Raw genomic sequence first — 92,513 nt, 5'->3', positions numbered from 1 at the left:
TCCTATAGTTGGCATCACTGTCCATGCATCCAAACTGTTTAGAATTGCCTCACCACCGTTGGCAAAGATTGAGACACCAAGGCTATCCGAGCGTGTCGGATAGATACGTTGTGTTAGACACAACCGACTGTTGACAAAAACCTCTACTACAGATTTGTCTAAGAAGATATGGAGTTTCAGAGGTTCCCCTTCAGCCAGTTTGAAGGGTGCCGCCTGCGAACTCGTCCAACGTTCTCCATCATCTTCGTCTTGTGGTGTAAAGCGTGGATACCGGACTTCATCATCTAAAGTTGATTTCGTGAGGTCGATTTTTAAGCATGCGTCGATTGCGGAAAAAGCAATAGCGGTTTCCTCTTCCCCGTCCGAGGAGCGACGTACCTTCGCACCGAATTCTGTCGCACCTCGTGGCGTGATATCCAGCTGCAACTCAAGGCAATCGCCGCTTACCTCTTCAATATTGATCTCAGTGTCAGCCTTGACCCGAACAGATTCTTGGTGATAGGGATTGATGCGGAGTTTTTCGAGCTCTGAAGCGGGTTCAATACAGAGACTTCCATCTTCATTTAACGATAGCAATCGCGGTAGCGTCATCACGGAAGCCCAACCGTATTTCTCCCAAGGGCGCGCTTCACGGATCCAACCGAAGAAGATACGTCGTCCTTGATCATCAAGAAGCGTTTCGGGACCAGAGAGCTGCCCACCTTGCCAATTCATACGTCCGTGTGTTTCAGGGTAAAACTGCTCGTCTTCATAACGTCCTAAGTAATAGTGTGCCATACCATAAGGACGATGCCCGTGCATCAGGAGCATGTATTTATCGCCGAGTGAAAAAAAGTCAGGACAGGCACAGTCCTCAACCGCATCGGTCCAGCGACGTGAAGATTTGTAAAACGGACCGCGATATTCCCAGTGAATACAGTCGTCTGAACGGAAAAGGCTGGTCGCATCGCCTTCATATCCTGCTCGGCTGTTTTTGTTACCTATGAGGGCATAATAGGTGCCGTTTTCGTACCATGCACACGGATCAAAGACGTGATATTCTCGCGGTTCGTCTGGTATCGGAATAACTGGGTTTTCAGGTGAAGGTGTCCAATGAATCAAATCATTATCGCCGCTGGTTGCGATACAGGTTCCCTGACCCGGCACGTGATAAATTAATGTTGGAACTGGCGCGTTTTCAATCGCATCTCCGCTGTATATGCCACGTGGCATTGATCCATCAGTGAGAGGCTTTATTGCCGGTGGATGGTGTATCCAATGCACCAAATCGCAGCTGGAGGAGTGATCGAGGACTGGCAGCCATTCATCTGCGTTTGGGTTCGGCATCCGTCCAAGATAGAAGACGTGGTATCGTCCATTCCAAAAGAGGGTACAGTTCGCGTCATTGAAAAAACCTTCGGGTGGAAGCAGGTGATAGCGTGGACGGTGCAAGTCCGTTGAGAGATACTCTCGTAATTCGCGTGCGTTTCCGATATGTTCATGGAGGTTTTCGATTGTAGTTGCTGGATCCATTGGCTGTGAATTCTCCTCGTATTCTTCGCTGTTCCAAAAGTAACATACAAGATCAAAGTATAATAACACGTTGGAAGAGAAGTGACAAGCGAAATCGAAACGTTCCAAACTTGTTTTGATACATCTGCAGTGAAGTTTTCCTTGCGGTTTTTTATACCGTTTGCTATACTGCGCATAATTGGTTTCGGGGCACTCAGTTGAGTGAATTGCCCCGTTTCTGCTGAACGCTTTCCCAACCCTATGCATTCTACCGGAGGGTTTAGAAGATGATACATATACTAAGATGTGCTTTGATTCTAACGCTATTCGTTTTTGGGGTATCTGATACATTTGGGGAAATCTTGTTGCAGGAAGATTTTGAGGGCGAATTGGACTTAACCACTAAATGGCAGACCGGTCACCCTAAATTTGTTTATCCAAAAGAGGGTATCCTCTATTTGGACCAAGGGAAATCCGGCGGGGACTACGTGAGTCTTCGGTCTGTTCAACACTTCAATGATGTCATTATCTATTACGAATGGTTCATTATAGAATGGAGCGGGCAAGGTGATGGCGGCGGTGCGTTACGGCAGACACCCAACGGTTCTTATTGGATGCGCTGGTGGGGACGCAGCAATGTCAAAGTGACAACGAATAAAGATGGGCCCGTTAATGCTTGGCAACCCTTTCCAGTGAAGGGCGGACAAGCGTCGAGTAACTATCCGGCGGTATCTGACCATTTTATACTGAAAGCGGCGTTGATGACGCAGGAAAAACGTGTCACCATTCATATATGGGATGTCACTGAGAAAGAACCGATACAGATCGCTGAGTGGGAAGTCAAGGATAATACTTACAAATCAGGAAATATCAGTTTTGACTGCTGGAAATTCGGTATTTATGGTGTCGATAACGTTATCGTTGCCACGCCTGAACATGAGGCGGAGATATTTGCCGACAACTTTGATCCCACGCGACTTGCCGTTCAACCTGAAGGGAAACTCGCGACTGTGTGGGGACACCTAAAATTGAACAATTGGTAAACAGAAAGGAATTTAGCATGACAAAATGTGCACTTATCAGCGGTAGAGGTATGGGGATGATGCACGGCGGGAATTTCCACGCCCATTCGGATGCGGAGGTCGTGGCTGTCTGCGATATGGATCCTGAACTCCTCGCGAACGCGAAAGAACACTTCGGCGTACCGGGGTATCCAACAATTGAGGAGCTTTTGGCGAATTGTGACCCGGATCTTGTCCTGCTCATTGTCAATGAGACCCGACGTATCCCACCGCTGCGCCAACTGCTCGAAGCCGGACAGAATGTCTTCACAGAGAAACCGCTCTGTGGATTAGAGGGACAGGATCGTGTCCGTGAAGAGGACCTCGGCATTGCGGCACCTGCTATCGCAACGTGGCGCGACTCCAACCTTAAATTCGGGATTGATTTCAACTACCGATTTATGCACCATTTCCGTAAATTGCACGACGATGTTGCCGAGGGACGGTTGGGTGAGATTCGCATGGTACACGCGCGCGCACACTTCAACTGTTGGTCTCACGTGATTGATCAGATTCTCTGGACGGTTGGGAGACCGGAGTGGGTAAGCGTTGTCGGGGATCCGAATGAAAGTGGTGGTTGGAGACGTTTGATTCATATCGGTTGGGAAAATGGCGTTATCGGTTCTCTCAGCGGTACAAACCTATGGGGTTACGATGATCATCCGCTCCGCGTCAAGGTGCTTGGGGATGAATTTTACGCCGAGGCAAAAGGTCTGGAAGGTGCTTACGTCCGCAGAAAAGCGAATAGTTCTGAGATAGAGGAAGTCTGGGAAGCAGAGGAAGGCAACCCGGAAATGCCGGAGTCTTTCAAGCGGATGGCTGATGGTGTGATTAAAGCGATGCATGCCGATACAGCCTTCCCCGCGGACGGTGAAGCCGCATGGAATGAACTGGTGTTTGAGGCGGCCTTGCATAGATCGGCTTTGCAGAATAATGCGCGTGTATTTCTGGCAGATGTCGAAGCAGACGCATTTGCTTAAAGCGGTTTATAGGCGCGCTCCGAAAGCGCGCCTACGATTCAAGTTAAGGCATCTCCTTTTAGGCAGCACCGCCTTTGACAGCGATCTTAATCGCATCTTTCCCATCTAAGTGATAGCTCCCGTGAAGTGCGTCAAAGCCTTTGGACACATCCTCCAACGGGAGAATATGGCTCACAAAACCGTCGAAGAGGGATGCATGCTTTTCCAACATCGGGATAGCACGAAGGAAGTGCTTCCGCTCAAAGCCCCAACCGGCTTCCAAACGAAGGTTTTTCCGCATTAGCATCTGGTTCGGATTGCAGTCAAAGCTACCAACATCCACGAAATGTCCGTATACAACGTAAGTCCCACCATATCGGATGTAATCTAAGCCTTCAGGGATAGCAGCAAGGAAACCGGTGCATTCGTAGACGACATCCGCCCCTTCGCCTTGTGACGTATTTTCTCGGACAATCCGCTTGCGTTCTTCAGGATCCGGCACTTCGGCGATGTCGATTGTGAGGTCTGCGCCCAACCTTTTCGCCATTTCAAGTCTTCCCGGAGGGCCACCGACGACGATAAGCCTACCCGCTCCAGAGACTCTCGCCCAATTAAGCGCGAGCAGCCCGATGGGACCGGTTCCCTGAATCACAACCGTATCCCCGAATTCGATTTTTCCACGCGATATGCAATGCGCGGCACACGAAGCCGGTTCCGCGAGAACGGCAATTTCAGGCGGGAGATCGGTTTTAAGAAACATATTTGTTGACGGGTTTGATAGGTAGATGTATTCACTGAAGCCGCCGCGCAGATACGGTGCTTCTTCCGATGGCGAAAATCCGAGACCACCGCTCGGAGAAAGGGCGATCCTGTCGCCTACTTTAACGGGGTTTCCGAGGTAGTCTGTTTCAACGCCCTCACCTAAAGTCTCAATCACACCGACGTTCTCGTGTCCGAGAATAATATCGTGGTTGATGTGCTGAAATTCCCAGTTGTGGAGGTCGGTGCCGCAAATACCGCCTAACTCCTGACGTACGAGAACCGTACCGGGTTCAGGATCAACGATTGGATATTCTCGGATTTCAAAATCTTTGCCACTCATTACGGTGGCACGTGCAGTTCTGGTTCCCATTGTAAAACTCCTTTCCTACTGTAGGAGCGAACTTTGGTCGCGACTCCCTATGCCTTATTATTCAGACTCGACTTTAACGATGACCTTTCCGAGTTTTTCGCCTGTGAAAAGCGAGATAAACGCTTTTGGTGCATTCTCTAATCCCTCTACAATTGTCTCTTCCCACTGTATTTTACCTTCGGATATCCATTGGCGCATGTCGCTGTAGAATTCAGGGTTCCGCGTCATGAAATCGGTAACAATAAACCCTTGTAGTTTAATCCGTTTGCCGATAGCCGCACTGAGGTTTGTCGGACCTGGCGTAGGTTCAATATCGTTATATTGAGAAATCATGCCACACAGCGGGATACGTCCGTGCATATTCATTACCGCGAGTGCTGCTTGCAGATGTCTTCCACCAACATTTTCAAAGTAGATGTCAAGTCCATCAGGACAATGTTTTCTGAGTTCGGCTTCCAAGTCATCTACATTTTTATAGTTAAAAGCTGCATCAACACCGGCTGTCTCAAGTAACCATGCAACTTTCTGATCTGAACCGGCACTCGCTACAACTCGACAGCCTTTGATTTTCCCGATTTGACAAACAATCGAACCGACCGCGCCTGCCGCGGCGGAGACGAAAACGGTTTCGCCTGCTTCGGGTTGACCGATCTCCAGAAACCCGAAGTAAGCAGTACGTCCAGGCATACCAACCGCGCCTAAAAACGACTGCAGTGGGGCAATCGTCAAATCAACAGCGGTGACACTCTCTGCTGACGCAATGTAATGATCCCGCCATCCTAACATTCCCGTCACATGATCTCCAACTTTAAACGCATCGCTATTTGACTGGACAATCCGACCTGCACACCTACCTTCCAGCGGTTTACCGAGTTCAGCGGACCGCATGCCACCGCGCATATACGGGTCTACTGATGTATAAAGATTTTGGACTAATACCTCGCCTCCAGCAGGTTCAGGGAGAGGCACCTCTACAACTTCAAAGTCGCTTTCCTTAGGCATCCCAACGATCCGGTTTTTAAGACGAATTTGTCGGCTTACAATGTTCGACATTTTTTCTCCTACCAATTGATAATCTAACTTTGCTTAAACGATGTTAATCTAATGATAGCATATCTCGAAAAAAAGTCAAGATAGCCAGAAATTTTATTATGGACAAAGTCATATTATTTAAGGGTAAACTGTTTTGGATTGAATATCGTTTAAGGGTTGGAATGATTAGTTTTAACAAATTATTGTGTTTTTCAGGAAACTGTGCTTATCGATTAAAAACCGGAGTGTTATCACTCTGGAGCATACGACGCGATTTGACGATATTATTTAAAATGAAACGCAATTTGCAGCGTGTGCAACAAACTAAATTCATAAAAAACAATTTTTAAGAAATAAACCGCAGTTTCCTGAATAAGAAACCTCATAAAATAAACACATCTAAAATGGAGTTTATCATGAAACAGCAAATTTTGACGCAAAAACTCAGCATGCTCATTTTTACGGCATTATTTTTCATATATAGTATACCCACAATGAGCTATGCGCACAGAAGAGTAGAATTCGTAGAAGGCGACACAACCACTCGTGAAATAGCCGAAAATACACCCGCAGATACGAACATTGGAGAACCGTTGAGATATTCCACGAATTTGCCTGATGAATGCATCGGTGTCTCTTTTAGTGGCCCTAATTGGAGGGCATTCGACGTTTCCCGTGTTGCTCCGGGTAGTTTGCAGTTGAAGACTAAGGCCCGATTGAACTACGAAAAAAAGAACACTTATCAAGTAAGGGTCACGGTATTAGACTGGGGAAGTCCAGCCACAGACGTAATCACGGTGAACATTACAGTAACCGATGTCAATGAAGCACCAACGTTTACAGAAGGGGACGAGACAACCCGCGAGATAGAAGAAACAGCAGCAATAGGTGCGAATGTCGGGGATCCTGTGTCAGCGACGGATGCAGACATGGGTGAGACTTTGGAATACAGCCTCAATGACAATGAGGATGATGCTTTTGAAATTGATAGCCGCACGGGGCAATTGAAAACCAAGACGGCATTGGATCATGAAACCGAGCCAAATTATAAAGTAAAAGTCGTAGTCTCGGACGGCAGTCAGATAGATAGCATTATTGTCACTATTAATGTCTTACCTGAAAAGACAGTAGCATCTGCACCGACTATTAAGGCTGACAAAACAACCTCCCTTCTGGAACCAGCGTTGCTTAAGACCTTGGATGAAAAAAAAACTTCAAGCACATCTGCAGAGGTTGTATGCTGAAAACGACGGAACCCTGACGTACCAGCGTGCAATTGTTATGCTTCAAAGCGTTCTGGTATCAACGCCTCCGGACAAGACCGTGCTACTCGCGAACTATCCAAATCCATTTAACCCTGAGACATGGATACCGTATCGCTTGGCGAAGGCTGCGAATGTACAGATTCCTATCTATAATGCACACGGCACAGTCGTCCGGCATTTAGAGTTGGGGTATCAATCAGCAGGCTATTACATCAGTAGAAACCGTGCAGCCTATTGGGATGGTAAGAACGATTTTGGTGAACGTGTTGCCAATGGTATCTATTTTTACCAACTCCAAGCGGACGCTGTATCTCCACTACGCAAAATGGTTATCCTCAAGTAACCTTTTTCTATAGGCGCGATTTTTTAATCGCGCCTTCTTCTCTTTATAAGTATGTTTCTCATACTTCCATCCTTCTATTCCTTCAGGTAAATCCTATGTCCAGCCGCGAAGTTCCTTAGACATGCTAACTGAATGCCCCCGAAATTCATTTGACATTTATTTCTAAGTGTGGTTTGATGGATAAAGGAACGAATGAACCTGGGCAAGGAATAACCTATCTTTACTTTAGGAGGAAAAATGAACGATCTCCCTCACGAGTTTCTTAGGACTGATTTCGGACACGAAGTCTATGATGAATGGTATCTTGGAGCAGGCAGCTACAATTTTGAGACACCCGAATTTGTGGAAAGGCATTTCCCTTTCTATGAAAAAGCACTGTTACTATCTAAAGATGACAAAATATTAGAAGCAGGTTGCGGAATTGGCAGTTATTCGCGTGAATTTGTACGGCGTGGCTATCACGTTATTGGCATGGACCTATCACCTAACTTTCTTGCGGAAGCCGAGAAAATTACGCAACGTGAAAATTTGGAGATTGAATTTATTCTCGGTGACTATAATGAAATGCGTTTTGAAGAAAGGTTTACTGTTATTTTCTTCGAGGGTTCGTTTTTCTATCAATCCAAGGAAGGTTTGATGTCGCTCTTAAACCGAGTCCATAAAGCACTCACACCTAATGGCAGGGTTTATTTCGTACATTCAAATCATTCAATACTAAAAAAGCAACTTCCAGTGGATAATTTGAGTGAAATTAAGAAAAACGTTTTTGTCCTGCAGAGGAGTGAGTATGACGAAAACAGTGATGTTGAACGATGCGCTTGGCTTAGGATAGATTTAGAAACGCATAAACACTACAAGTGCGATTTTTCTACTATGCACCTCCCACCAGACGAACTCAAAAACTGTCTTATGGAGGTGGGATTTAAGGATTTCCATTTCTACAAGAAACGTAGTTTGGAAGACTTCCATCCAGAGAATGATAATGGGTTTTCCGTAGTGGCTGAAAAGTGATAGCGACAGGAGCAAATATGAACGTCAAAAAACCGAAAGAGAAATACGATCAATTAATCACCGACGGTTACTGTGTTGTTGCGGATGTCTTGAAGGAAGAGATGCTTACGCAACTTCGGACGGTGACTGATGAATTGCTTGAGGCACAAACGGAAGACCAACGCGAAGCCTATCGCTCCTCTGGCAGTATGATTAGCGTGTATATGCATCCGCTGTTCGCGGAGCTCGTCGTTTACCCGCGTACATTGCAGGCTCTTGACGCTTTAGGGTTCTTGAGACCGAAATGGTCATCGGGGTATGTCATCAGCAAACCGCCGCAGAGCCCACCCCTATTTTGGCATCAGGACTGGTGGGGGTGGAACGATCCCTGCAGCTACACAGCACTGCCTCAGCAGCTGTTCCTTATGTACTATTTGGTTGACACAACACCGTCCAACGGGTGCCTCCGTGTGATTAAAGGTTCGCATCTCAAGCGACACCCCCTGCATGATATATTGCCCGATGCTCACGGCGAAGCACTCCAGCGCGTTGATGATGCTAACCATCCTGCCTATCAACACTTTTCGGGTGAAGTTGACATATCCGTGAAAGCGGGAGACTTGGTTATCGGTGATTCTCGGTTGCTACACGCTTCACACGGCAATCAATCCGATGAACGCCGGACTGTGATTACACTCTGGTATCATCCATTTTTTGCGTTGTTACCTACAAGAATGCAAGCACATATCGGTAGACTCCGACAGAGTCTCGCTTGGTCGGATGCCGATTGGGCGCGAATTGCCGAACTCGCACCCGTCTGTGAAAACGACGTTGAACCGCTAAAATGGAATCGGAATCCGGGACCTGAACTGAAATAGCCCTATTTCAACACGGACTGAATTTTACTTGAAAATAACGAAATTTCATGATATATTATACAGTGAAGTCCCGTAGGTTGGGTTGAACGGTGTTGAGAAGTGGGATGTTGGTAGGCCAAAGACACCTGAAAGTAATATCCCACTATATTTACTCATGAACGTAGTGAAACCCAACTTTAGACTGTCAGGGTCTCGGAACCTTCAAGGTATCCAAAGCGTTGGGTTTCACTCGGTTTCCCAATTTTTCATGCCTACACATTTGGTGGAGAGGAGCAAAAACCTTGGAGAGCGACGGGTATTTCGTTTTCCCGAGCTTGCTTACACTAACGGCTCAGGGAAAGATAACAAACTCATTTGAGGAATAACCAGTGGGTCATTCGCTGGTTTTCGCTTTCAGAATAATGAAGGAGGAAATAAAGGATGAGAACGACAGTTACAAGGTTAAAACTATTATGTGTCAGTTTAATGGTGATGAGTCTGATGTTTGTAGGTATCAGTGCTGCTAAAATTGACTTCGGGGATTGCGTCGGCATGTGGCTCTTTGATGAGGGGAATGGTAACAAAGCCAAAGACTCCTCTGGAACGGGCAATGATGCCAATATTGAAGGTGGTGCAAAATGGGTGAATGGCAAGTTCGGCAAGGGGTTGAGTCTTGACGGCTCGGACGATTACGTCGAAATCCCTCACGATGATTCTTTAAACGTTGGCGGTGAACACACGATCGCACTTTGGGTTAAATTAGATAAGCCACCCGCTGGCGGTATGGCTGTTGTGACCAAAGATGATTGGGCACCTGGATTTTGGTGGGATGGCGGTATCATCCGACATCATACGCATGACCCAGGCGGCACGCTTCACTTTATAGATGCACCTTGGGAACCAGATACAAATTGGCGTCATGTTGCCGTTACCTGGGATGGTGATGACTTTGGCGTATATATAGACGCTGATTCGATTGGCGAAGGTGTAACTACACCAGACTTAGGAAGGAACCCGCTAACCGATAAACCCTTCTTGATAGGTATCTATCTCGCCACTGGACAACACGGTCAGTGGGGTCAGTTTCTCGGTGCAATAATTGACGATGTCGCTATCTTCAATGTAGCTTTGGATGGTGATGATCTCGAAACCCTCATGAATGATGGATTAAAAACAGCAGCTGACATTGAACCTTCAGGTAAACTCGCAACAACTTGGGCTGACATTAAAGCCGATTAACCTACTCCCAAACCCCAAGATTGCGTTGGTTTGGCAAGACCGAGTCCGGTTCAATACTCGGCATCCTCGGTCTTGTCAAAAGTACCACTAAATGGGAGGCGTTTTTATGTCACACTCCCCCCTGAAAGCCTGTCTTGACAGGCGAGATTCACTGTTTCATGCCTACACGTTTGGTGAACAGGAACGGGAAAAGTTAGATCGGGATGGGCATTTTGTTTTACCCGGTGTGCTTACACCCGATGCACAGGAAAACCTGACACGTTCGCTGTCGCACATTCTTGAACTCTCGCGTACGTCAACGGAAGGACATGAACCGAATCGATTTTCTGCAGAATACGACAGTTATCTCGAAAGCCTGATTGCACATCCACAGATGCTTGAACTCGCACGAAAGGTGTTGGGCGATAATATCCGATACGATCATTGTGTGAGTCTGAATAGACCCGGCGGCAACGGCGGTATTGGATGGCACAGCCACGGATACTCAGATGACGATCCAAGTTTGGGTTTTGTCCGTATCTTCTTCTATGTCAACGGTTTTGAACCGGACGATGGCGGTTTAAAAGCAGTCTCCGGAAGTCATCTCTATCGGGATTCAAGAATCCATGGACGAACGGACCAAGCACTCCGCGAAGGTTGGCTCGTCGGAAGAAAGCACCCAGAGACAGGAGAACCGCTCGAAATTGAGGCGTTATCCGCGCCCCCCGGTACAGTCGCGTTGATGTGGACGCATGCCGCACATGCAGTGAGTGCCAGAAAACCAAACAGTGATACACGGTGGTGTGTAGTCTACGCCTATCGGAACCCTGGTAGACCCTCAGGTGCCCGCTGGATTACGCCTGAATTTGAACGTAAACCGATTCCCGGCACGGAAGGCTTGATGTCCCTTTATTAAAAGGAGTTTTTATGCCACAAAACTCGATTTTTCATGACTACGCCTTCGGTGCTCAAGAACGAAAAAAGTTAAATCATGACGGTCATTTTGTGCTTCCCGGCCTCCTAACGGTTGATGCGCAAGAACGATTGACAGAATCGTTGGCGCGGGTTGAATCGCTGATACCGGGTTGCAAACAGGGGTACGAACCGAACAGATTCGCTGCGGAATATGATAGTTATCTCGAAAGTCTAATCCCACATCCGCAAATGCTTAAACTCGCGCGCCAAGTGCTTGGTGAAGAGATACGTTATGACCACTGCGTGAGTCTCAATCGTCCAGGGGGCAATGGTGGTGCCGTATGGCATAGCCACGCATACGCTGAAGACGATCCCCGCTACGGTTTTGTCCGTATCTTTTTCTATGTTAATGGATTTGCGGCAGATGATGGTGGTTTGAAGGCTGTTCCCGGAAGCCACCTTTACCGCGATCCCAAAATTCAGGCGGCAACAGATGAAGCGTTACGAGAAGGGTGGATGGCTGGAAAAACCCATCCTGAGACCGGCAATCCCTTAGCAATTGAAGCGTTATCAGTACCGCCAGGAACGGTCGTCCTGATGTGGACACACGCAGCACACGCAGTAACCCCAAGAAAACAAGAGAGTGACACCAGATGGACAGTCGTTTACGGATATTATAAACCCGGTAAAGACCCAGGTGAAAGATGGATTACACCCGAATTTGAGCAAAAACTGATACCCGGTGCTGATGGGTTGATGTCTCCTTATTAGCAGTTAGCAATTGATAGTTGGTAAGGAGAGGCTTAGCTTGATGAAAAATCTTTTAACTGATGACCGACAACTGACAACTGATAACCCTTAAAACAGCCATGCCAAAAAATAAACCGCACATTCTATTCCTTATCAATGACGAACACCGTCCCGATGTCCAGCCAATCGAAGCGGACACGGCTATCCGCATGCCAACACTCTCTCGGTTTATGGATGAAGGCACCTACTTTCGTAACGCCTATACGCCTTCACCGATCTGTGTCCCTGCCCGACAGAGTTTTCTTTCAGGACTCTATCCCCGTAACTGCGGGAGTCTCAATTTCGGCGATCCGATGCCGACAGAGGTCCGAACGATTCCCGGACAGCTGGGAAATTACGGGTACTACTCCTGCTGCGCGGGGAAAATGCACTTCGTTGGGACGGATGTCATGCACGGCTGGCGGGAGCGGATCGGACGCGATATTATCGGCAATAACGGTTATCCATACCACGCTGTTAAAGATGAACACCACGCTCAGATTACACCAGAACCCGGTACGGGGATGAAGCAGAACAAGGTGATTCAGGAAGTCCGCGACGCGCAACCCGGCTTAGGACAATGGATGCTCCACGACCAATACAATGTGGACGGCGCACTTCTATTCCTTGAGGAGTATTTCGTCAACGCCTCTTATGATCGTCCAAAGCACAATCCACTCTGTATGGCGGTAAGCCTCATAGCACCCCACTATCCGTATCAGTGTCCACTCGACCTGTTTACTTACTATATGCAGCGCGTGGAACCGATTGTTGAAGAGCCTAACGAGCAGTTTGGATACGACAACTTTTTCAGAGTCCGAGTCGGACAAGATGTTACCTACCGTCAGGCACACCGGGCAACTGCGGCGTACTATGGTATGATTGAATGGATGGATGCACAATTCGGTCGGGTTATTGAGAAGTTAGAACATTTGAATGTCTTAGACGATTTTATCATCGTTTTCCTCTCTGACCACGGTGAAATGCTCGGCACAAAAGGACTCTGGGAGAAACAGAGTTATTTCGAGGCTTCGGCACGGGTGCCACTTTCTATCTGGTATCCGAAGCGATTTGGACGAGAACCGAAGGTCGTTGAGCAGAATGTATCGTTAGTTGATCTGTTTCCGACTATATGCGAATTAGCAGAGATACCAGCCCCTGATGAACTTGATGGACAATCACTTGTGCCCCTGATTGATGGAGATACGACTGATTGGCATGATACTGTGTATAGCGAACTCTGGCGCGCCCAAAACGGTCCCTCTGTCATGGTTAAAGAGGGCAGTTTGAAGTACTTCCGATTTGACAACGATAAAGGGTGGCCCGAACAACTCTTTGATCTCTCCAAAGATCCAGATGAACGGAACAACCTGATTGACACACCCGCCTATGCCAATGCGCTCTCAAAACTGCGCGCAAAAGCCGATGCCCTGCCTGCACCGCGCCGAAAAGACGAGAACAACAGGTTCATTGACCCACATTGTCCCATCACGTTTTAGAATTATCTCTGTTTCGTGGTACTAAAAATCGGATGCCTCTACCCAAGAAATTCATCATCTGATAAAAGTCGTCATTTCTCCACTATAGGCATCTTTGATACGTTGCGCGTGGTTCAAAAGCAAATCTAATTCTTGTATCTCATGATAGGAAAAATATCCGTATTCGGTTGTTTCGCAACTCAGACGGAGTTCGCCACCGACAATTTCCGCTTCAAAGCATAAAGCCACCAACTGGATTTTGTTTCCGTCTCGATACACGATTAACTCGTCTGGGGTTGTGTAAACGCCGATTAAGCGTTTTATTTCAACTTCCAAACCCGTTTCTTCCTCAACCTCTCTGATACACGTTTCACTTGCGCTTTCGCCCGGCTCCATCCCGCCACTTGGTAGACACCATTGGTTGTTATCTTCGCGTCTTGTTAATAGGATTTTTTCGCGGTCTTTATGAAAAATAACAGCCGAACACCCAACGCGGATTTTACCATCTTTTCCAACGCGAGGCCCTGTGATAATTTTAGCCATGCCATCTCTCCATCTGTTGTTGAAAACATGCGTTCCTTCAATAGGTGAACTAAAACAGATCGTCTGCCTCAACGAGAAAGACCCCGTCTTTTTCTGCTCTCTGTTTGAGGGCATCCGTAAAACCACTGGCGGAAAATAGAATATATCGCGAATTACGCTTCCATTGGTCAGAGACTTTCGTAGCATTTGTGATGAGATGATTTAAAACGTTTTCCCCGGCTGGAGCGTTCCACCATTTGCACTCTCCAAACCAATGGCTTCCGTCAACGTTTTTGGTCAACACATCAATTTCAAGATCGGATTCCCAATGTCTCCCGATCTGTCTGGGTGCTATCTTTAGTTTTTCTTCCCAATAGCGTCTGATATATTGGCGGCAAACGTCTTCAAAAATTTCTCCCATATACTGCGACAGGTTCGGTGCGATCATCTGCTGGTATACTAAATCTGTATTCCCGGATTCGATGAGGCTTCGATTCGGTAACACAAACCGAAACCAGAATTTAACATAGTTATCCTCAATTTTATAAAGCCCTTTTTTGCTCTTTTGAGGGGCACGTTCGGTCACCGGTGTTTCGCGTTTGACTAAACCAAGCTCTCGAAGCACGCTCAGATATTTGTTGGCATTTGTCGGATCAAGTCCAACCCGTTGGGAGATTTCATTCAATCGCGTTGCGCCACCAGCGATCGCATGCAACAAACTCGCATAAGTTCTCGGTTCTCTGAGTTCTGTGCGTAACAAAAAATTAACCTCATCAAACAAGTACCCTTGGGGAGTGAGCATCTCGTCTTTGATGCCCTGTTCAAGTGTTCTTTGGGCATGGTCTTGCGAATCGTTTGCAGTGTGCAACATAAATCGATTGAGGTACGCTGGGATACCCCCAAGGATGCCGTAAGCAATTAGTTTCTCCTTAGCAGAATATTCTGAAAAGAAATACCCGGTATCGCGATAAGACAGCGGCATCAATCGGAGTTGACCGGTGCGTCGTCCATATAACGGTGATCTTTCAGCCAGCACTTCTCGCTCCATGAAGCTTACCTGAGATCCGCACAGAATCAGGAAAAGTTTACTGTTTTTCCCGTGGAGATCCCAGAAGCGTTGGATCAGGGACGGGAGCGCTGCGTTATCCTCACAAAGATATTGAAATTCATCAAGCACCAAAACGAGCCGTTTTTCTTCTGCCTGTTGTGCAAAGTAAATGAGGGCAGATTCCCAATCATCAAAGACAAGATTTTGCAGCAGCGGGTCATTGATGGCATGCCGGGCAATTTCGGTCAGCTGCCGGAGATGGTCTCGTTCTTTCAACTGACTCGCGAGAAAATAGATGCTTCTTTTCTCTTTGCAGAACTGCAATAAGAGTTCAGTTTTCCCAACCCTTCTTCTACCGTATAATACGAAAAACTCTGCTATTTCTGACTGAAACATTCGTTCTAAAGCTGATAGTTCTTGGTGTCGATTGATGAACATAGGTTTCCCCTTAAACGACTTCAAAGTATTATACGCTAAAGTATTATACGCTAAAGTATAATTAAAATCCAATGAATTAATGGCAGCAAAATACTGCTATGAACATATCGACGCTGCAGATATGATGTATACTATTGGTAGAGTCAAACGAACACAAGAAGTTTCACAAAAATGCCTACTATTTTGGGATTGTCTTGAAATATTGCGTGATTTCCCTTGCACATATTTCGTTTTAAATGATATATTATAGTAAACAGTCTTGAAGATAGTAGGACGGACGTTGATATAGGTGCTGCCAACGGGTGAGCACTCGGACATCGCCCTTACACAGGAAATGGAGGAAGATTCCATAATGTCACAGACACAGTTATTACGTTTAGACGCTTCAATATGGGTTCGCATCGGTTGCATTGGACTTATAGGTATTCTGTTAGGATTGACAATTGCAGCGCAACCCGCCGATGCCGAGAAACTTCGGTTCGACCGAGATATTCTGCCGATCTTGTCAGATAAATGTTTCGCGTGCCACGGTCCCGATGCGGCGGTCCGGCAAGCCAATCTACGACTCGACACCAAGGAGGGGGTGTTCTCTGCACCGAGCGGTTACCCTATCATCGTTCCGGGCGAACCGGAAAACAGCGAACTTGTCCTCCGTATAACACACGAGAATATTGACGAGCGAATGCCACCGCAGATTTCCAATCGGCAGCCGACACAGGAACAGATTGATACGCTCATCCAGTGGATTGCTGAGGGTGCCGAATGGGAAGAACACTGGGTCTACAATTTACCCAAGCGGGTTGAACCACCTGCCGTCGAAAACGCAGCGTGGATCCGCAACCCTATTGACGCGTTTATACTCGGTAAATTAGAGGCGGAAGATCTTATGCCATCGGCGGAGGCAGACAAACGAACACTTATCCGGCGTTTGAACTTTGATCTGACTGGGCTGCTGCCCGCGCCTGCTGAAGTAGAACATTTCTTAAAAGATGATACCCCGGATGCCTATGAATCACTCGTCAACAGGCTTTTGTCTAAACCTCAGTACGGTGAGCAGTTGGCAATGTATTGGCTTGATCTGGTGCGCTATGCGGATACGAGCGGTTACCATGCTGACGAAAACGTGAGTATCTGGCCCTATCGAGACTATGTCATAAAAGCGTTTAATGACAATATGCCGTTTGATCAGTTCACGATCGAAAACCTCGCAGGGGATCTCCTACCGAACGCTACGCCTGCACAAAAAGTTGCCGCCGGTTATAACCGTCTGAATCAGACGACTTCAGAGGGGGGCGCACAAGCGAAGGAATATCTCGCAATCTATGCCGCAGACCGCGTACGGACAACTGCATCCGTCTGGTTAGGCGCGACCCTCGGCTGCGCACAGTGTCACGACCACAAATTTGACCCCTTCACAGCAAAAGATTTTTACAGTTTCGCAGCCTTTTTCGCTGATGTTAAAGGACCCGGCGTATATGGCGGCGGCAGCAAATGGGAACCCGTTGTGATGTTACCCACACCCGCACAGGAGTCCGGACTGCGGGACGTTGACGACGAATTAACGAAATTGGAGCAGATATTCAAGACATCATCGCCGGGATTGGAAGCAGAGCAGACGAAGTGGGAGGACGAGATCCGTTCACTTCTCGAGTCAACGGAACCTACTGATTTTGCTTGGGTGGACGACGCACAAGCAAACGGGGGTAGGAATCAAGGGACGTGGACGTTTGTCGGCAAAAACGAAGCACCTGTTTTCAGTAAATTGTTATCACGTCGCCAGACAACAACAGATGAAAAAACAATCCAGCACGCTTTCCAAGGTGCTAATCGGAAGTTCACCCTCGCTGAAGGTGATCAACTGTTTGCCTATATCTGGATTGACCCTGAAGCACCTCCAAAAACGGTTATGCTCCAATGGAATGACGGAAATTGGGACCACCGCGCCTTTTGGGGTGAGGATAAAATTGACTTCGGTGGGATTGGCAATGACACGCCTGCTCACAAACCGATGGGGCCCCTGCCAGCGTCTGGCGAGTGGGTTCGGCTTGAAGTGGATCCTACGGATGTTGGATTGAAACCCGGAAGTGTGCTTAACGGAATGGCTTTTGCACAGTTTGGTGGTACTGCTTATTGGGATGTCGCCGGTATTGCGACAACGCGTGGAGCCGCAGTGAAACACACACATACGCCACAGGTTATTGCAGCAATTCAGGTAGATACTTCCGTCAGAACGACAAGCCAGCGCGAACAGATTGCAGCGGAGCATCGCCGCATCACACCCGCGCTTGACGGTATCCGCAATCAGATGGCAGATTTGCGAAAGCAGAAAGCCGAGATTGAAAAGCAGATTCCCTATTCGCTCACGACTGAATCCACACTACCCCGCACAACGCGCGTGCTACCAAGAGGCAACTGGATGGACGATTCCGGTGAGATCGTTGAACCGATGATACCGACTTTCCTTGGCGATCTCGGTATCAAAAACCGTCGTCCAACCCGATTGGAACTTGCACGATGGGTCGTGTCAAGGGATAACCCGTTGACGGCGCGTGCCTTTGTCAATCGTCTGTGGGCACTCTACTTTGGTACCGGACTGTCCCGGGTCTTGGATGACCTTGGCGCACAGGGTGAATCGCCTGTACATCCTGAACTCCTCGACTGGCTCGCCGTGGAATTTATGGAGAGTGGTTGGAACGTCAAACATATCGTGAAGCTTATCGTCACTTCAAACACCTATCGCCAGTCCTCGAAAGCGACGGAGGTGTTACGCGAAAGGGACGCTTACAATCGCTTAGTCGCACGCCAATCAAGTTGGCGGCTCCATGCAGAGACTGTCCGCGATAATGCTTTGTTATTGAGCGGACTCCTTGTTTCCAAAATTGGTGGCCCGAGTGTGAGACCCTATCAACCAAAGGGTTATTATTCAAATCTAAACTTCCCAAAGCGCACCTACGTGCACGACAAGGGAGAAAGCCAGTATCGCCGTGGGCTCTATACACATTGGCAGCGCACTTTCTTGCATCCGAGCATGATGGCGTTTGACGCTCCGAGTCGTCAGGAATGCACCGCCGAGCGCGCAACCTCAAATACACCCATGCAGGCACTCACCCTACTCAACGATCCGACTTACGTTGAGGCAGCACGTATCTTTGCGACACGGATTATCCGCGAGGGAGGTGAATCCGTTGCGGATCGTATCAACTGGGCGTACCAGTCGGCACTGTCTCGGATGCCGCAGCCGAAGGAACTGGAGGTTATGACAAATCTCTATGAGAAACACCAAGTCGAGTATACCGCTCATCTTGATGCTGCGGGCGCGTTGGTCGCAGTAGGCGAGACACCTGCAACAGAGGATGTTGAACCTGCCGAACTTGCTGCTTGGACTTCCGTCGGACGGGTGATACTGAACTTGCATGAAACGATCACTCGGTACTAATCGTCGCTCGTTTAGATCCAGTAGGCGCGGTTTTCAACCGCGCTGCCATTACGTATTGAAGTGATTCTGGAAGATTATGGTCGGCTTTGTCATAAGAGGTTTACAAGTAAAAAGGAATGCTAAGTCTTATTGTAAGAAATCTAATTGGACATGGACTATCTGAATGAATAGGAGGTATTAGGTATAGCTATGAATATTCATGAAGAAACCAATCTTCGCCTTACGAGGCGAACATTTCTGGGGAAAACGGTGCGGAGTGTCGGATCCCTCGCGCTCGCATCTTTACTGACACCATCAATTATCAATGCTGCGCCGGAGATTGAGAAGTGGCACGGGATTATTACCGAACCACATGTGCCACCCAAGGCGAAAACTATTATCCATCTCTGCATGGCAGGCGGTCCCTCGCATCTGGAGACTTTGGATTACAAACCGAAACTCGCAGAACTCCACGGGCAACCGATGCCAAAGTCTTTCACCGAAGGGCAGCCAATTGCGCAACTCCAAGGACAAGCGAATTCGCTTAAGTGCTTGGGACCCACACATGAATTCAAAAAGTGGGGTGAATCCGGTCAAGAGATGAGTACGGCGTTTCCGCACATCGGAAGCCTCGCCGACGATATTTGCATCGTCCGCTCTCTGAAAACCGAGCAGATTAATCACGACCCGGCACACACTTTTATGAACACCGGGACCGCAATCGCTGGTAGACCGAGTATGGGTTCGTGGCTGCTCTATGGGCTTGGAAGTGAAAACGAAAACCTGCCGGGCTATGTTGTTCTCACCTCCTCTGGTGGTGGGCAGGACCAACCGATTGCGACACGGCAGTGGCATAGCGGGTTCCTCCCCGGTCAATTTCAAGGGGTCCAGTTCCATTCAACCGGCGATCCCGTTCACTATGTCACCAACCCCGGCGGCGTGAACACAGAACAGCAGCGCGATGTGGTAGATGCCGTGCAATCGTTGAACAGTATGCTCGACGAGACCGTGGACGATCCAGCAATCTCGACGCGTATTAGTCAGTACGAGATGGCGTTCCGAATGCAGACGAGTGTCCCAGAGTTAACCGACATCTCCAAAGAACCGCAGCATGTCCTTGATATGTACGGCGCGAAACCGGGTGACGGTTCCTACGCCTCAAACTGCCTCCTCGCACGGCGATTAGCAGAACGCGGCGTGCGCTTTATCCAACTCTATCATCGCGGTTGGGATCATCACGGCGGTATTGAAAACGCGATTAAGACAACCGCTGGCTATGTCGATAAGGCAACAGCGGCACTCGTCAACGACCTGAAACAGCGTGGTATGTTAGATGAAACTTTAGTCATCTGGGGTGGCGAGTTCGGTCGGACACCGATGGCTCAAGGCACCGGACGCGACCATCATATCCAAGGGTTCTCAATGTGGATGGCAGGCGGTGGCATCAAAGGCGGTATCAGTTACGGGAACACCGATGAGTTAGGATACAGTGCCGTTGAAAATATCGTGCATGTCCACGACTTCCACGCCACGATGCTACACCTCTTCGGGATTAACCACGAAAAACTGGTCTATCGCTTCCAAGGCCGAGATTTCCGTCTCACCGATGTCCACGGACACGTCGTCCGCGACATCTTAGCTTAAAAGGAGAAGGACACTAATATGCCAAGAGAACTCATTGCACCAGCACGAGAACAGGTCGCTTTCCGAGAATATGAAAGCCAATCCTTACAACCCAACGAAATTCGGGTCAAGAGCCAGTTTGGTGCAGCCAAACACGGTTCAGAGATGGCATCGTATAAGGGGTATGCCGGCCCACGCGGTGGCTACGATGGAGAATATAAGGTCTTTCAAGCAAACACCTCCGGAATGGTACACTATCCTTCAGGACTTGGGAATATGTGTGTGGGTGAAGTCACCGAGATTGGGGCGGACGTTACCGAATTTGAGGTCGGAGAGCGCGTTTTTCGGCACAGTTCCTTTCGAGAGGAAAATGTCTGGGGCACAGCAGGTGTCCGTAAACTGCCGGAGGGGGTGCCTTGGCAGGCAGCCGTCTGTTTAGACCCGACGGATTTTGCCCTCGGTGCTGTGCGAGACGGTCATGTGCGCATTGGTGATGCCGTGGCAGTCTTTGGAATGGGTGGCATTGGGCTGATGGCACTGCAGCTCGCTAAGTTGGCGGGTGCCTATCCTGTCATTGGTGTCGATCCGCTCGAATTGCGCCGTAATGTTGCTCTCGAATGTGGTGCTGATATAGTTATCGACCCTTCAACAGAGGATGCCGGTTTGGAGATTAAAAAAGCCACCAACAAACGCGGGGCTGACGTTTGTATTGAATATAGCGGGCATCATACGGCACTCCAAGCGGCGATTCGCGGTGTGACGTATCTCGGAACGGTCGTCGCTGGCGCCTGGCCCGGTATCTACCCAGCAGGATTAGATCTCGGTGCCGAAGCGCATTTCAATCGACCTACTATTGTTTTCTCACGCGCGTGTAGTGAACCGAATCCTGAATATCCAAATTGGAATGAAGGCAGACTCTTTGAAATCAGTTTGCGGCTCCTTTATGATGGCAGTCTGAAGTCTGAGCCTGTTATTTATCCTGTTGTCGATTTCGACGATCTATTGGACGAGTATCCAAAAATCGCAACCGACCCGGGTGAGAACGTAAAGTTAGGTGTTCGCTTCGCATAACCTCAATTAGGACTTACGTATTCCCTCTCAAAATCCCCCTGATAAGGGGGATTTTGGGGGTTTATAGTAAAGCACGAAAATAAGTTGGCACTCCACGATAACATCGCCGCTCGTAGGGGCTGGGTTACCCAGTCCGTACGAGCAACTACGTGTCCAAATAATTATGGGCTTTACTATAAAGGACGGAAATCCCACTTTTTGCGTCTACATGTCCGACACCCTAAAGGAAAGGGAAGCTATGACTGCTGGAATCATGTTGGCTTTAATGAGCATCGCATCATCCCAGATTATTGGCGACACCGTAATGGAAAGCATTGAAGTAACGCCGAGAATCGAAATAGCAGAGATACCAAGCAAATTTTCTGCTTTCAGACAAGTAGGTTGTGATAAGTATGTCAACGTTTTCGGTATTCACATCTTCGCAAGCCGAACAACACCTGAAGATAAACTCTCTCACGCCGCAGACGTTTTGGCACAATACCTCGATAACGACGAAAACGGCATTCCCGACAACACGCTGGTGCTCAGTCACCTCGTGAGCCGAAACGTCTTCATCATCATGCCCGGAACAGAGGCGGAGATGGAGCAGTTGGACATGGGGCTGTTAGCAAACGCGGGCTATCGCTTTGGTCAAGACCTATATGGCGCAGAAACCAAGCCGGATTTCCTTGTCGATGGCAAAATCAATGCCCCTGATGGTCATTACTACGACGGCGCATTAGAGGAAATCCTGCATCCCATTACACAACACGGGTATGCCAACGCTTACCCTGAGGTGTTCGGGGAGAAACGGGGGTCCACCTTAGCGAACTGCATGGATACCGCCCGTGGCGGGTATTTCGAGCAAGTGCCAAAAGGTGGTCCCAAGAGCGGCTACCCAGCAGAAGCGTGGTATCACTATACCGATGAAACCTGTGACTACGGTTGTATGGTTACGGAGTATGTCTACTGGGCTTTGACATCGATATTGGGGACACAGGACTTTCCAGGGCGACACGAGGCACTCAGAGTCGAATGGGAATTGAATACCAGAGAACGGGTTAAAACTGGGGATACTGCAGTTTATGAACTCCTGACAGACCCGCAATACAAATTCCCAACCACCAAAGCACCAGATGGAGACTACAAACCATCGGCATTTCCCGTTACAGTTGTTCCTATCATTGCTGTTGAAGATGAAGATTAATAACGGTGGCAGTCCGTTGTGAAACAACAGCGCGCAGCGTCGCAGTAGGAGATGGGGGCACGCAAGCGAGGACGCATTATTGTAATCCCGCCGCCCGCAGCACCGTTTCCTGAACTGCGAACTCGTGGTCGAGTGAACGATCTGGGGATTTCTCGCCCCGAATATCAGCGACAAACGCTCGAAGGCTTTCGACATAGCGCGGTCTCGGCTCCACAGGCACTGTCTGCCAGCCTTTAGCATACCCATCCCGATCCGCGTCAAGACACAACCGCAACGCTGGCGGTTCAAGCGGCTCAAGGATCGCACTGCCGCGTGTCCCATAAACTTCCAACCGCCTCGATTTACCCGAATCGATCTCCAACGATGTTGACTCAAGAATCGCTAACGCTCTCGGATATTCAAATACAGCTGCTGTATTGTTCCGATACCACGGCACGTCGTGTCCATCGTGCCTCGAAAAGGGTGTCACCCGTGTCGGTCGTCCCAGCAATGCCACGATGATGTCGGTGAGATGACAAGCGAGGATGAACATAATACCGCCCGAATGTTCACCGAGTGAATCCCAGCGTTGCCAATGCGCTTCGCTTGAAGGGCCTGATGAAATTCGCGCCCGCACCGAAAAAATATCACCGAGTTTACCGGAGTTCACCCAATCAAGGATAAACTGAAAACCAGCGTTGTATCGGAACATATAACCGAGTTGAACGAGCAGATTTTTGTCTTGTGCAATATCCAAAACCTCTCGAAACGTATCAAGATTATCACCGGCAGGTTTATCGAACCAAACATGCTTGTCGTGTTCAAGAATCTCCCGTGCAAAGGTGAGATTCTGCGACACCCGCCCCTGCGCTGCAACCGCAACGATTGTTTCGTCTTCAAGTATTTCCTCTTTGGATGTAAACCAGTGAACGCCTTCATAGACGGAGGTTTGACCAAGGGTCTCTCGGACTGCTGCTGACGGCTCAAAGACACCGGCGAAGTCAATTTCGTCACTTTCCTTCATCACACGGGCTTTCCCAGAAGCATGGTCATGGGAAATACCGTATTGTGCAAGTCTCATTTTCACGTTTTTTTCTCCTGTTTGAAACCTGTGATTCCCAAAAACATAGGTAAAGTTTAACATGATTCTATCACATAATCCACATTGCCTGATAGAAAAAATGAATGCAATTTTATTCGAGTTACTCAGTTTATATTATAGTAAAATCCAAAAATAAGTTTACACTTGTCGCCTCAATTTTGTAGCATAGGCTGTTGGTTCCTGTGGCAGTATAAGATGCGACTTCACAGTTCGCGCTACTATACACCTACTATACCAATCAAGGCCGCGAAATTGGAACGCGCCGATTTTCCTTGATTTAAGGTTGGCACGGCTATTAAAATAGGGACACTTAGCACGACCTTTTTTTGATTTTAACACGATGGACGGAAAATAAAAAAGGAGTCAAGCAGATGAGAAAATATTTCTGGATACTCGCGGTTCTTGCGTTTTGTGTTGTAACTTTCGAGGCAACCGCGCAAGTGACGGAAGGTTTACACTTTTACCTGCCCTTCAACGAAGGAAAAGGCGATATTGCCAAGGATGTCGGGCCGAAAGGGTTTGAAGCCGAACTCCACGACAGCGCGAAATTCGTCGCCAAAGGCAAGGTCGGTGGTGCAATAGAGTTCTCAGGAGGGCCGGCACTGATAAAGGATCCGGGAGGACAGAGCGAACTCTATGTCGAGCATCTGACCGTCGCGGTTTGGATACACCCATTTGAAATATCCAATGTCGCTCTCGGCAATGGACACGTCTACGGAAACATATTTTACGACAAATCGGGAACAAGCGACGATAATGTCGAATTCGGACTCGGTAGTGGTGAGGGATTGTATTGGTACATCAATTCCGGACAAAAGAAGATGGGACCCTTTAACGGTGCGGATGTCGATACGACCGTTTCACTGCCGAACTTAGGTTTAAAGCCAGATAACTGGTATCATGTCGTCGGGACTTTTGATGATGAAAGCCTTGAAGTCTACGTTGATGGTGAACTTGTCGGTGAAAAGGCGACACCGAAAAACGGTCCCGTGATGGTCTGGAACGACAACAACATCGAAATCGGTGGACGACCTGATACGAACGGCGGTGCCAACCTCTACAAAGGCTTGCTCGACGAATTAGCGGTGTACGATCGCGCATTAACCGCAAAAGAGGTAGAAACAGTCATGAACGCAAGGGACATTCTGACGGTAGATGCTGCAGGTAAATTAACAACGACATGGGGTGCACTCAAGACAAGGTAGCAGGCACACGCCGTATGCCGTCAACAGTATTTCCGCCAAAACCGGTGCGGTTGGGAAACCGCACCTATCCTACTAAGAGACAGGTGTGCTTAGAAAATCACGCCTACGTCAATTGAAGATGGTGGAAGCGCAGAAATCTCACCATACAATCCACTGACAATTGATAACAAACCACATAACTAATCCAAACTTGTTCCTGCCGTATTTTCAAGCATAAAAACCCAAAATGTGCTATACTAATTGCATACTGGTTTCCATACAATAGGAGAAAAAGATGATAAAATGGACATTATGTTTAGCAACAATTCTCTGTTTCGGGATTGCTGCCCACAGTAGTGCAAAAGAACTTACATTAGACGATATTTTTCCAACCGACCGGGTTATAGATGTGCAGATCACGGTTTCGCAAGGAGATTGGGACACAATTCGGTATCAGTCACGGGATTTTGTGAGTGCGTTGAACGAGAAGCGACAGTTCGGTCCGCTGGATCATCCCTATACCTACGTCGAAGCGAGCGTGAGTATTGACGGGGTAGTCTTTCCGAAAGTCGGAATTCGCAAAAAAGGGTTCATCGGTTCGCAAAGCCATACCCGTCCGTCTCTGAAAATCAAACTAAATCACGTTGACAAAGAGGGCGGAATCGAAGGTCTGACGAACCTGACACTTAATAACAACAAACAGGATACAAGCCAAGTAAGTCAATTTATGGGGTATGCGTTGTTTAACGCGATCGGCTCTCCGGCACCGCGAGGCGCGTATGCGAAGGTAACGGTGAACGGCAAAAGCTTAGGGATATATTCCCATGTGGAAACCGTCCGCAAACCACTTTTGAAACGTGCTTTCGGAAATGACGACGGCTCACTCTATGAAGGCACTGTCGTCGATTTTCACGAGGAATGGGAGAACAGTTTTGAACATAAAAGAGGCGACGATACGCTTGGCAGAGAAAAAATTATCGCGTTAATTGACGTGCTTGCAGATAACCAAGTAACGGAAGCAGCTGTCGGTGAACTCGTCGATTTAGATAGTTTTTACCAGTTTTGGGCAATCGAAAGTCTACTCGGTTTCTGGGATGGCTATTCCGGAAACAATAACAATTATTTCATTTACCTTAATCCTGATACAGATAAATTTCACTTTTTACCGTGGGGAGCGGATTCGCTGTTTACAAATCTCAAGATGGACTTCCGAGGAAATGCACACGCACCGACTTCCGTCAAGACACAAGGGTTGATTGCCTACAGATTGTATCAACTTGAGACGGGGCGCGAGCGGTACGCAAAAACGATGGTGGAACTCCTTAAAAACTACTGGAACGAAGTAGAACTGCTTGCCGAGTTGGACAGGGTCGCTGCAATGATTCAGCCTTATCTCTTACCCGAACAACGTGAATTTCAACGAGAAGAATGGGGCGGAAGAGGCGGAAAACAGACCTTTGAGAACCAACTCGCGGAGGTTCGTGATTTCATCCGTATCCGTAAAAACGACATACTGCAGGAAATTGGCGATGGGATGCCTGTCTGGCGTAGGAAACCGCGTCCGCCGTTGGTTATGGGACCTGAAGGGTTTGACATGAAAAAATTCATTCAATTGCCCGAGGAAGGGCTGTGGCATGCCGCGCGCACCGGTGATCTCCAAGCCATGAAACGCTACATCTCAGAAGGAACCGATGTCAACGCCCCAGACGAGAATATGAACATATCCCCTTTGGCATGGAGTGCATCTCACGGACAAACTGGAGCAACTCGCCTCCTTATTGAAAATGGTGCTGACGTTAACATAAAAGACGATAACGGCAGCACACCCTTGCACAGTGCCGCAGTTTTCGGCAGAGCAGAGGTCGCGAAACTTCTTGTCGAGAGCGGGGCAAACCTACAGGTACGCAACGATGATGGCGCAACACCAGCGGATACCTTGCACCTCGATTGGAGAACTACCGGCTTTATTGGCGGTTTGATGGGCGTAGAGGTCGAGAGGGAAAATATCGCTGTCATGCAGAGCGGTAGGAACGAAATTGCGAAACTCTTTGGGGTCAAAGAATTTGATAGCAAGGACATAGCCTCCGCCAATGACCTACCGGGCGCAGTTTTTATTGGAGATCTCGCGGCGATTAAACGGGCTTTAACGGATGGCGCGGATCCCAATGTGCAGGACCCGCAATCCGGAAGCACAATGTTGTCCATTGCTTCACTAATGGGACACACAGAAGTTGTGGCACTCCTCCTTGAACACGGCGCAGATGTCAATGCGAAAAGTCGGGACGGTGGAACGCCACTGCATGCGGCGGCTTTCCTTGGACGTGCCGAGACAGTGAAGCTCCTTCTTAAGAAAGGCGCAGATACGACACTCCGAAATAATATGGGTAGCATAGCAATCGATGGTGCAAAGTTAGATTGGACATTTACCAAAGGTATTATCGGTATGCTGCAAATTGAGGTAGACGAGGCGGAAGTCAAAGCAGGCAGAGCCGAAGTTATAAAACTCATCTCTCGCCACAGTAGGAAATAAACACGACACGGAGGTGGAACGGATGCATAATTCGCAGACCAACCCTGAATCTATTCAAGGGGTCCCAGTGCCTCACACAATGACGTTAGAGGAATTTCTTGAAAACGATTTAGAGGGGTATGAGTATATAAAAGGAGAATTAGTTCCCATGGCAGCTGCGGCAATTGTACATGGTGAAATAGGATCTAACGTCCATTTTCTTTTAGCATCACACGTGCGTGAAAATAAATTAGGGCGTTTATATATTGCGGAAACAACATTTCAATTAGGGGATCGGGTCGTAAAGCCTGATATTGGATTTGTCTCCACAGAACGGTTGTCAGATGATAAATTAAAAGGATTCTCCGGGGCTCCTGACCTTGCTATTGAGATAATGTCACCAACAGATAAGCATTATGATGCTACCGAAAAGGCGTTAGCCTACCTAAAAGCACGGACACGCCTCGTTTGGGTTATTGAACCGGTTGCGAAGACAGTAATGGTCTATCGTTCTCCAACGAATATCTCATTGCTAACCTGTGATGACATATTGACGGGTGAAGATGTCGTTGAAGGGTTTACGTGTCCAGTTGCACAGTTGTTTGAATAGGAGGAATAGTTGTCAGTCTTCAGAGGAATAGTTGTTAGTGGTCAGTGGTCAGTTAAAAAGGTTTATTGTGGCAGGTACAACAAAAGCAACTGCCACAAGGTGACTCTTAACTGATAACTGAAAACTATTAAAACTGAAAACTGATGACTGATAACTGAAAACGAATAATGGCAAAACAGATTAACTACACTGACATCTTAGAAACCGGCGATAGCGAGATTTATGATATTCAGACGCACGCCGCCGGTCCCGAAGGCAGTCTGCCGCTCACCGCAGAGATGCTTCTCAATCGACCGAGTGGCGACGTATTTGGCTTGACCCACAACGCCGCCATGGGCTGGGCTCCAACCGAGCTGCGACGCGAGGAATTCCTGATTCTCAGCACACAAGGCGGTATCCGTGCGCCTGACGGCAGCCCTATTGCGCTTGGATATCATACCGGACATTGGGAAGTCGGGCTTCTCATGCAGGCGGTCGCGCACGAATTGAAGAACCTCGCGGCGATTCCGTTTGCAGGCTACTGCTCCGATCCGTGCGATGGACGCACACAAGGCACCGTCGGCATGATGGACAGTCTCGCTTACCGGAACGACGCAGCACAGATCTTCCGCCGACTCATCCGTTCCCTACCCACACGGAAAGGCGTTGTCGGTGTTGCCACCTGCGATAAAGGGTTGCCTGCGATGATGATGGCACTCGCCGCCATGCGGGAACTTCCCGCAGTCCTTGTTCCAGGGGGTGTGACATTACCACCTACGACAGGCGAAGATGCTGGGAAAATCCAGACAATCGGTGCCCGTTTCGCACACGGTGAAATTAGCCTCCAAGACGCAGCGGACATGGGATGTCGTGCTTGTGCAACTCCCGGCGGTGGCTGTCAATTTTTGGGAACTGCGGCGACTTCACAAGTTGTCGGTGAAGCGTTGGGAATGAGCTTAACACATACGGCATTAGCACCGTCTGGTCAGAATATCTGGTCGGATATGGGACTCCGTTCTGCACGCGCTGTCGTGAATCTGGCTGCAAAAGGGTTGACGATGAACGATATCGTTACACCGGCAGCGATTCGGAACGCCATGGTCGTGCATGCCGCGTTTGGCGGTTCAACAAACCTCTTGTTGCATATCCCCGCGATTGCACATGCTGCAGGACTCCAACGGCCGACGATAGATGATTGGACTGAGGTGAATCAGAGCGTCCCGCGGCTTGTCGATGTCCTACCCAACGGACCCGTTGGGCATCCAACAGTCCGAGTCTTCCTTGCAGGCGGCGTGCCTGAAGTAATGCTCCATCTGCGAGAATTAGGATGCCTCAACGAAGACGTACTCACCGCAACAGGCGAAACTCTCGGTAGTAACCTCGATTGGTGGGCAGCCTCTGAACGGCGCGCGCGTGTCCGAGAAATTCTGGAAGATCGGGATAACGTACCCGCCGACGCCGTAATTCTAAATCCAGATGCCGCTGAAGCAGCAGGATTGACGAGCACTGTCACATTTCCGCGTGGGAACCTCGCACCAGAGGGATCCGTCATTAAAAGCACTGCGATTGACCCGAGCGTCGTTGATGCCGACGGTGTGTATCGGATGACGGGACCGGCACGGGTCTTTGTCCGGGAATCCGATGCAATACAGACCCTTAAAGGTCAGGGAGAAGTTAAGATCCAACCGGGAGACATTATGGTGCTGTGTTGTCGCGGTCCGCAAGGGACAGGCATGGAGGAAGTTTATCAGATAACAGCAGCATTGAAACACCTTTCATTCGGTAAAGACATCGCCTTGATTACGGATGCCCGGTTCTCTGGCGTCTCAACGGGTGCATGTATCGGACACGTCGGACCGGAGGCACTCGCTGGGGGTCCGATCGGCAAAGTGCTTGATGGTGACACAATTCAGATTGAGATTGATACCCGACGACTTGAGGGGAGTATTAATTTGGTCGGGCATGGCAGCGAGAATTTCGGTGCTGAAGTCGGTGAACGCGTGTTAGCGGAACGTCAGGCGCGACCCGATCTCTCGCCGGACGAAGCGTTACCAGATGATACGCGACTCTGGGCAGCACTACAATCCGTCGGTGGTGGCACATGGGGCGGCTGCGTCTACGACGTAGACGCGATCCTCAATGCTTTGAAATAGTTATCAGTTATCGGTTATCAGTTTTCAGTTAAAACTGACAACTAACAACTGGCACTCTTAAAACCATGAGATACTGGATCCTGTCTCTGCTGTACATGGCACTTATTTTTTCGGTCTCGTCTTTGGAGCAATCGCAGCTGCCGATGCCGGAATTTGAGTGGCTGACGATTGACAAACTCTACCATTTTATTGAATATGCCATACTGGGTGGACTACTCGCCATAGCCTTCGTAAAGGCGAAACCCGCGATAATACCATCAAAACTTATATGGCTTGTTGCAGCGGTGCTCTCAATTCTCTATGGCGCGAGCGATGAATGGCATCAGACATTCGTCCCCGGTAGATACGCTACCTTTGCAGATTGGGTGGCAGATGTGCTTGGATCAATCGCCGGAGTGCTGGCGGTCTATCTCTATTATAAAAAAACGAAAGTTAGTACTAAAAAACCGTAGTCCGTAATGTAATGGAGGGGTTTTTGCTTGGGGTATTTACTTGGGTGTTTCTGCGGATTTCTTCAGATTACGCCTTGGAACGTCAAATAAGAATCTCGCCTGACCGAACCGCAAGGAAAGTTAAAAGTATGCATCCACTTGTTGAATTGAAGGTGCCGGAAGGATCCGTTGCTGTTCACTGGTTTGAACAGAGCAGTTTTGCCTTAAAGAATCCAACTGGGACCATTGTCCAAATTGACCCTTATTTTCCGCGGGAACGTCCCGCTGACCGTTTTATTCATACCGAGCCGCCGCTCGATGAATCGGCACTTCCAACTGATTTTGTGCTCTTGACACACGCACATGGAGATCACACCTGCCCAGAATCTATACGTCGGATGTGGGAAACTTCCAATGCGATACAGTTTGTGGGGCCCGAAGAGAGTGTGCGTCAAATTTTCGCTGAAACAGATGTCGCCGCTGCGAACATCTCGGAGGTCTGTGCCGGAGAATCTACGACACTCAACGGTCTCACCGTACATGCCGTCTATGCCAAACCGCCTGACGGCGATGCTTCTGCTGACATAGCACCACCTGATGTGACGCATTTGGGATATGTGATTGTCAGTAATGGCGTAACACTTTACTTCAGCGGCGATCCAATCAATAATTTCGCAGAACACGACGCACTAATTTCAGCAGTGGCAGCACATAAACCGGACATCGGTTTTCTGACGAACCACCCAACTGAGGGTGAATTTCCGTTCTATGATGGGTGCGTCAAAATGGCGACGCGGATCGGACTGAAGCATGCAGTTCCGGTGCATCGTGCCTGTTTCGTTACCCGTGATTATGATCCGAACGAGTGGGCAGCACAGTTTCCGTCAGGCGGTCCCGAACCATTGATTATTGAGAGAAATTCTCATATTATTTATCAATAGTTATTAGTCATCAGTACGATTTTTTTCTGCGAAAAAAATCTTTCAGTTTTCAGAAAGAGACCTTGAAATTATCCAAAACCTCTTGTAACTGATAACTGATAACTGATAACTGACAACTCTAAAAGAGGTACAGATACAGATATGTCGCTTCAAGAACAAAAGACTCCCCTTGTCGGTATCGTGATGGGAAGCGATTCCGACTTGGAAAAAATGGCAGAAGCCGCAAAGGTTTTAGAAGAATTTGAGATCCCGTTCGAGATAACGATCTCTTCCGCACACCGCTCACCAGAACGGACAACAGCGTGGACAGAGAGGATTAAAGCGGAAGGGGGACAGGTAATTATCGCTGGTGCCGGACGTGCCGCACATCTTGCAGGTGTCATCGCAGCACACACGACGCTACCGGTCATCGGTGTGCCGATTGACGGCGGACCGCTTGACGGGGTAGATGCGCTGTATGCTACAGTCCAGATGCCGCCGGGTATTCCTGTCGGAACAATGGCAATCGGCTCCGGTGGTGCGAGAAATGCAGGGCTATTTGCTGTTCAAATTCTGGCACTCCAATTCCCTGAACTTGATGCAAAATTGTTGGCGTATAAAGCGAAGTTGAGTGATGGTGTCGCCGAGAAAGCAGCGCGTCTGCAAGAGGTTGGCTACCAGAATTATTAGAGGACAAAGTGCCACAACCTAAAGGATGGATCTCCTCCTTGGAGAGTGATGATGTTTCATAAAAACCATACATTTTGGCTGTTAAGTCTACTTTTTCTTATCACCGGATGCACAATCTTCTCGCAAAATTCATCTCCACCACCAATAGTTGACCCGGTGGTGGAGCGCGGCCGGCAGTGGCAGAAGCTGATTGAGACAGGCAATAATGAACTAAAACAGGGTGACCTGCGTGCAGCACTTGCTGCTTACGAAACGGCTATTACGCTCCGACCGAATGCCAGCGAGATCCAACGCAAAATAGCGGAAATATACTATCAACTTCAGGAATACGAGAACGCGAGGAACGCATTTGTTGCTTTTTTGGCTCTTAAGCCGAAGAATATCACGGCTCTAAAATACGCTGGATACCTTTCTGAGAAATTAATCGACTACGCCGCTGCTGCTGAATACTATGAGCGGGTTCTCGGAGTTTCAGGAGATAACCTCTATGCATTAAACCATCTCGGTTTAGCCTATAAACAACTCGAACGCTATGATGAGGCGGTGGAGGTCCTCCACAAAGCACTATCGCTTGATCCGAAGTGTGAACGTCCAGAAAGCGAAAATTTACACAATTACTTGGGGTTAATCTATCTCGGACAAGGTAAACTTGGTGAAGCAATCGCTGAATTACGGGAGTCCATTCGGCTATTTCCGAAGGATACTTGGGCAGGAGAACAACTCGCTGCAATCTATGAAGAGCAACAGCGGTACTTTGAGGCACAACTGCAATACCAACGAATTTTGGAAATTGATCCGGATAACCTCCTCGCCTTGACACGACTCCAAGCACTCGCACAACTGAATCTCGGTTCGAGGCAGGTTACCGATGTACCGCCTGTCACCCTCCTGACGCCGGATGTTGAGCATATTATCGCGAATGCCCCTGACGCGAGCGACTATCCTGACGCTGATACGCTGGTGCTATTTAACCATTTCAGCCACGACGTTTTGCCGACAGGACAGTCGCGTTACACAACACACCAAGTTGTTAAAATCCTCACCGAAAGGGGTATTCAGAGATACGGGGATATTGCTATCCCTTACCAACCTGCTGCGCAGAATATAGAGGTAAACATCGCAAGAACAATCACAGCGGATGGAACGATCCTGCAACCACCCGATGAAGCCTTTAACGACGTAACGCCGCCCGGTTTGTTGGCTCAAAACCTCTATTCTGACGCTATGTGGAAGGTCATCTCTATGGTTGGTCTCGCACCGGGAGTCTGCATCGAGTACCAGGTAACGCTCGAAGATAAAGTGCCAGGAGGAGAAACATGGATTACTGGCGGATATAATTTTCAGGCAACAGAGGCAACACTGGAAACCACCTTCGCGCTTCAGATACCCAAAGCGTGGCACCTTCAATGGGGAGTTGCTAACGAGCCAAATTCACAGGTGCCTGTAATATCCCATACAGAAAATGATACGCTCATCTATATATGGAAGTACGGCGAGATGCCCGCGCTGACGTTGGAAGAAGGCATGCCACACATTAACGACATCGTACCACGTTTGCGCTATTCCTCAATTGAGGATTGGGACAGTGTCTATGCGTGGTATAAAGACCTCGCGAAAGGGAGATATGCCCCCGATACCGATATTGAAGCAAAAGTCCAGCAGCTAACCAGCGATCTGACGACGGAGGCGGCGAGAATACGCGCGATCTATCATTTTGTCACCACAAACATCCGGTACGTCGGTATTGAACTTGGACGGAGTGCTTACCAACCTTCGCCTGCCACCGAGGTTTTTCAAATGCAATACGGGGATTGCAAAGATAAAACGACACTCCTGATTTCAATGCTCGATTTGGCGGGTATCAAAGCCTACCCGGTCCTTGTGAGTGTCGCACCGCACGAACGCGTTGATACTACACTACCTTCGCTCAGCCAGTTTAACCACATGATCGCCGCAATTCCTACCAGCACAAATACTTATATATGGTTGGATCCTACAGCTGCAACCTGTAGTTATGGGGACCTCCCATATAACGTGCAAGGGCGCACAGGGTTTCTTATCTCCGATACACACGGCAAGTTTGTGGAGATACCTATTTATCCATCAGAAGCCAACCGACTTCTCAGCACAACAGAATTGACGTTAGACAACGATGGTAGTCTGCAAGGCACGCTTTACATCCAGACAAATGGACAGTATGATCTAAATACCCGATGGGCATACCAGCAGATACATCCCAATGCCCTGAAAACTACCTTAACGACTGAACTCAGCCAGCAATTTCCGGGCATCCAGGTGGCGTGGGCCGAGATGTCCAACCTTCGTGATTTAAACGTGCCGGTGACAATTAATCTCGGTTTCCATGTTGAGAATTATGGAACGTCGGTGGGAAACGATATGCTATTACCCTTACCTATTGATGAGTTCGCCGACTACGCTGGAACCTTTGCTAACGAACAACGCACCTATTCATTGGACTTAGGTTATCCGATGCAAATCGAAAAGGCAATCCGCATCCAAATTCCAGATGGATGGACGGCTACACTGCCAAACGATATTCACCACGCTACAGAAAATGCGGAGTTGACTCGGCAGTACAGGCAGGTTGGGAATGTGATCACTTATCAGCTCATGTTTACCCTTAAAAATCGCATACTTTCAGCAGCTGCGTATTCAGCAGCAAGATCACTGTTTACGGCACTTGCGGGCGAAGATGGCAGTCGTGTGTTGCTAAATACAGGCGGCGATAATCAGATGTCACTAAAATAACGGCTGCGCTGCTGATGGTGTTACTCTTTGACATACTTCCAACCGTCAACCAGAACAGGAAGTCCGCGAATAAGGCACATAGCGACAGTTACACCAGAGAGTATTACGCCTGCTAATTCCAGACCGACGATTAATTCCGGATGAATGCCAGAATTCGTGAAGGCAATAACACCACCAAGATAGATGAAAGCAACAGCTTTCGCAATGCCGTAGATACTACGGCTTATGCGTGAACTCGTAAGGGCACGGGTCCATTTGGAAGACATCATAGTGTTCTCACCGAAGGCTGTTTTGCCTTGCGCAAAGGCAGCACTTCGCAAGCCGTCTGTGAAAAACCCTCGCGCAATCACGATCACTGGAATCCAGAATGGGATCAACCCAACTACAGCGAAGTAAACCCAGAAGATGCATTCGACAATTCGGTCGCCGATGATGTCAAACAACGCACCAAAATCGGAAGTCTGATTCAGTTTGCGAGCAACATAACCGTCAACCGCATCAAGGAATAGGATAAAACCGATTAGCACAACAAGCAAAATGTCTAAGTATATGTGATATCCAAAGAGGGAAATCACAACAAAGGCGAGAATCAGGCGGAAGAGCGTAATCAAATTCGCAATCATGGTTTTACTCCTTTGCGGATCTGGATTTCCGTGGGTCATTTCTATTCGGGTTTTGGGTCTATTTTTTTATAATAGCATATTGGATTGCCAAAAACAACACCAAATTATAAAAACAGAAGAGGTGCTTATTTTATGAACGAAAATAGTAAACCGAATATTGTCCTCATTCTCAACGACGACATGGGTTTTTCCGACTTAGGCTGCTACGGGGGCGAAGTCCACACGCCAAATCTTGACCGGCTCGCCACTGGCGGGCTGCGGTTTACGCAGTTTTACAATACCGCACGCTGCTGTCCATCCCGTGCCTCCATGCTTACAGGGTTGCATCCACACCAGACAGGTGTCGGACACATGATGGGCAACGACGGACTTGAGGGCTATCGTGGGGACCTTAATGACCGCTGTATTACTATTGCCGATGCAGTTCGTTCAGAAGGCTACGGCACGTATATGAGCGGCAAATGGCATATCTCGCGCCACGCTGGCCCCGATGGCCCCAAACACAGTTGGCCCTGCCAACGCGGATTTGACGAGTACTACGGTATTATCACCGGTGCCGCAAACTTCTGGAAGCCGAATACACTCACGCGAAATAACACGCGTATCCAGCACGATGAACTCCCTGAAGGCTATTTCTTCACGGATGCTGTTAGCCATGAAGCGGCGACGTATATCCGAAATCATACTGAAAAGACACCGGAACGTCCATTCTTTACCTATGTCGCTTACACGGCACCACATTGGCCCTTGCACGCCCACGAAGAAGATATTGCACGCTACAACGGACGTTTTGCCGCTGGATGGGACGAACTCCGAGAAGAACGACTCTCACGGATGCGGGAGATGGGAATTTTAGATGAGTCCTGGCAGCTCACAGCACGTGATTCCTCCCAACTACCTTGGACCGAAGCAGAATATAAGGAGTGGAATCAACGTCGCATGGAAGTCTACGCTGCACAAATCACCCGGATGGATGCAGGCATTGGACAAATTATTGACACGCTGGAGGAGACGGGACAGCTCGATAACACGCTCATCCTGTTTTTAGCCGATAACGGTGGTTGCGCGGAAGAACTCGGTGGCCCCCCGGCAATACGGGACAAGGGTTCACTCATCAGTACCGATACGACTTCTGATGGTCAACCCGTCTATCGGGGCAACGACCCCACCATCATGCCGGGGCCGGAGACGACTTATCAGAGTTACGGCGTGCCGTGGGCAAACCTATCTAATACCCCTTTCCGATTGTACAAACATTGGGTACATGAAGGCGGAATTGCTACGCCGCTAATAGCGCATTGGCCAGATGCCATAAAGGCTGCCGGAGAATTACGGCATCAACCCGGACAACTGCCAGATATCATGGCAACATGCCTTGAGGTTTCAGGCGCGACTTATCCTGAAGAACACGATGGAAAACCTATTTTGCCGTTAGAGGGAACAAGCTTAATGCCGATTTTTGATGGAAAGAGTAACGGTAAAGACGTACTCTATTGGGAACATGAGGGTAATTGTGCAGTCCGACAAGATAACTGGAAACTCGTCTGTAAGTTTCCCGGTGATTGGGAACTCTACGATCTGGAAGCGGAACGGACGGAAATTAACGATCTCGCCGCTAAGCATCCACAGAAACTTGAAGAACTCACTGGACTTTATCGAGATTGGGCGGATCGCTGTCTTATCTATCCATGGGATAAACTCCAAGAACTTCGTAGACAGCGTCGCCACGAGCGCTAATGTGTTTGGGCGGGTTTCAGTGCCCGCCCATCAACGTAAAGAACTAACCACACGCCAACATCTTCAAACAGACAGGTGTCGGCACCTCCGCTACATCGCCAGTCGCGTTCAACTCACCCGTTTCAGCGTCAATAGTGAACGTAACAACTGTATCCGTCCGCTGATTTGCCGCAAAGAGGAAGGTGCCTTCTGGATTCAGCCCGAAGTTTCGAGGTGCCTGCCCTTGTGTAGATTCAAAGCCGATAGAACTCAACATTCCCGTTTCCGCATCAATCGCGCAGATTGCAATACTATCATGCCCACGATTTGACCCGTACAAGAACTTCCCGGAAGGATGGACGTGGATATCGGCACAATGACTGGTGCCGTCGAAATCATCGGGGAGTGTGGAAATCGTTTGGAATTCAGTGAGTGTTCCGGCTTTCGCGTCGTACCGGAAAGCAGTGAATGTAGAATCTATCTCGTTAATTACATAAGCATATTGACCGTTCGGATGGAAATCGAAATGCCGAGGTCCCGCACCGGGCTGCACACGCGCCCACGGTTGCGTATTAGGCGTGAGTTTCCCGTTTTTCGCATCTAATTGGTAGATGAGCACTTTATCAAGCCCGAGGTCGGGTGAAAAAGCGTAACGATTACCCGGATCAATCATGATCGCGTGCGCGTGCGGTTCCATCTGTCGTTGTGGATTGACGCTGGATCCCTGATGCTGCACGAAATCGGAGGCTTCACCCAGCCTACCGTCCGACGCAATCGGGAAAGCAGTGACGCTGCCACCACCGTAATTCGCCACGAGCAGACATTTACCAGTCGAATCCACACTTAGATGGCACGGGGCACCACCGCCGGTCGCGCGTTGGTTGAGATAGCTAATCTCTCCTGTCTCTTTATGAATATAAAATGCCGTGACAGCACCACTATCTTTGCCTTCAAACTCGTTAAGTTCGTTGACAGCATAGAGATATTGTCCGCTCGGGTGTATCTCTACAAACGATGGATTCTCAACGCCTGTTATTTTGCTGCTATATTCCAAGGCACCCGTCGCGCCGTCTAAGCGGTAGACGTAAATCCCTTCGCTGTTTCCATCTGTATAGGTGCCGACGTAAACGAAATAGTCTTGGCTGTTCTGTTGTGCCATTATTATTAATCTCCTTATAAGACCTTAAGATGAATCGTTTTCTCTTCACTTTCACTATAGCCGATGCGAATCGCTTTCGCGCGGACGCTTGTTTCGCCCTTTGGTAGACGTAGCGGATCGGTATACAACCGCCAACGGGCATCGTCTCCTTGCTCCGTCGTATAGGCAATGGATGCCCCTTGCGTGGAGCAGTGAAGTTGTAAAATAAGCGGAGCCGCCCATTCACCAACTCTATGTGCTACTTCTGTGCCCGGATGTTCGGCGTTAATCGGAATAAAAATCGGAGCCGCCGTTTGCGGTTGCGTACCATCAGGATACCACGTTGCAACCATCTGTTCTTCAGGTATATTTCCCATATCGCCGAATTCGGATTGCCACGCTGTTAGTGTCCGGCGCATCCGTTCCAGCACATCTTGGTGTTCAGCGTCTTCTGCCAAATTGTTGAGTTCATACTTATCATTTTCGGTATCGTAGAGCTCTTCAGCCGGACGCGGCGAACGAAACATAACCGCCTGATCCCCCTCTAATTCACCCGCGGCATACAACCGCCACATCTCCTGCATGACTGGATGCCGATTGCGATACGGAATCCAAAGCAGATACGGCTTTTCAGGGTAATAATTTTTGATGTATTTATACCGCTTATCTCGCACAGCGCGCATCATATCGTAGGATTCGTCATAACGGTCGCGTGTCGCAAAGATGTAATCGCGTTCAATCGTCTGTGGACCGAGAAACGGTTGTCCCTGCAGGTGCTGGGGTGCCTGCACGTCACAGAGTGAAAGCACCGTGGGGCCGAGGTCAATCAAACTCACCAGTTGTTCAGTGGTACTGCCTGGACTCAGGGTGCCGGGCCATCGGACAATCAAGGGGATACGGATACCTGCATCGTAGGGCCATCGTTTACCGCGTGGAAGTCCTTCGCCGTGATCGCTCCAGAGAAAGACAATAGTGTTCTCAGCAAGCCCATCCTCTTCTAGCTGATCCAACAGTTCACCGACGCGTGCGTCGGCGGTCGCGAGGTTATCGTATTGGCGCGCCAATGCCTGCCTCGCTTTCGGCGTATCGGGCAGATAGGGTGGTAACTGCACATCGTCTGGATTCGTGGTTGTGGTCAACGGGCGATTCTCTCGTTCCCACATACCGCTTTCGTGCGTAACACCTGGATTGAAGACCGAAAAGAAGGGTTGCTCTGCGTCGCGATTTCGCCAGTGTGCGGTGTTGTCGCTTTCATCCCACGCCGTGATGGGGGGTGTAAACTGGTAGTCGGTTTTGCTATTATTCGTGCAGTAATAGCCCGCGCCTCGGAGATATTCGGTGAAAGTCTTGACATAAGGGGGCGGCACTGCGGAATACGGTGTCGGCATGTCGGGGGTGTTCGGGTTCGTATGCCGTGTCCGCATATGGTGCGTACCGATGGAGGTCTGGTACATACTGGTAATGATTGCAGAACGGCTCGGGGCGCAGACCCCAGCAGTTGAAAACGCATTCGGAAACCGACACCCGCCTGCAGCGAGGCGGTCAATATTCGGGGTGCGAGCGATTGGGTCTCCGTAACAACCGAATCGCGGTGTTGTATCCTCTAACGAGATCCAAAGAATGTTCGGGCGGTCTGATATGTTCATTACGACTCCCTGTTTTTGACAAGATTGTACCTCAAACAGCGGTTTAAGTCAATAGGGTGTCTAAGCATTCAGGGGCATTTAGTTGTCTGAAACTGTGAATTTTAGAGATTTTTCATCGCTCTCTTTGTAACCGATCCGAATTGCTTTTGCTCTTATAACAGTTTCACCTTTCGGTAAACGCAAAGGTTCTGTATACAACTGCCATCGGACATCTTCACCTGGTTCGGTTGTATACGCAATTGAGGCACCTTGTGTTGAACAATGGAGTTGCAGAAGCAGCGGTGCGTCCCATTCTCCATCTTCATGAGTAGGTTCCATACCAGGGTTAGACGCGTTAATCGGAATGAAAAGTGGTGGTGCCGTTTGGGGTTGTGTGCCGTTAGGATACCATTTCGCCACCATCTGTTCTTCGGATATATACCCCATATCCCCGAATTCAGTTTGCCATTCTCCCAACGTTTCTCGCATCCGCTTAAGCACATTTGCATGTGCTGCATTCTCTGCTAAGTTGTTGAGTTCATACTTGTCATTTTCCACATCATAGAGCTCCTCAGTGGGGCACGGTGATTGGAACATGACCAATTGATCCCCCTCTAATTTGCCTTCGGTGTGAAGTCGCCACATCTCCTGCATCACCGGATGGCTATTGCGGTAAGGATCCCAGCGGAGATACGGCTTTTCGGGGTAATAATTTCGGATGTATTTATACTTTTTATCCCGCACAGCACGCAGCATGTGATACGATAAATCAAGGCGGTCGCGCGTCGCAAAAATATATTCACGTTCTACTTTTTCGGGGCCAAGGAAGGGTTGTCCATGTAGGTGCTGCGGTGCTTGAACACCACATAACGAAAGCACAGTGGGACCGAGGTCAATCAAACTCACCAATTGATCACTTTCACTCCCTGGATTAAGTGCTTCGTGCCAACGCACAATCAACGGAATTTGAATCCCCGCATCATAGGGCCAACGTTTACCGCGCGGAAGTCCTTCACCGTGGTCGCTCCAAATAAAGACAATGGTATTTTCAGCGAGGCCGTCCTCTTCGAGTTGATCTAACAACTCTCCGACACGTGTATCAGCAGTGGCGAGGTTATCGTACTGTCGAGCCAATGCAGCACGGGCTTTAGGTGTATCTGGTAAATAAGGTGGTAATTCCACGTCATCCGAATTCGTGGTCAGTGGACGATCTTCCTTTTCCCACATACCGCTTTCGTGTGTAACGGTTGGGTTAAAAACGGAAAAGAAGGGTTGCCCTTCCGCACGATTTCGCCAGTGTCCTTGATTGCTATTGTCATCCCACGCTGTGATAGGAGGTGTAAACTGATAGTCTGTTTTACTATTGTTGGTGCAATAATAGCCTGCCCCTCTCAGATATTCAGTGAAGGTTTTCACATAAGGTGGCGGAACAGCAGAATACGGCGTCGGTAGGTCAGGTGTACTTGGGTCTGTATGCGTGGTCCGATGGTGATGTGTTCCAATGGAAGTCTGATACATACCGGTGATAATAGCGGAACGACTGGGTGCACAGACGCCGGCTGTTGAAAAGGCATTTGGAAACCGACACCCGCCTGCAGCGAGCCGGTCAACGTTCGGTGTACGCGCAAGCGTGTCCCCGTAGCAACCGAAGCGCGGTGTTGTATCCTCTAACGAGATCCAAAGAATGTTCGGACGGTCTGATGTGTTCATTGCAACTCCCAGTTTTTGGTAATGATTGTACTTCAAACTCCGATTTAAGTCAATAGGATTGCAAAAAGCTGAGAAGTGTGTTAAAATTGGTATAAATTAGAGGCATTGCTATGCAAATCAAACCTTATTTCCTACCTAAAAACCAAATATTATAAAGGACTTTGAACCTGAGAGAGGCAATACTATGAACACTAAAATTTTTACGCTGTTTTGTTGCATCAGTCTTCTTTTGTCCAACGGTGTCGTTTCCGTAATAGCAGAAGCCCCGAAAACATCTAAAATCGTGTTTACATCTACCCGCGATGGTGATGCTGAGATTTATATAATGAATGTTGATGGAACTCAACAAAAGAACTTGACGCTCAATGGTGCCCGCGACGGTTCGCCTGTTTGGTCTCCCACGGGTGAGCATATCGCTTTTCACTCTGACCGACACGGCATTCGCGACATCTATATCATGGACGCTGATGGAAAAAATGTGCGGAAGGTGTTGAAAGATGTAGCCTATAGAGAGTTCCCGACTTGGTCACCAGATGGTAAGAAGGTGGCATATCATCGGGCACTCAGTGAGGCGATCTATATTGCGGATATAGATGAACGCACTGAAGCACATGTTGTATCATCTGGACGTATTGCAGGCTTTCCCGCTTGGTCGCCCGACGGTTCAGAGATCGTATTTACTTACAGACTCCCACACAATATTGGACGAACTGCTCTCCGTATCATAAATGTCAACACCCACGAAGAGACGACGCTGTTTGAAGTCGATGAACCCGCAACATTGATCCACGCTGCGTGGTCGCCAGATGGCAGCAAAATGGCCTTTCTCTGGTCGCAGAAAGGGGTCTATGTTCTGGATCGTGATGGCACTGGATTGAAGAAATTGGTAACGGGGTCTTCTCCGGCTTGGTCTCCACTCGGAGACAAGGTGCTTTATATTTCAGATGGAATCTTCACATTCGATTTAGGTAGCCGCAAGTCAAAACAATTAACAGGGGACGGCAATTATGAGGCGGATTGGTTTGACCCTGCAGCGTTACCCGTTCAACCTCAAGCACAGTTGCTAACAACAACTTGGGGGCAATTGAAACTGAAATAGGACGTTAGCTCCAGCACCCTTCTGTATACGCTTCACGATCAAATAACTTCTGGCGATGCGGGGTGGCGTGTTCTATCCATTCCACAGGGATTTCTTGCGTGTAACGGTGCGGCGGGCCTGCTTCCTTGAAGATGTCGATGTTGAAGATACGATAGAGCTGCGGCGAATCCACAGGCTTTGCCTCAACGGCGTGGAAGATCCGGGCATCTATATAGACCATACTCCCCGGCGGTAATTCCAACCGTTTCTCTTCCAATTTACGTCCGGCTTCTTTGTCATAGTCGCCTGCGAGCATCCGTTCTGGCGTTGCCTCTCTCGTCGGCGCGACCTTATGGCTACCCGGAATAACTTTGAGGTTTCGATCGCCACGTGTGAAGCCATTTGGATAGTACAAAATCTGTATATAGTAGTTATCGCGTTCAGCGAAATTAATCGGATTCTCATGCTTCCAATGGTGGTGGTCTTGGTGAAAACCGAGAGGACCGACCCCGCGGGGTGCTATGTTAAGTGCGGAGTGACAAAAGTGGTACGCCTCACCAATGGTCGCGCATATCAGTGCTGTAATAAAAGGATCATCAATAAGTTGATCGCTATATTTACCGCGATCATTCCACGGACGGATGAAATAGGGGCGTTCGGGTTCATCCCCGTTATTCAACGTTTCAATGTACTGACGTGTCGGTTCAAAATGCTGTGTAATCTCCTCAATCAGCCCTTCTCTGCCATCGTCCGTTAGCACGTCCGGATAAGCGATATAGCCGTCGTTGTGGAAAGAGTCGATATCTGCTTGCGACGGACCTGATAATCGGAAAAGTGAATCAAGCATCGTAGTGCTCTCCATAGCCGTAACTCCTTATGTAAAGCGTTTGTCGGACTGAAGCACAAGGGACTTCATCCAACAAAGTCGTTTGGTTGCATTCCCTATATTTGTTTGACTTTTCGTTTATTTGAGGGTATAATTCCACTATTCTTTAGATTTCTGACGTTGTAAAACCGTTAGCATCTTGTGCAAGATCAATGGGAAAAAGAAAAATGCAAAAACTTGACAGGATAACATTCAATCCACAAGTCATGGGTGGCAAGCCTTGTATCCGTGGGATGCGGGTCACTGTTGGGATGATAGTTGGTTTGGTTGCCTCTGGTTGTTCCAATGCCGAGATTTTGGATGCCTACCCCTATTTGGAAGAGGAAGATATTCGTCAGTCCCTTTCTTATGCTGCGTGGCGAGTTCAAGAGATTGAAGTGCCACTGGATATCTATGAAAATACTGATTGATATGAACCTTTCTATGAAATGGGTTCCCGTTTTTGAACAACACGGATGGCACGCAGTACACTGGCAGGATATAGGGGAACCGCACGCGTCAGATAACACCATTATGGCTTGGGCCCGTGAAAATGATTATGTCGTGTTTACGCAAGATCTTGATTTTGGAATACTACTTGCAACTACCTACGCTCAAAAACCTAGTGTGATTCAAGCCCGCGTTCAGAATGCTCTACCGTGGAACCTGGGCCCCGCGTTAATAGATATTCTTCATCAACACGAATCAGTCCTAGAAAGGGGAGCGTTACTTACTATCACTGAAGACCGCACACGGGTACGTATCCTCCCCTTTGAGGCGGACGACGTATAGCCTTCTCACATCCGACTGTGCCCCTCCTGCTGAAATCTCTCCAGCAACGCTGTCAGGCGTTCCACAATTTCTGGATACATTTCCCATACGTTATTCGTTTCACCCGGATCGTCGTAGATATGATACAGTTGCCCCGGCGTATCCGGTTGGGGACCGCCATCGCGAGGTGGGGGCCAGCCACCGGAACCTTGTGTTCCCAAGATCAATTTCCAATCACCGTGCCGGATAGAGAAAACACCTGTGCTGGAATGATGCACAATAGCTTCCCGCAATGGGCTTTCTATCTTTTCACCCAGTAACGCGGGCAAAATGTTGCAACTGTCCTGTCCTGCGTCGTCTGGCACTTCTGTCCCGACAATAGCTGCGCAAGTCGCCATCAGATCGGTGAGACAGGTTAACGTATCGGTTTCGGTATTCGGTGCGACGACACCGGGCCAACGCGCAATCAAGGGTTCGCGATGACCACCCTCCCAGATATGTGCCTTGTAACCACGCCAGTCACCGCAAGATTTATGATCGTAGAGATGATACGGCATTGGGCTGTTAGCTCCCTGAATCCTGTCACCGGGCAGTGCGCCATTATCACTCGTGACAAAGATGAGCGTCTCATCGGTTTTGCCGGTGCGTTCTAACGCATCCATGACTTCACCCACCATCCAATCCACAAGCCATACCATATCACCACGGGGACCAGCACTGCTCCGTCCACGTGCGAAGTCTGGTACAACAGCCTCTGTACAAGGTTCATGCGGTGCGGAAGGGGTCAGATAGAGGAAGAAAGGGACATCCGCATCGGCTTGTTCTTCAATATATTCGACGGCTTTCTCTGCTATAATAGGATCCGCATCTTTGTGCGCCCACCCTGGTGTCATCATACCGGGACGGCTTGTAAACTCTGGTACTTCATGATAGACGCTCGGAATTTCGACAAATGTGTCGTTTTCAATAAAACCGTAAGGCGGTTGGCAGGTCGGGCAGCCGGAATTCCCGTAAAAATAGTCAAACCCAATATCCACAGGACCACCCGTGAGTGGTGCAGTGAAATCAATATGCTCTTCGAGTTCACGTCCGGCATTTGACCACGGCAGTGGGGCATTGAAATCGAAGTCGTACCCTTGCATCGTCGAAAACCCGAGTCCGAGATGCCATTTGCCGACGCAGGCGGTGTTGTAACCCGCGTCTTTCAGTAATCCAGCGACTGTCAAGCGTTCGGGTTCAATAAGCGGCGGTTCGTACCCGTAAAGCACGCCGTGCTTAAGACGGCTCCGCCAACAATATCGACCTGTTAGAACGCCATATCGTGTCGGTGTACAGACAGCGGACGGAGAATGTGCATCCGTAAAGCGGATACCTTCCTGCGCGAGTTTATCCATATTTGGAGTCGGAATCTTCGAGTCTGGGTTATAGCAGCCGACATCACCGTATCCCATATCGTCTGCCATGATAAAGACAATGTTTGGAGAAGTATGTGTGTCCATTATGGTGGTTCCTGAGTAGGGATGGCGATAAAACATCGCGCCTATTATAATTTCGCCTTTAATTCGGCGAGGTCTTTGTCAATGGATGCGTCTTCTGCATAGTTTGAGAATTCACGATGCAGTTTCACATCTTTGAACGCTACGTCCACCTCAGAAGCCGCGCGTGCTAAGGCGGCAGCTTCGGTGACGTTTTGCTCTACTTGCCTCAGAATCTCGAAAGCTTTGCTATCTTGGAGTTCTGTCAACGCTTGATGCAGATGTTCGTGAGCATCAACATTTGTGTGCTGTGCGATGACCTGATCCCTTTTTCTTTCTGTCTCCTCGGTTTTTTGCTGCAGCGTTTCAAAGAGCGTTGTAAGATGTGTCACAACCCGTTTCTGTTCATTCCATTGGGATTTATAGCTGCTTGCGAGTCGTCGGTATTCATTCCGTTGTGCCAAATCTTCCCGTGCGAGATCCTCTCGTCCGGCTTGAAGAGCAATGGCTGCTCGTTCCTCACACCGTGCTGCCTGTGCAATCGCTCCCTCGTGCGCGTTTTGAAACTGTTTTTCAATGCCAATGGAGGCATCAACCTTCTGTTTTGCTTCCGAAAACCGATTTGTGATTTCATGGATGACATCGCCTAATACCTTTTCCAGATCGGTTGTTGCGGCTCTATTTTTAACCGCAGACTCAGTTTCATCTTCAGTCACAAATTCAACCTGTTTTGTGTCTAACTTAACAACAACGGTCTTGGCAAGTTTATCGCCCATCCGCTGTTTCTCTTTTCCGGTGGCAAACAGCCAGTCAACGGGTTGGAATATGCCCGCAAAACGACGAACGAAGGCATCTTTAAAATTCGCCGGTTCTCCATCCTCTAAACGGGTTGTCTGTAGAGATAAAAGCCGCTTTCCAAACCCACCCCCTTTTTTCACACCATCCATGAAAAACAGACCGAATCCCCACAGAATAAAACTTAGAGTCCCGACACTAACCGAGGTCATGTTTGATGCGTCATGAAAACTTCTAAAACTATCAAAAATCTCAAATAGCACAAAACCGCTAAGAATCAAAATGGCTTGGCAGAGACCCAAAAACCCTACGTCTAATAAAAACGCGCCCAGTCGCGCCCATCGGGATGCCAATTGAAACTTTTTTCCTGCAACCTTAATAATGGACATCGTTGGAAACTCCTTCTTTTCTATGAGAATCTGCTCTTGCTAAAAAAGATGTTAATGAGTGCTACGAGTCGGTTTCAGAAGGAAAATAAGATAGGGTCAGACCTCTTCTTCAGCCGCGTCCGCTGACGGTTTTGATGGCAATTGTGGCGGGAAAATAAGCGTATCGGCTGTGGACAATTGTTTGTGCGTTTTCAATACCGCTTTCAGTTCCGCGTAGAATTGTTCGCATTCTTCTTTTGTCCCGATCAGTTCTATGCTGGGCGAGTTTGACAGATTAATGTGTAACTCATACTGACGATGTCGCCCCCTAATTATTTTAATCTGATGGACATACTCAATATTCACCATCCCTCGGTAAGAGTTCTTATACCTTTCGTCCGGATTGATGATCTCAATAAACACTATGAAACTCCTTTCGGCTTTTTTCTCTCTACTGAACTTTTGCTTTTAATTCAGCAAGGTCCTTGTCGAGTGATGCTTCTTCAGCGTAACCCGCGAATTCACGCGCTAATTCCGTATCTTGGTATTCAACATCTACCTCAGCTGCAGCTTTCGCCAAAGTGGCTGCCTCCGTCGCGTCCTGCTCCATCTTTGCCAGCGTCTCAAATGCCTTACTGTCTTGTATCTCTTTCAGCATCTCTCGCAAATGGGTTTCCGCATCAACGTTTCTGTGTTTCGCGACGATCGCCGTTTTTTGACCTTGTGCCTCCGTCATCTTCTGTTGGAGATGCTCCAAGAGATCGCTCAGTGATCGGACGATCTGTTTCTGTTCTTCCCACTGCGTTTTATAGTCGTCTGCCAGTCGCCGGTATTCATTCCGTTTTTCCAAATCTTCGCGTGCCAAATCCTCACGTCCTGCTTTCAGAGAGATAACAGCGCGGTCTTGCCACCGATCCGCTTGCAGAACCGCGCCTTCGTAAGCATCTTGAAACTGTTTTTCAACCCCAATAGAGGCATCAACCTTCTCGCTCGCCTCTGTGAGACGGTTTTTCATTTCAACCATGGCATTCTCTAAAACCTGCTCTGGGTCTTCGGTTTCAGCTTCAAGCTGTTCCGGTTCCGGTTCAAATTCCACAACAACCGTCTCTGCGAACTTATCTCCAAGGCGTTGCTGTTTTTTACCAAGGAACCAGAGTAAGTCAAAGGGTTGCAGGAGACCCGCGAAACGGCGAAGAAAAGCGTCTTTGAAAGTACACGGTTTGCCATCTTTCAAACGAAGTACTTGTAGCGACAACAACTTCTTTCCTATGCCCTGCCCCTTTCTGAAGCCATCCATAAAAAACAGACCGAATATCCACAAAGCAAGACTGAACAGAGCGACAAAGGGGATGAATCCAATTCCAATTGACCAAGAGTTTTGATGGAGAAACAGGACTGCTACCAACGAAAGAAAAAATGCTAAAACTGATTGTGCGGCACCAATCAGTGCGACATCTATGAAGAAAGCATATAACCGTGTCAGGCGGGATGCTAATTTGAATTTTTTTCCTGCAATTTTGATAGACTTCATCTGTGAATCCTAAAATCTTTTGTGTTTGGACGGTGCCCGCCGGATGAACTTTTATTGCTATAATTTGGCTTTCAATTCAGTGAGGTCTTTATCAAGCGACGCTTCTTCGGCATAACCCGAAAATTCACGCTCCAGTGCCGCATTTTGATATGCGACATCGGTTTCAGCAGCCGCCTTTGCCAAAGTGGCTGCCTCCGTCGCTTTTTTCTCCATATTCGCAAGTGTCTCAAATGCTTGATTGTTTTCTATCTCTTTCAGCATCTCGCGGAGATGCACTTCGGCATCGATATTTCTGTGTTGTGCGACGACAGTCGCCTTTTGCCCTTCCGCTTCCATGGTTTTCTGCTGGAGATGCTCAAGGAGGTCGCTAAGAGTTTGGACAACCTGTTCCTGTTCTTCCCCTTGCTTTTTGTACTGGTCTGCCAATCGCTGGTATTCGTTACGTTTTCCGAGGTCTTCCCTTGCCAAATCCTCTCGTCCCGCCTTGAGGTTAATAATAGCACGCTCTTGCCAGTTTTCCGCTTGGGCGATAGCACCTTCATAAGCATTCTTAAACAGTTTTTCAACACCTACAGAGGCATCAACTTTCTGGCGTGCATCTGAAAGCCGGTTTGTCATCTCAACGATAGCGTTCTCTAAAATTTTCTCAGGATCTTCGGTTTCGGTTTCCAAAACTTCTGGCACTGGATCAAGCTTTACCACAACCGTCTCCGCTAACTTATCTCCCATCCGCTGCCGTTGTTTGCCAAAAGTCCAGAAGGAATCCAGGGGTTGAAAGATGCTGGTCAGACGGCGAACAAAAGAATCTTTAAAGGAGCAGGGTTTACCATTTTTCAATCGAAGCACTTGTAGGGACAGCAGCTTCTTGCCGGGACCTTGCCCATCACCGAAGCCATCCATAAAAAGCAGAATAGCTGCCCCTATTGCTGCACTGCCCCAGAGTAGAGTGTCTAAACTATAGTTCAGCCACGGTCCGAAAAGACCAATTATAGACATTTGCACGAGAGGGAATACATCTTCATCTACTTTAGTTTTAGGACCCAGGGTCCACAGCAATGCACTGAGCAATCCAATCCGAATAAGACTCGGGCCAATACCGGAACCCATTGCATCAAACAGAAAAGCCAAAATTGACAGCACACCTGCTACGAGCATTCCATCTATAAGAAACGCAAATAACCGCGCAAATCGTGATCCCAATTTGAGTTTTTTACCCGCAACCTCAATAAACTTCATCCTGAAAAACCTCTGTTATATGTACGTACATATATGTAGAGTCAGCAAAGGCGAAAAAGGATAGCGAAATAGCGTGCAGAAGAAGGTGCAAGGCACAACCACCTCGCACCATGATATTGTGTTCGCTACAGTGTTGGCACTGTCACCGCGACTTCGCGTCCGCCTGCATTTGAAGAATCAATAACGCCTTGGATGATAACGTTGGTAAGCATAACGCCGTACGGATCAATCGGCGAAGGTTTTCCTTCACGGACAGCGTCAATAAACGCCGAATCTTCTTCGTGGAATACACTTACCGATTCAAAATTAGTGAACTCTTGATCAAAAATCTCACCGTCTTTATCGCCATAGACGCGTACGCCTTCCTCTGGGCCACGGACTTCGCCAATACCGAGACGTAATCCCGCTTTTTTGCCGAGGAAAATCGTCCCGCCGAGTGAATCCATGTTCATGCACCAGCACGTCTTGAATACCATACGCGCCCCGTTCTCGAAGACCACCCAACCGACACCAAAATCTTCGACCTCAGTCTCTTTAAGAGCAGGGTTCCATGTATTGTGCAGACTCAGGTAGTTAGAGGTGATACCAGAGACTGCGACAGGTTTCGGGTGTCCCATCAGATAGAGAGCAGTATCAAGCGCATACACACCGATGTCCGCAGACGCGCCTAAACCCGCTGTCGCCTTTCGGATAAAACTACCACCGGGGTTCCCGCGCCGCCGATCCGCGACGGTCTCAACGTAGTAGATATCGCCGAGCGTGCCAGCATCAACGATCTCTTTTGCCTTGATTACCTGTGGCGAATAACGGAGTTTCAAACCGACCATCAATATTTTATCGTTTTCTTTTGCGGCATGCCACATTGAAGCGGCAGCGTCCAACGTCGCCTCCATCGGCTTCTCACAGAAAACGTGTTTGCCTGCGTTCAGCGCAGCCACTGTTGGTGCAGCGTGTACACCTGTTGGAGTGCAGACGTAGACCGCCTCAATCTCGTCCATTTTGAGCATCTCGTTATAATCGTTGAACGTGCGTTTGATACCCCACCGTTCTTTTGCGCGCTCCAGGTTTGCAGGGACAAGGTCGGCGGCGGCAATAATTTCAGCACCTTTGATATCTGCAAGTGTGCCGCAGTGCGCCTGGGCAATACCACCCGCCCCAATCAATCCTAATTTAACTGTTCTCATTTCCATCTCCTCGTTACGTATTGTATGCTTTTGATTTTAATGCATTTTGGGCTTAGAAGTCAAGAGGTTTTTCTAATCTGCGATGCATCAACACCCTCTTATGGTAGGAGCGAGTGTTTTTGCTTGGGTACTTCTTGTCGCTCGCTATCCTTAACTGACAACTGTTCCTTGAATAACCCGTTGACACATTTCACTGTCTGTGCTATATTCCAAACAGACTACTAATTTTCGAGGAGACTGTTGTGAAAGCTGCACAATTTTACGGTGGAAAAGACATAAGGGTTGAAACGGTACCAGACCCTACACCCGAAGAAGGGCAAGTCCTGGTCCAAGTAGAAGCATCAGGGATCTGTGGCAGTGATCTGCACGGGTACCATCACCCACCAGAAAAGCCTTTATCCCCACGCATTGGCGGACATGAATTGGCAGGACTTATTATTGATACGGGCAAAGATGTTACGGAATATGACAAGGGCGCGCGTGTGGCGGTTGAACCGATTAGCCCGTGTAACAATTGCCCGGAATGCTATAACGGCTACTATAATATCTGCGGAAATTTACGGCACGGTGGCGGCGGTTTCGCAGAGTTTATGGTCGCACGGATGGCAAACGTATATTCATTGCCGGAAAGCGTCTCTCCTGAAGGTGGCGCATTGGCAGAAGTCTACGCAGTGGCGGTACATGCTGTCAACAGAGCAATGGTATCACCCGGCGATCGCGTCGCTATTATCGGTAGTGGTCCCGTGGGATTGACAATTGCGCAGGTAGCAGATGTCGCAGGCGCGACCTCTATCGCTATGTTAGGAAAGCCGGATGGACCGATACAGATTGCCTACGATGCGGTGGGTGCTGTGCCCATCAATGTAGATAAAACAGACGCTGTAGAGGCTATCAAGGACTGGAGCGACGGACGCGGGGCTGATGTCGTTTTTGAAGCAGTCGGTGGCACAGCGAACACATTGGAACAAGCGACAGAGATTGCAGCGAAACGCGGACGTGTCTGTATGGTCGGTGGACACCGAACACCGCTCACTTTTTCAGAGCGATTCGCACGGAGCCGAGAGCTGACAGTCATCTGGTCCTTCTGTTACGGCAGGCGCGGTGGGAAAACCGAATTCCAAGTCGCTATTGATCTACTCGCCGCTGGTAAACTTGATCCGACCCCGCTCGTCACGCACCGGTTTGACTTAGACGATATTAACGAGGCATTCGCTGTCGCTGCAGGGCGCGATGAACACGGATCTGTCAAAGTTCTCGTGATGCCCAACAATTAAGGGAGACGAAATGGAGACTCTTAAATTACTTATATTTGTCGGAACCGAAGGAATATACCACGATCATGCCGGAAACGGGCAGTTCCTGACATCTATGCTGAACAACACCGACACCATTGAAGCCGATTTCTCACAGGACTACAATGTGCTCGCAGATGGACTTGAAGGATATGACACTGTGCTTTTCTACACCGATGTTGGGGAACTCACAGCCGCACAAGAGAATGGGCTGCTCAACTATATCCGAACAGGCGGTGGATTCTTTGGACTACATACCGCGGCCGCTTCGTTCAGGGAAGCAGAAGGCTACCACGGTATGCTCAACGGGTTCTTCGACGGGCACAGTCCGTATATGGACTTCACCGTTAATGTCGGCGATCCGAATCATCCGATTACTGAAGGTTTATCTGATTTTGAGGCGACAGATGAACTCTACTACCTGAAGCATAATCCTGATACATCACACCATCTGATGCACGCCTACGATGAGACGAAAGATGAAACGCACGTCATGGCGTTTCACCATACCTACGGTGAGGGTAGGGTCTTCTACTTCGCGCTCGGGCACGATATGGCAGTACTTGAGAATCAGAGTTTTCAGACGGTCATCCGCCGAGGCGCGCTATGGGCAGGCAATCGGCTTTAGGCAACCCGGACAATTCGTTTCGTATGTTCGGGCAGGTCTCTATGCCCACCCGAACATAGCTCTTTTTAGTGGGACTACACCATTTCGCGCGCCGGATAGTGCTTATCACCCGGTGACACGTCTGTCGGATCGTTCAGCACAGCCGTCTCTGGCGGCACCATAATCTGGTTCTCGCTCACCGGGTCATCCGTCTCTGCGCGCCACTGCTCTAAACGGTCTCGCATCTCTACCAGGACATCCGCATAATTGGGATCCTCTGCAAGGTTATGCGCCTCTGACGCATCAAACACGACATCGTACAACCGCTCCGATTCAACCGGATCATCACCCCAACCGTGCTCCATCATAAAGGTTTTGCTGATGCTATCGTCACAGTTCGGCAATGCCCACTTTTCCGCATTGTCATAGCGTCGGATGTATTTCCACCGCTTGGTCCGGACAGCACGCTGCGGTTCATAACAGCAGTGATAGTTGACTTCAGCAAAAATAGCGTCACGAATATCGTCCGCTTCGCCGCGAACTAACGGTAGAAGGGAAGTGCCTTGCAGCCACGCAGGCGCATCAATACCTGCCAATTCGCAAATAGTGGGGAACAGATCAATTTGACTAACCAGACCATCCACGACTTGCCCACCATCAAAACCGCCGGGACCGCGGACGATGAGCATCACACCGATACCGTGATCACTGAGATGGCATTTCATTCGGGGGAAGGCGAGTCCGTGGTCAGTCGTGCATATCACGAGCGTGTTTTCAGCGATTCCGTTTTCCTCAAGTGCGTCAAAAACCACACTCATTTTCCTATCAAGCGTCCGGGCTGCATCTATGTATTCTGCCATATCTTGTCGGGTTACAGGCGTATCAGGGAACGGTGCTGGCGGTTTGACATAGCGCGGATCCGTCTTCGGTTCGCCCTCTGGTGGCGGATCAAACCCTTTCGCTCGGCGATGTGTCTCACCAAACCCGACATCTAAGAAGAAGGGCGCATCATGTTTCTCAGCGATGAAGTCGCGTGCGCGTTCTTCGGCACCTGCGCGCACGGTGCCTTGAGATAAAAGTCGTTGGTAACCTGTCTCTTTTAAATCTCGCACGACGTGCTGGAATCCTGCCAAGGCGGTGGTGTAGCCGGCTTGATTCAAGGTGTAGGTTATGAGGTGCTCCGGTACCGGAAGACTCCAACCGCGGTTTGCCAATCCGCCCATACCGCAGCTATGTGCCCACTGTCCCGTGAGGAGTGCCGCTCGCGATGGCGAACAGGTCGGGTTTGCACAAAACGAGTTTCGGAACACGACACCCTCTTCCGCGAGTTTCTGTATATTCGGTGTCGGAATCGCATGCCCGTAAGGTTGCACATACCGTCCCGTGTCGTGTGAGTGGATATAGATTATATTTGGTTTGTTCATATTTTTACTATAGAAAGTGGATTAAGACGATTTCTCTGGGTCTAAATGCTGTAAGTGGGCCCACGCGGCATCCTCCTCCGGACGAAGCCAGTGCTCAGCAAGCGCTGCTTCACTTAGCAGGGCAGTTTCAGGAACATTGAGCTCCTCGCTGAAAATCGTTACGAACGCCCGGGCAGGTTTTGGCAACGCAACCGGTTCCACTAATTTTACATTGCCTTGTTCATCAATTGTAGCTTCAACGGTTTTTAACATGATTCACCTCAGTTTCAGTGCGTGCAAAGCACCTCAAACAATAATGATGAATGTGGTGGACACAGACAACTGATATTATCCAATTGATAGATTGAGTATACAACACAACTTTAAGAATGTCAATAATTTTTTTGTATCTCCTGTTTGCAGTTCTTCCAGTTTCCAATTTCGCCTGAGCAGCGTCTATTTAACCAAACAAACCTAAAACGGATACCTTGGTGGCAGCGGCTAATCCCGCGGGGCATACGCAATTGAAATCGACGAAAGCCTATCTATTACCGGCAGAATGCCACTAACGCCGCGGTATAGGTGGGTTTGCCTTGTAAATCTCCGTTAACAGATGCATGGCGTGTAACGATTCTTCTTTGCCGTATTGTGGACACTGATGCAGACCTGCAGCAAGGCAGCGGTGAATCGCTTCGGCTTGGTACAAGAAACCGTGTTGATTTGGGGAGGCATTTCGCATGCGCACTGTCCTCGGTAACGGATACTCGAAGGTGTGGAGTGGAGCAGGGGCATTTTCTGTTCTGTACTGAGAAGGCACGCCATTTGGTGGCGGGATTCGGATAGAGAGACGCGTCGGACAGTGTGCCGGACGTTCGAGCGTAATGCGTCCTTTTGTGCCGACGAGCTCTGTCACCTCTGGTAACTCTGAGTTCCGGGGTGGAAATGTCAGCACTGCGCACTTATCTTCACCAAATTCTACAATCGCACCACGCGCATATCTACCTGTCGCAACGATTGCTGTCGGTACAGCAGCCGCGCCGAAGCCGAGTGGGACAGCTTGGATCGTATAAATCGGGTCGAAAAAATCTGACTGGACGAGGACGACTTCACCGATAGTACCATTCTCAATCTCGGTTCGAGCGTGTTCCACCGCCGGGAAGAAGCGGGTCCAGACACCATCCTGCAGCATCACGCCTTTCTCTTCAGCGGCAGCGTACATTTCCCGCGCTTCAGAGATATTCTCGGCAAACGGTTTTTCACATAGGACATGTTTACCTGCTGCAATCGCAAGCAGCGTGTGTTCCTTGTGCAATCTGTTGATCGTTCCAATGTATATAATGTCTACATCATCAGCTGCTACCATTTCTCGGTAATCGCCGTAGGCGGTAGGGACCCCGTATTGTTTTGCAAATTCTTTTGCGCGGTCTATTTCGCGCGCTGCGACAGCGGTTACAGTCGCGCCTTTGCAGGCGTGTAAAGCCTCTACCCACATCCCTGAGATTCTACCAGCACCGAGAATGCCCCAACGTAAAGGGAACGCGACATCACTTGCATTTGTGAGACCGAGACGAATGTCTAATGGTGTTGAGAGGGGTAGGTTGTTTGTCATAGCATTCATAGCGGTCCTCTTTCATCAAAACGGGACAAATTAATTGTAGAACTTACGCATTCTCTCTTAAAGTCCCCCTGATAAGGGGGATTTAGGGGGTTTAAAGGGCGAAAGTTACTGGTTTTTTACGTCTCAATGTTCGATATTTGCTCAATTTGCGTAACTCCTGAATTGGATAGCACCTTCTATTTCCATGCATCAAGAACAACTTTCCCGCAGTTATGGGTATACTGCAATGCCCATGCCTCCTGAATCTGGCTCATAGGGAAGGTGTGTGTGATGAATGTATCCAGTTGATCCTTCACTTGTGTAATCATCCGCATCATAGCAGGTGTGTCTACGAGGTTATAATGCCGTGTGCCGTGTAAGGTCAAGCCGTGATTGATAAGAACCCCCCAGCTCTGAATTGCCACTTCACGAATGCCACCGATCAAGGAGATATGTCCTTTCGGGCGCGACGCATCAATCAATAATTGGACTGCTGCCGGAGCTGCTGAGCACTCCACACCTTTGTCAACGCCTCTGTCACTGGTCAAATCCCGAATCTGATTGACGGCATCCTCGTCTTGTGGATTGACAACTTCGGCTGCGCCGAGTTTTTTAGCGAGGGCTGCGCGATATGGGTGGCTTTCAACAGCTATGACGCGCGCACCTCTGTACACGGCATTAATCACACCACCAAGTCCAATAGGTCCCATCCCTGTGATGAGGACGGTATCAAGCGCGTTGACATTCATTAACCGCATTGCATTAAATGTCGATCCAAGCCCGCAACACGCCATTCCGGCATGATGATAGGAGAGATCTTCTGGAATAGGCACCAGTTGCCAGTCCTTTTTAAGGATGTACTGTGCATAAGTTGCTGTCACGCCAGTCTGTTCGGGAATGTTTGGGGATCTATGGTCGTTTGGGCAGTGAGCATATTCGCCTGCCAAGCAGAGATAACACTTTCCACAGGGGTAGTGTGGCATCACGACAACACGGTCGCCTACCTTGACAGTGCCCTCCTGTGCGATTTCCACCACTTCACCAGCGGCTTCGTGTCCGAAACTGTCGCTCTCACCTTCATTTTTGAAACCTTTGTATTCCGTACACATAGGTGCTGAATGAATTTTGACGACAACGAACTCACCCTTAGCAACCGGGTCTGGTTTGTCGATTAATCCCGCGCTTTCGGGACCGAATTTTGCAACGACTTTCATGAAGATCTCCACTTTTTAATGATATAAACGGTATGACTCGGATTAGATGCTACCAGAAGGGACCGCCGTGCTTATGGAAGCCGTTGGCGACAGCTAACACGACCAAAGCAATCATCGCCAGACCGAAAAGTCCGATGGCAACATAAAGATCAGCATTCCCTTGGAAAGCGAAACTTTTTTCCAAACGTTCGTTTCCGGATTGCCGAGCCTTTTTCGTTAGGACCTGTTTATCGTAAGTTGTCAGTTTCTGATCGCCCGGAGATGCCAGGGCTGTCCGTTGGTCCAGAAACCGTTGAATCCGCCATGATTGCCACTTCCGTAACAAAAATCGGCATAGGATGACAGTGCCAGTGGTTGCGAATAAAACCATTGCTCCGATACACCAATCTGTCAAAGGTAGGTGCCAGGGTAGGTGTTTACCGTCCATCGTTTTCTCCTCAAAGAACACAACGATAACGTTAAAAATGAAAGAAAATATAACCGAGTGGAATTACCTATTATGAAATTATAGCAGATTTTGATGCCTAAATCTAATTAAAACGGTATTTCCGTAAAGCCATTCAGTTCTCGGTTTTTAGTCCAATTTTGGATTCCTCAGGCCCGGTAGGTGCGGTTTCCTAACCGCACCGAATCCTGAAAAAAGACGAGAAACTCTATAATTTCTTAAAACTAAATACCTCTAAAAAGAAAATAGATTCCGCTTGACATTACGCGTATCTCATAATAAAATAGACCCAAATTGATGCCTCAACGATCTGTTTAGGAAATCTGCCCACATTTGAAAGGGTGATGAACTATGAAATGGTTTTCAAGTAAAGACGTTGCAATCCCGTTTGGGCTTGGTCTCATGTGTGCGCGTTTTTTTGATAGTCTTTGGTTTCTGCTTGTTGTCGTTTTTGTTTTCTACTGTGTGTTGTCTTTAGTGGAATGGCTACTAAAGCGGAATGATACTTCTTGGCGTTTTCCGGCTAAAGGCTTTCTAATCCTGTCTGTGTCTGTTTTTTTCTTTGGGCGTTTTATTGATAGTGGTTGGCTGCTGCTTACTATCGTGATTCCTTCTGTAGGTGCTTTATTTTTTTTCAGCTGGTTATTGAAACGGAAAACGGAATCGAAACCTGAAGAAGTTTGACTTTCCAATGTCAGTTATATTTCTGGATGATATGAAACTATTCAAATACACCTTCACGCCTCTCATATTTCTCCACGCGCTGCTCGCAATTGCCGCGCCACGGTTTCACCCCGAAGCGGCACGGTTGTATGATGCAGGAGTGCGCGCCCTCACACATGGAGAACAAGAGAAAGCGCGAACTGCTTTAGAGAAAGCAGTCGAACTTGATGGATCGATAGCGGACGCGCACTGCATTTTGGGATTGATTTATAAAGGTGCCGAGGAAATCCATGCCGCGGCTGAAGCATTTCAACGGGCGACAATCGCAGATGAAAACTATATTGAGGCATATTATGAACTCGGTGATGTGCTACTCACTCACTTAGGGGACACCACGCAGGCGACACAAGTCCTACAGAAAGTAGTCGCTATAGATGCCGATCATGCGCGGACGCGGACTCTATTAGGTATCGCCTATTTTCGTGATAATCTAACCGATGCTGCTATTCGTGAACTTCAACACGCTATTAAACTGGATCCTACATCACAAGCGGCGCGCTACACGCTCGGTACTGCTTTCCTTCAACAAGGCGCGTGGCAATCTGCTATTGATACTTTCAAGAAACTAATTGAAATTGAGCCGTTCCACGCGAAGGCATATTTTAGTTTGGGCACCGCGTACCGTCGTATTGGGGAAACAGAAGTAGCACAGAAGAGTTTACAACGTTTCGAGGTGCTATCTATTGAGGAAGAGCAGTTGACGCATCTTAAGCGATTTGTGCAGCAAAACGCTACCGATGCCGAGGCGTGGTACCGACTGGGTAGAATCCAATTGAAGCGGCAGCTTTGGCGTGATGCAACGCAAGCTTTGGAACGTTATGTCACACTCGCACCACAAGAGACGCGCGGCTATGAAGCACTCGGTTATGTTCAGTTTCAACGGCAGAACTATAAGCAAGCGGCGGTGATGTATCAGAAAGTCATTCAGCAGAAACCAAACGTCGCGACTTACCGTAACAGTCTCGGTGGTGCTTACTTGATGTTAGAACAGTATCCTAAAGCGATAGAACAATACCAAACCGCTATCCACTTAAAACCTTCCGAACCACGCTTCTATCTGAATCTCTCTAAGGCGTATGAACTCGCTGGTGCCCATGCAGAAGCCGAGAAAACCTATAAAAAATATGAGCGTCTTACATCAAAGTCGAAATAAAACAACCGCCAGGACATATTCACTTGTCTATCGATGGGCAAAATTCCTAATCCTACTTTTCATAATTGTGGGGTTCTTACCTTATGTCTTGGCTGAATCTGATCTGTGCCTCATCCCTGCTGGTACTTTCATAATGGGCAGTGATGACGACCTTCCGAATGAAGCACCAGCGCATAAAGTCTATCTGGATGCCTACTATATAGGTAAAACCGAGGTAACCAACGCTGAATATTATCTGTTTTGGCTTGAAAGCGGTGGAACCAGCAGTGAACATACACCCATTAGTTATGAAGGCGCGTTCGGCACTTGGCCCGAGATCGCAGCGACAAAGCCGAACTACCCTGTCATCGGGGTCTCATGGGATGCTGCTACTGCTTATGCAGCGTGGCGAGGTATGCGGTTGCCCACTGAAGCAGAATGGGAAAAAGCCGCTCGCGGAACGACTACTCGACGGTGGCCCTGGGGAAATACCTTCACGCAACGGATTAAAGGCACAACCGTTCATGCAAACGTTTGGAAACAGTCTGGGGCACACCTAAAACCCGTTGGAACTTATCCTACAGGCGTAAGTCCTTACGGGGCACACGATATGGCAGGTAATGTCTGGGAATGGGTGGCTGACTGGTATTCAGAAAATTTCTACTATCACAGTCCTGATCGAAACCCGAAGGGACCCACGGTTGGGAGTCGGCGTGTTGTGAAAGGCGGTTCGTGGTTAAATCCAGAAATGATAGCGAGGTGTTCCGTACGCTTCGGGCAGCATCCGTCGATCGGTACCAGTTTCATCGGATTCCGTCTCGCGAAAGATGCAACTCCCTCATATGAAAAGTAAAAACACACTCCTTTTGGTTATATGCCTTGTATGTATATCACCCTTGTTAGGTGCTGAGGCGATCCAATTCGTTGATATAACCGAAAAAGCGGGCATCAATTTCCGACACGTCAACGGTGCTGAAGGCGCGTACCATTTGCCTGAAACCCTCGGTGCTGGCGGCGCGTTCTTTGATGCAGATAACGACGGATTTCTTGACATCTATCTCGTCAACAGCGGTTATTGGGACAAATCACCATCAGCAAAACAGGCGACGAGCGCACTCTATCGCAACAATCGTGATGGCACTTTTACTGACATCACAACGGCTGCAAGGGTGGCAAATCTTGGCAACTATGGACAGGGAGCGACATGTGCAGATTATAACAACGACGGCAACGTAGATCTTTATGTAACCAATTTCGGGGCGAACGTGCTCTACCGCAACAATGGCGACGGTACCTTTACGGATGTGACGGGCTCTGCAGGTGTCGGCGACCCAGGATGGAGCAGCAGTGCTTGTTTTTTCGACTACAACTCCGATGGGTATCTTGATCTGTTTGTTGTCAACTATCTTGTGTATTCGCTTGATGTTACTTACCTGCCGTGTGGAGAAGACGGAATACACACCTATTGCCATCCGTCGTTATTTGAAGGCGCGCCTGATAGACTCTATCATAACAACGGGGACGGCACCTTTACAGATGTTAGTCAAGCGGCGGGTGTTGGTGGAGTCGGTGGCATGTTTCACGGGAAAGGTTTAGGGGTCGTCTCAGCGGACTTTAACAACGACGGCGCGCCTGATCTTTACGTGGCAAACGACGACACCCGAAACGATTTCTTTTATAATAACGGCGATGGCACATTCAGCGAAATCTCGCTCCTCGCCGGATGTGCTTACAGTTTCAACGGGGTAGCGCAAGCCGGTATGGGTGTTACCATCGGGGACTATAACAGCGACAGTTGGCTTGATATTTTTGTCACGAACCTCTCCTACGAGACTAATGCCCTCTATCGGAACAACGGCGATGGCACCTTCACGGATGTAATTTATGAGGCACATCTCGGAAAAGAGAGTTATTTGTATGTCGGGTTTGGGACGGGGCTCTTTGATGCGGATAGTGATGGATGGTTAGATCTTTTCATTGCCAATGGACATATCATTGATAACATTGAAGACACACACGATATCCTTACGTATCGCCAACCCGATCAACTGTTCCGTAATAACGGAGACGGCACATTCCAAGAAATTTCAGAGAGCGCAGGCGGCTATTTTCAACGCCTTGCGGTGAGCCGAGGCACACTCTTCGGTGATTATGATAGCGACGGCGATGTTGACATACTCGTTACACAAAATAGTGGTCCCGTAACTTTATTGCGAAATGAAACGCAAACGCAAAATAATTGGGTGTCGGTTAAAACTGTTGGTGTGATTAGCAATCGAGACGGGATCGGCACGCGTATCACTATGGTGGCTGGTGAACAGACACAGACGCGGGAGGTAAATCCAGGATCGAGTTACATGTCCACCCGCGACGCTCGGTGCTATTTTGGCTTAGGGGCAAATACAACTGTTGATAGACTTGAGCTGCGGTGGCAGAGCGGCGTTGTGCAAGTCTTTGAAAATCTTCCCATTAATCAGGAACACGTCATTTCCGAATTTTCCGATACACCCGAGGATAGGCTTTTCAAAGCAGTATGGACAGAAAATATTGCAGCCCTTCGCGGCACAAGCATAGATGTAAACCTAAAAGATGCTGTAGGGCGGTCCCCTTTACGCATTGCAGCCGAAAAAGGAGACATCAATGCAGTGACGTTCCTCATTGAAAATGGAGCAGATGTGAACGTAACGGATGCCAACGGTAATACATCGCTGATTTTTGTTATCAACAAGACAGGAAATCTGGAGATCACCGAACGATTGCTTGAAAAAGGCGCAGCAGTAAATACGCAAAACGGTAACGGTGAAACAGCGTTGATGTATGCGGCGTGGCGCGGACATGCAAATATCGTTCGGCTTTTACTTGAAAATCGTGCCGATGCCACCCTAAAAAATAGGCGGGGCGACACGGCGTTGACGCTTGCGGAATCACAAGGGTATCCTAAAATTGTGGAGATGCTCAAAACGGCAATAAAATAGGCAATGCCAGTCAAGATTGAGGAAACAGTAGGAGAACTTAATGGCTCTAACCCGCGGTGTCACCCTAAAATCAGTTACATTAGCACTTATCCTGATCCCGATTAACTGCTATTGGATTATGTATACGGAAATGGTCTGGTGGGGTCTCTTTCCGACGACGATGTCGCTCTTTTTCAATGCAGTCTTTTTTCTTTTTATTATTACGCTCTTTAACCTGCTGCTTCGGCGAGTAAAACGGCAGTGGGCATTGACACACGGCGAACTCCTTGTTATCTATGTGATGCTTTGTATGGCGAGTGCTATTGCATCACACGACCACGCACAGGTGCTTATCCCGATGATCGGACACGTCTTCTGGTTCGATACGCCTGAAAACGAGTGGCGAGAATTGCTGCACCGGTACATACCGACATGGGGAACAGTCCAAGATAAACGAGTTTTGGAGGGGTTTTACGAAGGACAATCCACGGTTTATGACACAGAGATTTTACGGGCATGGTTAGGACCGACATTGTGGTGGACGAGCTTTATTTTAGTGCTTGTCTTTGTTATGCTCTGCATCAACGTTGTACTACGCAAACAGTGGACAGAACGCGAGAAACTCGCCTATCCGATTATCCAACTGCCGTTGGAAATGACGCGGGACAGTGGCGCAAACTTCTTTCGCGGTCGGGTATTTTGGACAGCGTTTATTCTCGTTTCACTCCTAAACCTTATTAACGGACTTAGTTATCTCTTCCCGACAATTCCTATCGTCGGCGTTCGGTTTCGGAATATCAGCCACTTTTTCACTGATAAACCGTGGAATGCCATCGGGTGGACCCCTTTTTCTATCTATCCATTTGTCATTGGACTCGGATTCTTCATGCCGTTGGATTTGTCCTTTTCCTGTTGGTTCTTTTATCTGTTTCGCAAGATGCAGCGCGTCGGTGGTGCAATCATCGGGGTGCGAGGTTTACCGGGATTCCCTTATGACCGGCAGCAATCCTTGGGGGCATATCTCGGCCTTGCTATTTTCGCGGTATGGGCAAGCCGTAAATACCTCGCTGAGGTCTTCAAGCAAGTCGCCACAGGACGCTCAAGTCTCGACGAATCGGTTGAACCGATGCGGTATCGTGCCGCGATCATCGGTATTGTGTTAGGATGCATCTATCTTATAGCGTTTTCTGTGAAGATAGGCATCAGCATTTCGCTCGGTATCGTCTTTTTTGTCATGTATTTTGCCCTGTCAACGGGGATCACGCGCATGCGGGTGGAATCCGGCGCGCCTGCGCATGACTTACACTTTATGGGACCCGATTACGCCCTACCTGCGATTTTAGGGTCACGTGGCATGGGGGGGGCTAATCTGACAGCACTCTCTTTTCTGTTTTTCTTCAATCGCGCACACCGCAGCCATCCGATGCCGCATCAATTGGAGGGTTTCCAACTCGCTTCACGGGCGCGATTTAACCCGAAACCCTTGGTGTGGGTGATGCTTTTGGCAGTGCTTGTGGGTTCTATTGGCTCATTCTGGGCATATCTGCATGATGTTTACCGCTTTGGGTCATCGGGAAGTTTCGCACACCATCCTTTCAACCGGCTCCAACAGCAGCTCAATTTCCCAACAAACCCGAACATCCCTGAAGTGACATTTATGGGTATCGGCATGGGGTTCACGTTTCTTCTAATGTTTCTACGGATGCGATTCTTTTGGTGGCCCTTCCATGCTGTCGGTTATGCTGTCTCGGGGGCAGCGGATTGGTGTATGAACTGGCTCTGGATCTCACTGATGATTAGCACAATCGCAAAATGGCTGATTATTAAGCAGGGTGGCTTGCAATTACACCGAAAGGCGGCACCTTTCTTCCTCGGTTTGATCCTTGGCGAGTTCGTTGCGGGCAGTCTGTGGAGTTTCTACGGCATGGCAACAGAAACACGTATCTTTCCATTTAAGGACTGGTAATTCACTTTTCCACCTATAAGGTCCCTCTAAAATTAACCGCATCTAAATTTACACCATTTATACTTATTGATAATGAAACCCATTATCAATATAGTTTTGCCAAAGTAATGATATTTGACGATAAACCTACACGATATATGGGTTTGTGCGCTTTATATTCCGAAAATCTGACACCTGAATTTTGAGGGGTTAGTGTGATACTTCCAAGCGCATCCGAAGGGTTGGGTGCTTGTATCCGAGATAGGTTGTCGGGAAAATGTTGGGGGTAGGGTGAAAATTCGTAGGCGTTCGATGTGATTTATATTTCACAATATGATAAAATTATTCAGTTGTTTGCTATCTCCATGTGGCGTTTCAAGAACGGTAGGGGTCAATCTAAGAAAAGAGTTATAGGAAACCGAATATCCCAGGTCGGTAGGTGCGGTTTCCTAACCGCACCGGATACTTCGCGAAAACTTTCAGTCCCGTAGGTGTTTTTGCTTGGGTGTTTCCCCAAGGTTGAACGGATGTCACCGAAACCCGCCAAATTAGAGAAAAACACAACTTTCTCCAGAGAAACAACCGCCACCAGAGACCGAGTGAAACCCAACGTTTTGCCTATGAAGTTCCCGGAACACTGACAGTGTAAAGTTGGGTTTCACTACGTTCAGGAATAGATATGGCCGGATATTGACTTTCAGAGGTGTTTGACCTGTCAACAGTCCACTCCTCAGTGCCGTTCAACCCAACCTACGGGACTTCAAGAGGAACCCCACTGAAAATCTACTAAATTGACACCTATGATGTGGTCTGAAAATGCACTGTAAACACCAAGTTAGTACATAGGTCGGATTGCGCAGAGGCACAGCGAAAAAAAAATGGCGAGGTTAGGAACCTCGCCAGCAAGTACATGGGAAATCGTAGCTTTAGGAAAGATCGGGCAAACTACCAGTGCTATCGCCTATTTGTGCTAAATTGACATCCATACGGTTGAGCATTGACATCCAGAGATTATTGAGCGGTGTCTCTTTTGGATAGCGGATATGGCGACCACTTTTAAGCGTGCCACACCCGTTACCTGCGAGCAGAATTGGGAGGTCGTGATGGCTGTGTCGGTTGCCATCTGCGTTTCCACTGCCATACAAAATCATTGAATGGTCTAACAGCGAACCGTCCGCTTCAGCAGTTGCGTCCAGTTTTTCCAAGAAGTATGCCAACTGCTGCATGTGGAAGACGTCGATTTTACGGATTTTCGCCACCTTCTCCTCGTCACCACGGTGATGCGACAGGTAGTGATGCCCATCAGTGACATTGACAGCCGGATACGACTTATTGCTCCCTTCATTTGCTAACGTAAAAGTCACAACACGCGTCACATCTGTCTGGAAGGCGAGTACAATCAGGTCCATCATGAGTCGGACGTGCTCTTGGAAGTCTTTAGGAATTTCTTCAGGTGCGATGTAATCGGGTCTTTCGATCGCTGGGAACTTCTCGGCTGCGTCAATTCGCAGTTCTATGTCCCGGATAGCGGAGAAGTACTCATCAAGTTTACGCACATCGTTCCCGCTGACTTGACGGATCAAATCCTTTGAGTCCTGCATAACAAAGTCGAGGATACTTTTTCGCTGTTGATCGCGTTGGGCCCGTTCGGTGTCCGGCATGGTCGAGAATAGGCGTTCAAAGGCGAGTTTCGGGTTAACCTCTTTCGGAAGCGGCTGCGTTGCGGAACGCCACGACAGCGTTGCAGAGTAGACGCAGCTATAGCCGGAATCGCAGTTTCCTGATCTGTAACCCGGATCAATTCCGAGCTCCAGTGACGGAAGACGGGTCTGTGTGCCGATGTGTGATGCTGCCGCTTGGTCAACAGAAATGCCGGCATGAATATCAGAGCCGTCAGTTTTACGGGGTTGCGCGCCTGTCAGGAAGGCTGCCATCGCTCGGGCGTGGTCACCCCCACCATCGCCGTTGGCGCGTGCTTTATCAGCCGTTAGACCACTGAGTACCAGTGTTTTGTCCTTTACATTCTCTAACGGTTTCAGAATATCAGTAAGCGCGTAGTCAGCACCTACCTGTTTCGGGGTCCAATCCTCCATAATCTTTCCGTTCGGCACATAGAGGAATGCCATCCGGTTCGGTACTGTTTGTGTTGCACCTGCGGATGCCGCTGCCCACGATGTAACAGGTCCCATCACTTCCAACCACGGTAGAGCAATGGTAACGCCTAAACCCTGTAGAAATGTTCGACGTGAAAGTTGTTTTGATGTGTTCATAGCTTTTCCTTCGTGATGTCACCTATCACTTAAAAGCAAGAAACCTCAATTTTATGTATGCATAAATTATATTATATTTTTACATCAATGTCAAGTCTTTGTTTCAAGGAAATGCCTGGTTCTAATTTGCTAAGATCCACCTACTGCTTTGTCATGTTTGAAATGATAGGCGATCCTATTTATTTTCCGTATCAATTTCCAGTCCCACACCGCTCTTGTTGTAGGAGCGAGTGTTTTTGCTGGGGGTTTTGCTTGGGGTCTTTGATAGGGTGTTTCTGCGGATTTCTGCGGATTTCTTGTCGCTCGCGATCTTTGTCCCCTTCAACTTTGGCATGACATAGCACTACATTAGATATATCAGGGCTATAGCGTCAAAAAGAAAATATAAAAAGGCGATTGCGATCCAACATCACTGCCGGTATCAACAACCGCCTCTACGTTTGAAGCATTTCTATTTTCAAGATAACGCCTCCCAAGAAGTTAGTCTGCTAAACCCAGTTCTTGCGCCGCGTTTGTCAGTTTGACGGTCACTTGTCTCACCAGTTGGCTGACGCGCGACTCGGAAAGCTGCAAAATTTCGGCAATCTCACAATTCCGTTGATCCTCACGAAGACAAGCGAAAACGGCTTGTTCGCGGGGGGTCAACACCTTTAAAAGTGTAGGCAAGGCGGATGCAAAACTGATGTCTCGGACGAGTTCATCCTCAAAGTCAGCATGCAGGTTTAGAGCCGTACCTAACCGCGCGACATACTGATTCGTTCCATCATCAATGCCGGTGTGCGGATTCCAATTGAGAAGCTCACGATTGCTATGGCTGAGCTCCTTACCTTTTGCATCCATCAAAGCCCCACAGATCCGAGGGCGGATGAAAGTTCCGAAACTTGCACCACTTTCATGCGATGGGTTGAACTTAGGTCCCTTTTCAACAAGCGTTAAAGAAGCAATTTGTAACATATCATCGCGGAGATCAGGACGTTTCGGTGGCGCAGACGACATACACGCCGCACAGCACTTCAAATCTGGCAAAAGTGATTTTACGGTTTTATTATCCGGTTGGAAAATGCCCTGATGTTTGTACGCTGGACATTTTATATCACCTGATTGACATTTCAAAGCCATCTGTTTACCCTCCATTTTCAATTGATGAGAGGCAATTCCCGGCTACATATATTTATTTTAAAACATTCAAAGTAAAAAATCAAGTTTATCTTAGCGGTCGGTGTGTAAAGTTTTTAGCATTAAGTGATTCCATTCTCTTATAATGTGGTAGTAAGCTGTTATTCATCCTGCGCAGGCAGGTTAACACGGTTTGATAGTATTGCGACTGCAATATCCTCATTGTCGAAATGCTCAAAGATATTAATAAGACGGGTTCGGATAATCAGGCTTTTGATGTTCATACCTACATTGATAACACCGATACGCCCTTTTTTCCGCCTCGCTACAATATACGCCTCTACCAATGTTCCGAGGCCCGCACTGTCAATCTTATTAACCCGTTTGAAGTCGATGAGAATGCCTGACATATCAGAGGCATCCATCTGAGAAATAAGTTTTTCTCGAAATTGCGACGCTGCAACGCCTATGAGTTTCCCATATGGTTTTAAAATCGGAACGCCACCTTTCAAGTGCATTATAGTTGTCATGAGCTTCCCCCTTTTGCTTGAATTGTCTCTCCTCCAAGGTTAAACATATTAGATGCATCAATAATCTATTCACTGATTACCGATTTATGCCCGTCTATCCTATTAATTATAGAGATGAAACTGGAAAAGTTTAGGGTAAACTTCATTTTTTTTCAAAATTTGATAAAAAAATGTGCTGCTGTAGCAAACTGAACGGTTTTAAACGAGGGATAAAGACTGTTGATGGATAATGATCGAACCTATTTGAACATGGACGTTCAGCTGCTACTTGTCAACATAGGAGGGACGCAGCGAGCTGATCACTCACTGCGTAGGGTAGGTTATCTGTATGAGAGGGACGCGTTAAAACAGTGGTGCGCCTTGCGCTTCAACATAAACCGAGTACAAAGATTGGCTACCTGTCATAAAGAGTCTGTTACGTTTCACACCGCCGAAACAGATGTTGGAACAAATTTCTGGGAGGTGAATCTTACCGATAAGCGTTCCGTCCGGTGCGAAGATGTGCACACCGTCGTAGTCTTCACCGACCCAACCCGTACCTGTCCAGACATTACCATCAGTATCGCACCGAAGCCCGTCAGCGGCACCGGGTGCCATCTCATGGAATACCTGTTTATTATTTAACCGTTCACCATCTACCACATCGAAGACAGTGATATTTTTAGGTGCCCCTGTGTCCGCGATATAGAGCTTCTCGTAGTCAGGCGAGAAGCAGATGCCGTTCGGTCTTTCAAGCTCTTCCGTCACAACAGTCGCTTTCCCAGTGACAGGGTTGAGACGATAGACAGAAGTCGGCAATTCAAACGGTGCTTTATGCCCTTCATAATTGAACAGGATACCGTATCCCGGATCCGTAAACCAGATATGCCCATCCGGATGGACGACCACATCATTCGGGGCGTTGAACCGTTTGCCTTCAAAGTTATCAATCAGGACAGTAACCGTTCCGTCGTATTCGGTGCGAGTGACGCTGCGTGTACCGTGTTCACAACTGATGAGCCGACCTTGCCGATCGCGCGTATGACCGTTGGTGTAGTTAGAGGGTTTACGATAGACGCTTACTTTACCGGTGGCTTCCTGCCACTTCAGAATACGGTTGTTCGGAATATCGCTCCAGAGGAGGTACCCACCATCACCAAACCAGACGGGACCCTCAGACCAACGCGCACCTGTCCACAGGCGTTCCACAACGGCGTTCCCGATTTTATATTGCGCAAAACGCGGGTCGATAACTTCAACCGCTGGATCAGGGTAACGGGTAATCGGCCCCTCTTTTGAGGGAATATCTGCCAAAGCGGTCAGGGGATTGAGTACCGGTAGAACAGCACTGACACCCAGACCTCGTAAAAATGTTCGACGTGAAAGTTGTTTTGATGTGTTCATGCGTATTTCCATCTGAAAATTATGAGCCACACGCAAATCATTGTGGGCTGTTCTCAAGTGACTCTATTGAAAACTTAAAACCGAGTCCACGCAGAATTGGACCAATTGTGTCAAATTGCAGAGTCCCATTTTCGGATAACGCCTTGTAAATACTCTCGTGACTCAGTTGGGTGTGCTCCGCTAATTTTGATAAATCGCCTTGAGCGTTTGCGACATCTCTGACTGCAAGCAAAAACGCTTCAATATTACCATCTTCCTCATATTCCTCAAGTGCTACGGTAAGATATTCTTTCGCATACGCCGAATCTGCCAACCGCACCTTGAGGCCCTCTTCGTAGTTCTTATATTTTCTCATCGTATTGATTCCTTAAAATGCTGCCAGTATCGTTTTGCTATCGCAATGTCCCTCTGCTGCGAATTTTTAGTTCCGCCTGTTAGAAGCAAAATATGTTCACTCCCGATTCTACCAAAATATATCCGGTAGCCAGGACCGAAATCCAAACGGAGTTCAAACACACCGTCGCCTATTGAACGATGGTCGCCTAACAGACCTAACCGGACCCGTTTAAGGCGGTTATCAATCCGCGCCCAAGTTGGATTATCTCTGATTGAAGAAAGCCATTGCTCAAATGGCTCATTCCCATTTTCATCCTTGTAAATCCCTATATCCATAAAACAATTATACACCGAAAGCGAAAAATCCTCAAGAGAGTTGCCGTTGTTTCGGCGAACTCAATATCTCTATCTATTTTCCGTATTGAACACACGCTACTTTATTACCAACATTCTGTGGGTAGCCCTGAAATCACCCGCCAACAGCGTATAAAAGTAGACACCGCTTGCCACTGGTTCACCTACTTCATTCGTCCCATCCCAATACGCTGCACGGTCTCGACTTTGGTAGATACCAGCAGGCTGATATCCTAACGCCAACGTACGAATCAAAATACCATCTACAGAATAGATAGACAGAGTGATCTCTGTTGGTTTCTCCAACTGATAGGGTATCCACGTCTCCGGGTTAAACGGGTTTGGGTAGTTCGGCAGAAGGGCAGTGTTTTTAGGGATTAATACGGTTAGCAGTTGTTCAAGCGTCAGTATACCCCGTTGGAACATGGAATCTGCCAAATTGACTTTATGTGCCGCACGCAACCATTGTTGCACATCGGCTGTCGTGAGCATCTCGTGCGTATCCGCATAGACTCCTGGCGCGGTCGCCGTATCTCCAAAGGCTCCGGCGACCAATACAAGGTCTATGATATCCACGCTTCCATCAGAATTAACATCTGCTACATTTTCCCACCTTTTCCAAAATGAGTAGCAACAAGCACTAAATCTTGGATATTAATAACACAATCCTTATTCACATCTTTGATGTTGAAGGTCGCGCAACCTTCTGCGATAGCACTATTTAATAACTGTGTGCCTTCAATCCATGCATAAGATTTATTGCCTTCATTGTTAGATAAAATAACATCTCGTAAAGATAGTTTAGAACCTTTAATTGCGTTTACTTTAAATTTGATAGTCGCAAGGGTTCCATCACCGTTACTACCGATACCAGGTAAGGAAAGCGCAGCGAGTTGAACTGTTCCTGAATGCTGATTCACAATAGGCTGAACGGGTACGCCTTCAGATAGATAATTCCCGTATTCAGTTTCTTGATACGTAAGCGCGTCGGGATCAAATTCTGATGAAGTCCGAGAAATAGCATAAAAAAAATTGAAAGGCATAGTTTTTTCATGCAATAATTTTCCTTTGACAAGCCGATTTTTCCCGCGTCACAAGACTTATGCGTCCGTGGCGACTGAAAGACGCTCGCGCGTAGGCTTCCGCTGCCCAATTGGATGATCCTTATCCTTAACTTCAGAATTTGGGCTCGCAGTCGCTATCGGTTCAATTGACAGCCGACACCCAAGTGCCCGGAGAATGGTGCTGAACGTATCGAGCCGTGGTGCGACTTTACTGGTGAGCATGTCTGATAGTACCTGTGGCTCAATATTGATTTTCTCGGCAAGTTTGGAGACACCCCCTTGTGCTTCTACAACGGTACGGATCTCACTGAGAAAAAATGAGGTATCGCCGTCCACTTGGTACTCTTCCAATGTCACTTGAAGATAATCAATTGCGTCATCCCTGGCAGAAAGTTGTTCCATTAGTATTTCGTGCCATATTCTGTATTTTCTCATGGGTGTGCTTCCGTCGCTTTTTTCAAAGTGTATCCTTACATCAGATTAGACGGCGTATAAAGTTTGCTATACGTCAGCATAATCCGATTATGAATAAATTCATATTTCTCAGGGCAACAGGAGCGGAGTTTATCGGGATACACAAAATAGAATCCGATACTTTCTGCCATATCCTCATCTGGATTTTCTGTATAAGCGTAATCTGTTACAAACGCTGATCGTTCTTGAGTCGTTGACCAGCCGGATTCACTTGAATCTCGGAACCAACCCCCAAGTTTCGCCCAATCCAATTTAAGTTGTTCATTAAAAACATACCACCATAAAAAATGTGCCTTTTCGTGAGCAATTATTTTACGCGTATCATGACGATGATACGGATCGCGAAGAAAAATAGATTCAGCAAACGTTATATAACCGCGACTTATCATTGCCGAACTGATGCCTCTATCCTCGTCATCAATGCCATCAATTCTGCGAACTATATACTTTAATTGGGGTGTTTTATGTAATGCTTGAGGGAAGGCTTCAAGGACGGACATAATCAGCATCAGATCGTCATTTCCAAAATCCGAATAACCTTTTGCTGTATTGTTTTTGGTACGCTGCGGTAATGCAGCATGAGAGGGAACATCTATACCATACCTGTTTTGCATTATTAATTCTATTACGGCTCTATTTGTCCCATTCTCTGTTATGTATTGAACGACAGCATAATATAGGTCCTTGTCCGGCGACAAAATCTCTTCAGATCCCTCAACAGGAAAGATATTTCTACTCATCGTAACGAGTTTTAACTTATCTCTCGATTCGATTTTAATACCGTTTTCTAAGTCTTCATCACTTATATGCCATCTGGAAAACTGTAGATTCAGACCTAACGGCATGGATTTAAAAACCTTTAAAAGCGCAGCAGCATCTTTTGTCGTCCAGGTCGAATCTAAATATACAGAATACTTTTCCTCCAACGCCAAGTGAGAAGCGTATTTTTTCTCCCGCTGTGAAGTCGGATTTTTATTAACTGTTTGATAACCAGATATATAACAACTCGGTTGTAGAATTATGATAGCAAACAGAACGAAATTACTGATAGTTCGCATCGTCAATTATCCTTGGTACCACGTCGCAAACGGAAGGGATCACTTTTAACAATTTCAGTAATCAGTACAGAACTTCTGTAACCTTCGGCTTCAAGTTGTGCTACGATTTGGTCAACAGTGGGTCGGTCGTAATATTCCAAGCCTCTACCTAAAGCGTAGATCAACATCTTCTCTGTCAGGCATCGCACAAATTCCGGTTTTCTGTCTTTAAGTATCTGCTTCAGGTCTGCTATACCGTCAAAAGTGGTGCCATCTGGAAGTACGGCAGTTGTATCAATCTCCGAGCCGCCATCTTTTTTCCGAAATGCACCGATAGCGTTATAGTTTTCGAGCGCGAATCCGATCGGGTCCATTTTCGCGTGACAATTAGCACAAGCAGGGTCTTCTCGGTGCTGTTCGAGCAGTTCTCGCAAGGTTGTTGCCGAAGTCTCTGCCTTATCTTCTTCTAATTCTGGGACATCGGGCGGTGGCGGCGGCGGCGGTGTACCGAGTATCTGCTCCAAAACCCAACGTCCGCGTTTGACAGGCGAAGTACGAGTTGGGTTAGATGTCACTGTTAGGACACTCGCGTGGGTAAGTATACCGCCGCGTGAGGTGCCTTGCAATGCAACGCGCCGAAACGCACTGCCCTTAATCGCTTCACCACCCGGTACAGTTTTTTCCTGATATTTCCAGTTCCCCTTGGTGTCAGCAATACCGTAGTGGTTTGCCAATTCTTGGTTAAGGAAGGTATAATCTGCGTCAAGTAAATCAAGGACGCTCCGATCCTCACGGAAGATGGATTCGAGGAAGAGTTCTGTCTCCTTTAGCATCGCGGTTAGCCACCTACGACGGAAGTGCGGAAATCGTTCACGATCAGGGGTAACTGTTGCCAACCGTTGAATTTGTAGCCACTGCGTGCCAAAGTCGCGTGCCATTTCTGTCGCTTTCGGGTCCGCCAACATCCGTTTAACTTCTGCTTCAAGATTCGCAGTCAACTGGTTTTGCGATGCGAGTTCAAAGAGTTCATCATCCGGCATACTCCGCCACAAGAAATAGGAGAGTCGTGAGGCAAGCTGGAATTCGTCAATCGCGTATGGCTCTGGACCTTGCGGACGGTCATCTAACTCCAACCGAAATAAGAACTTCGGTGAACAGAGGATAACTTTAATCGCTTCCTGAATGCTTGCTTCCCACTTCGCACCATCGGCTTGAATCGCGCCTACAAACTGCACGAGCTGCTCTATTTCGGTTTCAGTTGGCGGGCGACGGTAACCACGGCGAAGCAGACGAGTCAACACTTCACGCGTCTGCTCTATTTGCGGAATATCCGGTGTGCATGCCAAAATTTCGAGTTGGGTGTCGGGGCGAGTGTCCAACGGACCTTCCGCCCAGAGTGTCCGAATCTGTAGTTTCGCCGACGGTTCACCGTCTGTCGGTTTAACCATCGCAATCCCTGCATTCTCGATGTTCGGGATACCACTAACAAGATACTCAACAGTCTGTGTCTTTTTCGGGTCGCGGGAGGTAATCTCAAAGGTTTTTAGAATCTTAATCCCGTTATCCGCTGCTGGATCCACGCCGACCAATCGTGCGAGTGCTTCTGGCGGAGAAACTTCCGCTAACGCCTCACCCTGAATAAATAGGGCGACTTCAACGGGTGTTTCACTATCAGTCTCAGCGTAGAGGGTTGCCTTGTAGATGATTTCTTCATCAGGGAACATCTTGAAAAAGGTTGCACCTGTCATAAAGGGGCCAGATTTCCACGCCTCTGTCGCCTTTGGGTCGAGCAGTCGGAAACGTTGATCAGGAACATCATCGTGGCGTGGATTAAGGCGCGACCCTCTTTGGTAGCGTTTCGAGGGCGGTGGCGGATCCACTAAAATGACACGCGTCGCGATCGCTTCTGCCGCTTCAAGATAGCGTTCCATCAGAAGCGGCGACATTGTCAGTACATCACCGATATGATCAAATCCGTGTCCGACATCATCCGCTGGGAAGTTTTCGGTGGGATCGAAATCAACACCGAGCAGGTCTCGAACGGTATTTTTGTATTCGACTTTATTGAGGCGGCGGACAGTTATTTGCCCTGGATCCGGTTTTGCCGTACGGTCTGCGTGTTCAAAAATCGCCTCAATATGCGCAACAAAGGCATCAGATGCTTTCATCGTTGGTTGATGCTCACTCTCCGATGGTGGCATATAGCCTGTCGTTACCATATCTAAGACCCTGTCCCAGACATCACGGTTCTCAATGAGCGACAGATCATCTGAAAATGCGTTGAGCGCAAGTTCTGCTGCAGGTTCATCGCCAGCGTGACAGTTGAAGCAGTATTTTTTCAAGAATGGGAGACCCTCTTGCGCAAAACCGGAAGGTGTCTCTTCACCCGTTTTAGCGGCGAAGGCAATGAGGATCAATATCAATGTTAGGCAGAGGCATTGTGGGATACGATTGAACGAGATCATAGATAGACTCCCGCAAGATACACAATAGGGTTTATTTCCTTACTTATGGGTAATTGCTTGTATCTGTTTATGGCTTGGTTACTGTATAGAGTAATAATACCACAACTTTTTACGTAAAGTCAAGCAAAAGGTGAAGTATATCTTTGTAGGAGCGAGCTGTGCTCGCGATGTTGAAAAAATCGGGATATATCTTTGTAGGAACGAGTGTTTTTGCTTGGGATGTTTGATAGGGGTATTTGATAGGGTGTTTCTGCGTATTTCTGCGTATTTCTGCGTATTTCTTGTCGCTCGCGATCTTCCGACCCAAATAAAGAGCCGACCAGCAGAACATCGCAATTAGGGAAGGGTTTTGGACATTTGTGCGGATATGGAAAACGGAAACCCAAACCCAGTTATTACTCGATTCAGGTTTCCGGTTTAGAAAATGTCCAGTATTTGTGCTTATCGGGCGTTTTTGAGGTGTCCCCATGTGGTCGTGAGCTTGGCTTTAGGGTCTACAGCGGTAAGATTAGCATCGCCGAAGTACTCAATTTCGCCAATTTGAAAGTACGCACCAGCCGGGTTCGATGCGGTGTCAAAAGTGACATGCCGAAAAAAACGATACCCGACTTCTTGAACGTCGAAATCTTCACCTGCCTCAAAAAGAACGACTTGCAGCCGCTCAGTCCAAAAGCTATCCCCGTCGTGAGAATAGATCGTCGTGAAATCCTCGCCATCGTTCGACCCCTGAACTTCCCACACTGTAGGATCCCTTGCAGGGACATCGTTCGCTGAAGATACCGTGAAGTGGGTCAATCCGTACGGCTCCTCAAACTCAGCGGTTATGTGTAGACCTTCCTCTGGAATGCCGCCCCCACGTCCGCAGCACCATTTGTCATTGCCGGGGCCAAGGATGTTATCGAAAACGTTAAACGAGAATTCACCGCCCGCGAATCCGGGTTCCTCGTTGGCTGTGAAAGTGGCGTTGTAACCCTCATCTGCTTCAGGGTCACCATCGTCTTCGGGGTCGGTTAGGTCTCCTCCTAACAGGGATTCCGTTCCTGTTCCCAAGACTTCCTCCGCCTCTGCCATATTGATCGGGTTTCCGATAACACAATAGGCTATCATCAACACAAATCCTGCGAATACCATCATCATTTTCATGCTGTTCAATCTCCTAAGAGAAATGAATCTCACTTTTACGTGAGTTTCGTGTTAAGTTACGTGCGTTTGAATAAACTGCACCCATTTTACTATACCAATCTTTAGGAATCTGTGTTCCATAATAATATATTATTTCATATTATTTTACAAAATTCAATGTCATTTTAAAAAATATAGAAAACAACGCAAAGAATTAGATTATCATAACCCAAATTGCTACTTGTAAATCCATGGGATATCCTTTATAGTGTTATTACCCAAAACAACAAAAGGTAGCAACTTGGATTATTGATACCGTCCTTGCGGCGCAGCAGCGTGCCCAGAAGATTGATGACAAAAGCGAGAACTTCAAATTAATCCTGCCCGCCCTCAGTTTCTATAGTGCTTTGTAAATGCCTCTGAAATTTGCTTTTTTAAAACGGGTTTGCTAAGATGATAGCACTAAAATCGTGATAGGAGGCTATAACCATGAATCGACACGAACAAGAACGAATTGTGAACGCAACAGCGTTGCAGAGCGTCTGTAGCGCGCTTTACCAGAAAGTTGGCGTTGCGCAATCCGATGCGGATACCATTGCGGAAATGCAGGTCCTTATGGACTTACGTGGCGTTCACTCACACGCGACACGCGGCGTGCCCGGTTATGTCCGGGGTATCATCAGCGGGAACATTAATCCCAATCCACAACTCCAGACGCTTGCGGATAACCCTGCCTCTGTTCTATTGGATGGCGACCGCGGGTTGGGGCATCTCGTGAGTATTCGGGCAATGAATATCGCTATCGAAAAGGCGAAGTCCGCCTCGATGGGTGTGGCGATTGTTCGGAATAGCAACCACTTCGGAGCTGCCTCAAGCCACGCCATGCGCGCCCTTCCGCACGATATGATCGGTTTCGCGACGACCAACGGACTCGGTGTGAATACCGCCGTCTTCGGTGCGAGGAGCGTCTCGATCGGCAATAATGCGTTTTCTTATGCTATCCCTGCTGGTGAAGAACCGCCGATTGTGTTAGATATGGCGTGCGGTGCTGCTGCCGCTGGGCGGATCGGTACTGCGAGGTTATACCAAGAGAAAATCCCGTTGGGATGGGCACTCGACGCGGACGGTAACGAAACCGATGATCCGGGGCAAGTCGCGGTTATCTTACCTGCTGCAGGTCCGAAAGGTTCTGCGCTCGCAATCGTTATGGATGTTTTGTGCGGTCCGTTGAGCGGTGGATTGATGGGCATTAACAAACGGTTTCAGCCCGGAGACGCGCCGCTGGAAAAGCGCGTATCGTCGCACTTTTTCTTTGCAATTAACATCGCCAGTTTCACCACTGTTTCAGAGTTCCAGGCTGAAATTGATCGGCAAATTCGGATGACACGCCAAGCGATGCCACGCGCCGGCTTTACGCGCGTTACCTTACCCGGCGAGATTGAGTCGGAATTGACGCAAGAACGCCTTGAAAACGGGATTCCACTTCACAAGGAACCGTTGCAAGCACTTGAGCAGCTCGCGGATGAGTTGGGTGTTGAAATTCCGTGGAACAGACAGTGAAACCCATTCGCTGCACGCAGAAAACATTTGACATTCCTTTAAAAGTTAGGTATAATTATGCTTTCTTATTTACCACTGTATGACACAATTGCCTGATTTGCAACCAAAAAGAAACCGCGTGTGAGTGTTCAAAGACTCACTGTGGAGGTAATTATGCACCTAATTACACTAAATCCTTGGTCAGAAATAGATATTCTTGAGACAGTCGAAGACAGTCTAAATATAAAAAAATATCCCGAAAAATATAGACACGCTGTAGGTGGAAAGAGCCTCTGCCTGCTTTTCCAAAAAACCTCCACGCGCACGCGCTGTGCAGGCGAGATCGGTATTACACAACTCGGTGGACACGCCCACTACCTCGACTGGCGCACGACAAACTTCGCATTAGCCGACCTCGGCGATGAAATGCGCGTCCTCTCTGCTTATGTCGATATTATCTTGGCTCGCTTCTTGAAGCACGCTGAATTCGTTGAAGCCACCACTGCCGCAACAGTACCGGTCATTAACGGCTGTTGCGATAAATATCATCCGACGCAAGCATTGGGCGATCTTATGACGATACAGGAACACCTCGGTAGACTGGAAGGGGTCAAATTGTGTTTCATCGGTGTGCATAACAACGTCTGTAATTCGCTGATTGCCGCCGGTATGAAGGTCGGCATTGAGGTGACTGTCGTCGCGCCGGAGGTGAACCCCGCTGCTGTTGATAAAGAATTGTGGGATGCAGCCGCTCGGAAAGGTCTTTATAAAGTGCTGGATACGCGAAGTATCAATGTCGGTAGTGCTCTGGAAAGCGTTGTCGCCGAAAGCGATATCGTTTATACCGATACGTGGGTAGACATGGAATTTTTCACGGATCCTACTTTCGCAGAAGAACGGGAGCGTCGGTTAAAAAAGATGATGCCGTATCAATTGAACGCCGAGCTGCTGAAAGGATACGCGGGCAAGATTATGCACTGCCTTCCCGCGCATCACGGATATGAAATCACAGGCGAACTCGTCAACGATGAACGTTCAATTATCTTTGAGCAGTCCGAAAACCGGCTCCATAGCATGAAAGCCATCCTTCTCAGATTGCTTGCACACGCCTAAGCAAAACGGTCGGCAGGTATTTTTCAAAAGGAGATGCTAAATGGAAGTTTTAAAAATTATCGGTTTCGTTGTTCTCACGTGCTTGGCTATAATCTTGCTCGTTAAGGATTTGTCAGGAATGACACCCAGTCAAAGAAAAAAAATTCTGCGGTGGCCGTTTTTGTTTCAGTCGTATAGGGTTACAAAAAATCCGCCTTCCGTTCTACGCTGTTAAGTAAAAATATGCAAAACTATCTCCAGCACCTTGAATGTAGCAAGTGTGGTGAAACCTATTCCCACGCAGCACCGCAGAACGTCTGTACGGCTTGCGGGAAACCGTTACTTGCCCGTTACGCCCTTGAACAACTATCACGGACATGGACCCACAATGCCCTGCTGTCAAGACCTCCATCACTCTGGCGTTATAGAGAACTCCTACCTATAACCGACTCCAAGAACATAGTAACGCTCGGCGAGACAATGACACCGCTCATCCACGCGAAAAGGTTGGGGGCAAAGTTTGGTCTCACGGAGGTATGGGTGAAAGACGAGTCGCGATTGCCCACGGGTAGTTTCAAGGCGCGCGGCTTAGCAATGGCAGTATCCAAGGCGAAATCCCTCGGATTGACGCAACTGGCGATCCCGTCTGCAGGCAATGCCGCTACAGCTCTCGCGGTTTATGCCGCCGCCGCAGGTATGACTGCACATATCTTTATGCCACAGGATACACCCGCTTTCAACAAAGAGACGTGTCAACTCGCGGGCGCAAATGTCACGTTGATTGATGGCTTGATCAACGATGCTGGCAGAATTGTCGCGGAACGGAAGACCGATGAAGGATGGTTTGACGTGTCAACGCTCAAAGAACCGTACCGCGTGGAAGGCAAAAAGACGATGGGGTTTGAACTTGCGGAGCAGTTTGCTTGGGAACTCCCAGATGTCATCATCTACCCTACTGGGGGTGGTACGGGTATTGTCGGGATGTGGAAAGGTTTCGCAGAGTTAGAGGCGATCGGGTGGATCGGCGAAAAGAGACCGCGTTTTATCGCGGTACAATCCACAGGTTGCGCGCCGATTGTGAAAGCGTGGGAAGAAGGAGCGACTGAAGCAACACCATGGCAGGACGCACAGACCGTTGCAAGCGGTTTGCGCGTACCACAAGCGATTGGTGATTTCCTCATTTTAGAGGCGATTCGTAAAAGCAACGGTGCCGCAATTGCCGTCACGGACGATGCTATCCGTGAGGCAATGCAACTGCTGCCTACCACCGAAGGACTCTTGACATGTCCCGAAGGTGCAGCAACCGTCGCTGCACTCAAACAACTCGCCGCCAACGAAATGATTGATCCATCCGAACGCGTCGTCTTATTTAATACCGGTGGCTATCAGGCATAAAGGGAATCGTTACCGATTTTCAAGATAGTCGTAAGTCGGCTTTTCCTTGGCTTCCTCTCCCGTTTCAGATGCGTTGTTCTTCAGGTGATAGCCGACATCGTATTTCTGCACCGATATAATTGGATAGGGACCGTCAAATCCGGTGACTGTACCTCGTACTTCAACCGGTTTACCAGTCGTTCCAACATCTGTCCGCATCTGATCGAACTCAGGGTTCGCGTCGAAAACGAAATTCTGTCCTTGGTTTTCTGTAGTCAACGCATGCATGATATTAGAGGTCTCCGGCCGCCAGCGTCGCCATGACGGAACGTTTCGGATATAACTCCGAGCGAAGCCGGGGTGTGCAAACATGTTGCCGCGGATAGTCGCATCGGTTTTAAGGACACGGGCACCCCCGAGCCCATGGCGGCCCCGGAAGCGCGAATCGTTAAGCTGCCGCATGATGTTATACACATCAAACGTATGTGTTTCGCTGTACTTGGTGACACCTTGTCTCGCTTTGATTTCCACGACAGTCGTGAAATGCCGCTTTCTGCCATGTTTGTCAACAGGTGTACTGAAAGTAACGTCCTTTGGATCTGCCCACGGTTCCAACAATCGCCGAATCTGCCGCGCATCGGCGTTACTGACAACATCGGAAATCTCTATTTTCAAGACAACCGCATCTTCAGCCATGCTTACCATACTTATGCCAACGAATAGAAGTACCACCAGAAAAGTAAGCCAATAGAAATGTGTACGTTTCATTCTGATTTCCTCCTGATCTTCTCCCTTAATCTGTAAGTTTACATCCTCATTTGCATTAGACACCATAAAAGAAAAAAAGTTTCAAAAAAATTACTGAATCCAATCCGATAACTTCCATTTAACTGTTAATGACGCGATCTCACACTAAAAAGGGTGCATAATTTTAGAAAAAGTCAAAATCCTAAGTTTTACAACGTGAGTTCGACACCCTGAAAACCTAAACGCTCAACATGACAAAAAAGTTTACAGGGAAATCTATAATTTACAACTTCGCGCTTCTACGTTGAAAACTCGTTATCAAGTGCGCCCCATTTCGTGCAACCGAGTCTAAAGAATGCCCCATTTTGTGCAGTGCATTCTCTGTATTTTGTAGAGAACCGCGTCAGTATGGTATTGTTCAAATTGGCACGGAATTTGCTACATCTAAGCAACAGGAGAATCAATCAAAAGGTGTTGGACATAGACAGGATGGAAGCAGGGTTTAAATGAGAAGGGTTGTGGTACGAAGAGATATGAGCGTCGGGTTAATGAACGGCGAGGAGAGCTCGGAGTGTGAATGTACAAATTCCTTGAAAATTACACAGAAATATGCTAACATTTAAAAAATGGACGCTATTCCATAAGCTTTAAGTTAAACAAAAATATAGGGTAAAATAGGAGATGCACCTTATGAAAAGAATGTTTTGGGTGGCGATGCTCTTTGTGATGTGTGTTGCTACCAGTTATGGGCAATATAACGGTGAATGTTGGGTTGTAAGTGGTGGCGATACAGTTTACAAATTGCATGCAAATGGCAACGCCGATCCGACGGTCATTCCGAATCTGGCGCAAGCGAGTGCTGCGGAAGTGAATCCTACCAACGGTGTCGCTTGGATCGCTATTTCTGCATCAAATGCTGTCTTCAGGTACGATCAGGATGCCCAACCCCCGGAGGAATCATTTACGCAAGCACCCGTGATTGAACGTCCAAACATGATCGCTGTGAATCCATCAGACGGCACCGTCTGGGTGGCATGGCTCAACGGGGTGTCGAAGTTGTCAAGTGACGGAAAACAGATTCTCGCGCAGGTAATCCCACAGGGTGGTAATCCGAACGTAGAAACCGGTCGATTCAATGTCGCTGTGAATCCAAAGGATGGCAGTGTATGGATAGCAGATGCACGCGGTCCCATCAATCGTTACGATGCAAACGGCAATCAAATCGCAACCGGTCCGACAATGCGAGAACCAAAGGCGGGTGTAGCTGTTGACTACGAGGGAAACGCATGGGTCGCTGACAGCCAATTTAACGCACTCATTCGGATTTCACCAACCGGTCAGCAACTCGTAAAGCTTGATATGCCGAGTCCGACTTCGCCGCGGGTCAACCCAAAGGATGGTAGTGTATGGGTAGTTTCAGGGCAGTCAATGCTGCTGAACTTATCAGCAGATGGGACAAAAATGAATGAATTTGCTGCAGGTATGGCTGTTGTCGGGATAAGTCTCTCACCTTCAGATAACGGTATTTGGGTCGCAGACATGCTCGGCGCAACATTCACAGGTGAAGTCAGTAAATTCTCTACAAATGGAACAAAACTCTTCGCGAATCCTATTCCGCAACCTTCCTCTGTTTCGGTCGGATTTTGGGAAGGGAACTAATCCAGAACCATCACAGGTTGCGTCGTTACGTTCGTCTACTTGTGAGACCACTCGCGGGTATGATTACAACTTTTCTGATGGATAAATTCGGGGTGTATTATGATTAAGTATCGCATTTTGACACGGCCTATAAGTTGCCAGAGCCTCCTGTTAAAATTTGCAATCGGAATTTTTGTTGTTGGATTGTGTGCCACGAGTGGATTCGCCCAGCTACCAGATTTCCGTGTTGATATTAACAGTATTACCTTTTCCAATCCTACACCTGTTGAAGGTGAAGAGATTACCATTTCGGTTGAGGTGAAGAACATTGGCGATGGCACCCCGACGATGAACGAGGATCTCGTTGTTGAGCTTTACGAGGGAGATCCGGCGACGCAACCGCTCCAAATCGTCTGTAAGGATGTGATCATAGAACTAAAACCTAAAGAAACCGGCACGGTGAAAGCGCAGTGGCAACCGTCCCCTGGCAAGACGGAAATTTACGCTGTTGTTAACCCTTCAGGTCCCAAACATATTGCGGAAGCGGATGCGGAAAATAACGTTGCGCAGGCAGCGATTGTGGCGCAGTCGCGGACGTTCCCTTCTGTCACGTCCGAACAAATCCAGAACGCCATAACGAAAGGCGTTGATTGGATAGTGGCGCAGCAGGGAAAGCATAGCCGGACCTGTTTACAATGTGGTACTGAAAACCAACTCATCTTAATCTGCATTACCTGTCAGGCGAGTCTGAAAGGGTTGGCTGAAAACTTCGTTCCGGGTGCTGTATGGAATTTCGGTGAAGATCAAACACAGGAGACGGCACTGGCATTGCAAACCTTGCTCGCAACGGGGCACACACCTTCGCACCCGTCCGTTAAGAAAGGTTTAGAGTTTCTATTGACGCGGGATTGGAATGAATTCGCCGTTTACCAATATGCAGTCATTGTGCCAGTCCTGGTAGCAATCCAAGACGAAGCGCACAGAGAACGTACCCAATTTGCTGTGAACCAATTAATCAAAAAGCAACTCCCGGTCAGTGGTAGTGAGTTTGCTGATCCGAGGGATGATGGGGGTTGGGGTTACGGTTTTACTGCCGATGGGGCACACATGAACATGGTGATCTACGCGCTCTATGCTGCGAAGCAGTGGGGTCTTGATATTCCACGAGATACATGGATACGCGCCGAGCAGTGGATTCGCCGAAACCAAACCGAGACAGGCGGATGGCTCTATAACTTAGTTGACGACGGTTCGCCTTGGGCGATCGGGGTCTACGGCAGTATGACCGCAACTGGACTATGGGCACTTCGGGCGTGTGGTGTTCCTGTTGGGGATCCACAGGTCCAAAAAGGCATGGCATGGGTGAAAAAGCATTGGACTTTGACTCGGAACCCAGGCTCTAACTCATGGCTTTATTATTATCTACTCTCGTTGCAACGGTTCTGCGACATCCCGCCCACTGTAGACGCTTTTGCTGGCTACGATTGGTACACTGAGATTTCACAGATGCTGGTGGCACAACAAGAGCCTGACGGGAGATGGCGTGGATCTGAGAGCGATTTTCTATCGACCTGTTTTGCCGTGATGTCCTTGAGTCATGCGCTCGCGGGGCCAACGGAACCGAATATCGGGATAGTCCCGCGAAGCCTTCGGTTTTCACCGCCTTCTCCGCGCGTCGGCGAAGCCGTTCGTCTCAGCGCGACCCTCCGTAATACTGGAGCACCTCTTGATGGGATTCTTAACGTAGATTTTTATGTAAATGACGAAAAGGTTACCACAGCCGAGGTGCTTTGGACACCTAAATTAGGGGAGACTGTCGTTTCGGCGGACTGGGCACCTGAAACTGAAGGTGAGATAGAACTTGTCGCACGCATAGACCTCACAGATACGGATGAAAGTGACAATACCGCTTCAGAAACACTTACTGTCTATCCACAATCTACCGCGGCGACGGATGTTCTGTCGATGAAACCTGAGAAAATTGGTGAAAACGTTCATCGACTCGGCAATGTTGTTTTGGACATCAGTAAACGTGAGGTAACACTGCCAGGTGAAATTAACATCGTCGGTGGGGATGCCAATATTGAATTTTTTGCCTGCGGTAAGCTCGGAAAAACACATGAGAGCATCTTGATTATTGATGCAGAGCCTGTCCATATACTTACAGTACTTGCTGCTTTGGAGTTGGAACCCGGCAGGAATCTCGAGGTTGAAGGTGATCCACGCATTCCAGTAGGGGCACCCGTTGAAATCTGGGTACAATGGGACCAAGGCGATGAAGTAATTTCACGACGCGCGCGCGAATTGGTATGGAACGCTTTCACAGATCAACCGATGCAAAAAACACCATGGGTCTTTACAGGTGGACGGATAAAAAATAATCAGTTGACATCTCAACTGTTCCATAATATTATTGCCGTCTACCGCGATCCAGATTCTCTTTTCAATCATCCCTTGCCTACCGGTACCGATGACCGGACGTATCGTGTCAATACCGATGTAATTCCACCTAAAGGAACAAAGGTAAAGATAATCATTAAGCCCGCGGCGGCTTAGAGGAAAACGATGCCAATTTTTGAATACCATTGCAACGACTGTGAGACTGAGTTTGAAGTGCTTGCGCGCATAGGTAATACCGAGAAACTTCCGAAATGCCCCAGTTGTGGTGCGCAGGACACCAAGAAACGCTTCTCCGCGTTTGCTACCGCTGGGACTCAAAAAGAGTCTGCCAGCGATAACGCTACCTGAGCGATTCCATCTGGCGGCAGTTTGCCCTAACCCTATCCTAAACCATTTGACCTATAGAGAAGTGACCGCAACAAACCTCTGTTTGTGTGCTGTAGGGTTGTTTATTATAGTAAAGCACGAAAATAAGTTGACACTCCACGATAACGTCGCCCGCGCGTAGTAGGGGCTGGGTCACCCAGCCCCTACGAGCAACTGCGTGTCCAAATAATTATGGGCTTTACTATAAACTATACTTGTTAGGGGTGCCGCAGGTTGGGTTGAACGGTATTGAAAATCAAAGGTCGGTATCCGAAAATACATCAAACCTAACATACTGGCATATACACCCAATCCCCTCCTAAACTATACCTAAAGGAAAATGTTGATGAAGCAAAGACCCGCAAATCCACCGCCAAATATCCTCCGAGAAATCCAAGCGAATAAAGTTTCACCCGTGTATCTGCTCTGTGGTGAGGAAAGTTTTCTTATTGAGGGAACCCTCAAACAGATGCTTGATCATTTGCTTACACCTGATACGCGCGATTTTAATCTCACTTTTTTAGAGGATACTAATATAACAATTCGAGAAATTTTGAGCCAAGCAGATCTCTATCCAGTCATGTCAGATTGGAGAGTCGTGGTTGTCCGAGACGCGCCTTTCTTTAAGGTTCAGCAACGGACGACACCGATAACAATCATCCGAAATGCATTCAAAGTTGAAATTACAGACCCACAAAAATCTATCTCTACATTGGCAAACCTTTTAGATGTGAGTCCACAACAGATCGCCGAAAATAATTTTAACTACGCAAATGCCGTTGATTCCCTCATTGATGAAGTGGGTACGAAACTCACCGATGAAGAGCGCGGTTTTCTGGAACGTTTGCCTGGTATTGCCCAACAACTTGATACATACACTACAGAAGTTGATGATACCGATGACATAGCCATACTACTTGAATGGCTTCAAGGCGATCTGCCGAAAAATAGTGTTCTGATATTTACGGTACAAGGTTCCGTGAATGAGCGGAACAGAGTTGTTAAAGCCATTGAAACTGTCGGGCGTTATCGGTCTTTCGAGCCTGTCGAGGCTGGACCGTCGTTGAACCGAGACCCGCTCTATAAAAAGGTTTCCGACAAATTTACTGAATATGGTAAGCAGATTACACCGCGAGCGTTCTCTCTACTACGGACTCGAACCGGCGGCGATATGCACACTGTTGCTGAAGCCATCAACAAAATCGTCAATTTTGTTGGCGACAAAACCCAAATTGACGAACAGGATGTCCGGAACATGGTGACACAGAATGCGTATGACAGTATTTTTGATCTTACTGATGCGATCGGGAAACGCGCAATGGGGCAGGCGTTGAAGAGTCTTCATGAGGTGTTAGCAAGCGGCCAAGAACCTATCCCAGTCAACTCAACGATCGCCCGTCAATTCCGGTTTGCGCTCCAAGCGAAGCTCATCGCTGAAAGAAAGGAGCTCCGAAACGTCCACAGCCGGATGCCATTTCGTGATTTTACAGCAAATATATTCCAGCCGCTTGCCGAAGAGGCGGGAAGTGCCTTACCTAAAACCGCTACGCATAATATTCTGAAGCAGAACCCTTATGTTGCTTACAAAATATTTCAGACGCTCAACGCTTTTACGGTTGATGAGTTAGTCACTGCCCTCGAAAAAAGTTTAGATGCAGATGCGCAATTGAAGACGAGCAATTCAGATGCTACGTGCATTTTGGAACAGTTAGTATGTGAACTTTGCACGACACCATCACAGAGAAGACCCACTTTGCTTTAGCACACGTCTGGATGGTGTTTAGAAACCGACACAGTTTTTATTTCGTTTTATTAAGTGTATGTACGCATAAAAATAAGGAGTTTCTTATATGAAAGGTACAAGACCATTAGATAATACCGAAATCCGGAAAGTATCGGAGGCTTTTAGCGGTACCTTTGCCATTCGGAATCGGTGTTTGTTTATGTTAGGCGTATCCGTCGGCGGACGGATTAGCGAGTTGGTTGCTTTGAAAGTGGACGATGTGTGGCAGAATGGCAGCCCTGTTAAAGATTTACTGTTTGATCTGAGTATCGTGAAAGGCAGTGAAGTATCCAGAGCTGTACCTGTGAACATAGATGGCAGGCAGGCGATTGAAGATCTTATTGCTTGGCATACAGAAATATATAGCGATGCCAATCCGATCCGTCCGTTGTTTCCGTCACGGAATGGACAAGGCTCAAAGCCTATGACGAGAATAGCAGCGCACAATGCACTGAAGGAAGCCTTTGGAGCGGCGGGGTTAAATGGAAAACTGGGCACGCATTCCCTACGGAAGTCTTACGCGCAGCGGCTTTATGAACAGACGAATGACATTTATGCCGTGCAAGAGATGTTAGGGCATAAGAGCGTGGTGACGACACAGCGATACTTAGGGGTGAATTACGCCAGCGTCCGGGATGCCTCAGAAGCGATGTCAATCCATTCTGAACTTAACGTAAGTACGAAAACGTTAAGTTCGGTCAATGATGCTTCAGATGACGCACTTTTCATGGAATTGCTCCGTAGAGGGTATGACGTGGCTCGCCTGCTTCAAAAAGATGGATCGGAACAATCTTTTCAACGCTCCACAGAAGCGCAAAAGCACCTGTCAATCAAAAATGATCCTTATCAGTAGAATAAAAAATATATAGATGCTTCGAGAAAAGCAACCTGCTTCCCTCCTTTGGTGCGGTTGATGAAGTTTATAGTGAAGCCCATAAATAGGTGGACATCTTTGTAGTATGATGCACGTCGCATCTGGGGTTTTTGCTTGGGTGTTTCTTCAAGTACGCCGCAAAACTGTTAGTTTGTGCCAGTCTGAATGCCTGTTATAGGTATTCAGACTGTTTGGGAGTCCCCAATTAATTATAGGTTTTACTATAAATGCTCAGCCTGCATATAATCCCCCCAATTTTCTGATGTCCAAGCCATTCTAATATTCTGCCATAATTTTCGAGATACATGCCGCTGCGCAATTTGATTTCCATTTTTTACTATCCTTTCGCGTTTTGTTGACTCTAATAAAATAAGACCACATTTTATTCAAAAGTTGGAGGCACTGAAAATGGGATCAGCTGTTCTGATTATTGCTATTATATCTGGAAGCATCATGGTCATAACGCTCGGATGCGTCTGGATGGGTATTTCCTATGTAAAAAAAAGAGATGGATTGACAAAAGGAGCGTCCCAACGTGAGATAGCTGCACTGCAGCAGCAGGTGAACGACGTTCAACAAGAGATTACTGTTCTTAAAAAGGAAGTGAAACGACTCATTAGAATCGCTAAAGGCGAGAGTGAGTAACGGAGGAGAACAGGTATGTTGGTGTTACTACTGATTTTTCTTGTGCTGGTATGTTTCTTTATTTTTAAGTTTACTGCTGCGTTTATTGCTATTGTAGCAATAGTTACGGGGACGACAACTATCACTACACTCGCGTGTGTCTGGTTGGGTACCTCATATTGCCTGAAAACGTTCGGGTATAAACCAAATAGAGGTCAACAGATCTATCGTCAGGTGGATTTGGATTTAAAGCAAATTGTTGGGGATTTACAGGAGATCCATTCTCAACTGGAAGAAGCTGAACGGCACCTACAGAATCTGGAATATCTAAAGTACGCCCGCCAGAATTCCAAGAGTAAATAAAACAACGCATAGGCAGGACAACATATGTTCTGCCTATTACGCATATAATGTGTGGTTATATATTAACGTGAGTTCGGAGGAGAAGGTTCTATGAAAATCTCAGCGAAATACAAATTCTATTTACTGACATTACTCACCGCTGTGTTATTTGCAGTCGGCATAGCTGCAAACGATGATCAGACTAACCAATCTACAAAGGATGTTCCGCAAATAATGAAAAAACCGACGATTATGATTCTCGGCAGTAAGCACTTGGCAAATCCTGGAATGGATGGGTTCAATACAAAAATGGATGATGTGCTCGCACCCAAACGCCAACGCGAAATCAAGCAGTTGGTCGAACAACTCAAAACGTTTAGTCCTACCAAGATAGCACTTGAGATAGATTTTTCACGGAATGCTGAAATCAATGCAGTGTATCAAGGTTATCTGAAAGGAACCTATGAACTTAAACGTAATGAAGGGGACCAGATCGGTTATCGATTAGCAAAACAACTCGGGCATTTGAAGGTATACTGCGTCGATCATTTCCGAAGTAGTAAAGAAGATCCAATCTTTAAAGGTGGTATTGATAGTGATTTGATAGACCGTGATGCGTTTGCGAAAAAGCATAATCAGCAACACTTGTTTGGATCCCATCCGACAGATCCAGGAAAAGTTACACGAGATAAGGATGGTAAGGTCTGGATTGAATCTGAGAAATATGAGCCGATAACCGATATGTATATACGCATCAACCAGCCTGAAAGGATCCGCGCGAGCCAACGAGCGTACTTACACAGTGCCCGTATTGGACTTGGCGACCAATATCCGGGTGCCAATTGGCTTGCCCATATTTGGTATGCGCGGAACCTCAAAATCTTTGTGAACCTGACGCGCATCACCGAATCTGATGATGACCGGATTCTACTGATTATCGGTGCCGGACATACCTTCCTGGTTCAACAGTTCCTTGAAGACTCAGGGGATTACATCGTCGAAAGTCCACTCAAATACTTGGAGGCAGGTGCGATGGAAGCACCTTAACCTGTTGTCCTGTTGTTGAAACTTTAGAGGAATACGATGCTAACAATACTCATCCGTCGAGAACTCCTTGACAATCTAATGACGCTCCGATTTGCAGCAGCTGTTTTCATTATGCTGCTGCTTGTTGTTGCAAGTACCATTGTGCTGATTAAGGATTATGATCGGCGGTTAGCAAGTTACAGTGCTGCTGTTAAATCGAATCACGAGCAAATGCAGGAAAGAGATACCTATTCGGGGGTAAGTTGGGATGTTGTCCGTCCACCTAATCTGTTGAGTATTTTCAATGTTGGCTTGGATAAGCGGTTGAATAACGAAGTATTTGTATTTTATAGTTATGTGCCCACACTATGGGATGGTCAGAAGTATGGATCAACGAATCCGTTTCTGAATCTCTTCTCATCGATTGATATTACCTTTATCTTTGAGGTGGTTTTGAGCCTTACGGCACTTATTTTTGCCTACGATGCACTTGCGGGAGAACGTGAGCGCGGCACGTTGCGCCTTGTCTTAACGCATCCGGTAAGTCGTGGTAAAATCTTATTGGCGAAATACATGAGTGCAATGATATGTTTGCTGGTGCCGCTTTTGATAAGTCTTCTCTTAGTTATGATATTGCTAATGACATCGTCCATTGTATCACTAAAGGTTGATGATTTTCTTCGTATTGGTGGAATTGTCTTGAGTTCAATTGCGTATCTTTCGGTTTTCTACCTCATCGGCATGTTGATTTCAGTAATAACCCGCAAAACAGGTACTGCGCTAATGCTTGCGATGTTTGTCTGGGGATTTTTGGTATTCGTATATCCGAATGTGATTCTTGTCGCGATTAACCCAGCGGAGCCTTCTCAAGAGCGTTTGGGATCCGCTTTTAATCATATTGAACAGATATGGGAGGAATTCGACCGCGAACGTAAGGGGTTCCTTGCTAATGATCCAATTCCAGGGGAAGATCCACATTTTGGTATGGTAGGTGGTTCAGGTTTCAACTATGAGGTATGGCATAAAATACAATCAATACTTCTATACACCTATGTTGCTGGTTCAAACATAGAGAAACTTGATGATAAATTTGAAGCACAGGTGCCGCACGTGCAGAACTATTACCGCTTCACGGTGCCAAAGACCATCGACACTGCGGAACGTGCGTGGCTTGTGCGAAAACAGGCACTTGAATCTGTTTTCGTTCAGCCAGCGATAGTTGATCGCATCTTTTTGAGGATCTCGCCTGTCGGGATGTATGACGCTGCGACGCAAGCGTGGGCGGGTACAGACCTATTTGGGCTCAGAGATTTTTACGAGGCGACGCGAAAGTACCGGAGGACTGTGGTTGACTATCTCTACGATATAAACGCGTTCGGGGATCGACGGTGGTTTTCTGCTGACAAGGGATCGGTGGATTGGGAAAATTTTCCTCAGTTTTCTTTTCAGAGAAGTGGTGTGGATATAAATGCGATGCGAGCCCTCCCGGATTTACTCCTGCTACTAATAATGAGCCTTTTTCTTTTTTTGATAATATTTCTGATTTTCCAAAGAAGCGAAGTATAGGAGAGTCGTCAGTACGCTTACTGCGTTCGCTTTCAGCCCAGTTTTCAGTTAAACCCCGTGGTAGTCATAGGTGTATTGAATACCACAAACCTGTAACTGACAACTGAAAGGATTACGCAGTAATCCGTACTGATAACTGACAACTAAAAATGATTTGGCATATTACAAAACGCGAACTGTATGACAACCTTAATAGCCTCCGGTTTGCACTTGCGACAGCATTGCTTTTCGTTTTGATGTTGATTAACGTGATGATCCATATTGAGGAACACCCTGTGCGTATGCAGAAATATCATGATGCTACCACAAAATCTCTGAATACCTTAAGATCTCGGACGGATTTATTTAGTATTGCGCAAGAAGGCCCCGGATATCTTTACAAAAAGCCGTCTCCACTCTATTTTT

General features: G+C 48.0%; 81 protein-coding genes. 46 read left to right on the top strand and 35 right to left on the bottom strand.

Annotated features, from left to right (window positions below; genetic code table 11):
- A partial coding sequence (locus OXH00_07605) for a glycoside hydrolase family 32 protein (protein MCY3740869.1) occupies positions 1–1,512 on the bottom strand: 1,512 nt, incomplete at its 3' end.
- Positions 1,513–1,778: 266 nt separating this feature from the next.
- Between OXH00_07605 and OXH00_07600 the strand changes: the two genes are divergently transcribed.
- Complete coding sequence (locus tag OXH00_07600; GenBank protein ID MCY3740868.1) at positions 1,779–2,534, top strand: hypothetical protein; 756 nt, start codon at positions 1,779–1,781, stop codon at positions 2,532–2,534.
- A 17-nt stretch (positions 2,535–2,551) separates the two neighbouring features.
- Positions 2,552–3,532: a Gfo/Idh/MocA family oxidoreductase gene (locus OXH00_07595; GenBank protein MCY3740867.1), complete on the top strand. Its 981-nt coding sequence runs from the start codon at positions 2,552–2,554 to the stop codon at positions 3,530–3,532.
- Positions 3,533–3,590: 58 nt separating this feature from the next.
- Here OXH00_07595 and OXH00_07590 read toward each other — a convergent pair whose 3' ends face one another.
- The gene (locus OXH00_07590; protein ID MCY3740866.1) at positions 3,591–4,643 is read right to left on the bottom strand and encodes a zinc-binding dehydrogenase; all 1,053 of its coding nucleotides are present in this window, start codon (positions 4,641–4,643) and stop codon (positions 3,591–3,593) included.
- 57 nt (positions 4,644–4,700) lie between these two features.
- The gene (locus tag OXH00_07585; GenBank protein ID MCY3740865.1) at positions 4,701–5,696 is read right to left on the bottom strand and encodes an NADP-dependent oxidoreductase; all 996 of its coding nucleotides are present in this window, start codon (positions 5,694–5,696) and stop codon (positions 4,701–4,703) included.
- Positions 5,697–6,091: 395 nt separating this feature from the next.
- On the opposite strand from OXH00_07585, the gene OXH00_07580 reads away from it, so the two are divergent.
- The 8 genes from OXH00_07580 to OXH00_07545 all read left to right on the top strand — a co-directional run bounded on the left by OXH00_07580 (position 6,092) and on the right by OXH00_07545 (position 13,551).
- On the top strand, positions 6,092–6,919 hold the full coding sequence (locus OXH00_07580) for a cadherin repeat domain-containing protein (GenBank protein ID MCY3740864.1): 828 nt from the start codon (positions 6,092–6,094) through the stop codon (positions 6,917–6,919).
- Entirely contained in the window at positions 6,876–7,283 is a 408-nt protein-coding gene (locus OXH00_07575) for a T9SS type A sorting domain-containing protein (GenBank protein MCY3740863.1), read from the top strand. The genes OXH00_07580 and OXH00_07575 overlap by 44 nt, the downstream gene beginning before the upstream one ends.
- Positions 7,284–7,520: 237 nt before the next feature.
- Positions 7,521–8,294, top strand: a complete 774-nt coding sequence (locus OXH00_07570) for a class I SAM-dependent methyltransferase (protein MCY3740862.1) — start codon at positions 7,521–7,523, stop codon at positions 8,292–8,294.
- 17 nt (positions 8,295–8,311) lie between these two features.
- Positions 8,312–9,151, top strand: a complete 840-nt coding sequence (locus tag OXH00_07565; GenBank protein MCY3740861.1) for a phytanoyl-CoA dioxygenase family protein — start codon at positions 8,312–8,314, stop codon at positions 9,149–9,151.
- Between the two features lie 420 nt (positions 9,152–9,571).
- Entirely contained in the window at positions 9,572–10,369 is a 798-nt protein-coding gene (locus tag OXH00_07560; protein ID MCY3740860.1) for a LamG domain-containing protein, read from the top strand.
- Between the two features lie 106 nt (positions 10,370–10,475).
- A complete protein-coding gene (locus tag OXH00_07555; protein ID MCY3740859.1) occupies positions 10,476–11,264 on the top strand; it encodes a phytanoyl-CoA dioxygenase family protein in 789 nt (262 codons plus the stop codon).
- Between the two features lie 11 nt (positions 11,265–11,275).
- On the top strand, positions 11,276–12,034 hold the full coding sequence (locus OXH00_07550; GenBank protein MCY3740858.1) for a phytanoyl-CoA dioxygenase family protein: 759 nt from the start codon (positions 11,276–11,278) through the stop codon (positions 12,032–12,034).
- Positions 12,035–12,132: 98 nt separating this feature from the next.
- On the top strand, positions 12,133–13,551 hold the full coding sequence (locus OXH00_07545; protein MCY3740857.1) for a sulfatase-like hydrolase/transferase: 1,419 nt from the start codon (positions 12,133–12,135) through the stop codon (positions 13,549–13,551).
- Between the two features lie 54 nt (positions 13,552–13,605).
- Here the strand turns inward: OXH00_07545 and OXH00_07540 are convergent, their stop codons facing one another.
- Positions 13,606–14,073: an NUDIX domain-containing protein gene (locus OXH00_07540; GenBank protein MCY3740856.1), complete on the bottom strand. Its 468-nt coding sequence runs from the start codon at positions 14,071–14,073 to the stop codon at positions 13,606–13,608.
- Positions 14,074–14,122: 49 nt separating this feature from the next.
- A complete protein-coding gene (locus OXH00_07535; GenBank protein MCY3740855.1) occupies positions 14,123–15,538 on the bottom strand; it encodes an ATP-binding protein in 1,416 nt (471 codons plus the stop codon).
- Between the two features lie 352 nt (positions 15,539–15,890).
- On the opposite strand from OXH00_07535, the gene OXH00_07530 reads away from it, so the two are divergent.
- The 4 genes from OXH00_07530 (at position 15,891) to OXH00_07515 (ending at position 22,833) form a co-directional block, all read left to right on the top strand.
- Complete coding sequence (locus OXH00_07530) at positions 15,891–18,974, top strand: PSD1 and planctomycete cytochrome C domain-containing protein (GenBank protein ID MCY3740854.1); 3,084 nt, start codon at positions 15,891–15,893, stop codon at positions 18,972–18,974.
- 189 nt (positions 18,975–19,163) lie between these two features.
- Positions 19,164–20,597 carry a DUF1501 domain-containing protein gene (locus tag OXH00_07525; protein MCY3740853.1) on the top strand — a complete coding sequence of 478 codons (1,434 nt, stop codon included), beginning with the start codon at positions 19,164–19,166 and terminating at the stop codon, positions 20,595–20,597.
- 18 nt (positions 20,598–20,615) lie between these two features.
- On the top strand, positions 20,616–21,647 hold the full coding sequence (locus OXH00_07520) for a zinc-binding alcohol dehydrogenase (protein ID MCY3740852.1): 1,032 nt from the start codon (positions 20,616–20,618) through the stop codon (positions 21,645–21,647).
- A gap of 238 nt (positions 21,648–21,885) precedes the next feature.
- On the top strand, positions 21,886–22,833 hold the full coding sequence (locus tag OXH00_07515; GenBank protein MCY3740851.1) for a hypothetical protein: 948 nt from the start codon (positions 21,886–21,888) through the stop codon (positions 22,831–22,833).
- 76 nt (positions 22,834–22,909) lie between these two features.
- On the opposite strand, the gene OXH00_07510 is transcribed toward OXH00_07515, so the two are convergent.
- Positions 22,910–23,893 (bottom strand): Gfo/Idh/MocA family oxidoreductase, encoded by a 984-nt coding sequence (locus OXH00_07510; GenBank protein ID MCY3740850.1) that lies wholly within the window; start codon positions 23,891–23,893, stop codon positions 22,910–22,912.
- Between the two features lie 392 nt (positions 23,894–24,285).
- Between OXH00_07510 and OXH00_07505 the strand changes: the two genes are divergently transcribed.
- The 8 genes from OXH00_07505 (at position 24,286) to OXH00_07470 (ending at position 35,159) form a co-directional block, all read left to right on the top strand.
- A complete protein-coding gene (locus tag OXH00_07505; protein ID MCY3740849.1) occupies positions 24,286–25,119 on the top strand; it encodes a LamG domain-containing protein in 834 nt (277 codons plus the stop codon).
- A 274-nt stretch (positions 25,120–25,393) separates the two neighbouring features.
- Positions 25,394–27,628, top strand: coding sequence for a CotH kinase family protein (locus OXH00_07500; GenBank protein MCY3740848.1), 2,235 nt, complete (start codon positions 25,394–25,396; stop codon positions 27,626–27,628).
- A 22-nt stretch (positions 27,629–27,650) separates the two neighbouring features.
- Positions 27,651–28,217 carry a Uma2 family endonuclease gene (locus OXH00_07495; protein ID MCY3740847.1) on the top strand — a complete coding sequence of 189 codons (567 nt, stop codon included), beginning with the start codon at positions 27,651–27,653 and terminating at the stop codon, positions 28,215–28,217.
- A 167-nt stretch (positions 28,218–28,384) separates the two neighbouring features.
- Positions 28,385–30,349: a YjhG/YagF family D-xylonate dehydratase gene (locus OXH00_07490; protein MCY3740846.1), complete on the top strand. Its 1,965-nt coding sequence runs from the start codon at positions 28,385–28,387 to the stop codon at positions 30,347–30,349.
- Positions 30,350–30,414: 65 nt separating this feature from the next.
- Positions 30,415–30,801 (top strand): VanZ family protein, encoded by a 387-nt coding sequence (locus OXH00_07485; GenBank protein ID MCY3740845.1) that lies wholly within the window; start codon positions 30,415–30,417, stop codon positions 30,799–30,801.
- 128 nt (positions 30,802–30,929) lie between these two features.
- Positions 30,930–31,721 (top strand): MBL fold metallo-hydrolase, encoded by a 792-nt coding sequence (locus OXH00_07480; protein ID MCY3740844.1) that lies wholly within the window; start codon positions 30,930–30,932, stop codon positions 31,719–31,721.
- 141 nt (positions 31,722–31,862) lie between these two features.
- Complete coding sequence (gene purE, locus OXH00_07475; GenBank protein ID MCY3740843.1) at positions 31,863–32,390, top strand: 5-(carboxyamino)imidazole ribonucleotide mutase; 528 nt, start codon at positions 31,863–31,865, stop codon at positions 32,388–32,390.
- 48 nt (positions 32,391–32,438) lie between these two features.
- On the top strand, positions 32,439–35,159 hold the full coding sequence (locus tag OXH00_07470; protein ID MCY3740842.1) for a DUF3857 domain-containing protein: 2,721 nt from the start codon (positions 32,439–32,441) through the stop codon (positions 35,157–35,159).
- 20 nt (positions 35,160–35,179) lie between these two features.
- Here OXH00_07470 and OXH00_07465 read toward each other — a convergent pair whose 3' ends face one another.
- A complete protein-coding gene (locus OXH00_07465) occupies positions 35,180–35,782 on the bottom strand; it encodes a CDP-alcohol phosphatidyltransferase family protein (GenBank protein MCY3740841.1) in 603 nt (200 codons plus the stop codon).
- Between the two features lie 132 nt (positions 35,783–35,914).
- Between OXH00_07465 and OXH00_07460 the strand changes: the two genes are divergently transcribed.
- A complete protein-coding gene (locus OXH00_07460) occupies positions 35,915–37,519 on the top strand; it encodes an arylsulfatase (GenBank protein MCY3740840.1) in 1,605 nt (534 codons plus the stop codon).
- A gap of 43 nt (positions 37,520–37,562) precedes the next feature.
- Here the strand turns inward: OXH00_07460 and OXH00_07455 are convergent, their stop codons facing one another.
- The 3 genes from OXH00_07455 to OXH00_07445 all read right to left on the bottom strand — a co-directional run bounded on the left by OXH00_07455 (position 37,563) and on the right by OXH00_07445 (position 41,971).
- Positions 37,563–38,657, bottom strand: a complete 1,095-nt coding sequence (locus tag OXH00_07455) for a lactonase family protein (protein MCY3740839.1) — start codon at positions 38,655–38,657, stop codon at positions 37,563–37,565.
- A gap of 14 nt (positions 38,658–38,671) precedes the next feature.
- Entirely contained in the window at positions 38,672–40,282 is a 1,611-nt protein-coding gene (locus tag OXH00_07450) for a sulfatase-like hydrolase/transferase (protein MCY3740838.1), read from the bottom strand.
- Positions 40,283–40,360: 78 nt separating this feature from the next.
- Positions 40,361–41,971 (bottom strand): sulfatase-like hydrolase/transferase, encoded by a 1,611-nt coding sequence (locus OXH00_07445; protein MCY3740837.1) that lies wholly within the window; start codon positions 41,969–41,971, stop codon positions 40,361–40,363.
- A 184-nt stretch (positions 41,972–42,155) separates the two neighbouring features.
- Here OXH00_07445 and OXH00_07440 point away from each other — a divergent pair, with 184 nt between their 5' ends.
- Positions 42,156–43,070: a hypothetical protein gene (locus tag OXH00_07440; protein MCY3740836.1), complete on the top strand. Its 915-nt coding sequence runs from the start codon at positions 42,156–42,158 to the stop codon at positions 43,068–43,070.
- A gap of 4 nt (positions 43,071–43,074) precedes the next feature.
- Here the strand turns inward: OXH00_07440 and OXH00_07435 are convergent, their stop codons facing one another.
- A complete protein-coding gene (locus OXH00_07435; protein MCY3740835.1) occupies positions 43,075–43,911 on the bottom strand; it encodes a phytanoyl-CoA dioxygenase family protein in 837 nt (278 codons plus the stop codon).
- Between the two features lie 191 nt (positions 43,912–44,102).
- Between OXH00_07435 and OXH00_07430 the strand changes: the two genes are divergently transcribed.
- The gene (locus OXH00_07430; GenBank protein ID MCY3740834.1) at positions 44,103–44,345 is read left to right on the top strand and encodes a DUF433 domain-containing protein; all 243 of its coding nucleotides are present in this window, start codon (positions 44,103–44,105) and stop codon (positions 44,343–44,345) included.
- Positions 44,329–44,706, top strand: coding sequence for a DUF5615 family PIN-like protein (locus OXH00_07425; protein MCY3740833.1), 378 nt, complete (start codon positions 44,329–44,331; stop codon positions 44,704–44,706). Before OXH00_07430 ends, OXH00_07425 begins: the two co-directional genes overlap by 17 nt.
- A gap of 5 nt (positions 44,707–44,711) precedes the next feature.
- Here the strand turns inward: OXH00_07425 and OXH00_07420 are convergent, their stop codons facing one another.
- From OXH00_07420 to OXH00_07395, 6 genes are all read right to left on the bottom strand, one after another.
- The gene (locus OXH00_07420; GenBank protein MCY3740832.1) at positions 44,712–46,184 is read right to left on the bottom strand and encodes an arylsulfatase; all 1,473 of its coding nucleotides are present in this window, start codon (positions 46,182–46,184) and stop codon (positions 44,712–44,714) included.
- 44 nt (positions 46,185–46,228) lie between these two features.
- Complete coding sequence (locus tag OXH00_07415; protein ID MCY3740831.1) at positions 46,229–47,344, bottom strand: PspA/IM30 family protein; 1,116 nt, start codon at positions 47,342–47,344, stop codon at positions 46,229–46,231.
- Between the two features lie 96 nt (positions 47,345–47,440).
- Positions 47,441–47,746 carry a hypothetical protein gene (locus OXH00_07410; protein MCY3740830.1) on the bottom strand — a complete coding sequence of 102 codons (306 nt, stop codon included), beginning with the start codon at positions 47,744–47,746 and terminating at the stop codon, positions 47,441–47,443.
- A gap of 28 nt (positions 47,747–47,774) precedes the next feature.
- Positions 47,775–48,854, bottom strand: coding sequence for a PspA/IM30 family protein (locus OXH00_07405; protein ID MCY3740829.1), 1,080 nt, complete (start codon positions 48,852–48,854; stop codon positions 47,775–47,777).
- A gap of 57 nt (positions 48,855–48,911) precedes the next feature.
- Positions 48,912–50,090 carry a PspA/IM30 family protein gene (locus tag OXH00_07400; protein MCY3740828.1) on the bottom strand — a complete coding sequence of 393 codons (1,179 nt, stop codon included), beginning with the start codon at positions 50,088–50,090 and terminating at the stop codon, positions 48,912–48,914.
- A 125-nt stretch (positions 50,091–50,215) separates the two neighbouring features.
- Positions 50,216–51,274, bottom strand: a complete 1,059-nt coding sequence (locus OXH00_07395) for a Gfo/Idh/MocA family oxidoreductase (GenBank protein ID MCY3740827.1) — start codon at positions 51,272–51,274, stop codon at positions 50,216–50,218.
- A gap of 242 nt (positions 51,275–51,516) precedes the next feature.
- Here OXH00_07395 and OXH00_07390 point away from each other — a divergent pair, with 242 nt between their 5' ends.
- Together OXH00_07390 and OXH00_07385 are read left to right on the top strand one after the other, a co-directional pair.
- On the top strand, positions 51,517–52,548 hold the full coding sequence (locus OXH00_07390) for an alcohol dehydrogenase catalytic domain-containing protein (protein MCY3740826.1): 1,032 nt from the start codon (positions 51,517–51,519) through the stop codon (positions 52,546–52,548).
- A gap of 10 nt (positions 52,549–52,558) precedes the next feature.
- Complete coding sequence (locus tag OXH00_07385) at positions 52,559–53,194, top strand: ThuA domain-containing protein (GenBank protein MCY3740825.1); 636 nt, start codon at positions 52,559–52,561, stop codon at positions 53,192–53,194.
- 74 nt (positions 53,195–53,268) lie between these two features.
- Here OXH00_07385 and OXH00_07380 read toward each other — a convergent pair whose 3' ends face one another.
- From OXH00_07380 to OXH00_07360, 5 genes are all read right to left on the bottom strand, one after another.
- Entirely contained in the window at positions 53,269–54,597 is a 1,329-nt protein-coding gene (locus OXH00_07380; protein MCY3740824.1) for a sulfatase, read from the bottom strand.
- 21 nt (positions 54,598–54,618) lie between these two features.
- Positions 54,619–54,849: a hypothetical protein gene (locus OXH00_07375; GenBank protein ID MCY3740823.1), complete on the bottom strand. Its 231-nt coding sequence runs from the start codon at positions 54,847–54,849 to the stop codon at positions 54,619–54,621.
- Positions 54,850–55,141: 292 nt separating this feature from the next.
- Positions 55,142–56,194 (bottom strand): Gfo/Idh/MocA family oxidoreductase, encoded by a 1,053-nt coding sequence (locus OXH00_07370; GenBank protein ID MCY3740822.1) that lies wholly within the window; start codon positions 56,192–56,194, stop codon positions 55,142–55,144.
- A 176-nt stretch (positions 56,195–56,370) separates the two neighbouring features.
- Entirely contained in the window at positions 56,371–57,387 is a 1,017-nt protein-coding gene (locus OXH00_07365; protein ID MCY3740821.1) for a zinc-binding dehydrogenase, read from the bottom strand.
- 49 nt (positions 57,388–57,436) lie between these two features.
- Positions 57,437–57,814 (bottom strand): hypothetical protein, encoded by a 378-nt coding sequence (locus tag OXH00_07360; protein MCY3740820.1) that lies wholly within the window; start codon positions 57,812–57,814, stop codon positions 57,437–57,439.
- A gap of 369 nt (positions 57,815–58,183) precedes the next feature.
- On the opposite strand from OXH00_07360, the gene OXH00_07355 reads away from it, so the two are divergent.
- The 5 genes from OXH00_07355 to OXH00_07335 all read left to right on the top strand — a co-directional run bounded on the left by OXH00_07355 (position 58,184) and on the right by OXH00_07335 (position 64,607).
- Positions 58,184–58,516, top strand: coding sequence for a hypothetical protein (locus OXH00_07355; GenBank protein MCY3740819.1), 333 nt, complete (start codon positions 58,184–58,186; stop codon positions 58,514–58,516).
- 31 nt (positions 58,517–58,547) lie between these two features.
- Positions 58,548–59,708, top strand: coding sequence for a tetratricopeptide repeat protein (locus OXH00_07350; GenBank protein ID MCY3740818.1), 1,161 nt, complete (start codon positions 58,548–58,550; stop codon positions 59,706–59,708).
- A gap of 88 nt (positions 59,709–59,796) precedes the next feature.
- Entirely contained in the window at positions 59,797–60,540 is a 744-nt protein-coding gene (locus tag OXH00_07345) for a formylglycine-generating enzyme family protein (GenBank protein ID MCY3740817.1), read from the top strand.
- On the top strand, positions 60,530–62,662 hold the full coding sequence (locus OXH00_07340; protein MCY3740816.1) for an FG-GAP-like repeat-containing protein: 2,133 nt from the start codon (positions 60,530–60,532) through the stop codon (positions 62,660–62,662). The genes OXH00_07345 and OXH00_07340 overlap by 11 nt, the downstream gene beginning before the upstream one ends.
- A 40-nt stretch (positions 62,663–62,702) precedes the next feature.
- Positions 62,703–64,607 (top strand): hypothetical protein, encoded by a 1,905-nt coding sequence (locus OXH00_07335; GenBank protein MCY3740815.1) that lies wholly within the window; start codon positions 62,703–62,705, stop codon positions 64,605–64,607.
- Positions 64,608–65,512: 905 nt separating this feature from the next.
- On the opposite strand, the gene OXH00_07330 is transcribed toward OXH00_07335, so the two are convergent.
- The 12 genes from OXH00_07330 to OXH00_07275 all read right to left on the bottom strand — a co-directional run bounded on the left by OXH00_07330 (position 65,513) and on the right by OXH00_07275 (position 76,758).
- Entirely contained in the window at positions 65,513–66,856 is a 1,344-nt protein-coding gene (locus OXH00_07330) for a DUF1552 domain-containing protein (protein MCY3740814.1), read from the bottom strand.
- Positions 66,857–67,336: 480 nt separating this feature from the next.
- Positions 67,337–67,975, bottom strand: coding sequence for a sigma-70 family RNA polymerase sigma factor (locus OXH00_07325; protein ID MCY3740813.1), 639 nt, complete (start codon positions 67,973–67,975; stop codon positions 67,337–67,339).
- Positions 67,976–68,133: 158 nt separating this feature from the next.
- Positions 68,134–68,502 (bottom strand): STAS domain-containing protein, encoded by a 369-nt coding sequence (locus tag OXH00_07320; GenBank protein MCY3740812.1) that lies wholly within the window; start codon positions 68,500–68,502, stop codon positions 68,134–68,136.
- Positions 68,503–68,844: 342 nt separating this feature from the next.
- Positions 68,845–69,885 carry an SMP-30/gluconolactonase/LRE family protein gene (locus OXH00_07315; protein MCY3740811.1) on the bottom strand — a complete coding sequence of 347 codons (1,041 nt, stop codon included), beginning with the start codon at positions 69,883–69,885 and terminating at the stop codon, positions 68,845–68,847.
- A gap of 37 nt (positions 69,886–69,922) precedes the next feature.
- Positions 69,923–70,240, bottom strand: coding sequence for a transcriptional regulator (locus tag OXH00_07310; protein MCY3740810.1), 318 nt, complete (start codon positions 70,238–70,240; stop codon positions 69,923–69,925).
- Complete coding sequence (locus OXH00_07305) at positions 70,237–70,557, bottom strand: type II toxin-antitoxin system RelE/ParE family toxin (GenBank protein ID MCY3740809.1); 321 nt, start codon at positions 70,555–70,557, stop codon at positions 70,237–70,239. The genes OXH00_07310 and OXH00_07305 overlap by 4 nt, the downstream gene beginning before the upstream one ends.
- Positions 70,558–70,653: 96 nt before the next feature.
- A complete protein-coding gene (locus OXH00_07300) occupies positions 70,654–71,151 on the bottom strand; it encodes a T9SS type A sorting domain-containing protein (GenBank protein ID MCY3740808.1) in 498 nt (165 codons plus the stop codon).
- 23 nt (positions 71,152–71,174) lie between these two features.
- A complete protein-coding gene (locus OXH00_07295) occupies positions 71,175–71,633 on the bottom strand; it encodes a cohesin domain-containing protein (GenBank protein MCY3740807.1) in 459 nt (152 codons plus the stop codon).
- Between the two features lie 42 nt (positions 71,634–71,675).
- Positions 71,676–72,074 (bottom strand): helix-turn-helix domain-containing protein, encoded by a 399-nt coding sequence (locus OXH00_07290; protein ID MCY3740806.1) that lies wholly within the window; start codon positions 72,072–72,074, stop codon positions 71,676–71,678.
- Positions 72,075–72,109: 35 nt separating this feature from the next.
- Entirely contained in the window at positions 72,110–73,171 is a 1,062-nt protein-coding gene (locus tag OXH00_07285) for a hypothetical protein (protein ID MCY3740805.1), read from the bottom strand.
- 2 nt (positions 73,172–73,173) lie between these two features.
- Positions 73,174–75,615 carry a DUF1592 domain-containing protein gene (locus OXH00_07280; GenBank protein ID MCY3740804.1) on the bottom strand — a complete coding sequence of 814 codons (2,442 nt, stop codon included), beginning with the start codon at positions 75,613–75,615 and terminating at the stop codon, positions 73,174–73,176.
- A gap of 441 nt (positions 75,616–76,056) precedes the next feature.
- A complete protein-coding gene (locus tag OXH00_07275; GenBank protein MCY3740803.1) occupies positions 76,057–76,758 on the bottom strand; it encodes a PEP-CTERM sorting domain-containing protein in 702 nt (233 codons plus the stop codon).
- A gap of 468 nt (positions 76,759–77,226) precedes the next feature.
- Between OXH00_07275 and OXH00_07270 the strand changes: the two genes are divergently transcribed.
- From OXH00_07270 to OXH00_07260, 3 genes are all read left to right on the top strand, one after another.
- Entirely contained in the window at positions 77,227–78,297 is a 1,071-nt protein-coding gene (locus OXH00_07270; GenBank protein MCY3740802.1) for an Ldh family oxidoreductase, read from the top strand.
- Positions 78,298–78,450: 153 nt separating this feature from the next.
- Positions 78,451–79,389 (top strand): ornithine carbamoyltransferase, encoded by a 939-nt coding sequence (locus OXH00_07265; protein ID MCY3740801.1) that lies wholly within the window; start codon positions 78,451–78,453, stop codon positions 79,387–79,389.
- A gap of 222 nt (positions 79,390–79,611) precedes the next feature.
- Positions 79,612–80,763: a threonine synthase gene (locus OXH00_07260; protein MCY3740800.1), complete on the top strand. Its 1,152-nt coding sequence runs from the start codon at positions 79,612–79,614 to the stop codon at positions 80,761–80,763.
- Positions 80,764–80,772: 9 nt separating this feature from the next.
- Here OXH00_07260 and OXH00_07255 read toward each other — a convergent pair whose 3' ends face one another.
- The gene (locus tag OXH00_07255) at positions 80,773–81,510 is read right to left on the bottom strand and encodes a hypothetical protein (GenBank protein MCY3740799.1); all 738 of its coding nucleotides are present in this window, start codon (positions 81,508–81,510) and stop codon (positions 80,773–80,775) included.
- Positions 81,511–82,179: 669 nt separating this feature from the next.
- On the opposite strand from OXH00_07255, the gene OXH00_07250 reads away from it, so the two are divergent.
- The 10 genes from OXH00_07250 to OXH00_07205 all read left to right on the top strand — a co-directional run.
- Positions 82,180–83,148 (top strand): hypothetical protein, encoded by a 969-nt coding sequence (locus OXH00_07250; protein MCY3740798.1) that lies wholly within the window; start codon positions 82,180–82,182, stop codon positions 83,146–83,148.
- A gap of 99 nt (positions 83,149–83,247) precedes the next feature.
- The gene (locus OXH00_07245; GenBank protein ID MCY3740797.1) at positions 83,248–85,683 is read left to right on the top strand and encodes a YdjY domain-containing protein; all 2,436 of its coding nucleotides are present in this window, start codon (positions 83,248–83,250) and stop codon (positions 85,681–85,683) included.
- A gap of 9 nt (positions 85,684–85,692) precedes the next feature.
- Positions 85,693–85,875, top strand: a complete 183-nt coding sequence (locus OXH00_07240) for a zinc ribbon domain-containing protein (protein ID MCY3740796.1) — start codon at positions 85,693–85,695, stop codon at positions 85,873–85,875.
- 364 nt (positions 85,876–86,239) lie between these two features.
- Positions 86,240–87,655 (top strand): DNA polymerase III subunit delta, encoded by a 1,416-nt coding sequence (gene holA, locus OXH00_07235; protein ID MCY3740795.1) that lies wholly within the window; start codon positions 86,240–86,242, stop codon positions 87,653–87,655.
- An 88-nt stretch (positions 87,656–87,743) separates the two neighbouring features.
- Positions 87,744–88,529: a site-specific integrase gene (locus OXH00_07230; protein MCY3740794.1), complete on the top strand. Its 786-nt coding sequence runs from the start codon at positions 87,744–87,746 to the stop codon at positions 88,527–88,529.
- Between the two features lie 429 nt (positions 88,530–88,958).
- Positions 88,959–89,195, top strand: coding sequence for a hypothetical protein (locus OXH00_07225; GenBank protein ID MCY3740793.1), 237 nt, complete (start codon positions 88,959–88,961; stop codon positions 89,193–89,195).
- Between the two features lie 15 nt (positions 89,196–89,210).
- Complete coding sequence (locus OXH00_07220; protein ID MCY3740792.1) at positions 89,211–89,537, top strand: hypothetical protein; 327 nt, start codon at positions 89,211–89,213, stop codon at positions 89,535–89,537.
- Positions 89,538–89,627: 90 nt separating this feature from the next.
- Positions 89,628–90,563: a DUF5694 domain-containing protein gene (locus OXH00_07215; GenBank protein ID MCY3740791.1), complete on the top strand. Its 936-nt coding sequence runs from the start codon at positions 89,628–89,630 to the stop codon at positions 90,561–90,563.
- 36 nt (positions 90,564–90,599) lie between these two features.
- Complete coding sequence (locus tag OXH00_07210) at positions 90,600–92,108, top strand: ABC transporter permease subunit (protein ID MCY3740790.1); 1,509 nt, start codon at positions 90,600–90,602, stop codon at positions 92,106–92,108.
- Between the two features lie 149 nt (positions 92,109–92,257).
- Positions 92,258–92,513, top strand: a 256-nt coding sequence (locus tag OXH00_07205) for a hypothetical protein (GenBank protein MCY3740789.1), incomplete at its 3' end; no start/stop codon positions are given.

It is taken from the genome of Candidatus Poribacteria bacterium (assembly GCA_026706025.1).
Classification (GTDB): domain Bacteria; phylum Poribacteria; class WGA-4E; order WGA-4E; family WGA-3G; genus WGA-3G.
The sequence above is the reverse complement of the archived record's forward strand: the minus strand, read 5'-3'. Positions and strand labels throughout refer to the sequence as shown.

Excerpts from the sequence above, each read along its gene's own strand:
- OXH00_07600 (MCY3740868.1), top strand. The coding sequence starts at position 1,779 with ATGATACATATACTAAGATGTGCTTTGATTCTAACGCTATTCGTTTTT.
- OXH00_07595 (MCY3740867.1), top strand. The coding sequence starts at position 2,552 with ATGACAAAATGTGCACTTATCAGCGGTAGAGGTATGGGGATGATGCAC.
- OXH00_07590 (MCY3740866.1), bottom strand. The coding sequence starts at position 4,643 with ATGGGAACCAGAACTGCACGTGCCACCGTAATGAGTGGCAAAGATTTT.
- OXH00_07585 (MCY3740865.1), bottom strand. The coding sequence starts at position 5,696 with ATGTCGAACATTGTAAGCCGACAAATTCGTCTTAAAAACCGGATCGTT.
- OXH00_07580 (MCY3740864.1), top strand. The coding sequence starts at position 6,092 with ATGAAACAGCAAATTTTGACGCAAAAACTCAGCATGCTCATTTTTACG.
- OXH00_07575 (MCY3740863.1), top strand. The coding sequence starts at position 6,876 with ATGAAAAAAAAACTTCAAGCACATCTGCAGAGGTTGTATGCTGAAAAC.
- OXH00_07570 (MCY3740862.1), top strand. The coding sequence starts at position 7,521 with ATGAACGATCTCCCTCACGAGTTTCTTAGGACTGATTTCGGACACGAA.
- OXH00_07565 (MCY3740861.1), top strand. The coding sequence starts at position 8,312 with ATGAACGTCAAAAAACCGAAAGAGAAATACGATCAATTAATCACCGAC.
- OXH00_07560 (MCY3740860.1), top strand. The coding sequence starts at position 9,572 with ATGAGAACGACAGTTACAAGGTTAAAACTATTATGTGTCAGTTTAATG.
- OXH00_07555 (MCY3740859.1), top strand. The coding sequence starts at position 10,476 with ATGTCACACTCCCCCCTGAAAGCCTGTCTTGACAGGCGAGATTCACTG.
- OXH00_07550 (MCY3740858.1), top strand. The coding sequence starts at position 11,276 with ATGCCACAAAACTCGATTTTTCATGACTACGCCTTCGGTGCTCAAGAA.
- OXH00_07545 (MCY3740857.1), top strand. The coding sequence starts at position 12,133 with ATGCCAAAAAATAAACCGCACATTCTATTCCTTATCAATGACGAACAC.
- OXH00_07540 (MCY3740856.1), bottom strand. The coding sequence starts at position 14,073 with ATGGCTAAAATTATCACAGGGCCTCGCGTTGGAAAAGATGGTAAAATC.
- OXH00_07535 (MCY3740855.1), bottom strand. The coding sequence starts at position 15,538 with ATGTTCATCAATCGACACCAAGAACTATCAGCTTTAGAACGAATGTTT.
- OXH00_07530 (MCY3740854.1), top strand. The coding sequence starts at position 15,891 with ATGTCACAGACACAGTTATTACGTTTAGACGCTTCAATATGGGTTCGC.
- OXH00_07525 (MCY3740853.1), top strand. The coding sequence starts at position 19,164 with ATGAATATTCATGAAGAAACCAATCTTCGCCTTACGAGGCGAACATTT.
- OXH00_07520 (MCY3740852.1), top strand. The coding sequence starts at position 20,616 with ATGCCAAGAGAACTCATTGCACCAGCACGAGAACAGGTCGCTTTCCGA.
- OXH00_07515 (MCY3740851.1), top strand. The coding sequence starts at position 21,886 with ATGACTGCTGGAATCATGTTGGCTTTAATGAGCATCGCATCATCCCAG.
- OXH00_07510 (MCY3740850.1), bottom strand. The coding sequence starts at position 23,893 with ATGAGACTTGCACAATACGGTATTTCCCATGACCATGCTTCTGGGAAA.
- OXH00_07505 (MCY3740849.1), top strand. The coding sequence starts at position 24,286 with ATGAGAAAATATTTCTGGATACTCGCGGTTCTTGCGTTTTGTGTTGTA.
- OXH00_07500 (MCY3740848.1), top strand. The coding sequence starts at position 25,394 with ATGATAAAATGGACATTATGTTTAGCAACAATTCTCTGTTTCGGGATT.
- OXH00_07495 (MCY3740847.1), top strand. The coding sequence starts at position 27,651 with ATGCATAATTCGCAGACCAACCCTGAATCTATTCAAGGGGTCCCAGTG.
- OXH00_07490 (MCY3740846.1), top strand. The coding sequence starts at position 28,385 with ATGGCAAAACAGATTAACTACACTGACATCTTAGAAACCGGCGATAGC.
- OXH00_07485 (MCY3740845.1), top strand. The coding sequence starts at position 30,415 with ATGAGATACTGGATCCTGTCTCTGCTGTACATGGCACTTATTTTTTCG.
- OXH00_07480 (MCY3740844.1), top strand. The coding sequence starts at position 30,930 with ATGCATCCACTTGTTGAATTGAAGGTGCCGGAAGGATCCGTTGCTGTT.
- purE (MCY3740843.1), top strand. The coding sequence starts at position 31,863 with ATGTCGCTTCAAGAACAAAAGACTCCCCTTGTCGGTATCGTGATGGGA.
- OXH00_07470 (MCY3740842.1), top strand. The coding sequence starts at position 32,439 with ATGATGTTTCATAAAAACCATACATTTTGGCTGTTAAGTCTACTTTTT.
- OXH00_07465 (MCY3740841.1), bottom strand. The coding sequence starts at position 35,782 with ATGATTGCGAATTTGATTACGCTCTTCCGCCTGATTCTCGCCTTTGTT.
- OXH00_07460 (MCY3740840.1), top strand. The coding sequence starts at position 35,915 with ATGAACGAAAATAGTAAACCGAATATTGTCCTCATTCTCAACGACGAC.
- OXH00_07455 (MCY3740839.1), bottom strand. The coding sequence starts at position 38,657 with ATGGCACAACAGAACAGCCAAGACTATTTCGTTTACGTCGGCACCTAT.
- OXH00_07450 (MCY3740838.1), bottom strand. The coding sequence starts at position 40,282 with ATGAACATATCAGACCGCCCGAACATTCTTTGGATCTCGTTAGAGGAT.
- OXH00_07445 (MCY3740837.1), bottom strand. The coding sequence starts at position 41,971 with ATGAACACATCAGACCGTCCGAACATTCTTTGGATCTCGTTAGAGGAT.
- OXH00_07440 (MCY3740836.1), top strand. The coding sequence starts at position 42,156 with ATGAACACTAAAATTTTTACGCTGTTTTGTTGCATCAGTCTTCTTTTG.
- OXH00_07435 (MCY3740835.1), bottom strand. The coding sequence starts at position 43,911 with ATGGAGAGCACTACGATGCTTGATTCACTTTTCCGATTATCAGGTCCG.
- OXH00_07430 (MCY3740834.1), top strand. The coding sequence starts at position 44,103 with ATGCAAAAACTTGACAGGATAACATTCAATCCACAAGTCATGGGTGGC.
- OXH00_07425 (MCY3740833.1), top strand. The coding sequence starts at position 44,329 with ATGAAAATACTGATTGATATGAACCTTTCTATGAAATGGGTTCCCGTT.
- OXH00_07420 (MCY3740832.1), bottom strand. The coding sequence starts at position 46,184 with ATGGACACACATACTTCTCCAAACATTGTCTTTATCATGGCAGACGAT.
- OXH00_07415 (MCY3740831.1), bottom strand. The coding sequence starts at position 47,344 with ATGTCCATTATTAAGGTTGCAGGAAAAAAGTTTCAATTGGCATCCCGA.
- OXH00_07405 (MCY3740829.1), bottom strand. The coding sequence starts at position 48,854 with ATGAAGTCTATCAAAATTGCAGGAAAAAAATTCAAATTAGCATCCCGC.
- OXH00_07400 (MCY3740828.1), bottom strand. The coding sequence starts at position 50,090 with ATGAAGTTTATTGAGGTTGCGGGTAAAAAACTCAAATTGGGATCACGA.
- OXH00_07395 (MCY3740827.1), bottom strand. The coding sequence starts at position 51,274 with ATGAGAACAGTTAAATTAGGATTGATTGGGGCGGGTGGTATTGCCCAG.
- OXH00_07385 (MCY3740825.1), top strand. The coding sequence starts at position 52,559 with ATGGAGACTCTTAAATTACTTATATTTGTCGGAACCGAAGGAATATAC.
- OXH00_07380 (MCY3740824.1), bottom strand. The coding sequence starts at position 54,597 with ATGAACAAACCAAATATAATCTATATCCACTCACACGACACGGGACGG.
- OXH00_07375 (MCY3740823.1), bottom strand. The coding sequence starts at position 54,849 with ATGTTAAAAACCGTTGAAGCTACAATTGATGAACAAGGCAATGTAAAA.
- OXH00_07370 (MCY3740822.1), bottom strand. The coding sequence starts at position 56,194 with ATGAATGCTATGACAAACAACCTACCCCTCTCAACACCATTAGACATT.
- OXH00_07365 (MCY3740821.1), bottom strand. The coding sequence starts at position 57,387 with ATGAAAGTCGTTGCAAAATTCGGTCCCGAAAGCGCGGGATTAATCGAC.
- OXH00_07360 (MCY3740820.1), bottom strand. The coding sequence starts at position 57,814 with ATGGACGGTAAACACCTACCCTGGCACCTACCTTTGACAGATTGGTGT.
- OXH00_07355 (MCY3740819.1), top strand. The coding sequence starts at position 58,184 with ATGAAATGGTTTTCAAGTAAAGACGTTGCAATCCCGTTTGGGCTTGGT.
- OXH00_07350 (MCY3740818.1), top strand. The coding sequence starts at position 58,548 with ATGAAACTATTCAAATACACCTTCACGCCTCTCATATTTCTCCACGCG.
- OXH00_07340 (MCY3740816.1), top strand. The coding sequence starts at position 60,530 with ATGAAAAGTAAAAACACACTCCTTTTGGTTATATGCCTTGTATGTATA.
- OXH00_07335 (MCY3740815.1), top strand. The coding sequence starts at position 62,703 with ATGGCTCTAACCCGCGGTGTCACCCTAAAATCAGTTACATTAGCACTT.
- OXH00_07330 (MCY3740814.1), bottom strand. The coding sequence starts at position 66,856 with ATGAACACATCAAAACAACTTTCACGTCGAACATTTCTACAGGGTTTA.
- OXH00_07325 (MCY3740813.1), bottom strand. The coding sequence starts at position 67,975 with ATGGCTTTGAAATGTCAATCAGGTGATATAAAATGTCCAGCGTACAAA.
- OXH00_07320 (MCY3740812.1), bottom strand. The coding sequence starts at position 68,502 with ATGACAACTATAATGCACTTGAAAGGTGGCGTTCCGATTTTAAAACCA.
- OXH00_07315 (MCY3740811.1), bottom strand. The coding sequence starts at position 69,885 with ATGAACACATCAAAACAACTTTCACGTCGAACATTTTTACGAGGTCTG.
- OXH00_07310 (MCY3740810.1), bottom strand. The coding sequence starts at position 70,240 with ATGAGAAAATATAAGAACTACGAAGAGGGCCTCAAGGTGCGGTTGGCA.
- OXH00_07305 (MCY3740809.1), bottom strand. The coding sequence starts at position 70,557 with ATGGATATAGGGATTTACAAGGATGAAAATGGGAATGAGCCATTTGAG.
- OXH00_07290 (MCY3740806.1), bottom strand. The coding sequence starts at position 72,074 with ATGAGAAAATACAGAATATGGCACGAAATACTAATGGAACAACTTTCT.
- OXH00_07285 (MCY3740805.1), bottom strand. The coding sequence starts at position 73,171 with ATGCGAACTATCAGTAATTTCGTTCTGTTTGCTATCATAATTCTACAA.
- OXH00_07280 (MCY3740804.1), bottom strand. The coding sequence starts at position 75,615 with ATGATCTCGTTCAATCGTATCCCACAATGCCTCTGCCTAACATTGATA.
- OXH00_07275 (MCY3740803.1), bottom strand. The coding sequence starts at position 76,758 with ATGAAAATGATGATGGTATTCGCAGGATTTGTGTTGATGATAGCCTAT.
- OXH00_07270 (MCY3740802.1), top strand. The coding sequence starts at position 77,227 with ATGAATCGACACGAACAAGAACGAATTGTGAACGCAACAGCGTTGCAG.
- OXH00_07265 (MCY3740801.1), top strand. The coding sequence starts at position 78,451 with ATGCACCTAATTACACTAAATCCTTGGTCAGAAATAGATATTCTTGAG.
- OXH00_07260 (MCY3740800.1), top strand. The coding sequence starts at position 79,612 with ATGCAAAACTATCTCCAGCACCTTGAATGTAGCAAGTGTGGTGAAACC.
- OXH00_07255 (MCY3740799.1), bottom strand. The coding sequence starts at position 81,510 with ATGAAACGTACACATTTCTATTGGCTTACTTTTCTGGTGGTACTTCTA.
- OXH00_07250 (MCY3740798.1), top strand. The coding sequence starts at position 82,180 with ATGAAAAGAATGTTTTGGGTGGCGATGCTCTTTGTGATGTGTGTTGCT.
- OXH00_07245 (MCY3740797.1), top strand. The coding sequence starts at position 83,248 with ATGATTAAGTATCGCATTTTGACACGGCCTATAAGTTGCCAGAGCCTC.
- OXH00_07240 (MCY3740796.1), top strand. The coding sequence starts at position 85,693 with ATGCCAATTTTTGAATACCATTGCAACGACTGTGAGACTGAGTTTGAA.
- holA (MCY3740795.1), top strand. The coding sequence starts at position 86,240 with ATGAAGCAAAGACCCGCAAATCCACCGCCAAATATCCTCCGAGAAATC.
- OXH00_07230 (MCY3740794.1), top strand. The coding sequence starts at position 87,744 with ATGAAAGGTACAAGACCATTAGATAATACCGAAATCCGGAAAGTATCG.
- OXH00_07225 (MCY3740793.1), top strand. The coding sequence starts at position 88,959 with ATGGGATCAGCTGTTCTGATTATTGCTATTATATCTGGAAGCATCATG.
- OXH00_07220 (MCY3740792.1), top strand. The coding sequence starts at position 89,211 with ATGTTGGTGTTACTACTGATTTTTCTTGTGCTGGTATGTTTCTTTATT.
- OXH00_07215 (MCY3740791.1), top strand. The coding sequence starts at position 89,628 with ATGAAAATCTCAGCGAAATACAAATTCTATTTACTGACATTACTCACC.
- OXH00_07210 (MCY3740790.1), top strand. The coding sequence starts at position 90,600 with ATGCTAACAATACTCATCCGTCGAGAACTCCTTGACAATCTAATGACG.